The 85,757-nt window shown below is 54.1% G+C and carries 54 protein-coding genes and 1 other RNA gene (1 of these 55 cut by a window edge); 32 read left to right on the top strand and 23 right to left on the bottom strand.

The window, feature by feature from the left end:
* Positions 1 to 102: 102 nt before the first annotated feature.
* From metG to A6X21_RS15865, 6 genes are all read left to right on the top strand, one after another.
* Positions 103 to 1,071 carry a methionine--tRNA ligase subunit beta gene (gene metG / locus A6X21_RS15890; RefSeq protein ID WP_240490290.1) on the top strand — a complete coding sequence of 323 codons (969 nt, stop codon included), beginning with the start codon at positions 103 to 105 and terminating at the stop codon, positions 1,069 to 1,071.
* A 210-nt stretch (positions 1,072 to 1,281) separates the two neighbouring features.
* Positions 1,282 to 2,385 (top strand): phospho-N-acetylmuramoyl-pentapeptide-transferase, encoded by a 1,104-nt coding sequence (gene mraY, locus A6X21_RS15885; RefSeq protein ID WP_083233653.1) that lies wholly within the window; start codon positions 1,282 to 1,284, stop codon positions 2,383 to 2,385.
* Between the two features lie 65 nt (positions 2,386 to 2,450).
* Positions 2,451 to 3,671 (top strand): FtsW/RodA/SpoVE family cell cycle protein, encoded by a 1,221-nt coding sequence (locus tag A6X21_RS15880; protein ID WP_068849565.1) that lies wholly within the window; start codon positions 2,451 to 2,453, stop codon positions 3,669 to 3,671.
* 301 nt (positions 3,672 to 3,972) lie between these two features.
* A complete protein-coding gene (locus tag A6X21_RS15875; RefSeq protein WP_068849562.1) occupies positions 3,973 to 4,923 on the top strand; it encodes a hypothetical protein in 951 nt (316 codons plus the stop codon).
* A 121-nt stretch (positions 4,924 to 5,044) separates the two neighbouring features.
* The gene (locus tag A6X21_RS15870) at positions 5,045 to 5,332 is read left to right on the top strand and encodes a hypothetical protein (RefSeq protein ID WP_131818377.1); all 288 of its coding nucleotides are present in this window, start codon (positions 5,045 to 5,047) and stop codon (positions 5,330 to 5,332) included.
* A 13-nt stretch (positions 5,333 to 5,345) separates the two neighbouring features.
* Positions 5,346 to 5,705: a cyclic-phosphate processing receiver domain-containing protein gene (locus A6X21_RS15865; RefSeq protein ID WP_068849558.1), complete on the top strand. Its 360-nt coding sequence runs from the start codon at positions 5,346 to 5,348 to the stop codon at positions 5,703 to 5,705.
* 294 nt (positions 5,706 to 5,999) lie between these two features.
* Here A6X21_RS15865 and A6X21_RS15860 read toward each other — a convergent pair whose 3' ends face one another.
* The gene (locus tag A6X21_RS15860; RefSeq protein ID WP_068849556.1) at positions 6,000 to 7,148 is read right to left on the bottom strand and encodes a VWA domain-containing protein; all 1,149 of its coding nucleotides are present in this window, start codon (positions 7,146 to 7,148) and stop codon (positions 6,000 to 6,002) included.
* Between the two features lie 588 nt (positions 7,149 to 7,736).
* Here A6X21_RS15860 and A6X21_RS15855 point away from each other — a divergent pair.
* From A6X21_RS15855 to bioD, 5 genes are all read left to right on the top strand, one after another.
* Entirely contained in the window at positions 7,737 to 9,629 is a 1,893-nt protein-coding gene (locus tag A6X21_RS15855; protein WP_068849553.1) for a DUF1549 and DUF1553 domain-containing protein, read from the top strand.
* A gap of 117 nt (positions 9,630 to 9,746) precedes the next feature.
* Positions 9,747 to 11,066, top strand: coding sequence for a DUF1501 domain-containing protein (locus A6X21_RS15850; RefSeq protein WP_068849551.1), 1,320 nt, complete (start codon positions 9,747 to 9,749; stop codon positions 11,064 to 11,066).
* Between the two features lie 324 nt (positions 11,067 to 11,390).
* Entirely contained in the window at positions 11,391 to 11,999 is a 609-nt protein-coding gene (locus A6X21_RS15845; protein WP_083233652.1) for a sigma-70 family RNA polymerase sigma factor, read from the top strand.
* Between the two features lie 146 nt (positions 12,000 to 12,145).
* The gene (locus A6X21_RS15840) at positions 12,146 to 14,842 is read left to right on the top strand and encodes a DUF1549 domain-containing protein (protein WP_068849549.1); all 2,697 of its coding nucleotides are present in this window, start codon (positions 12,146 to 12,148) and stop codon (positions 14,840 to 14,842) included.
* A gap of 23 nt (positions 14,843 to 14,865) precedes the next feature.
* Entirely contained in the window at positions 14,866 to 15,612 is a 747-nt protein-coding gene (gene bioD, locus A6X21_RS15835; protein WP_068849547.1) for a dethiobiotin synthase, read from the top strand.
* A 47-nt stretch (positions 15,613 to 15,659) separates the two neighbouring features.
* On the opposite strand, the gene A6X21_RS15830 is transcribed toward bioD, so the two are convergent.
* From A6X21_RS15830 to A6X21_RS15820, 3 genes are all read right to left on the bottom strand, one after another.
* Positions 15,660 to 16,598: a leucine-rich repeat domain-containing protein gene (locus A6X21_RS15830; RefSeq protein WP_068849545.1), complete on the bottom strand. Its 939-nt coding sequence runs from the start codon at positions 16,596 to 16,598 to the stop codon at positions 15,660 to 15,662.
* Complete coding sequence (locus tag A6X21_RS15825; RefSeq protein ID WP_068849543.1) at positions 16,565 to 19,483, bottom strand: hypothetical protein; 2,919 nt, start codon at positions 19,481 to 19,483, stop codon at positions 16,565 to 16,567. Before A6X21_RS15825 ends, A6X21_RS15830 begins: the two co-directional genes overlap by 34 nt.
* A gap of 330 nt (positions 19,484 to 19,813) precedes the next feature.
* Positions 19,814 to 21,298, bottom strand: a complete 1,485-nt coding sequence (locus A6X21_RS15820; RefSeq protein WP_068849541.1) for a glycosyltransferase family protein — start codon at positions 21,296 to 21,298, stop codon at positions 19,814 to 19,816.
* Between the two features lie 483 nt (positions 21,299 to 21,781).
* Here A6X21_RS15820 and A6X21_RS15815 point away from each other — a divergent pair, with 483 nt between their 5' ends.
* Positions 21,782 to 22,678: a hypothetical protein gene (locus tag A6X21_RS15815; RefSeq protein ID WP_068849539.1), complete on the top strand. Its 897-nt coding sequence runs from the start codon at positions 21,782 to 21,784 to the stop codon at positions 22,676 to 22,678.
* A 222-nt stretch (positions 22,679 to 22,900) separates the two neighbouring features.
* On the opposite strand, the gene A6X21_RS25050 is transcribed toward A6X21_RS15815, so the two are convergent.
* Positions 22,901 to 23,365: a hypothetical protein gene (locus A6X21_RS25050; RefSeq protein ID WP_068849537.1), complete on the bottom strand. Its 465-nt coding sequence runs from the start codon at positions 23,363 to 23,365 to the stop codon at positions 22,901 to 22,903.
* Positions 23,366 to 23,672: 307 nt separating this feature from the next.
* Here A6X21_RS25050 and A6X21_RS15805 point away from each other — a divergent pair, with 307 nt between their 5' ends.
* Positions 23,673 to 25,625, top strand: a complete 1,953-nt coding sequence (locus tag A6X21_RS15805; protein WP_165603822.1) for a hypothetical protein — start codon at positions 23,673 to 23,675, stop codon at positions 25,623 to 25,625.
* Here A6X21_RS15805 and A6X21_RS15800 read toward each other — a convergent pair.
* From A6X21_RS15800 to A6X21_RS15790, 3 genes are all read right to left on the bottom strand, one after another.
* A complete protein-coding gene (locus A6X21_RS15800) occupies positions 25,572 to 26,174 on the bottom strand; it encodes a PH domain-containing protein (protein WP_131818376.1) in 603 nt (200 codons plus the stop codon). The two genes, A6X21_RS15805 and A6X21_RS15800, sit on opposite strands and share 54 nt — an antisense overlap.
* Positions 26,175 to 26,261: 87 nt before the next feature.
* The gene (locus A6X21_RS15795) at positions 26,262 to 26,903 is read right to left on the bottom strand and encodes a hypothetical protein (protein WP_131818375.1); all 642 of its coding nucleotides are present in this window, start codon (positions 26,901 to 26,903) and stop codon (positions 26,262 to 26,264) included.
* 119 nt (positions 26,904 to 27,022) lie between these two features.
* Complete coding sequence (locus A6X21_RS15790) at positions 27,023 to 29,875, bottom strand: protein-disulfide reductase DsbD family protein (protein WP_068849529.1); 2,853 nt, start codon at positions 29,873 to 29,875, stop codon at positions 27,023 to 27,025.
* 361 nt (positions 29,876 to 30,236) lie between these two features.
* On the opposite strand from A6X21_RS15790, the gene ssrS reads away from it, so the two are divergent.
* The 3 genes from ssrS to A6X21_RS15770 all read left to right on the top strand — a co-directional run bounded on the left by ssrS (position 30,237) and on the right by A6X21_RS15770 (position 33,577).
* Positions 30,237 to 30,435, top strand: a non-coding RNA gene (gene ssrS, locus A6X21_RS15785) — 6S RNA.
* A gap of 260 nt (positions 30,436 to 30,695) precedes the next feature.
* The gene (locus A6X21_RS15780; RefSeq protein WP_068849527.1) at positions 30,696 to 32,012 is read left to right on the top strand and encodes a replication-associated recombination protein A; all 1,317 of its coding nucleotides are present in this window, start codon (positions 30,696 to 30,698) and stop codon (positions 32,010 to 32,012) included.
* A 275-nt stretch (positions 32,013 to 32,287) separates the two neighbouring features.
* The gene (locus tag A6X21_RS15770; protein WP_068849523.1) at positions 32,288 to 33,577 is read left to right on the top strand and encodes a purple acid phosphatase family protein; all 1,290 of its coding nucleotides are present in this window, start codon (positions 32,288 to 32,290) and stop codon (positions 33,575 to 33,577) included.
* A gap of 28 nt (positions 33,578 to 33,605) precedes the next feature.
* Here A6X21_RS15770 and mnmM read toward each other — a convergent pair whose 3' ends face one another.
* Positions 33,606 to 34,196, bottom strand: coding sequence for a tRNA 5-(aminomethyl)-2-thiouridylate-methyltransferase MnmM (gene mnmM, locus A6X21_RS15765; protein WP_068849521.1), 591 nt, complete (start codon positions 34,194 to 34,196; stop codon positions 33,606 to 33,608).
* 297 nt (positions 34,197 to 34,493) lie between these two features.
* Here mnmM and A6X21_RS15760 point away from each other — a divergent pair, with 297 nt between their 5' ends.
* The 3 genes from A6X21_RS15760 to A6X21_RS15750 all read left to right on the top strand — a co-directional run bounded on the left by A6X21_RS15760 (position 34,494) and on the right by A6X21_RS15750 (position 37,344).
* Positions 34,494 to 35,492, top strand: coding sequence for an aldo/keto reductase (locus A6X21_RS15760; RefSeq protein WP_068849596.1), 999 nt, complete (start codon positions 34,494 to 34,496; stop codon positions 35,490 to 35,492).
* 141 nt (positions 35,493 to 35,633) lie between these two features.
* A complete protein-coding gene (locus A6X21_RS15755) occupies positions 35,634 to 35,990 on the top strand; it encodes a YciI family protein (protein WP_068849594.1) in 357 nt (118 codons plus the stop codon).
* Between the two features lie 58 nt (positions 35,991 to 36,048).
* Entirely contained in the window at positions 36,049 to 37,344 is a 1,296-nt protein-coding gene (locus A6X21_RS15750) for an RNA polymerase sigma factor (RefSeq protein WP_068849520.1), read from the top strand.
* Between the two features lie 48 nt (positions 37,345 to 37,392).
* On the opposite strand, the gene A6X21_RS15745 is transcribed toward A6X21_RS15750, so the two are convergent.
* Complete coding sequence (locus A6X21_RS15745; RefSeq protein WP_068849518.1) at positions 37,393 to 38,469, bottom strand: DUF1559 domain-containing protein; 1,077 nt, start codon at positions 38,467 to 38,469, stop codon at positions 37,393 to 37,395.
* A gap of 384 nt (positions 38,470 to 38,853) precedes the next feature.
* Here A6X21_RS15745 and A6X21_RS15735 point away from each other — a divergent pair, with 384 nt between their 5' ends.
* Both A6X21_RS15735 and rsgA read left to right on the top strand, forming a co-directional pair.
* Positions 38,854 to 40,419, top strand: a complete 1,566-nt coding sequence (locus A6X21_RS15735) for a flagellar hook-basal body protein (protein WP_068849514.1) — start codon at positions 38,854 to 38,856, stop codon at positions 40,417 to 40,419.
* A gap of 66 nt (positions 40,420 to 40,485) precedes the next feature.
* The gene (rsgA, locus tag A6X21_RS15730) at positions 40,486 to 41,613 is read left to right on the top strand and encodes a ribosome small subunit-dependent GTPase A (RefSeq protein ID WP_013108828.1); all 1,128 of its coding nucleotides are present in this window, start codon (positions 40,486 to 40,488) and stop codon (positions 41,611 to 41,613) included.
* A 376-nt stretch (positions 41,614 to 41,989) separates the two neighbouring features.
* Here the strand turns inward: rsgA and A6X21_RS15725 are convergent, their stop codons facing one another.
* Positions 41,990 to 42,958 (bottom strand): sugar phosphate isomerase/epimerase family protein, encoded by a 969-nt coding sequence (locus A6X21_RS15725; protein ID WP_068849512.1) that lies wholly within the window; start codon positions 42,956 to 42,958, stop codon positions 41,990 to 41,992.
* 117 nt (positions 42,959 to 43,075) lie between these two features.
* Positions 43,076 to 44,125: a bifunctional heptose 7-phosphate kinase/heptose 1-phosphate adenyltransferase gene (locus A6X21_RS15720; protein WP_068849510.1), complete on the bottom strand. Its 1,050-nt coding sequence runs from the start codon at positions 44,123 to 44,125 to the stop codon at positions 43,076 to 43,078.
* Between the two features lie 67 nt (positions 44,126 to 44,192).
* On the opposite strand from A6X21_RS15720, the gene A6X21_RS15715 reads away from it, so the two are divergent.
* The gene (locus tag A6X21_RS15715) at positions 44,193 to 44,483 is read left to right on the top strand and encodes a hypothetical protein (protein WP_131818374.1); all 291 of its coding nucleotides are present in this window, start codon (positions 44,193 to 44,195) and stop codon (positions 44,481 to 44,483) included.
* A 736-nt stretch (positions 44,484 to 45,219) separates the two neighbouring features.
* Complete coding sequence (locus A6X21_RS15705; RefSeq protein ID WP_068849506.1) at positions 45,220 to 45,489, top strand: hypothetical protein; 270 nt, start codon at positions 45,220 to 45,222, stop codon at positions 45,487 to 45,489.
* A 580-nt stretch (positions 45,490 to 46,069) separates the two neighbouring features.
* On the opposite strand, the gene A6X21_RS15695 is transcribed toward A6X21_RS15705, so the two are convergent.
* Entirely contained in the window at positions 46,070 to 47,149 is a 1,080-nt protein-coding gene (locus A6X21_RS15695) for a hypothetical protein (RefSeq protein ID WP_068849502.1), read from the bottom strand.
* 414 nt (positions 47,150 to 47,563) lie between these two features.
* Positions 47,564 to 48,343, bottom strand: a complete 780-nt coding sequence (locus A6X21_RS15690; protein WP_068849500.1) for a Spy/CpxP family protein refolding chaperone — start codon at positions 48,341 to 48,343, stop codon at positions 47,564 to 47,566.
* Positions 48,344 to 48,658: 315 nt separating this feature from the next.
* Here A6X21_RS15690 and A6X21_RS15680 point away from each other — a divergent pair, with 315 nt between their 5' ends.
* The 3 genes from A6X21_RS15680 to A6X21_RS15670 are packed head-to-tail and all read left to right on the top strand — an operon-like array spanning position 48,659 to position 54,179.
* On the top strand, positions 48,659 to 49,414 hold the full coding sequence (locus A6X21_RS15680; protein ID WP_131818373.1) for a TetR/AcrR family transcriptional regulator: 756 nt from the start codon (positions 48,659 to 48,661) through the stop codon (positions 49,412 to 49,414).
* A gap of 38 nt (positions 49,415 to 49,452) precedes the next feature.
* A complete protein-coding gene (locus A6X21_RS15675; RefSeq protein WP_068849494.1) occupies positions 49,453 to 50,994 on the top strand; it encodes an efflux RND transporter periplasmic adaptor subunit in 1,542 nt (513 codons plus the stop codon).
* Complete coding sequence (locus A6X21_RS15670; protein ID WP_068849492.1) at positions 50,991 to 54,179, top strand: efflux RND transporter permease subunit; 3,189 nt, start codon at positions 50,991 to 50,993, stop codon at positions 54,177 to 54,179. The genes A6X21_RS15675 and A6X21_RS15670 overlap by 4 nt, the downstream gene beginning before the upstream one ends.
* Before the next feature lie 44 nt (positions 54,180 to 54,223).
* Here A6X21_RS15670 and A6X21_RS15665 read toward each other — a convergent pair whose 3' ends face one another.
* From A6X21_RS15665 to A6X21_RS15655, 3 genes are all read right to left on the bottom strand, one after another.
* A complete protein-coding gene (locus A6X21_RS15665; RefSeq protein WP_068849490.1) occupies positions 54,224 to 54,613 on the bottom strand; it encodes a CoA-binding protein in 390 nt (129 codons plus the stop codon).
* A gap of 40 nt (positions 54,614 to 54,653) precedes the next feature.
* Positions 54,654 to 55,244 (bottom strand): putative metallopeptidase, encoded by a 591-nt coding sequence (locus A6X21_RS15660; RefSeq protein ID WP_068849592.1) that lies wholly within the window; start codon positions 55,242 to 55,244, stop codon positions 54,654 to 54,656.
* 168 nt (positions 55,245 to 55,412) lie between these two features.
* Entirely contained in the window at positions 55,413 to 56,399 is a 987-nt protein-coding gene (locus A6X21_RS15655) for an adenosine kinase (RefSeq protein ID WP_068849488.1), read from the bottom strand.
* A gap of 324 nt (positions 56,400 to 56,723) precedes the next feature.
* Here A6X21_RS15655 and A6X21_RS15650 point away from each other — a divergent pair, with 324 nt between their 5' ends.
* Positions 56,724 to 58,064: an HD-GYP domain-containing protein gene (locus A6X21_RS15650; protein WP_068849486.1), complete on the top strand. Its 1,341-nt coding sequence runs from the start codon at positions 56,724 to 56,726 to the stop codon at positions 58,062 to 58,064.
* 55 nt (positions 58,065 to 58,119) lie between these two features.
* Here A6X21_RS15650 and A6X21_RS15645 read toward each other — a convergent pair whose 3' ends face one another.
* The 4 genes from A6X21_RS15645 to A6X21_RS15630 form a co-directional block, all read right to left on the bottom strand.
* A complete protein-coding gene (locus A6X21_RS15645) occupies positions 58,120 to 60,135 on the bottom strand; it encodes an ArnT family glycosyltransferase (protein ID WP_068849484.1) in 2,016 nt (671 codons plus the stop codon).
* A 151-nt stretch (positions 60,136 to 60,286) separates the two neighbouring features.
* A complete protein-coding gene (locus A6X21_RS15640) occupies positions 60,287 to 62,374 on the bottom strand; it encodes a hypothetical protein (protein WP_068849482.1) in 2,088 nt (695 codons plus the stop codon).
* Positions 62,375 to 62,558: 184 nt separating this feature from the next.
* Positions 62,559 to 63,590 carry a zinc-dependent alcohol dehydrogenase family protein gene (locus A6X21_RS15635; protein WP_083233648.1) on the bottom strand — a complete coding sequence of 344 codons (1,032 nt, stop codon included), beginning with the start codon at positions 63,588 to 63,590 and terminating at the stop codon, positions 62,559 to 62,561.
* A 92-nt stretch (positions 63,591 to 63,682) separates the two neighbouring features.
* Positions 63,683 to 64,765: an NADH:flavin oxidoreductase/NADH oxidase gene (locus tag A6X21_RS15630; protein ID WP_068849479.1), complete on the bottom strand. Its 1,083-nt coding sequence runs from the start codon at positions 64,763 to 64,765 to the stop codon at positions 63,683 to 63,685.
* A gap of 441 nt (positions 64,766 to 65,206) precedes the next feature.
* Between A6X21_RS15630 and A6X21_RS15625 the strand changes: the two genes are divergently transcribed.
* The 4 genes from A6X21_RS15625 to A6X21_RS15610 all read left to right on the top strand — a co-directional run bounded on the left by A6X21_RS15625 (position 65,207) and on the right by A6X21_RS15610 (position 72,127).
* The gene (locus tag A6X21_RS15625) at positions 65,207 to 67,663 is read left to right on the top strand and encodes a DUF1592 domain-containing protein (RefSeq protein ID WP_068849588.1); all 2,457 of its coding nucleotides are present in this window, start codon (positions 65,207 to 65,209) and stop codon (positions 67,661 to 67,663) included.
* Positions 67,664 to 67,745: 82 nt separating this feature from the next.
* Entirely contained in the window at positions 67,746 to 69,104 is a 1,359-nt protein-coding gene (locus A6X21_RS15620; RefSeq protein ID WP_068849477.1) for a DUF1552 domain-containing protein, read from the top strand.
* A gap of 74 nt (positions 69,105 to 69,178) precedes the next feature.
* On the top strand, positions 69,179 to 70,507 hold the full coding sequence (locus A6X21_RS15615) for a hypothetical protein (protein WP_240490289.1): 1,329 nt from the start codon (positions 69,179 to 69,181) through the stop codon (positions 70,505 to 70,507).
* 99 nt (positions 70,508 to 70,606) lie between these two features.
* Positions 70,607 to 72,127 carry a sulfatase gene (locus tag A6X21_RS15610; protein ID WP_261340647.1) on the top strand — a complete coding sequence of 507 codons (1,521 nt, stop codon included), beginning with the start codon at positions 70,607 to 70,609 and terminating at the stop codon, positions 72,125 to 72,127.
* Positions 72,128 to 72,204: 77 nt separating this feature from the next.
* Here the strand turns inward: A6X21_RS15610 and A6X21_RS15605 are convergent, their stop codons facing one another.
* On the bottom strand, positions 72,205 to 72,672 hold the full coding sequence (locus tag A6X21_RS15605; RefSeq protein ID WP_131818372.1) for a hypothetical protein: 468 nt from the start codon (positions 72,670 to 72,672) through the stop codon (positions 72,205 to 72,207).
* A gap of 207 nt (positions 72,673 to 72,879) precedes the next feature.
* A complete protein-coding gene (locus A6X21_RS15600; protein WP_131818371.1) occupies positions 72,880 to 73,836 on the bottom strand; it encodes a hypothetical protein in 957 nt (318 codons plus the stop codon).
* Positions 73,837 to 74,511: 675 nt separating this feature from the next.
* Here A6X21_RS15600 and A6X21_RS15590 point away from each other — a divergent pair.
* Positions 74,512 to 85,757: the 5' portion of a hypothetical protein gene (locus A6X21_RS15590; RefSeq protein WP_068849462.1), read on the top strand. Its footprint extends 9,907 nt past the window's final position; only the first 11,246 of its 21,153 coding nucleotides appear in the window; its start codon is at positions 74,512 to 74,514; its stop codon lies off the right edge, out of view.

Raw genomic sequence — 85,757 nt, 5'->3', positions numbered from 1 at the left:
GCTTCGACTGTGGTCGCAGGAAATGCACGATCAAGAACCGTTCCTGCCGCCTTGTAATAGCGGTCGATATGCGAAGGCCTCGATCTGAACCTCGACGAATTCGTGGCCCGTATCAACTCGGATCTGGTAGGGAAGGTGGTTAACCTCGCCAGCCGGACGGCACGTTTTGCTCAGACGACAGGCCTTTCGGCTCAATATCCCGACGATGGCGGGTTGTTCGCGGAAGCGGCTGCCGAAGCTGGCAAAATCGCAGAGCTCTATGAAGCCTGTGAATATGCTCAGGCCATGAGGGCCATTATGGTCCTCGCGGAGAAGGCCAATAAGTACGTCGAAGATAACGCTCCCTGGACACTCAAGAAAGATCCTGCGCAGGCAGGGAAGCTTCAGGATGTCTGTACCGTGGCACTCAATCTGTTCCGTCAGTTGGCAATTTATCTGGCTCCCGTGTTGCCTCAGTTGGCCGCACAGACCGGAAGCCTGCTGAATACACCGATGAAATCGTGGGATGAAGCTCAGACTCCTCTGGTCGCTTCGCCTGTTAATCCATTCGAACACCTCATGAAGCGGGTCGATCCCGCACAGGTTCAAGCGATGACCGAAGAAAGCCAATCCGCACCGGCTGCAGCCCCGGCTGCTACTCCTCAAGTCGACAGCTCCTCTGCCGCCGTGACCCCCGCACCGACAACCGCCAATGCCTTTGGTGACACGCTGGAAGCCCTCACAAAGGAGCCACTCACCGAAGCCTATTGCTCGATCGATGACTTCGTGAAAGTCGATCTGCGGGTGGGGCGAGTGCTGACCGCCGATTTTGTGGATGGTTCCGACAAGCTGCTGAAGCTCACACTTTCCCTCGGGGGAGATGTGACGAAAACGATTTTCGCCGGGATCCGTCAGGCCTACGAGCCAGCGACACTGGTCGGCCGAATGGTCGTCTTCTGTGCCAACCTGGCCCCTCGCAAGATGCGTTTTGGCACGAGTGAGGGGATGGTTCTCGCTGCTGGTGAAGGTGGGACTCAAGTTTTCGTCCTGAGCCCGGATAGTGGTGCCAAAGTGGGGCATCGCATTCACTAGAAGTTGTTCATGGATCAGATCTGGCGGAAGCAAAAAACTTTCGTCAGAATCTGGTTTTGCCCCAATCATTCACCGTCTTATACGCATTCCCTGAAATCGCAGCGTTCTGTGTGCCATGTTTGCAGCTTTGGGCCAGCATGCCATGGCAACTTGACAGTGCGCAATTGATGACTGGAAAACGCATAATTTCAGAATACGAGCGCAGCAAGGATGCTGTTCTGGCTGTTGAACATGTACGCCGACGAGATCTCACGCTGGCAGAGCACCTCGCCTGGCGAGACTCGCGTCTATTTAACGGCTCGAACGGCTCTCGCCACGTTTTCTTCGTTCCTGGTGGCAATCTTTTACGGCCCCTTTGCCATCCGCTGGCTGAAGTCGAACTTTCAAGAGCGTATCGACAGTGCCTCCGCGCGATTGAACGAGTTGCATTCGTCAAAAAAGTCGACGCCAACGATGGGGGGGCTTTTTATCGTCGTGGCGATCGTCGTGGCGGCCCTTTTGTGCGGCGATCTCAGCAATCGGTACCTTCAGTTGGCATTGGTAACTGTCGTGCTGTTCGGTGCGATTGGTGCCATTGATGACTGGGTCAAGAACCGTACCTCGCGGCGCGGTCTGACGGCTCGTCAAAAATTCGCTGCCCAATGCATCGCCAGTATGCTGGTGCTGTTTCCACTCTACTGGGGTTTACGAACCGCACCGCAACTTGAGGATTTGCCACTGAATCTGGGGTTGGCAACCATCAGTCTGGGCCCTGCCTTCGTGCTGTGGGGCAGCTTCGTCATGGTCGGCAGTTCCAATGGAGTCAATCTGACGGATGGACTCGATGGACTGGCGGGAGGATGCCTCTTGATCGCCGGGTCGGCCATGGCGGCTCTCTGTTACCTATCGGGGCACAAGACGATGGCTGCTTATCTCGAAATGACCCATGTTGTCGGTGCAGGGGAGTTATGCATTGTCTTTGGAGCTATGACAGGTGCGATCCTGGGTTTTCTCTGGTTCAATTGTCATCCGGCCATGGTCTTTATGGGAGATACTGGCTCACTTCCACTGGGGGCTTTGCTGGCTTTTGGAGCCCTCGTCATTCGGCAGGAACTCCTGCTGATGATGATTGGCGGAATCTTTGTTGTGGAAACGTTGAGTGTGATGGCTCAAGTTGCGTCATTCAAATTGACGGGAAAACGCGTACTCCTCTGCTCGCCACTGCACAACCACTTCGTCTTTCGAGGTGATCCGGAAACTCGGATCGTGGTGAGATTTTGGATTGGAGCGGCTGTGTTGGCATTACTGGCTGTGGCCAGCCTCAAGCTCCGATAAATACTCACGTGCGAAATCGCCCGGGGAACGTCGTTGTTGCGTGAAATGTGGAGCCGAGGGGACAGATGAGCACTGCCATTTCCCCGGAAATCCCGGAACTTAAACCCTCGGTTCCCACCTGCGACGAAAAACTGGCCTCTCAGATCGAGTTTACGAGAACTGTCTTTGTCGCTCTCGCGGGCTTGCTGCTAGGTTTCGGACTCTTTGTAGTCCACAGTGCCAGTGTGACCAGTCGCCCGACTGAAATTGACCAGGTTTATCTTTCCAAGCATCTGACATTCATCGCCCTCGGACTCGTTGCCGCTGGTATCGCGGCAGCGATCCCGGCAAAAATCTGGGTGAGAGCCGCACCCTGGCTGCTTCTGGGAGTGATGATTCTTCTGGTATTGGTCCTGATCCCGGGAATTGGGGTTCGGGTGAAAGGAGCCCGGCGCTGGCTGCGTCTGGCTGGGATGACACTGCAACCTTCCGAACTGGCCAAGATTGCTCTGCCACTTTGGGTTGCCGCGAGAATTTCCCTGCAGAATCCTGCTTTGTCTCGCTGGTCGCTGAGTGAAACCTTGACTGGCTTTCGCGTCCCGCTGCTCCTGCCGCCATTCATTGTCATGGGACTGGTGGCACTGCAGCCCGATCTGGGGACGACCTTGTTTCTCTTTGGCGGAGTCCTGCTCACTTTATTCACCGCCGGTTTACCACTGCGGTATTTCGGATGGGGACTCGTGTCGTTGATTCCTGCCAGCCTCGGAGTTTTTCTGCTGAAGGACTATCAGCTTCGCAGAATTACAGGGTTCCTGGAGACATGGAGTGATTGGCGCGAAGCACCTTACCAGTTGAAACAATCGCTGGTCACTTTAGGAAGTGGCGGCTGGACAGGCGTTGGTTTAGGGATGGGGTATCAGAAGCTCAGCTTTCTGCCAGAAGCGAATACCGATTTTGTTTTCGCCGTGATCGGTGAGGAACTCGGCCTGGTAGGGACGCTTTCTCTGCTCATTTTATGGGGCAGTCTCTTCTATTTCGGTCTGCAACTCATTCGCCAGGCGGGAGGGGTAGAGAGGCCTGAACTCAATGTCGGACGTTTGGCCAGTTTTGTGCTGCTCACTCAACTGGTCGGGCAGGCCCTGTTGAACATTGCTGTGGTGACAGCGATGGTTCCCCCCAAGGGAATTTCTCATCCACTGATCAGTGCGGGAGGGAGTAATCTCATTGTCAGCCTTGTCAGTATGGGAATGATTTTAAGCCTCACCCGACAAAGCAAATCTCCTGAAACCCCTGTCTTACCAGCTTGAGGCCCTTGTCCGACGATCTTGAAGGCCGAGTCGATCAATCAGTCAATCTGCGTTGAGATTATCGGCTGTAACGTTACCATCGGCTGTAAGGTGCTGATGGATAAAATCGATCAATCAGGCCGGTTCTGGCTCCACTTGTGAATCAACTGGAAGAATCGACATCGCCGATACTTCTCGCATGGTGGATAGCCCAGCCATCTCGCACGGATGCGAGAGTCGATGAAACTGCAAGTCGCGGCAAGATGTCGCGACTGCAGCTTTCGCCTCGGGCTCTAGTCCTCTTGTGATTTCGGGGAATGCAATGTCTTTGCGTACTTTGGCCTGTTCTGCGGCGATTCTTCTGGGGTTGATTCCTGCCCTGGCTGATGCACAACTCGTCCCCGGTACTGGGACACTCCTTTCCAATGCCTGTGATGACTTCGAAGACGAAAACTGGAACTTTACTTACAACTTGCCTAAGGCAAGTTCCAACATTGATAAGACCGTTCGTCATCCGGCAGGATTTTCTGCCAATTACAAATGGCACGAGAGCACCTATCGCGGAACTCCCGATTTCGTGAAACGCGTGGAAACTCCCGCTGGCGGTATCCCCGGCAGCAAAGGAGCACTGGCGATTCAGACTTTGAATTCAGGAATTCCCGGTCAGCTCTCAGGCAAGTTCCAGCAGGACGATCTAATCGCTGGTGTCGCTCAGACGATTGGTTATCTGCCAGTCAATCGATCGCCCAGCTTTGTGGTACGCGTTTACATGCCCCCCTTTGAACAGTGGGAAAAGCGAACTGGTTCGCAGTTTGGCTTCCGTACCGATTGTCAGACGACCATTAACAATCCAGCCGCCAGCAGTGGCTTTGGTCGATTGAGACGTAACTCGACACCTGCCAAAAAGCTTGAGAATTACTGGCCGGGCTTTTTTGTGCAGTTCAATCGTAAGGCGGATGGTTATCAGGAAGACCATGCGATTCTGCTGCTTCGCTCGGGCTCACGCGGTGAAGATGTTCCCGGGCCGAAAATCACTCAGCCCGGCTGGTGGACATTGGGGATGTCGTTCACTCCCGATGGACAAGTGCATTACTATGCACATCCTGGCGTTGAAGACCTCAAGGCAAGCGATCATTTGTATTCCAGCTTCCCTTACAGCTATCGCTGTGAGCAGGTAAATACATTCTTCTTCAACATCGTCAACATGGATGATGGCAAGACGTGGTCGACCCGATTTATCGTCGATGACCCCAAAATCTATTCTGTTCGGTAACGAGCCGTACCAATCAGTCTGCCCGGCATTTCTTGATGGCATCACATTTCATGGGCCGATGGAACTTCTTCATTAAGTTCCATCGGCCTTTGTATTTGCCGAAGCGGTGTATCGGCATTCCATGAAACAACAACGCTCTGTGTGCCATGCCCGTGGCTCTGAGCTGATTCTGGCCCACATTTTCATTTACGGCTTGCTGGATTTTGAGGACGAGTTGGAGTTGGATGGTGACGTGCCCGACGGTGATCCAGCCCGGTGGGCCGTCATCCTGACTGTCTGGTTGGAAGTCGAAGACCAGTGCCAAGCGGTCATCCGCATTAATCCCCGGGACTGTGACTCTCCCTCCAACGGCGTCGCCATTCCACTAGGAGCCAGAGAGGCTCTTGACGCGATTGACGCCGCATTCTGAAGGAGAGCTCTGAATGATTGAACTCTGGCTGGATGACGAGCGCGATCCCAAGAACCGGCGGATTCAGGAGTTGTTCAATGCCGATGCGAGCATGGTCTGGGTGAAGACCGTCGATGCGGCTATGGCCCGTTTGCGGCAAGGCCATGTGGGGTTCATTTCGCTGGATCACGATCTGGGAACAACGGCCACAGGCTACGATCTTGCCTGCTGGATCGAACAGCGGGCTTTCCACAATGAACTCCCTCGCCTCGCATGGCGAGTTCACTCAGCCAATACCGTCGGAGCAAGTGCCATTCGCCGCGCCATGGAGAACGCCGACCGGTATTGGACTGATCACGAACGGGCTGCATCAGAGCCGGAGTCGTCTTATTGAGCAGTTAAGATGGCATATTGCATTTTTCGATATCGCATCTCTGGTCAACCATTTCGTTGCTGACTTCATTATGCGAAACTGCATCAAAGCCATAATTGTGGTGGAGCCGGGAAAGCATGTTCTGTGAGAGTATTATTGAATAATAATCTACGTGTATTCGGCATACTCATCCAAAGCTATAAGCATGGCACGGGTGGTTTGGGTTCCGAGTGTATCATTCTGCCTCTAAGAGGCAGTTGATAAGTCTATAAAGCGAATGGTCGTGCGTTTGAAGAAACTCATTCGCTAGAAGCCTCATCTTGCCATGCGTTTTTTGCGGCCTTTAATGAAGCTTTCAATGACGAGGTTTCCCAGATCGCCGGCGTTGCAGTAGGCGGAAATGCCACCCGTGACTTCGGCCATGCGTTGAACGAAGTTGACCAGTTCGAGGTAGAAATAATCTTCAATGAGTGCGAAGCTCGAGATACTGATTCCTTCTGCCGCACAGCGTTTGGCTTCGGCTAAAGTAGCAAGTGCAGTCTGTTCGCTGGGGGGGTAGATCAGCATGAGATCTCTGCCCTCAACATGAGCTGTGGGCTCGCCATCGGTGACAATGAGGATCTGTCGATTCTGGGTCGGCTGCTTATTGAGGATCCTGCGGGCGAACTGCAGCCCTGCATGAATATTCGTGAAGTGTTGTGGCACGAATGCTGGAGCATTATCGAGAGGAATGCGCAGCCGGATGCGCGGGTCGTACATGCTGACTGGTTTGGGGGCCGAGGCAAAGAGTTCTTTGGAACTCAATGGGCTGGCATAGGTATAGAATCCAACGATCTGGAGAAAATCTCCTTGATAGCGGCCATTGATCAGGGCCTGCAAAGCCATGGCGACACGCTTGGCCGACCCGTACTTGCCCATGCGGGTCATGCTGCCGGACATATCGACCAGGAGGACTGTCGCGCAGTTGGTCTGATACTGCTGGTCGTAAAGAACGAGGTCATCTTCCTGGATGTGGATCTGCTGGTCGGCGAGTTTGCCTTCCCGGGCGTGGCGAGACATGGCGGACCGCATCGTTTCGTGCAGATTGAGATTGGAGATGGCGTCTCCGAATTCATAGTTCTTGGATTCATCCTGCAAGACTTCGCCTGGGCCGCGAAAATCGACCTGATGTTTGCCGAAGGAATCTTTGCGCTGGACCTGGAAGAGTTCATCGAGGGCTCGATTCTCGACGCGTTTGAGACCTTTGGGAGTGACGGAGTACCGTCCTTCGCGATCTTTTTCGACGAGTCCCTGGCGGATGAGCATGTCAACGACATCGGGTTGTTGCTCTTCCCAATCGCTCAGGTTGTCGAGGACTTCGTCTCCGTATTGCAACATGTATTCGGAGAGCTGGTCGAAGAGTTCGTCGGCCGATTGAGGGGAAAACGCGTTGTTTTCGTCATAGCGTGAGTATCGAAAATCCATGAGCTTTTCCCACGACCGAACAATTGACCGGCCAACCCCTCAACGATGCTGCAACTCTTGACTGTATTGTAGACGGGTTGAGGCTGCGGGCGTGCATTTCTTTCGGGAGCAAAACTTCGGGGACTTGCTTTACCGAGGTGTGAACGTAATAACAGTGTTTTGGCCAATTGATGTGTGTGGAGTGAGATTTCCACGAACCTCGACTCATTTTCTCAGGTAATACCAATGACATATGTGATTGGCGTAATTTCGGAAATTGGCTTTCTTGTGGCATAATTGCGGTTTGCAGCGGAGGGTTCAGGGAGGTTGTCCTTCGCGTAACCTCCTGAAAAATTTGCAGTTCAGTTGATTTTTGGTGTTGTGACTGAGGCGCAAGTTGGCGACGATGGAAGCAGTGTTTTCCAGAAGTGCTTTTGTGGTCAAGAATCTCTCGGTTTCTTGGCTGCTGTAGATTCTGCGTGTGAGTTGGTGATTGTTGAGCTGAGTCAGTTGTCGAGTTGAGTGAGCTGTTCGGAAATATGCGGGCCATTTGCAGGAAGCTGTGAAGTCGGCCGTTCACCTTAGAGACTTGATTTGGGCGGAAAACTTATGACAAACAATGAATCTCAGGCAAAAGTCGGTTCAAGCTGGCGAAAAGCTGGTGTGCTGGCCTGTGGGCTGTCGCTGGCAGTTTCGGCGTTTTCCGGTTTCGCTCTTTTGGCTCATGGATCCCTGTTGGCTCAGGAAATGGAGGCCAAGCCAGGGATGTCCGATAAGCCGGGCTCGTTGAAGCCTGATTCGTTGAAACCAGGTGTGAAATCGCCAGAGATGAAGGGTGAGATGGAGGCAATGGATGGGCCTTCCATGAAAGCCCCTGAAGCTAAAGTTCCGGGAGCGAAAGCTGCCGGCGGTGGTGATGATCTTCCAGCCCGCGTTAAGCCTGCAACGAACAAGCCCGGTGTGCGAACGGCAGCATCGGATCCCGTTGTGCAATTCATCAATGAAAGTCTTCGCCAGGGGTGGAAGGACAACGATGTTGAGCCTTCTCCTATGGCCGATGATGCCGAATGGATCCGCCGGGTGTACCTCGATATTGTCGGGAGAATTCCTTCGGCTGAAGAGGTGCAGGACTTTATCGCTGATAAGAGCAAGACCAAGCGATCGGAGCTGATTGAAGCTCTGCTGGAAGATCCGGGTTATGTGCGGAATTTTACCACGATCTGGACGAATCTGTGCATTGGCCAGCGAACACCTCGCCGTGTGAGCCGGACTGGGATGCAGAAATTTTTCCGAGAAGGATTTGCCAAGAATCGTCCCTGGAACGAGATGGTTTTCGATCTGGTCTCGGCGGAAGGTCACTTCGAAAAGAATGGAGCAACAAATTTCATTCTGGCCCAGATGCAGGACAACGATGACGGCGTGCAGTTGACCGCGAAGACGACCCGTCTTTTCATGGGGATGCAGGTTCAGTGTACGCAATGCCACAACCATCCATTTAATGAATGGAAGCAGGATCAGTTCTGGCAGTTCAACAGCTTTTTCCGGCAAGTCCGCAAGATGGACCATCAGAAGCTCGACCCTCGTACCGGGCGGCAGGTCGATGATTATTCTGAGGTTCTTTTCCGTGACTTCAGCGGGCCGGTGTTCTTTGAGAAACGCAGCGGATTGATGCAGGTGGCCTACCCGATTTATCTCGGAGCCGAAGTTGATGCCAGCGAAGGGGTTGACCGTCGAACAGAGCTGGCCAAGCTGATGACATCTGGCGAAAGACCTCTTGTGGCAACAGCTTACGTCAACAGGATGTGGGGCCACTTCTTTGGTTATGGGTTTACCCGGCCCGTTGACGATATGGGTCCACACAATCCATCCTCCAATCCTGCACTCTTGGATCGGTTGTCGGATGAGTTTGTCAAAAGTGGCTATGACTCCCGTCAGCTCATTCGCTGGATTGCGAATGCTGAGGCCTACAGCCTGACGAGTCGGGGGATTAAGAAGAATGAACGAGACAACCCAGCCGCTGGCGAAACTCCTTTGTTCAGCCACATTTACGTCAAGCCAATGCGGGCCGAGCAACTCTATGATTCGTTGATTGTCGCGACGAATGCCCATAAGACCGGTCGCGCTGGCTGGGAGCAATCGGAAGAGCAGCGGCAAGAGTGGCTTCAGCAGTTCGTGCAGGCTTTTGGTACGGACGATAACGAAGAATCAAGTGGTTTTGATGGGACGATTCCTCAGGCTCTAATGATGATGAACGGGCCGTTGACACGTGATGCCGTGGCTTTGAAGCCTGGTTCACATTTGGCTGAAGTCCTTGCCGGTAAAGGGAATGAGCGTCAGAAGCTCAACATTCTCTATCTGTCGGTTCTCAGTCGCATGCCGACTGCGGCCGAATGGGCTCGATTCCAGAAATATGCTTCGAGTTCGGGTGGAAACCTGATTCCGGTTTATCAGGATATGTTCTGGGCTTTGCTGAATTCGAACGAATTTATCTTCATTCACTAGAACATTCCGTGGTTTCGGTGCGTTATTCAGTAGAGAAGTCTACAAAGTCTATTGAGTCAGTCAGTCGAGTTCTTCAAACAAGTTCAATTTGTCAAATTGAGAGTCGGAGATCAGTTTATGTCAATTTTCCAGCCTGACGGTATGAGTCGCCGACACTTCGTGCGGCACCTGGCAGCGACAGCTGCAACAATTCCGGCTCTTGAATTCATCTCTCATGTGCGGGCCAACGCAGCAGAGCTGAAGAAGAACCAGAAGTCTTGCATCCTCATGTGGATGAGTGGTGGCCCCCCCACCATTGACATCTGGGATCTTAAGCCTGGTTCCAAGAATGGTGGCGAGTTCAAGCCCATTTCGACCAAGGGCGATCTGCAGATCAGTGAGCATATGCCCAAGACCGCTCAGGTGATGAATCACCTGTCAGTCGTGCGTGCTATGAGCACCCGCGAAGCTGACCATGGTCGTGGCACCTATTTCATGCACACAGGGTACGTTCCCAACCCGACGGTCGTGCATCCATCCTTCGGTTCAGTGGTAAGCTACGAACTGGGAACCAAGCGGAAAGAGCTGGAAATTCCGGCGTTTGTCTCGATTGGTGGCGGTCGTGAAGGAACAGGCCCAGGCTTCCTGGGGATGTCCAACGCTCCCTTCGTGGTGGATTCAAACGGTGGTATTCGCAACGCTGACTTAAATGGCGTGTCAGCCAGTCAGTTGGGTCGCCGCCTGGATATGCTGGGCTCTGTTGAAGAAGGTTTCATCAACTCGCAGCGCGGTGAATCTGGTCAGTCTCACAAGGAGATTTACCAGAAGGCTGTGAATCTGATGACTTCGAAGCAGATGGACGCTTTCAAGGTGGCTCAGGAATCGCCTGAAACTCTGGCTCGCTACAGTCCAACACCGAATGGTAATGCCATGGGTGGTGGAATGGGTGGGATTAGTGGCTTTGGTCGTGGCCTCCTGATGGCCCGTCGACTGGTCGAATCCGGTGTGCCATTTGTGGAAGTCGATTTCGGTGGCTGGGATCTCCACAACGATGTCTTCAATTCGCTGAAGAATCGTATGCTGCCCCAATTGGATGCTGGGATTTCCGCTCTGGTCACCGACCTCAAAGAGCGTGGCATGCTCGATAACACGGTCATTGTGTGGATGGGTGAGTTTGGTCGTACCCCTCGAATCAACCAGAATACCGGTCGCGATCACTGGGCAGCCAGCTGGTCGACAATGATTGGTGGCGGTGGTCTGCGTGGTGGCGTGGCTGTTGGCGAGACCGACAGTGACGGCATTGCAGTCGCCAGTGGCAAGAGCTATCTGCCCGGAGATATCTGGGCCACAGCGGCACATGCTCTGGGGATTCCTCTTGATACCGTGCATACGTCGAAGCGTGGACGCCCGATGAAAATTGCCAACGGTGGAACACCGATTAAGGAATTGATTTCCTAGTAGACTCTGGATGTTGTAGTACTTCAGGTTGAAAGGCCTTGGTTGATGTGAGTTGACATCAGCTCTGTGCTCTTTCGAGTGAGTCAATACATAGTTCAATGGCGGGGAGTGAGGCTTGGCCGAGCTCCCCGTCTGTGTCTCGCCCGACTGTTTTTTGGGGGATGCTACAGATCATCTGGCAGGCGCGAAGCACGACGGAGTCAGTTGCCTAAACGGTTTTTCTTTCTTCGTTGCGCCTCTTTAATTCGTTTGCCTCGCTGCTCTTGCGATCTCTGATATGTCGATGTCATCAGTTCATCCACATCCAGTCCGTGAAAATGCGGCATGAGTACTTCACCGTCTGAGCAATTTGAGCCTCAAGTCAATCCTGGTGAGGGGATTGAGGCTTTGACTTTTCAGAAGGAGAGCGGTTCTGAAGCCGCTTCACAGGCTGAGTTTGTGCAGCTGTTTACCAAATCTCAAAGAAGGTTGTATTTGTATATATTGTCTCAGGTGCCGCATCCGGTTGAGGCTGAAGAAATTCTGCAGGAAGCCAATGTGATCGCTTGGACAAAGTCGTCTCAGTATCGCAGTGGCAGTAATTTTTTTGCCTGGGTCTGCCAGATCGCTCACTTCGAGATTCTTAAGCATCGCAGTCGACAGAAGCGAACGAAACTCAGATTCAGCGATGAGTTTATTGAGCAGGTGGCCAGTGAAGTTGTTGAGCAGGTCGATGAGCTGGAGTCTCGTCGGCTGGCTTTAAAACATTGTCTGGGAAAATTGAGAGATAAAGACCGGGAACTGATTCAGTCCCGCTATGCACCCGGTGAGCGTGGTAAAGATCTGGCCAGCCAGATTGGACGGCCAGCGAATTCTGTCTATCAATCATTGGGAAGAATTCGACGGACACTTATGGAATGTATTCAGCGTCAACTGGCAGTTGAGTTTCATTAATTTCGATCTGTCATTTTACGAATCCCAGGATATGCATCAAAGATGACCTGTAGAGGCTGTGGAATGATCGAGAATTGATCTGATTGAGACCGATCTCGTAGAGAGACAAAGAGGCAAAGAGGCAAAGAGACAGAAAACTGAGAAGTATGTCGACCTGGAATGACGAACTCTGGCAACTGCTCGAAGCATTATGCGAAGATCGCATCAATGCAGATGAGCTACTGCGCCTGGAGCAGATTGTTCTCTCTTCGAAAGAGGCCAAACTCTTTTATATTCGATACATCGACCTGCATGGCTCACTCTATTGGAATGCGGCCTTTGGTGCTCGGCAGGATGAAGTTTCACCAGTTGCTGATGAAGACTCGGTTTCTGATAAAGACCCAGTTGCTGATAAAGACTTCGCGCGAGCTGCAGTTCCCGATACTGAAGTTGATCGAGACTCGGAGTTCAAGGAGAGCCCGGCTGAATTGACATGGGAGCAGTTCTCGTCATTGATGGTTGAGAGCATTCCAGAAAATGAACCTCTGGTGTCATTATCGACCGATCAGGAAGTTGCTCTACCGGAGACGAAAGAGGCTCTCGGGCCTGAGGGTTATCTCTGGCAGGAACTCCCATCGAGGTTAACGGCTGTTAAAGCGTTGGCAACGGCATCTCAGTTGTCTCCCGCCGGGAAATCGACTCACGGTTCGACCTCCTGGCTGAGTGGGATGTCAGGAAAGTCCAAGTCTCGACGCAGTCGACGCCTGAATAAATGGTTGAAATCAACGGGCTCGGCATATGCGGGTATTGCCGCTGTGCTATTGGTGTGTTTGTCGATCGCTTCGTGGCAGCAGATTCGTGGACATAGTGGCCAATTTCTGGCAAGTTTGTGGAAGCCCGCTGCGAATCTTGATTCGCCTCTGGCTAATCATGCGGATCTGTCAGCATCGGTTCCAGCCGGTTCGCTAACAAAGGTTGATACTACGGCGCCTCCTGCTGCCGAGATCAATGGGCCGCTCAATCGTTCTGAATCCGAAACGACGGCTCGAACGAACGGTCGAACGCCAGTGGCATTGCCACTTTCAGTACTCGATAACCCTCAGGGAATTTCGCAAACCAGTCCGACAGAAGAACGGATTGCTCAGCGTGCTCAGGCTCTTAAAGAGCAGCAGGCAATGGCTGAAGAGGCTGCACGAATTAAGTCGCTGTCGGAATCTGTCAGTGCGTTTGTAAAATCGCCCTCTAAACCGTCGATTGCTTTGACCTATCCTCAAGGTCGTTTATCCAGTGCCCAAGTCGTCTCTCAAGTGAACGACTATCTGACGAAGACCTGGAAAGAGGAGAACCTCACGCCCGCTCCATTGGCGAGCGAAGCTGAATGGCATCGCCGAGTCTATCTGGATCTTGTCGGCCATATTCCCACATCAGCAGAGACCGAGGCCTATCTGTCGGATCGTTCTCCCGGACGTCGAGAGCGGCTGGTGGACCGATTGCTGGACGATCCCGGATTTGCCCGACATCTGGCGACGACCTGGACAAATCTTCTCGTCGGTCGGCATGGACTGGAGACAGCCGATCGTCAGGCTTTACATGAATACCTGCGTGTCAGCTTTGCCGGACATCGCCCATGGAACCGCATCGTCGAGGAACTTGTGTCTGCCAGTGGACGTTCCCACGAAAATGGGGCGACGAATTTCCTGCTGGCCAACTTGAATCAAGACGCGTCGGCAGCCACGACCAGAACCGCTCGACTGTTTCTCGGGCAGAGCCTCGACTGCGTGCAGTGCCACCAGCATCCCTTTGACGATGCTCGTCAGGCGAAATTCTGGGAATTGAACAGCTTTTTCCGTCAGGCCAGCAGTCGTCCCGTTCTCGTGCTCGATCAGCAGACGGGAAAACGGGTGCAGGTTGCTCACGAGTTATATGATCTGCCTGTCGCTGGCCCGGTTTATTTTGAAACAACGAATCAGACATCGGTCGCTGCTTTTCCCCGCTGGGCAGGGCAAGAGGTTGATGATTCTGCCACAACTCGCCGGCGGGTGGAGTTAGGGCGTATTCTGGCTGAAGATCACGATCATCAATTGGCACGTGCTTTCGTGAATCGCCAGTGGAGCCAGTTCTTCGGTCGAGGATTTACGACTCCAGTCGATGATATGGGGGTTCACCAGCCGCCAGTTCATCCTGAGTTACTTGAGTTGCTGACGCGCAGTTTCGTTCAGGAGAACTACAGCATTCGGGAACTCGTGCGTTGCCTGGTGAACTCGAGGCCTTACCAACTGGCCTCGATCGTGGATTTTGATTCTGCTCCGAAGTCCCTGCCGAATGCCACGGGAAGCGAGTCAGTGATCCGGGAGGATTACACGTCTTTTGAATTCATGCGTGCCAGGCCACTTTCCCCCGAGCAGATCTTTGATTCTTTTCTGATCATGAAAAGTCCTGTTCCTGGGCAGCAGCAGTTCTGGATGGAAGCTATTGAAAAACGTCAGGAATGGATCGCACCTTTTATTCAACAACTTCCCACTGAAGAGAATATCGAGACGAGTCTGTATGCTTCGCCATTACAGGAAGTCCTCACGCTGATGAATGGCGATCTAACTCAAGATCTGCTTACTGCCGCATCAGGGACGCTTCTTGCGGAAACTTTGAAGCGATATCCCAGAGATGTCGATCGCGCGAATGCTCTGACGATGGCCATTGTATCCCGCAAAGCGACTGAAACAGAATTGACCTTACTTCGAGCGGCTTTGTCGAAGGTCGCGGGTCAAGTCAAAAATGGCGAGAATGCCGAAATGCTGACCCTTGATCTCTGGCGTGATTTTGCCTGGGCTCTGCTGAATTCGTCTGAGTTTCGCATGAATCACTAGGCTCCTATCTGCCACATCCTCGCATGCAACTTATGACATCACTCTCCAAAGTCCGCGGTCTGTTCGTCACCGGAACTGACACTGATGTGGGCAAGACCTATGTCTCCTGCAGGATCATTGAGGCCCTGCTGAGTTCGGGACATAACGTGGGGGCTTACAAACCCGCCTGCTCTGGTGCGATGGTCACCAGTCAGGGGAGTTTCTCATTACCCCAGTGGCATGATGTCCATAAGTTGTGGAATGCCACTGGCCAGCGGTTTCCGAAATCACAAGTTTGTCCACAATGTTTTTTAGAGCCATTGGCACCTCCTTTAGCTGCTGCCCGGGAAGGTCGCACAGTTTCGGCTGAGCAACTGCGTTCTGGTGTCGACTGGTGGCTGGATCGAGTCGATCTGCTGCTTGTCGAAGGAGCGGGAGGAATCTTTGCCCCGATCTCTGAGCAGGATGTTGTCCTGGATCTGGCTGTCGATATCGGCTTTCCTATGCTGATTGTCGCACGCCCGGGCCTCGGAACCATTAATCATACACTGCTGACAATTGCCGCCATTCGGCAACGGGGGTTACCAATTGCTGGCGTCGTCATGACTTCGGCATTGCCGTTTGCACAGCAATCGGTCATGGAGAACATCAAGGAAATCACAGACCGCTCCGGAGTACCCGTTCTCGCTGTGATCGCACCTGATCAACCCTGGCCCGCCACGATCGATCCTGCAGCCTGCTTTTCTCACTCACCAAACCTGAGGCATCAGGAACTTGAACTCGGCCAGTGAAGATTATCGATTTAATAGAGCCGAGTTTTTCCACGGTTGACTGTATTTCATGGCCGATTGGTATCGGCCCAGAATTGCGCTGGTGTACGCAGGGGAGTTTGACCAAACTGCGTATCCAGCTCTTTCAAAGAGGGCATCTGGCGAATCACTTCCAGACCTGATTGAATCTTTTCCGGTGTGAAGATCAACCGATCGAGTTTCAGACTGGCTAAAGGTGTCAGATCTTCGACGGCAGTCTCTCCGATATGCAGACGCTTCAGAGAGGTGCTTTTTGCGAGTGGTGAAAGATCTTTGACTGGTGTTTTATGCAGTGTCAGGCTCACCAGAGGCAGCCCTGCCAGAGGTGCGATCTCGGAGACTTGTGTCTCATTGAGCCAGAGCATCTCCAAGGGGGACTTGGCGAGCGGAGTGATGTCCTTGACCTGCGTTCCCAGCAGGTTCAATTCTTTCAAAGGGAGACCTTCCAGCGGTTTGATATCGACCAGTGGAGCATAAGTGACCCACAAAGTGCTGATGGAAGAATTCGCCAGGGGAGACAGATCCTTCACCTGACATTCCTCCAGATAAAGGGCCTTGAGAGGCAACTCTTTCAGTGGTGATAAATCCTGAATCAGGCTGTTCCGAATCCCTAAAGCCTCGAGTTTTGTGGAAGCCAGCGGTGACAGATCCACCAGATCGGCATTCTCGAATTCGGCTCGTACAATTGTCCCGTTTTCTTCTTCGGCACGCATGTTCTCCAGGCGCAGAAACGGATTTCGAGCCTTGAGCTCCCGCTGAAACTTCTGCAAAGGATCTTCGGGTTGCTCGGGTGCCAAAGGGGCCATCGCCACATCCTGTGAGGGAGGATCGGGCATGGTTTCATGATCGGCTGTGGTTGTCGAACTGCCGCAACCGGGCTGGAGGATCACCAGGAACTGCAAAGTTAAAGCGAGCCAGGCGAGTCGAGCCGTTGTTAAAGTCCTTGAATTTGAAGTGATTTCCACCATGCCGATTCGTTATCCCAGTTGTGGCCTTCATGTCGCACTTCGACAGAGAGCGGTCGTTTGTCTTGAGTATAAGGTGTGAGGTCGATGTTCAACTCGACCCACTGATCTTTGCCAGAGATGATCCGCTCTTCAATCGAGCGTCCTTGAACCAGAATCACGAGTTTGAAATCGCGATCATTTTCGGCTCGAACCTTGCCTGTCAATGTGACGGGGCGGTCTCCAGTTCGAGTGATATAGGCGAACATACGGAACGGACGATTGGCTTCCGGGGGATGTGACCGGATGACGTCACTTTCGCCTGCGTATTGCTTCGCCCAATGAAGTCCGCCTTGAGAACTCGAGGCCACAAACTGGGGAGCCACCAGCTTGAGCAGGCGGCTGTAGTCCTCGCCTTGAGTGACAATTTCCTGAATCCCTTCCGGGAGTCTGGGAGGCTCTTTGGATTCCTGAAGCTTTTGCCGGATGCGAGTGACATCATCGGGAGTCCGGGCCAGAGTGATGGAATCGAAATACGCAGCAGTTTCACCCGTCGTGGCAAATCCGAATCCTGTCAGGGAGAGACTGCCAAAATCACTGAAGAGATCTCGCGAGACCCATTGCCAGTTCCGAGGCAAAGACCAGTCGACTCGCAGTGGTGCTCCGGCAGATTGCTTGGCATCACCGGCATCGTAGGTGTATCCATGTCGCATGCCGCGATCTTCCAGTGGTTTTCCACCAGTTCGAGCGACAGCCGGTCGGCCGCGTAGACGATCTAACGCCGCTTCGGCGATTTCATTCCCGAGGCGACCTTCATGGGCAAGCATGAGTCGGATGGTTTCGCGGGATTTTTTGTCGTCGTCGATTTTTCTCCAGGCAAACGTAATAAATCGGAATTCACCCAGTTTGGGATGCTCGCGTATGGGAATTTCCTGGTTGTAAAGAGTTGGTCCACTGCGATCAGTGGGACGTATCTCCAGGCTGACCTGTCCTGAATAGGGAAGATCGGGACTGATTCGGGCCGTTCCTTCTCCTGATGTCAACAGCGATGCGAACTCCGCTTGTTCGTCAAAGACGGGAAGAATTCCCGGTTGGTGAGGAGTCAGAGCGACTCCACGAAAGTCAAATTCAGCCGCCTTGTCGTCAGTGAACAGCACGACTTCACATGAAGCTGTCTGGCCTGCCAGGGCGGGTATCGGGAACATGACAGGCTGTGGGTCAATGGCCCCTTCACGCTTGGGCAAGGTCGCCAGGCCAACCCCTTCTCCGTTCAAGCGAACTGCACAATAGATGGGGGCCTGTGTCTCAGCTTCTCGGGCTGCATGAATGACAATCCATCGATCGGTCGATTTGAGCTGAAGCCGCCGTGTGAGGAGCAGGGCCTCACCACCGAGCCGGGCCAGACTGCGAAAGCGAGGTTCTTTTGTACTCCAATTCTCGAGTTGATTTCGCACAGTCACGGTAGCTGTTACCCGGCCCGTTTGATTCCATCCCGTCAGATTCCATCCCGACCAGCCGGAGATCAGTTGGTAGGACGCTGCCGAAGTCATTTCACCAGCCGCCGTGGCATTCAGCCTCAGTTGGGGCTCCATCCAGTTCGTGAAGTCTCGCAGATCGAGAGGATCGGCTCCGGGTGAGGAAGAGTTGGCCTGCATGTCAGTTCCCAGAACTAACTGGCGGGGAACACCGGCTGATGTGGGTATCGAAATCCAATCGGTCGAGATGGCAGACTCAGCACCCGACTTTTCCCCACTTTCAAACAACGTGGAGACGACTTCACCCGCATGCACACGAATTGTTGCGCTGGCACAGCCTCGCTTCTGCGCTGCAGGGTCGAATCCCCATGAGGTGCGAATGCTTTCGACGAAATCGGGAATCTGAAAAGTGATCTGACTGGTGCCGAAGACTCCCCACCCATTCTGGCTGTGATTGTCACCTGCCGTTAGACGCGTTCCATTGACACTGCTGTTCCAACTTGGTGGCCAGCTTTTGCCAAAGGCTGGTGAGTAGACAATCTCTGAAGGGTAAAACCAGCTCAAGGGTGGTTCAGTCACAATCCACGTCTGCCAACTGAGAATCTGCGGAAATCGCATCCATAAGGGATCCAGCGCCCATGCCGGTTGGATCAACTGATACCAGTCAGCTTGTCGATTGCGGTCGCCATAATGGCGTCCCTGTAAGCGCTGTGTCGATGTGGTTAACAGACTGCCATCCGTCGTCTCCAGACGAATCCAGCGTCCTTTACCATTGGGCGTTAATGCCGCTGCGGTTTCAAAAAACCTCTGCCATTCGTCATCCAGAGGAAGATGAATCTCCGCCAGGTCTGACAAGGGAATTTCTTTGAGACCGGTTGCCGCCAGCAGATTGACCGTCGAGTTGCTCCAGCGGCATGTACGAAAACTGATGCGGCCGCCATTTCTCAACCAGACGGTTCCGGGCTGGTAAGTTTCTCCCGCCATGGCCTCCCACACGATTCGCCGTACGTGACTGGCTTGAACGCGGATGGTCTGCTGGTGCCGAGCCTCAGGGGGATAAGCTGGTGCCAGTGGACGCACCAGAAAATAGGCGGGCATCGTTTCGAAGGGATCTTCCAGCCCGTTCGACCAGCCGAGGACTTCGCCAGCCAGTCGATCACCTCCCGACAGTTCGACGCGAATGCCTCGACGAGCCGAGGGAGGGACTGGCGATCGCCATAAACTGACGACAGGGTTGGAAGGCTCGAAGAGTCGTAGATCTCCCAGCCTTGGTTCAGCCGCTGGATCATTCCAGTCCCGGAGTTGAGCAGGTCGCGAGGTACTGCCATCGCTCCAGCGAGCCGTAAACTCGGCTTCTGCCGCCCACAATGAGGCTGCATGACTCCAGATCAGAATGCATAAAGTCAGCGGGAAAAGTCGTAGATCGAAACTCATGCGTCGTTAGCTCAGCGTATCGAAGCGGTCGTTTTCTGTTCAATGATTGATGAGGTGGAATCGTCAATCATTCGGCAGGCCATCGAGGGATGCAAGTCTGATGAAATCCTTGATTTCACTGACTTTGATCGTCCTCAGTAATGGCCGGCAGTGCCAGTCAGAAATCGCTGGTTCGCAGAAATCGAAGAAGTTCTGTGGCAAACCGGGCATTCAGAAAAATCATTGACCTGCAGCAACTGGCCTGGAATAGCACCGTGCATGCTCTTGGGAAAGCACACAGGTGAAGCATTGTGAGGTTCACAATATCTGCCGGGATCAACTCGAATCTTGCTACCGATAGAGTTGAGAGCGCCAGGAAACAGACGCAGCCGATTCCGATCGCGAGCGTGGCGTGCTGTCACTCGCCAGAAGTGAAACTTCCTCGTGGGAACGGGGTGGCAAGTGAGCCAGTCGCGGGCGGAACATGACGATCAGCATCACGGGGAGATACCACAGGATGTAGACCCCTCCCTCATGGGGATACCAGAATTGCGTGGCGACAATAATCGCAGCCGAGTGGGCCATCAGATGTTCGAGATTTTTCCGCAAGGGCCAGAATGTGATCACTGTCAGCATGATCATGAATGCTGCGAAGACAGGGATACGATAGGCCTGGTCATACTGACTCCAGAATCCTTTGCCAGTTCCTGAATCAAATTTCAGGACAGACCAGTCAATTGAACCGACAATCTGCCGGGTGAGAGAATGCGAATCGGCCGCAGTCATCATCAGGCAAAGTAACATCACGCAGGCTACTGCACCCAGGGCAATCGAGAATCTCCCGGCTCCGCGCTTCCAGTAAAAGGCAATCCAGACCGGCAGCAGAAAGATCGCAAAGAAGAGTGAACCACAGGCCAGCCCCAGGAGAACTCCTGCGACACTAGGAGTTTTGTAGCTGGCAAAGGCCCAGACAATGAGAGCTGCCGGGAGCAGATGAGTGACTTTATTGACGTCGAAAGCAGTCACAGGCAGAAGCAGATAGAGCGTGGCCATGGCCAGGCCGAGGCGGGTATCGGAGAAGTGCCAGCGACCGACAGCGATGAGTCCCAGACATGTCGCCAGATGTGCCAGAATGGCCAGGACTCGAGTGGTCCAGATTGTGACGCCACCGGTCATCTGCACAATCGGAGTGGCAAGGAGCATGCTGGCAGGTCCTGATTCGACAGGTTTATCCTCACGATCCTGTTCAGCAAGCTCTGTTTTTGCTGCCTGGGCCTGACTGTCGGACTCCGACAAGTTCTCTGGCGTTGTGCGAGTGCCTGGCTTGATATTGGATGTCGAAATCTGATGGGAAGAATGGCCAGGAGATAAATCGTTATTTAATGAAGCGAGGCTCGTGGAACCTGCCGTGCCCGTGCCATCCTGCCGCTTTAACAGGCCATCAGCGCGATGGGCAGTTTCAATCACCGCTGCGTGAGGCTCTAACGTCATCACCTTGGTGGCTTGAAAGGCAAGTGCCGACACACACAGGAATGCCATGCCGGAGACGTTCAGATTCTGTTCAAGACGCGGACGGCGTGTGAAGAACCCATCCGCTAGAAGCCTCACTAACAGAATTCCCGTCACCAGAAAGAGCCAGGCGTAACCAAAGGCGACCGTCGCTTCCGAATATCTGGCCAGAAGCAGGCCAGGTGCCAACAAAAGCAGCAGTGCGAGATCAAAATTTCTCAACGACCAGATGCGGTCGAATTTGAAGAAGACAGCAATGATCAACAGCAGCGACAGGTAAAACCATGTCGGCTCATTGACATCGTAGCCACGGAGAATCGCTTCCATCCCAGCTCTCCTCGAGGGCAATTGTGCCCGCGTGTGAGATAAGGGTTGCCCACGGAGAATTCAGCACAGTCCTTTCCTGTATCGATCAACGCTGGAAATCGCTCTGCAGCACCACTCGATCAGCGACACTGACAGATTCGTTTTCTTCGCGTCATCGCGACAGGATTACTGAAATCAGCAAAGGCGACAGCCATCATTGGCTGTATTCCGAACCCACTCGAAATGAATGAGGGTCAAGCTCCCCAGCCAACCTCATTCACACCGAACCCCTAGTAGAATACGGTTCTCGGAAAGAACCGCAACACCAGACTGATGAATTTGCGACGCTATTTTCATGCCAAATCGCTTAGAATGTGTAGAATTGACAAATCTTGGGGTTGATAGGCATCGAATTGACAGGCGAGCTGAGTACATCCTGAATTGGGCGCAGTGTAGACTCGCCATCTGTCTTGATTGAGCGAAGTCGGCCCGAGGATTTACCGCATGCTGCCACCAACCCACCGCATGGTGTTGAAATTTCCCCAGAGGTGGATTGAAGTCCTTGCTCGACTTGGGAATTGGGAAAAGTCCAGCCACGGCTATCTCTTGCCACCGGCTGCCTGGCTGGCGGTCCATCCCGCGACAGCCTTGGATTGTTCAGCGATTTCTACGGCAGAGATCCCCACGGGAAGTTCTGCGAACTGGTCACAAGGAACAGTTCTGTTGCAATCGTGGATGGCAGCTTTGATCAAGGCGAATAGCCATCAAACTCCAGGCCAGCCAGAGATGACGCAGCCCATGGTGGAAGTCCAGGGAGTCGAATGTGATGACTGGGCGTTGTCGGCAATCTGTCCGGCGGAATACTGGCCTGCGTTAACCCATGAAATGCAGCAGAAAGAACATCCTCTCCGGGCTCAAGATCGATCTGCCTTGAGGCAATCAATTCGAGATTTCCTGAGGATTGCAGTGCCGCCCGAGTCCCCTCAAGTTCAGCGAGTGGCGCTGTGTGCCGGGTGGCTGGAAGTTTTGGGGTTGAGTGAAGAAAGTCACCAGGAAAGCCAGAGTATCGAAGGCTTGGGGAAACCTCCTCATGGCGACTACTGGCATGCGATTCATCACCGCCGGGAACCCGACCCGGGCAATGCCAGTTACTGGTTCCGCCGCATTTCGAAGCACCCGCTCCTGCAGGAGCTTGAACGGTTACTTTCCGTGGCCAATTCAGCATTTCCAAGAAAGAGTTCTCACACGCCGGCCGGTTCCTGGAATCAGGCGACTCTCCTGCACCGCTGGGAAGAGTTTGCCGTGGACGATTTGCCAGAACAGCGCTATGGCCGGTTGCTTCAATGGCTGGAAATGTCGGTCCTGATCGCAGCCAATGCGACCTCAACGCAGGTTCCGTGACGAACAGCCTTTTCCTGAGAACTCCTCTCGATTAAGAAGTTTTCGATGCTCAAGACATCAGAGGGCCAGCGAAGCTTCGGGGGCAAGTCATTCGAAAACGAAACAGCTCCCGGACTATTGTTTTCCAATCCGGGAGCTGTCATCTCTGGCAGGCGACGGGTCTCTTAAAGCCCACCGTATTTGTATCGTTAGACGATTCAGAGAGTGCTTGAGGGCGAACGACTATTCATCGTCGTCCTCTTCCTCCTCCTCCTCTTCGTCGTCTTCTTCGTCATCTTCAAGTTCGAGTTCTTCTTCGTCTTCGAGTTCCAGTTCTTCCAGAGCAGCGGCCTGTTCCGGATCATCGGAAATCGCCAGTGCGCCTGAAGCCACCGGAGCACCATCCCCAATCAGTTCCTTCACTGGCTGGATGAAATAGAGCTTTTTGGACTTCTGGCGAAGTGCTTCCAGACGTTCTTCAGCCTCAGCGTACTGATCGTAAGGGAAGCGGGCCTCTTCCTTCATGCTGCCATTAAAGACCACCCACAATAATCGCTTGCGGGCCTGGACTTTTTCCTTGACCTTCCGCACCCGAGGAGTAGCGGCTGCCTTTTTGGTCGCTCGCTTCTTAGGTGCTGCGGTTTCGTCTACCCCTCGTGCTTCGGCGGCTTCCGCCATCCGACGCTGATCCAAACGACGCCCGGCCATTGAGTATCACTCCCGAGTTTTCAAAACGATGAAGCCACACGAATCACTCGAAGAGTCATCGCGCAGCCAAGAATCACAGATCGTAATGATTTCCTCCGTTTGAATCCATCGTGACAGACAATGTTCCCTGTTTGTGTACATAAGATCACACCTGAGGATTCTTCACTCTGGGGAGTCTAGGTGGAATTCATGGCTGGTAACAAATACTCCCAACATTCCAGCTCTACCGAAAGCTCTTTTACCTCAACCTGTTTGCCAGTCCGGCTCGATTTCACGAAGTGAGTATTCCGGCTGAGGAGGCGCAGTCATGTCTGAAATGAACATCAAGCGAAGTTCAATATCGTTCCCCCATTCTGAAAAAACGCGATCCATGCATGGGCACGTCGGCTTCGTGATGCTGCTCGCGGGGTTGATGGTCGGATTCGATGGAACATCATCGGCAGACGCCGGGATCTGGCCCTGGTCGCGGAAAAAGGAAGAAGTCTCGACGCCCAAAGATCATCCCCAGGCTCCACCTCCTGACACGGGGAGCTTGAATGCAGGCATTCGCAATCTCCTGCTGGATGCCCATGCGGCTCATCAGAAAGGCGATCTCTCGACGGCCTTAAGACTGGCTCAAAGAGCTGAAAAACTCGCCAAAGCCTCACAACAAGTCGCAGGGAAACCCAATGAACTGGAGGGAACTGCCTCCCGTTTCGTCGTGGAAATTACTCGCCAACTGGAAGAAAAAAACAAGTCGCTGGCAGTGCAGGAAGCTTCGAAGTCGCCTCAGGTCGCAGCCACTTCCAAAACTTCTCAGGAAGCAGCAAAGTCAAATACAGGGAAAACTACGACTGAACCTGCTGCCGATGCAGTTCCCGGCAGGACCACTGAGTTGCCTCGCGAAACTCAAGTCGTATCAGCAAAAGGAAGTGAAAACACTGCAGTCAAAGCGCCGGCTGAGCCAACTCATCAGATTGATGCCGATCAGGGATTGAGAACAGGAAATCTGTTGTTGCAATCGACCGCTCCTGTGATGGAGTCCATCGCCAGTTCTTCGGCAAGTTCGAAGACAATGGTCACTCGGTCTCAGCCAGAGAATTTCCCGGCGAAGGCAGAACAGCCAGTCACCGATCTCCCTGATTGGGCACAGGATGTTCAACCTGTCCAAGGCCAAGGCGAGCGAATTGCCGAGACTTCCATGGCCGCGGAAGTGAAAACAGTACCACTGGCAGAAAATGTGACGTCTCAGAATCAGAACTCTGCGGTGAATCTAAAGAGTTCCCCAATCGAAGCGCGATTGTCCACCCCATCTCACTCTGCGGACGCCCGGGACGAACAGTCTCCGCAGGTTGCGACCGTATTGGAGAAAGCCCGCACGAAGCCAGCTCAAAAAGATTTATCGACAGCCCACGAACTACCCGCATGGGCCCTGGCTGCAGAGCCTGTCGAAGAGCCGGAAGCTCGTGTTTCCGTCGATTTTGGAACATCCATGGTTGATCAGGAAGCGTCTGCTGGTTCCAGCTCAAAAAACATCACTCGCTCTGGTCCAGTAACGCCTCAGGTTCAAGCCGAAGTGGTGAGCTTGCGAGAAGTGGTCGGCGAAGCACAATTGCCCGGCTGGCGTGAGATCACACCAATGGACATTCACCAGCCGGCTCGACTGGATCCTTTATTGCGTATGCAGGTCGAAATGGCGGCAGCCGCCACTCGAGATTTACGACAGAGAATTCTGGATGCTCCCTGCTTAATCAGCAGTGAATCCAGGCAACTTGATCGCGCTGCCGAAGGCACGATTACCCTCGCATCGAATTCGCGTCAGGTCACGCCGACGGCAATTCCTTCAAGCCATGAGGTCTCGGGAAGTTCTACTGCGGGTGATCAGTATGCCGCCTTGCGTCCAGAGGGAGATCGTGCAGCTCGATCTCCACTGAGCGTTGTCGCTGTTGCGGCCAGCACGGCAAATTTGACGAACCCCACAGCTGTCAACACACAGCCTTTGATCGAGCCAGGATTCACTTCATCGACAGCAAATCGGACCTGGGCATCGCAGGTTGTGGTGCATACCCACGAGCAGTCAAACAGGGAAAAGCCAGGTTTTGTGGCGGAGTCAACTACTCAAACAGAATCGAGCCAGACTCGACTGGTGGAGACTGCCATTCATTGGATGAGAAGCCACCCCGTGAGACACCGCTGGATGATGGCAGCGGTTGCTTTGAGCGTTTTCTCACTCTTGTGGTGGTACGGCGGACGCCAGTTGCCGAGCTCTCGCTCGGTTTGAGATCTGCTCTTGTGCACGTGCTGTGGCCTGGGCGGCTCGATACGCTTCCTGCATGAGTTGACTGAAACGTTCAGCAAAAGGGACGGCGTGCAATCGAAGTGGCTCTGCAGCCGCTCGTGACCGGATGACGATATCGCTGGATCGATAAAACGACTGAAAGCTCGCAGGATCGACCTCGATTTCAGTGACTTCACTCCAGGGGATCTGCGTCACGATGTGCCGTGTGAGTATGGTTTCAATGACCACGCCCGAGGTTGCGACCACATAGCGAACTCCCTGCACTTTGAGCCATAGATACGCGACAATGGCAATGGGCCAGGTCGGCGGTATCCACACCAGATACGACAGCCGGACTCTGGGTGTCATGTGAGGCAGGCTCTCGTACAACTTTCCCAGGAATTTCCCAGTGGTTGTGCAGGCGATGGAAGGGTAGACCGCCTCCAGTCGCTGTTCGTCATCTGTAGAAAAATTGGAAATTGGGGAGTTCATCAGACACTTGAGTGACAAAAGGTAAAGTGCATAGATCTCGTCACGAAACTGATACGACATCGAGTCTCCCGAAATCCTGCCCATCGGGCAAGCCTGCCGGGAGGAAACGGGATCCTTGTTTCGATGGCATTCGTTTCACAGAGAGAGTCAGTGACGTCCGCGAGGAGGCTCGGCAATGACCAGTTTCTGAACGCAGATCCGGCCCAGGCGGGCCACCAGAGTCCTGGCTATAAAAGTTGAAGGAATCGTCTCAGGTGGTCTTGAATCTGCGGGCTGGATTGAAGCTTGGGGATGCACAAAAGAAGCCAGTTGAAACGTCTTGAACTCGGCAGAGTCGGGGCGATCCAGCAGTGCAAAAGTCTCCGTCAACCGCCGCGAGATGCTTGCCAGAAAACTGTGAAGTTCTGGCTCGTTAAGGTCATGACGCAGCAGTGATGTCTCATGCGGATTTCTATGACGTGTCAGGCGAGACAAGGTCCCGCCTTGAGAGCGATACAGACAGGGTTCAACATACGCGCGGCGAAGCTGATTCATTTCATTAAACTGCACCATCCACGATTGATCCCAATAAATCGAGAGCCAGTCGTTAGCCCGCGTTCCGATGAGAATTTCGTCAACGCTCTGAAGTCGAGCGGGTGCCGGATCTTCCAGATCATCGCTGTGCTGGCCATTGGCCGGGTGATCTGGTCGAATGCGTTTCCAGATTGCGCGTGATGTCAGAGCAATCGCTTCAGAGAAAAGATCGTCGTGATCTGCTTCCTGCCGGGCCATAAATTGCTGACTCGTCACCAGTGAGACAATCTGTCGCCGTTGTGCCAGGGGGCCAACACAGACGTTTGACTCAGGCCATACGTTAAGGAATCAGCCCGGCAACGTTGTGTGTCAAAGGCAGATCCTTAGAGAAAATTTTATCGTCGTTCGACCGAAGCAGGTTCTTGACTTGCCACCTGCTTCGCTTTCCATTTCTCGAAGCGATTCCACCCCTTATCAAGAAACGCAGCAAACTCACCCTCTTTGAGTTCGAGTCCCTTGTACGTAGCCAAGACCGTCTTTCCGTCAGGCGACATTACCGCGTACAATGGAAGCGTTAGTTCGCCGAACCATTTTTCCTGCAGAAAGATGTTTCGCTCCTTGAGCTTTTCGGCATATTCGCTGTCCGTGATATTCGGCACACGATCGGCAAAAAGCTGAATTCCCAGGAATCGCTCGAGGCGAGAGCGGTTGTCCGGCTGCTTCATCTTCTGCTCCATGAGGCGGCAGTTCACGCAGTTGACCCCGGTGAAGTCCAGGAAAAGTGGCTGCTGCCGGGACTTGGCGACCGTGAGGGCGCGATTCACATCGAGCGCGAAAGGGATGCCGTCGTGCACAAGCACCGGCCCCAATTCATCCGTTTCCTTAAACCCGTGCTTCAGCTGGGGAGGAGCGAAAGCCAGAATCTGCGGCATCAACGCCCCGCCAGACTTTTCCGGGGTCAGGACACCCACCATCAGGAAGAGGGACAGGCCCAGGAAAGCTGTTCCCGAGAGTGCTTGCAACGAAGAAATGCGATCCTGCGGCTGATCGTGCGACAGATGGAAAACACCCAACAAATAGAGGCCAGCCGTAATCGCCAGTACGCTCCATGCGACCATCACCAAGGCAAAGTCGAACAGCAGAGGTTGAGGATTCATCGACTGATCGGCCACGCTGAAGAACTTGATGGCAGCGCCGATTTCGACAAAACCCAGCACGACTTTCAGGGTAAAGAGCCATCCACCGCTCTTTGGAAGCCGACGCAGCATGCTGGGGAAGAGAGCGAGAAAAAAGAACGGCAGGGCAAAGGCGGTCGAGAAGGCGAGCATGCCCAAAATCGGCCAAAGAACATCGCCTTGGGAAGCGGTGGCAAGAAGTGAGCCAGCGACAGGAAAGGTGCAGGTGAACGACGTGAGGGTGAATGTCAGGGCCATGAAGATCACACCCAGGTACCCACCGGCTGACTCCTGATTGGCGGTGTAGGTGAGTAGCCAGGAAGGGGGCTGAAGCTCGAAGAGCCCCAGCATACTTAGACCAAAGGCCACGAAAATCGTTCCGATGATGACATTCATCCAAGGGTTGTTGGCCAGCTGCGTAAGAACCGGGCCACCAAAAACCAGAGCCAATCCCACTCCCAGCAAAGTGAACGCCGCGATGATCGATAGGCAGTAGACGATCGCCAGACCGAGGGACTTGCCATGACCCTGCTTGAGGAAGAAGCCGACGGTGATCGGCACCATCGGGAAAGCGCAGGGAGTGAGTAGTGCGAGCCACCCCCCAAGAAATGATGCCACCAGAAAACTGACGATTCCAGAATCAATCAGTCCATTGCTGTTCTCATCATCTTGATCCGTCCAAAAAACAACGCTGTCAGCATCCGAGTTATCAATTTCAGTGGTGGGAGCGTTTGGTTGTTCTGTTGAAGTGGCAGGTTCATCTGGCGGGATTGGCGCCTTTCCAGTTTCGCCGACCACGCTTCCATCTCGCGACGTCATCGCAGTCACCGGTGGTGCGATGGCTTCTGCCTTCTCTTGCGCCCCTAGGGCAAAAGAGAATTTGGGCATGGGGACGCAGGAGCCTTTGGTACAGGCTTGCGAGCGGATGACGCCCTTCAAGCCGTAGATGCCGGGGGCTTGCCCTTCGGCTACCAGAAAGGGCTTTGTCCAGGTCACCTTGTCGTAGTAGACCTCCAGTGGCCCACCGGCTCCCGGTTCGACTTCGTGTGGATGATCTGCCACAAATGGGCCTGCTTCTGAAAGGCCATTCAATTGTTCGAAATCAACAACTGTGGCCGAGCCGCCAAATCCGTCGGGTTGCGTCATGGAGAAGGTATGGTATTTCGGATCGATCTTCGCGGTGAGGACAAGTTCAACCTTTTCGCCCGGCTTGGCATTTTCGGGAGTCAACTGAGCAGTGAACTCGATCGGCTGAGGCTTGACGCCACGCTTGAGTCGCTCGGTCACTTGAAAGGGAAGCATGCTCCCTGCGGCGGGCTGCTCGATTGAAGCTGTGGTGGTCGCCTTGGCTGGCATGCGCTCCGGGATGTTTCCTTCGAGCTTAGCCGAGAATTTGATGGCTGGAATAATCGGTAGGCATTGCCCACCTTCTCCGGCGCTGCAGTATTGTCCTTCGAGCCCACCGCTGATAACCAGGTTTTTGAGATCGACAGTCGGGGCAATATTCAGCACCTGGGTCCATGTCGCTGAATCGTGAAGTTTGAAAAGATCGACACCAAAGAGCGGTTCAAAGACCTTTTGTGGTGGTTTCGCAGAGACAAATGCACCTGCCGCAGTGACCCCTTCGGGAAGCTTGGTACGAATCTGGGTGCGACCCTCAAACTTGCCCTGCACATCATAAATATAATGACCTTCCGGCAGCACGACGGTCACACTGAGTTGTGCCTGGAACTGTTGAGCCTGGAGTCCGCTCGCTTGCTCTGGAAGCAGTGTCAATTGAGCTGATACGACCGGCTTGGCGGCAGCCCCACCCAAGAGCGAGTCACCTGCCGAATCGCCAAACAGATCATCAAACTGAGCCTCTGCTGCGATTGGGAAAACCAGCACCGCGAGCACCACGGCAGACAATTGCCAAAGGCTCTGCCAGAGCCCATGGCGGATGTCATGGCGGCCCTTGACGACACCTGATCGATGGGCATCCAGGCGATCATTATCAGAGTGTTTGGAATTATCAGGGTGCATTGAATTGCAGTGATCAATCTGGGCAGGCTGGAATGTTGCGGCAAAAGGCATATTCAGAGTCCGCTCTGCAATGGGGGAAGTCAGCAGCGATTATGTGTCAGTTGGGGCAGGTTGAAAAATGACAGTCTGCACCCGGTTAGATCTCTGTTTGAAAATCCGGGAACAGACTTTTCAATATTTCCTTAAGTTTAGCGTAAACCTTACAAAAAATTGGTTCAACCCTTGGGTTTCTGACAAGTTCTCTGACAAACAATGCATGAGTTGTGCCAATTGATCCCATCCGCATGTGCAGCCGGTTCTTTTGAACTCAACCAGAATCGAACTTTTGAAGAAGATCGTGTTTCGCATGTCGATAGAACTTGTCAGCACTCCTTCAGCGCGCTACCATTTTCGCAGCCTGCAAAGGTTTGTGCATCCCCTGCGGTGTGCGTGATGAGCCGAATGCGTTGACCCTACAATCATTGTTTCGGATGTCGGATCCGTCTGGCCGCGTGTATATCCGATGCTGCGAATGCAGCCTCTCGGCTCACACAACCCGGGCGTTCGGCATCCACCTGAACATTAAGGGTTCAGATAACCATCAGTGCTCACACGGCTCGCGCGGAGGTTGCACTTTTTCGTTTGAGGGACTGCCTCTGAGGCAGCATTGGTTGGAGCGTTAATCATCCAATGGCTCTCAACCGGCAGTCCCTGGTTCAGTTTGCGGGTCGGCCTCGGCCAATTCTTTGTAGGGTGGATGCGAATTCACCAATTCAGTTTCTCTCCAACACTTGGTACTCACTTCGGCTCCGACGTGAAGCCTCACCATAGACTCTTCCACTCACCATGCCATAATGGCGGGGGAACAAGTCTTTCCCATGCCAGGTGATCCATGTCTCTCTTTGCCAGTATTGAGGCGTCGCATCTTGAGGATGCCAAGCCACTCGCTGCCCGGATGCGTCCAAGGAACCTCAACGAGTTCATCGGACAGTCACACGTTCTGGGCGAAGGGACGCTCCTCAGACGTATGTTGATTGCCGATCGCATTCAATCTGTCGTCTTCTATGGCCCACCCGGCGTCGGAAAGACAACTCTTGCAGAGCTCATTGCCAAAAGCTCAAAACGCCGATTCATCGCACTCAATGCCGCTGCCACCGGAGTCAAGGAACTGCGCGAAGCCCTTGATGAATCCCGCGAGCGACTCAAATCGAGCGGCACAAAAACACTGCTCTTTGTCGATGAACTGCATCATTTCAACAAGCAGCAACAGAATGTGCTGTTGCCCGATGTCGAACAGGGAGTTATCTCCTTAGTGGCAGCCACGACGGCCAATCCCTTCTTCGCGCTGATTGCACCGCTTCTCAGCCGGAGCCAGATCTTTGAATTGAAGCCGCTCTCTACGGAAGAAATCAAAGCCGTTCTCCGTCAGGCCTTATCCGATGAGACACGAGGTTACGGCCAGAAAAACCTGAGGGTTCCCGAAGACGTCCTTGATTTCCTCGCGGCGAGTAGCGATGGCGACGCGCGCAGGGCGCTTTTAGCTCTTGAGATTGCTGTCGAATCGTTAGATTCCCGCGTTCTGGAACTCACCCTCGAAATCGCACAGGAGTCGCTGCAAAAGAAGGCCATTCGCTACGACAAAAGTGGCGATGATCACTACGACGTCATCAGTGCCTTTATCAAAAGTATGCGTGGCAGTGATGCCGATGCCACCATCTACTGGCTGGCCCGCATGTTGGAAGCAGGAGAAGAGCCTCGGTTTATTGCCCGCCGGATTGTGATTGCCGCCAGTGAAGATGTCGGCATGGCCGATCCTCAGGCACTGGTTGTCGCGATGGCGGCCGCTCAGGCCCTCGAAATGATCGGCATGCCGGAAGGCCGAATTCCTTTAGCACAAGCGGCGGTCTATGTCGCCACGGCTCCAAAATCCAACGCCTCTTACAATGCGATCAACCACGCGCTGAGTGACATTCAGAAACAATACATTCTGCCAGTTCCGAATCATTTACGGGATGGCCACTATCCCGGTGCCAAACGTCTGGGCCATGGCGAAGGTTACCAGTATCCTCACGATGCCCCAGACGGCTGGGTCAGGCAGGATTACCTGACAGAGCCTCGAAGCTATTACACACCCACCGGACGCGGCTACGAGGCGGTCGTACTTCAGCGACTCATCGAGCGGAATGAATCAGGTCGTTCTCCGTCGTAAATCATTCGGGTTGGGCTCGATCAAGATGTCCAGGTGGTGGCGGGCCTTGTGCAAAGAGCAGTCGTATATCATCAATTCGACTTGCTGAATCTTCATGCGTCTGAAGTCTTTCGACTGGCACGGAATCTATGAACTCGACAAGATTCCTGAAGCAGGTCTTCACTTTTTGCTCGAATCGTGGCCTGTTTCAATTGCGGCTTTAGAAACCCACAGGTTCCCACCATCAGTAACGGCCTTGATACTTCCCACCAGATTCTCTGCCAGAGGTCCTCTCGATGAACGTCGTTGATCGTCGTCAGTTTCTTGGCCTGACACTCAGTGCGGCAGCCTTCAGTGCCGCCTCAAATTTACTTCCATTCGGCGACCGCTATGCCCACGGCAAAGTTCTCGGTGCAGACGGGATGCCTGTCTCACCGCAAGTCGAGGGGCCGGAAACGATGTTCCTGACGTGGCCAGGCGATCCCACGACGACCATCTGTATCCAGTGGATCGACGAAGATCATGGAAACGAACTTGAAATCGCTTACTCCCCATGGGACAGGGACGACTGGAGGGTTGTCCAAGTGACTTCCAAACCGTTCCCGTTGACGAAAGACAAAGTCTATCGTGCCAGCATTTCGTCACTTCAACCGGGGACAGAGTATCGCTTTCGTATGGGAGCCGATGCTCCCACGTTCCGTTTTCGAACCACGCCCAGAAAGCTGACTGATGCCTTTCATTTTGTCTCGGGTGGTGATGCCGGTACAGGCAGCCATGCGATCGGAACCAATCAACTTGCAGCCCGGCAGGAACCTTACTTTGCTCTCATTGCCGGCGATCTCGCTTACGACAACGGCAAATCTCCGAAAACATTTATCAAGTTTCTGAAAAACTACCGAGCCCACATGGTTGACCCACAGGGCCGGCTCATTCCGCTGCTGGCCTGTCCAGGAAACCATGAGGTCGATGGTGCCTATAAACAGCCCCGCGAAAAGGCGGGTTCCTACCTCTCGGTCTTCGACTGTTTTTATCCCGATACGACCTACGGTGTGTACGATATCGGCGATGACTTCAGCCTTGTATTGCTCGATACCGATCATATTTCGCCCATCGAGGGGGAACAGACGTCATGGCTCGAAAAAACGCTGGCCGCACGACAAGACAAAAAACATCTCTTCGTGGCCAATCATGTCCCCGCTTATCCATCGTATCGAGCTGCCAATATCGACAGCGATAAGCCGGGAACGGGAGCCGCCCAGCGAAAACTCTGGTGCCCTCTGTTTGAACGTTACAACGTCGATGTCGTACTGGAACATCATGACCATCTTTTCAAACGGTCACATCCGTTAACTGATGGCCGAAAAGATAAATACGGCGTGCCTTACTTAGGTGATGGTTCCTGGGGGATGTTGCGGCCCCTCAAAGAACCCGAGTTGCGGCCCTACCTGGCCAAAGTCAGTTCGTCATACCACATGACGGCCCATCATCTCGAAGGAGACGAACGGTTTCATATCGCACTTGAAGAGAATGGCCGGATTGCCGATGTCTGCATGACCAGAAATAAACGTGCTGCCCGAAGAGGATGATCTTCAACGATTGGTCATCGCGACGCGTTCATGGAGTCTCGAGAGTTGACTCTGGCCGTTTGTGAATGGTCATGAGAATGGCGGAGAGGGGGCCGCGTTCCGCATATTGCTGGGTCTTCACCTCGAAGAATGCAGGTAAACGTTGAGCCCATTCCCTCACAGCCTCAGTTTCGGCTGCCCCTGCCGGATGACCGGGATAGAGCATAACAGTCAGCAGGCCGGTCGCAGAAAGCAGCATCAAGGCCTGTTCGAGTGCCGCGATCGTCTCCGTCGCCGTGGTGGTGATGGACTTATCACCTCCGGGAAGATAGCCCAGATTCAACATGACAGCGGCCAACTTTCCATGATACTTTTCGGGGATGACGGCGTTCATCTGGCTGTGCGAAACCTGATGCAATTGCACCCAGGTCAGCCCCGCTTGAGACCGCCGGTATTCGCTGGCAGCGATCGCCTGTTCTTGAATATCGAATGCCCACACGAACCCCGAAGGGCCGACAGTTCTGGCAAGAAATTCCATGTCATGGCCATTCCCCACCGTCGCGTCGATTGCGAAATCTCCGGGCTGAAGATGCTGCCGGAGCAGTTCATGGGCAAGGGTGGTTAGCGGCACGGGTCGCATGACAATCTTTCGGAGGGATTGCTGACTTGATGACAAGAGAAAGCCGGCCGAGCCATCGACGCGATGACTCAGGAGTTCTTAGGCTGCTGGAATGATAGACTGAATGCCTCGTCGCTTCCTGACAGTGAAGTCAGGTCTTTGTCATTTTTGTTGGATGGCCACTCATAGGCTTTCCATGAAATAATAGCGCTCAGTGTGCCATGCTTGCAGTTCTGGGCAAGCATGTTTTCGCAACTAACAGCGCTGTTATTTCTTGTGAAGCCTGTCACAGTTCGCATTTCAGAGGTTGAGCAGTACATGTCAGCACCCACAGATTCGAGCGTATCCTCACAGCCAGGCCCTGTGTTGCCAGAATTAAGAACGCTGGGCACCACCGATATTCGGGTCACGGCGATTGCGATGGGGTGCTGGCCGATTGCGGGCATTACGACGCAAGGTGTGACCTGGCCTCGAAGTCTCGCCACACTCCAGGCAGCTTTTGATGCCGGAATCAACTTCTTTGATACGGCTTATTGCTATGGTTACGAGGGAGAATCGGAGCGATTGATTGCAGAAGCCTTAGGCCATGTGCGCGACAAAATTGTGATTGCATCGAAAGGGGGCATTCACTGGAGTGCAGATCGAGTTCAAGTCAAAGATGGGCGGCCCGAAACGATCATCCGGCAATGTGAAGAGAGTCTCCAGCGACTCGGTACCGATGTGATCGACTTGTATTATCTCCACAGCCCGGATCCACAGGTTCCCGTCGAGATTTCTGCCGAGGCATTTTTACGGCTGTTCGAGCAGGGCAAGATTCGCAGTGCCGGTCTTTCGAATGCGACTTTAGAGCAGTTGTCGGCGTTTCATCGGGTGTGCCCGCTGTCGGCATATCAGCCGCGTTACAACATGGTGCAACGGGAAATCGAACAGTCTCAGTTGCCGTGGTGCCGGGAAAACGAGGTTTCGTGCATTGTCTACTGGCCGCTGATGAAAGGTTTGCTGGCTGGGCATTATCCGCGAGAGCATGTTTTCCCTCCGGCAGACAGTCGCCATAAGTATGCCGTTTTTCAGGGGCAAGAGTGGCAAAGGAACCAGGATTTGCTGGATGAATTGAAGGCGATTGCTACGCGGTGTGATCTTTCAGTCGCCCGGCTCGTGCTCCAGTGGACAATCCAGCGGCAAGGGATTACCTCAGCCCTGTGCGGAGCCCACCGGCCCGAACAGATTCAGGAGAATGCGTTTGCCATGGTGGGAAAACTCAGTCATGAAGCGTTATTGGAGATCGAGTCAGCGATTGCCCGCCGAGATTTGTCATAAACATTTTGAAAAAAATCAGATTCCTGTCGAAATGGCCATCGGCCAATCGTCATCTTGCTGAGTGAGGTCGTGGATCTCGCCAATGATTTGAATGAGTGCGACGGCGTTCGAACGCCTCGCCAGAAGATCAGGGAACTGAAAATGCTTTATGCCGTCCTGGTTTATGAAACAGCCCATGAAACAGAAGCTCGCAATCATCCAGAGCGGGCCGGTGCTTATTGGGGAGCCTACAAAGCGTATTCGGACGCGCTGGTACAAGCGGGTGTGATGGCGGGCGGTAATGCTTTACAGACCATCAGCACTGCGACAACGGTACGAATTCGTGACGGTAAGCGTGATGTGCAGGATGGTCCTTTCGCAGATACCAAGGAGCAGCTCGGCGGAATGTTCGTGATCGATGTGCCCCATCTCGAAGCGGCACTCGAATGGGCAGCACGTTGTCCTGCGGCTCTCACGGGTTCAGCAGAAGTGCGACCAATCCTGCCGATGAATGGATAGCGAGTTTTTGTGTTCGCAATTGAGGTCGAATCGTAAAAGTTCGATGCCGGGAGACGCGATGAGTGTTTCGCAAGATGTTGCTGTTCATCGCGTGACTTCCGGGGAATCGCATCTGGCGGTCGAACGCGTGGCCCGCGAAAGCTATGGACGTTTAGTGGCCATTATCTGTCGAAAGACGAATGACCTGGCCGCTGCAGAAGATGCCCTGGCGAGTGCTCTGCTGACTGCACTGGAAACCTGGTCACAAAGCGGGTTACCCGTCGATCCTGAAGCCTGGTTGATTCGAGTCGCGCAGCGGAAATGGCTCGATGAGACCAGGCATTCGCAACTGCGAGACCGCGTGCTCCGCGAAGTCATCAGCCCGGTCTTGGCTCTCCTGCAGGAGAAATCGGCAATGCACTCGTCCGAAGATCCTCTGCAGGATGACCGGCTGGCCATGATGTTTGCCTGCGCTCATCCCGCGATCGAACCTTCAATGAGAACGCCACTCATTTTGCAGGCCGTTCTGGGAATTGATGCGGGGCGCATTGCCTCGGCGTTCCTGATCAATCCGCAAACAATGAGCCAGCGTCTTGTCCGGGTGAAAAACAAACTGAAGGTGGCGAAAATTCCCTTTGAATTGCCGCCTGAGCATGAATGGCAGGATCGACTGGATGATGTTCTCAGTGCCATTTATGCAGCCTACGGAACAGCTTTCGATGAAACAATGTCCGGCCAGTCTGGTACCCGAGCTCTTGCCAGAGAGGCGATTTGGCTGGCGCATGTAGTTCAAAAGACATTACCTCAATCTGCCGAAGCAGCGGGGCTTTATGCACTCCTGCTCTTCTGTGAGGCGCGGCGTAACGCACGGCGTGGGATTGACGGGCAGTATGTTCCGCTGCTCGAACAATCGCCGGAACTCTGGGATGGGGGAATGCTCGACGAAGCCGAAGCCATTCTAATTGCCGCTTTTCAACAACAAGCCCCCGGTCGATTTCAATGGGAAGCGGCAATTCAATCGGCCCATTGTGCGCGCCGGCACTTGACTAAGGAACACAGCTTCGTGGACTGGCCGGCGATTGCCGTACTCTACGAGGGATTGCTGAGCTTCGCACCGTCACTGGGGGCACGAGTGGCTCAAGTCGGTGCCTTACTGCAGGCGAACCAGATCGAACAGGCGAAGGAACGATTTGCTCTGATTCCGCGTGAGGCTTGCCGAACTTATCAGCCGTGGTGGGTGGTTTCAGCGGAACTCGCTCATCGGCAAGGTCAAAACAGTCAGGCCCACAGTGATCTGATGATCGCCATGGGCCTGACGGAAGATTCTGCAGTGAAAGCTTTTCTGGCCAGGAAGGCCGCCAGTCTCGAATTTTGAGACTGGCTTGAGTCGTCACATTAAAAGTCGACTATCAGAAGTCGCTAATTAGAAATCACCAGTGACTTCGCCACCGGCACGAGTTCCTAAAGCACCCCAAACACCGTGTGGGCTGGGACCGCCCAGAGTATTGGCGTTTGCCCCGAGGCCACCCGCATCGATGTTGTCGGAGATGAATCGGACAGCACCGTCAGCCATCAAAGCATGAACCCCACCTGTGTGATAGCTGCTGGCAGAGAGAACACTGCTGACAGCATCAGAAGTGGTGTTGGTATCATTTGTACAAGAAGGGGAGTTCGGAGAGAGAATGGGGGTGAAGCCGACATTCTCAGCCTGAGCATCAGCCCAGAATGAGCTGAACTTTCCTTTGACGTTGGTTGAGGTTGTGAATCGACGATTCGCACTGACTGCAGCCACCGAAGTCACGCACGAGCCGGGATTCGTGGTAATGGTCGCTACCCCAGCCAGGGTACCGCGTCGAACATCGACGTTGTTCTGCGACTGCCAATCGATGTTTCCAACACAACGCTCAGCAAATGCCAGAGTGTTGCTCGTACCATCTGTCACATCGCGAACACCGTAGGTCGCATTGCAGGCAAACAATCCGTTAGTACGGGTTTCGTCTCGGTTGTTGGTGATAAAGTCACCCATGTTGAAGGCATAGCTCACTGTGCCACGGGGACGAACTTCGAATGGGTCGGATGGGCACTTGAGCGCTGCAATATTCATGTTGTAACCACTCCAGCCTGCCCAAGGTCCTGATCCGCCGGGTGCAACCGGAACAGGTGTGGCAGCCGGATTGCCCGCTTCAATGCTGTTGTAGAATGGCGCCTGATCGAGATATGGCATCAAAGAAATCATGCCCGTACGACGGTTATAGTTTCCATCGTTTCGCGAAGAGTCACCATTTCCGCGGGTGCCACCTTTGCGGTAAACGAAAGAGCCAAAGACATCGTGGTAGTTGTGCAGGGCCAGGCCCAGTTGCTTCAAATTGTTACGGCACTGTGTACGGCGAGCTGCTTCTCGGGCCTGCTGGACAGCGGGGAGCAGCAGGGCAATCAAAATGGCAATAATGGCAATCACCACCAGGAGTTCAATGAGCGTAAATCCAGAACGTCTTGACATGAAATCAGCCTTTGTCGATGGGATTAAAAGAGAAGTCGGCAAGAATAGCCGTAAAACCACTAGGCTATTGTATCGGAAACCACGACAATTCAACAGGCTAAAACATCAAAATGTGTCGGTGTGTTTGCTGGCGTTTTGAGAGTTTTCCCTGATGGGAGGCCGCAGATTGCAGGAACTTCGACCTTCATCAATGTTGAATGAATTGCTAAAATGCGTGAGCTTGATTGGCGAAAGATTTTTTCGGGAAATGACTTACGGCGAATTGTCACCACAGAATTCCGTGTTTTCATATCGACTCAGTCCTGCATTTGATTCCCGTGCTGAACAAAATCCTTAGACTCTGCCAACGACCTGAACTGATAGATCCGCTCGGAGAATCCCTGCATGAGCAACGAATCACCGAGTCCGCAAGTTTCCGCTCCGGTTACCCAGTCTTCCCAATCGTCGATATTGACGAAGGTTCTTGTGGTTTGTGCATCCACAATTGGGGTGCATATTGCGTTGCTGAATCTATGGCCTCATGCCGAGAGCTTTCCCCCAAGGCATCGACCAGCCGAGGACACGCGTGCCGCAGCGTTTGCTGAAAGCCTTCAAGCGGCAAAGCTCTCGGAGAAGGAGGCGGCACTTTCTGGCAGCAGACTGCTGGCCAGTACAGGGTCGCTGACGAACCATTCCTCTGGCGGAACCGAACCACGCATTTCCGAACCTGCGCCGTTCCAGCCTCACGCATCCCCGTTGCCTCTATCTCAGGCAGACAGTGGCCCTCCCAATGAATTACCGCTGAAAGAACCCGCGACCTTGCCGGATCTCCCTCTGGAGACCACGGTGCAAGAGCCGAATTCACCTTCCCAAGTGCCTAAAGCTCCATTGGATCGCAGCGCTCCTCGATCACCACGTGAAATGGCGGCTCGCCAACAACGTTTCGACGTCATTAAAAAAGAGTTGCCCAACGCCAGTGAAGACGAACTCAACATCTGGGTGGAGCAGTTCCAGGATGTCCCCTTGGAGTCGCTGAGAGATCTCATTCGGCTAAGGCAGCAGTTCCCCGTGGGATTGCCAAAATCTTCCATGGAAATCGGCTCTCAGAGTCCCGGGATTCCAGGAGACTCGGATCAGCAGTCAGGCAAAGACCCCCAAGTCATCCCATCGCAGCCCGATGAAACTTATTCAGGGGAATTTGGTAGCACCCAGATTCCAGCACCTTCCGGCGGTGAGGTGTTGCGTACCGCCGATGTGATCGAAGCGGTGGCTCCGGAAATTCGAGTCCTTCGTGCAGCACAGCAAATTCACCGCCAGAACATGGCTCAGGCGAAGACAATTGGTTATCGCCGCCGGGTGGTTCAACTCCAAAGCCATGGCACTCCACCGGCCGAACAGGTGCCGTCTTTGAATTCGACCATCGACCCAACACCCGGCGAATGGATCATTACCGAAAGACCCCTGGACGTCGCGATTCAGGGCTACGGCTGGTTTGTTGTGCGACATGATCAACAACAACTGCTGACACGGGTGGGCCATCTCGTCTGGAATGAAAACAGGCAGCTCGCGGTCGAGATTGGCACAAAATCTTATCCGCTGGACCCGCCCATCGTCGCTCCTGAAGGCTGCACACAACTGCTGATTGAAGAGACTGGCAACGTTCAAGCCGCCACAGCGGGGAGTGAGCTTTCATCGCTGGGCGTCATCACGATGGCCACCGTTCCGGATGCGACTCAGCTTCTGGAAAAACTTCCCGGCTTGTTTGCAACAACTGGCAAATCGGGAAACTTGACCTTGCATACCGCAGAGACGGCTCGATCTGGTAAGCTGATTGCTGGCCGGTTGGAACAATCCAACGTGAACTCCGAATTGGAATTGCAGTTTCATCGAGATCTGGATGATCAGATCAGTTTACTGCGAACCGCCTGGGAAGAATCGCTGTCGAGATTGAACTGGGCAAGAAATGAGTAAATCTTCCCCTGGGTTCCTCAGTGGGGTGAATTTACAGAGATCGGTTTTTTGCGGGATCTGCCACTTATGGCCAAAAAGCCGAAACCTCAACTGCGGGCCAACCTGCTAAAGAATCGCAGCACGCGGCAACGCAAAAATGATTTCACCAGAGATGTGGAAGTCGATGCTGACCGCGTTTTTGAATTGAAATCGAGCGAGCGTGTTCGCGGCCGCAATGAAATGAGTCGCAAACGGACCATCAGCGGCGCCACGCTGGATGGAAACCGGATCGTGCTCGAGATTGATCCCGAGAAGGCACTTTATGGTCGAGTCCTCTCTTCTGTGGGATCTACTCAATGCACTGTCCAGGTTGAAGATGGCCGCCGATTCATGTGCAGTGTCCGGCGCATCGTCCGAACAGTCGCCCGCGAAACCCGGAATGCCGTCGTGGCGGGCGATAAGGTCTGGATCACAGCCTCTGATGAGACAACGGGTGTGATCGAGCGAGTCGAACCCCGCGAAGGTGTCCTCTCCCGCGGGCACCAGAATCGCGAACACATTCTGGTGGCAAACGTGAGCCAGATGCTCATTGTGGGCTCGGCAGCGCAGCCGAATCTGAAGCCAGCGCTCATCGATCGTTTTCTTGTCAGTGCCGGTAAGGGAGGCGTACACCCGATTGTCTGCGTCAATAAAATCGACCTGGTTGATCCCGTCGAGTTGGTCTCACTTTTGGGTTGGTATTCCCAGATTGGCTGCGATGTCGTGATGACCAGTGTGACCACTGGCTATGGTGTCGATCGACTGCGGCAACTCCTCAAAAATGAACAGACGGTGTTTGCCGGGCAGAGCGGTGTCGGGAAATCGAGCTTGCTCAATGCTGTTCAGCCGGGGCTTTCTCTCCAGACTGGCCAGGTGAGTGAAGTCACGCAGAAAGGCAAACACACAACGCGGTACACACAACTCTTGCCACTGATTGAAGGTGGCTGGGTTGTCGATACGCCCGGCATCCGGCAGATGGAACTCTGGGATGTTCGACCGGAAGAAATCGAAGGCTATTTTGTCGAGTTTCGCCCCTTTGTGGCGCTGTGCCGCTTCCCCAGTTGCCGCCATTATCGGGAAGAAGATTGTGCCGTGATCCGGGCTGTGCAGATGGATCTGATCCCACGAGTGCGGTACGAGAGCTATCTGCGAATGATGCTGGGCGACGACGCCTGAAATCACCGGGGCTTACTCATGAGGTGTGGCCTTGCATAACAGGTATAGCACTTGGTTGAGTGGCACGCCCCTGAAGGCTCTGCGAAAGGGCGTGATCTTAGCGTTTATAACATCCATTTGTGTGATTGCAGGGTGACTGTTATTGGATATCACCGTCTGCTCTCAGTCACTCCCTGGATAGGCAATGACCCATCCCAGAAATCAAGAGCGTGTCGAGGGTCAGTCAAGCATGCTTGCTCCGAGCCGCAAGCATGGCACTCAAATCTTTTCTTAATCCGGAATCTTTATTAGTAACGACCTGGATGAATGCCAATCGATTTGAGTCAACCAGACTCAAGTGATGTTCAATACGCAATTGAAAAAGAGAAAGCATCATCTAGGCATCCAGCAGTTTTCGGAGTGTCTCCACGTAGCGGGGGATGGCCTCGTCGGGGCTTTCGGCGGCTTCGTATTCGAGGATGAGATAGCCCTGATAGCCGGCATTCTTCAGTATGGAAAGAATGCGTGGGATATCGGCCAGTTCCTTCTTGCCGTCGGTCTTGAACATTTCGACCTTGAGCTGTGAATTGATGGCGAAGGGGGCAATTTTTTCGAGATCGGCATAAGGATCCGCCGTCCGAAAGTTCCCGCTGTCAAAATTGATTCCAAAGAAAGGAGAAGCAGGGACAGCGTGGTAGATCTTGAGGAGTTGTTCGGGCGTGGCAGTGATCCCGCCATGATTCTCCAGTGCCAGGCAAACCCCTTTGCTGGCAGCATATTCGACCGCTTTGGTGATCCCCTTCACGCAGCGTTCGAAGGCAATTTCCTCGGTATCTCCTTTAGCAACTTTTCCGGCGAAGATACGAATCACCGGTGCCCCCAGCAGAACGGAGTTGTCGATCCACTGTTTCGTCATCGCCATCTGGGCGTCGAGAGCCGGGCCTTCAGGAAGACAGAAATCGTTCCCAATCGCTGTGCCTGTGATATCAAGGCCTTTGCGGAATGCCTGGTTTTTGCAGGCGTAGAGATACTCTGGCGAGACATCCTTCGGGAAGTAGTAGCTTGTCAATTCGCAGCCATCGAGGCCGAGCGAAGCGCAGTAGTCGATGAACGTCGGGATCGTCGCTCCCTTGGGAGGAGTCTTTTCATCCCAGGCTTTCGCGAGACGGGCATTCCAGGAGTATGCCGCCAGCGACAAGCGGGTCTTCTTTTTGAGCAAGCCACTAGTGGGGACCGCAGGTTCGCTGGCCAGGATTGAACCTGTTGCAACGGACAAGCCCGTTGTCGCTGCAGCAGCGACCGTCAAACTCTGTGTGAAATCGCCAAAAAACTGCCGGCGGGAAGAAATGGGGAGGTTTTCTGGCATGTGAGTATTCCCTGATGATATTTCAGTGTGAGCGGACCTGCAGATTCCAATCGTACGAATTTCCGAGAATGCATCCGCATGTCGAGAGTATGACAGACAGCGGTTAGCGAATCCAAATCATTCAAACGAAAGTGAGCCGTGTTGCTCCTGCCATTGACGAAATGCTGCGAGAACCTGTGCAGGAGTCGCAGTTCCTGTGGCTCCCAATTGCTGGACAGTCACCCCCGCCACCAGATTGGCCACAATGGCGGCATCAATGACAGAACCACCAGAAGCCAGAGTCAGCACCGCACCCGCTGTGGCCCCATCGCCTGCACCTGTGGGATCAACTGGACCTGTCACCTTCAAACCCGGGATCAGCTGCTGTTTGGGATCACTCACGATGATCCCTTTTTCGCCCAAAGTCACAAAAACAGTCGCACCGGTTTCGGCCCGCAAGCGAGGGACGACCGGAATCAGATCCTTCTCATCAAGCTCGTCGCCAGGAAGTGGCTTGAATCGTCCGACCGCTTCGAACTGATTGGGCTTGATGATGATATTGCGGAAGTGGCGCACATTCCGTCGGCTATCGGCCCAGAACGTCACTTTGGGAAACCGTAGTGCCAACTCAGCGAGGACATCTCGCATCGACGATGTGATGACGCCTGTGTTCTGAATCTCCACCTGATCCATAATGATCAACGCATCGACTCGCGGCAAAATGTGTGTGAGTGCCGCCGTAAGTTGGGCGATGACCGATTGCGGTGTCGGATGACGATTTCGCACATCGTAACGGTGCATTTCTCCCTGCAGGCCCGGGATATGAATTTCGGTTGGCTTGATGCTGGTGGGAGTGCGGATTTCAGGGCAACGCAGCAGGCCATCTGTCGAACAACCCAGCTTCCTCAACCCTTGATGGAGATCGTACCCTTCGCCATCATCACCAATGGCTCCCAGGGCATAAAGTTCCCCGGCACCTAAAGCGGCTAGGTTGTTAATCACTGTCCCCGCAGCACTGGGGCTACGACGGACTCCCACCACCTGATGGGCTTTGCGACCTGTTTCCTGACTTGTTTCCAGCAGGCCGGAATCAATCTCAAGGTACTTATCGAGAAAGAAATCTCCCAGAACTGCAATACGCCGCAAGGGGAACTCGCAAAAGAGCTTTTGGAGATCCTCGATGTTCATATTTCAATTCCGAATAAAGGCGACTGTCGATGGATGACGGATCCACATCAAATAGCGCAAGATATGCGTGAAGATTAACGGATTGCTCTCGATTATGGTAATCGGAGCAGCAGAATCCCGGAAAGGTGACCGCGTGATTTCTCAAGAACTGGCGATGGGTCTGGCACTGATCGGGATGAGCCTCTTCTTCCTGCAGCGGGCGGTCTGGATTGTGGCGGAAACCCGAAAGGGACAATGGCTGAAGAGTCGTCTGGGTGAAGATCGAGCCGTGATGACTGTCCGCCTGATTGCAATGAGCTTCGCACTGATCGGTGGTCTGCTGGCTGCCGGTGTGATCGAACCATGGCGCTGGGAGTAAACCGACAGAGTCAGAAGTACGCGATTCCACAAGGCCTGACGAAAAAGCCGCATTGCTGATTAATCGTTTAGGCGGGTTGCCTGATCAGCACGTGATAGCAGAGGGCAGCGTGCGCCATATGGTTCCGGGCGTGGATGATCTGCTGATCGCGGTCGTAGCGAATGCGGAATCGAGGATGACCAGTGCCAGATTCAACCCTTGGTTCCGATGGAGCTTTTCCAGAATACTGGCATGCAATCGCCGTCCGATTCCCAGTTGTTGCCAATGAGCCAATCGTGTCCGAGCGGTCTCGCAAGTGCAGCCCTTGCCTGCTGAGAGTTTGTGCCAACTGCAGCCAGTCGTGAGCACGAACCAGATGACTCAGAGGACATTTTCACGCGAGCTGGGATGTCGGCCGCCTCCCGAAAGGTTGATAACGAGCGTCCCGGCGGGGATTGCTTGGGCCGCATGTTCATGACAGACTCAGAAATCATATCCTGCAAAAGAGCATTCATGATCGACTCCAGAAGGAATAGAAGGTGGTGCTTTCACTTCCTGTAGCAAATGCCGTGCCATTTGTCGGGTGCTTTTGGTGCTTAGTTTTTTGTCGAGGTCTAAAACAGATTGCCCAGAGATCTTTTGACCCACCGCAGCAGTCTTTGCATCACCACACAACCTTCTTGTAGCCAATTAGCACTTTGCTTATCTGTTTCCTACTAAAATCTATAAGAACTTCTTGAAATTGCGGAGGACACTCATGTCTTTATTGTTGAGACTTCTAGATGCTCACCGAAAGGGGGCTACAACAAGCACAGAATTAGCGTTAGTGGTGGTAGATCGCTCTGAAGAAATAGATCTTAATGAATTGACGCTACTTCCAGAGGAGGTAATGGCTATCATAAGAAAGTGGATTCACGAGCGAGATTCAATTAATGACCGTGAATACTTTGATCCTTTCTCCGATGGTTTTATCAAGGCTTCGGGGTTTCAACACATACGTAGTTGGATTATTGACCACAAACTATAGCATGTGCCTACACTTCGTTTACTTCAGTTTGAGGTGGATGGTTGCGTAGCCAGGTAGGGTGCATGAAGTTCCGACGTAATGCACCTCTTCCCGCGATGAGATTCCCCCGCAGGGTCACTTAGAGCCTGGCAAATGCCGCATTGCTGATTAACCGTTTAGGCGGGTTGACTGATCAGCACGCAATAGCAGGCAGTGACGAGTGGCGGGTGGTTCCGGCGTGGATGATCTGCTGACCTCGGTCATAGCGAATGCGGAATCGAGATTGATGTTTAGTTTTTTGTCGGCCATTTAAGGCCGGTTCGGCCAGGAGACGCTCGTTGAGCAACGCTGGGGTGAGGCCTGTGATGAGAGCTGGACAGTTCTTTGGGCCATGGGAAGGGGTGGCTGCCATTTCACGCACTGATCGGCCGAATGCTGTGCAAAAGACCCTTTGCTGTCCGGGAATGCTAGAAACGAAAAACTCCCGGCAGCCACGTAAAGTCTGGTGCCGGGAGATGGATTTTTCAAATTGCAAGTTCAATAAGCCGTCAGTGGGTGAGCCTCCTCAAGGTCTGGTCTGACGCGCAATATGATGGGCCGCTTAGTTTCCATTTCCCGGATTGTTGGAATTGGCTGCTGCACTTTGCGGTTGAGGCAAACTGACGAGCACCCAGCGTTCCGTCTTGCCACGTCGATGAATGAGAACGGGAGCATCACCATCGGTCAGATTCTTAAGTCCCGCTTCCATATAGAAACCCTCGGAATCACCGACAGTCCATGCAGCCCGCTGTGTTTGTGGATCAACCATTCCATGAATCAGTTGAGTGTGGTCGGAAACGAGTTCTGTGTAGTTTCCTCGTAACACTCCCTGCTTGTTGATCGCCAGTTGCACAGTCAACTGAGGCTGCTGGTCTTCAGAAGGGACCAGAGCAAAGACGCCCAGCGGCAACCAGTCATCAGCAGGTGTCGTCGTAGCGTTTCGTCCATTGTTGGCCATTTGTGCTGCCTGCTGACTATATGCCGCAGCACTCCCCGCCACCTGTCCATTTACAACGACCATCTGGTTTTCATAATTAACATTGTCTCCGTATCCATAGGAAACGGCAGCGTTCGTTTGGTAGCCACAGTGCGCTGCCACTGCCGCGTGGCTGGCATTGGTATAGGCGGCATTGGCTGGCCAGTTCGACGCTGTCCATGCCGCCTGGTTGTCTCCATGCCATTCGGGGCTGTAAAGACTGGGATGATCGAAGGAATCCCTGACTGCTGCATAGCCTGCTGCTCCAGAGACCGCAGGCTGATTGTTCTTAGCCGCTGTAGCACCAACAGCCGCCCCTTGGGCACCAGACATTGTCGGCGGATTTTTATTGGCAGCAGCCGCACCAGCGGCAGCGCCCTCCGCTCCCGACACGGTCGGCTGATTTCGGCGCGAAACTGCAGCACCAGCCGCAGCATCCTCAGCACCACTCGGATTGGACGATTTATTCTTGTTCGCGGCTGCCGCAGCTCCCTGCGGCTTACTGCCAGATTTCTCTGCAGAAGAGCCTGATCCACCCGGGCGGCCCCCACCCGACCTATCTCCACCGCCGCCTTCCCCACCGCGTCCTCGCTGCTCTGCGGAAGCTGAAGTCATCGCGAATACCAGAGTCAATAACATCATCAGCAGAGTCGCTCGATGTCGCATCACGTGTCCTTAGAATCATTACCCGGTGATCAGAATGCCAGAAGCTCTCGTGGACGACCAAGGGTAAACATCGCTGAAGACTGATCGAATAGTCCCGTAGAAAATGACGGGGTTAAGATCCGAGAAGCGACGATTTACGAATCTTGAGCAACTTGAGTTTGTGACATCCAGACTAGAGCGATTTAACCTCGAGTTCGCAAGGAGCATTGAAAGAACTTTTGATGACGGTATTGGCTGATCATTAATGCCTGCTGGCATTCACCAGCTTATCGATAGGTGTGTTATTAATAGCCTGGTTATGAATGATCGTGTTGATAATGAGTGAAAAGAGAAAGCCAGTGGTCTCTCTGTCAGAGAAACCACTGGCTTCAGGTTGTCGCTCAGTCGGTAAGCGAAGAGAAAATCCATGAATTCTTAGAGATCATCGGCTGCTGGTGTCGTAGGTGCTGGGCGACTTCCACCGGGGCGACCCTGACCACGCTGACCTGGCTGCCCGGGAGCACCACCACGACCACCAAAACCGGGGTTTTCGGGGAACGTGAATGAAGCCCCCTTGAGCTCTTCGAGTTTTGTCTTCTGCTCGGCTGTGAGAACTTCCATCATTTTGGCCTGAGCTTCTGTGCGTTTCGTACGCATTTCTTCCATCATTTTGGTGCGTTCTTCGCGGCTCATATCGCGCATGCCTTCGATATTTGGGCGCGATGCGGTGCGAATTTCTTCGAGCTTGGTCTTCTGATCTGCAGTCAGTGCCAGCTTTTCAGCCACCGACGGAATCATGAGGGCTTCGACTCCAGCACGCTGAACCTGAAGTTGTTCGAGGCGGGTGAACTGCTCGGGTGTAAGGATCGACTTGACGGAATCCGTCATCTTTTTGGTCTGTTCAGTCATCGCCTTTTCGCGTTCTTCGCGGCTCATATCGCGAAGATTTCCCATACCTTCCCGCATCCCCTGCATCGTTTCACGGAATTTGGTCTTCTGGTCATCGGTAATCTTCAGTTCGGTCTGAACTTCGGGCATCATGAGCAGACCCATCGGGCCGCCACCCATTCCCCCACCCATGCCACCCTGAAAACCACCACGCTGACCACCGCCGGGAGGCTGTGCTGAAGCTGTGGAAATCCACAGACAGCTCACTGCAGCCACTGCTACGGCAACGCGGCCCGCTGACTTCAAAACTTGTTCAATCTTCAACATCACTCACTCCCCGAAAACCTGTGAAGAACCTGACTTGAAACCTGCTTTTTGACTGACGATTCACACAAATCATCAGAGGAACCAGCGCCATGCTTGTTGCGAGCCACATCTGCTGTGGACCAAGGCTCTCTTTGTCAAACACAGGTCGCACGTAGAAGTTCCGACGATCTCTCCGGCTTTTCGCGAATTCCTGGCTCTTCTTAATGGTCGGGCTCAGTTGCGGATGAAATCGCACGGAAAGCGACCGGCCCGTTCACAACCTATTGACGGGAATCGGAAGGTCGATATTATGTGACGGACGAGTCCGTTTAATAATTGTCCGTCAGTTTCCTCCCCGTCTGTGTGCCGATGAACTCACCCACCAGGCCCGGCCGCCCCGCAAATCCCAACTTGCGCAAACAGCGCGAAGAGGAGATTCTTCGCGCTGCGGCCAGGCTCTTCGCGGAAAAAGGATACGCACCGACCGATTTACAGGAACTTGCTCAGCGGTTGGGTGTCGGTAAGGGGACGGTCTACCGCTACTTCCCCACGAAGCAGGACCTCTTTCTCGCTACGGTGAAACATGAGATTACGAGATTCACAACGACACTCGAAAGCATGGTACCACGCGACGCTCCTCTCATTGAGCAGATGTCCCTCGTCATCGAAGCTTACCTGCAGTTCTTTCAGCAGAATCCGGATGTCGTCGAACTGATGGTGATTGAAAGATCACACTTCAAGCATCGACGACCCACTTACTTCGATCTCGAAGACGATCCTTCCTGTGCCCGCTGGGATGCACTTGTTTCAGCACTTATGGAACAAGGGATCATGCGCTCCATGCCTCTCGAAAAAGTTCGGCGGGTCGTGGGAGATCTCATCTATGGCACCATGTTTTCCAATTACATGGCAGGAAGAATCGCCAATCCCCAGGAGCAGGCTCTAGAAATTATGGATCTGCTCTACGGAGGCTTACTGACTGGCGAAGGATGGGAGGTCTGGAAGACTCACATGAACTCTCTCGGCTCAGTACGTCGCCTGAATGATCACGAACAATCTGCGAATTCAACGCCAGCCTCACATAGAAACTAAGTCTCATCATTACATTGCCACACTGTTTGGAAATCGACGTGACCGCGACTGCCCAGATCACCGATCCGAATCCTCCGCCCGCTACGATTCACCCGGCAACTCCCGCAAAGCCGGGATCGTCTCTGACCCGGGGCATCGTGATTGTCATAACGCTGGCTGTCGTCTCGCTGGTGGGATACTGGTTTTGGCAAGAAAAGTTTGTCTCGGGTAAGACGACAACGCCACGGGATTCTCAAGCGTCATTGGCGACTCAAGAACCCAGCCACAGTGAAGGGGAAGGCAATCACACGCTGGCTGCATCTTCAGAATCAAATTCGCAGGATTCACCTGATCTCGCCGCGAAGGCCAAACCAGCCGTGATTGTCACGACCAGCCCAGCCGAGGTGGCCAATGTGCAGCGCATTCTCAAAGCGGTGGGCACGCTCGAAGGATTTGAGGAAATCAGCCTCAGCCCGCAAGTTGGTGGGAGAATTCTGGCCATCCACAAAGAAGTGGGTGATCTCGTCGCACCAGGTGATCTCCTCATGGAGATTGATCCTCAGGATGCCCTGCTGACGGTCAAGGAATGCCAGAGTGCTTTGGATCTGGAACTTTCAAAACTGGGTTTGAAGGAACCGCCGGAGCAAAACTTTAACGTCGAGGCTGTCCCGGCCGTCCAGAAGGCCATGTTGCTGGAACTGAACTCTCTTCGCACTCTGGAGCGGGTGCGGCAACTCGCCTCGCAAAAAGTCACGACTCAGGACGACCTGGAACGAGCCGAAACAAATTACGAAGTGGCCAAGGTCGAGGCTCGCCAGCAACGATTACTGGCTGGAGAAACGATAGCCGCCATTCGCCAGAAAATCGCACTCTTAAAAACAGCGGAAAAGCGACTGCAAGATACGCGGGTGGTGGTCCCGACATTAACCTGCCTCGAAGGAAATCTCAAAGTTCCCTGTTCGCCACAATTGACGGTCGCCGAGCGTCACGCTTCGGAAGGTGAGAACGTCGTCGTGACTCAGATTTCACCTGTCTTTCTTCTGGTGATCGAACATCCTTTAAAGTTGAAGGTCTCACTTCCTGAACGAGTCATGGGGCAGGTCAAGACCGGGCAAAAAGTACGGGTCACCATTGAAGCCTACCCTGGTGAAGTCTTCACTGGCGAGGTGAAACGCGTGAACCCGACCATTCAAAGAAGTAGCCGGACGTTTGAAATTGAAGTGGCGATCCCCAATGAGGATCGCCGCCTGAAATCGGGTTCATTTGCAGTGGCCCAGATACTGACCGATCACCGTCCGACGGCTGTTGTGGTTCCTGAATCAGCGATTGTCAGGTTTGCCGGGGTCGTCAAGCTTTTCAAAGTGACTCCTCAGAACACAGTGCGGGAAGTTCTCGTCACTCTTGGCGAACGTATCGAGCAGACGATGAATGGCAAAAGCGTCCCCTACGTGGAAGTGACGGGTGAACTCCAGCCAGGTGAGACCGTTGTGACATCCGGTCAGTCACAACTGGTCGATGGAATCGCCATCAGACTGCGCGAGCCTGCACCAAATGCGGATTCTGAGGCCACTGCTGCTCCAGCGAAAGGAGCCCACCAGTGACCATCTGGGAACTTTGTATTCGCCGTCCGATCTTTACCACGATGCTGGTTTCCGCACCGGTCATTCTGGGGTTAGCCGCCTATCCCAGGTTGGGTGTCGAGCTGTTTCCGAATGTGGATGTCCCCATGGTCACGATCACCACCACGCTTCGCGGAGCGAGTGTGGAAGAGATGGAGACCGGGGTTACCAAGCCGATTGAAGAAATCGTCAACACGGTCGCCGGCATCGATGAGTTGAAGTCAACAACCAAAGAAGGCTCGTCTCAGGTCGTGATCGCCTTTGATCTCGATAAAAATGGCGATATTGCTGCTCAAGAAGTCGATGCCAAGGTTCGCACGATTCTGTCGCAATTGCCCGAAGGAACCGACGCGCCGATCATCGACAAATTCGCTGTCGATGCGACACCCGTGCTGACGGTCGCGATTTCTGGCAGACGCGATGAGCGAGAAATCACCGAAATTGCCCGCCGGCAGGTGAAGGAAATCCTGGAGACAGTGCCGGGAGTGGGCTCAGTCGCGATGGTGGGCAGCCGACAACGAGCAATCAATATCTGGATCGACCCTGATCGATTGCAGAAGTTCCCGAATCTGACGATTGAAGATGTGCGACTGGCTTTGCTACGCGAAAATCAGGAACAGCCGGGCGGGCGTGTTGATCGCGGCACAAGCGAAGTCGTCTTGAGAACCATGGCCCGTATGGCCACTCCCCAGGAGTTTGAGAGCCTGATTATCGCCAATCGCGGTGGTCAGCCTGTCCGCATCAGCGATGTCGGGCGTGTGGAAGACTCTATTGAAGAACCACGGGGGCTCAGTCGATTGTGGACGCGATCTGCCGATGGAAAAAATGTTTCTCAACCCGGCGATGCAGCCGTCAGCCTGATCATTCAGAAACAATCTGGCACGAACACCGTCAAAGTGGTGCATGAGATTAAAGAGAGAATCGCTGAACTGCAGGCCATTTTGCCCGCGGATATTCAGCTCAAGGTGATTCGTGATCAGTCCCGATTCATCGAAAACTCGATGCACGAAGTGCAGGTGCACCTGGTTCTGGCGGCGGTTCTTGTCAGCCTGACGATTTTGCTCTTTATGCGGGACTGGCGAACGACCTTGATTGCCGCACTCTCGATTCCGGCCTCGATGGTGGCGACATTTGCCTTCATGAATTTTATGGGCTTTACCGTCAACAACATCACGATGCTGGGGTTAATTCTTGCAGTCGGAATTGTGGTCGATGATGCGGTGGTCGTTCACGAGAACATTTTTCGCCATATGCAGGAGTATCAACTCTCAGCCATGGAGGCGGCTCGATCAGCCACCGCAGAGATTGCACTGGCTGTTGTTGCGACAACCATGTCGCTGCTGGTGATCTTTCTCCCGGTGATCTTTATGGGCGGGATCGTGGGGCGATTTTTCTCCAGCTTCGGTTATGTCGTGGGTTTCTCTATTCTGATGAGTATGCTCATTTCATTCACCATGACACCCATGCTCTGCTCCCGCTTTTTGAAGCTGGAAACCGGTCATCATGGAGAGGGAGGCTGGTTCTGGCAAAAGGTTGTGGCTGCTTACATAGCCATTCTCCGCTGGTCGATGAGACATCGCTGGGTGATTGTGGGGTCATCTCTTCTGGTGCTCTTTTCCACACCAGTCCTCTTTGTGGCGGTCGGGAAAGACTTTGTGCCCAAAGATGACCAGAGCGAGTTTGAAGTCTCAGTCAATCTTCCAGAAGACTATACGCTGCAGCGGGCTGATGAAGTGTTGACTGAACTCGACCTGCGCATTCGCCAGTTACCGGGAATCACTGATTCGTTCATCACAATTGGCGATACGACCGGGCGGATTACCAAAGGCCAGGGAGAGGTCAATAAGGCGACGATTTACTATCGAATACTCCCCATTGCCGAGCGAGATTTTTCTCAGTTCGATGTGATGAGTGATGCCCGAAAACTGCTCGTTCAATACCCGGATCTACGGGCCGCCGTGCAGGATGTGGCGGTCATTCAGGCAACCGGAATCCGGCAGGTGGCCATTGACTTGAATTTACGCGGCCCGGACATGGAGAAGCTGCAGGAATATTCCGATCGTATCATCGCCTGGATGAAAGAGCGTAAGCATTATGTCGATGTGGATACCAGTCTTTCATTTCGAAAGCCCGAACTGCGCGTGATTCCACTCAGAGAACGGGCTTCAGAACTGGGTGTCTCTGTGGCGGCAATCTCGACCACCGGGAACGTCCTCGTCGGTGGACTGCCTGTTTCCAAATACAAAGAAGCTGATCAGCAATACGATGTCTGGCTGAGAGCCGAGCGGGATCATCGCTCCAGTGCTGCGGAAATTGGGCGATTGACAGTCCCTTCCACCAAGACATCGACCGGTGTTGTCGAACTGGCGAACGTCGCCCGGTTTGAAGATGCCTTTGGCCCCAGCACGATTGAACGATTTTCCCGCCAGCGGCAAGTCATCGTTATGGCGAACCTTGAAGGTTTTGCCCTGGGAAAAGCTGTGGATGAATTGACGGCATTCGTGAAATCAATGGATCTCCCCGCCGATTATCGCTGGGAGTTTATTGGTCAGGCGCGTGATATGAGCGACGCGATGGGATACTTCTTTATTGCATTTATCCTCTCAATTATCTTTATGTATATGATTCTGGCAGCTCAATTCGAAAGCTTTATCCACCCGATTACAATTTTGCTATCACTGCCGCTCACAATCCCGTTTGCGATTCTTTCATTAATACTGTTAGGGACAAACCTGGATATCTACGCGATGTTTGGTTTGTTCATGCTCTTTGGGATTGTCAAGAAAAACGGGATTCTCCAGGTGGACTATACCAATGTGCTCAGAGCACAGGGTATGCCGCGCGATGAAGCGATCATTGAGGCGAATCGAACGCGGCTGCGTCCGATCATGATGACCACCGTGATGTTAGTCGCCGCGATGATTCCGATGGCTCTGGGGGAAGGTCCGGGAGCGGCCGCTCGAGCCGGGATGGCGAAAGTCATTCTGGGAGGTCAGGCTTTGTCACTCCTGTTGACGTTGCTGCTAACCCCTGTCGCCTATTCGATCTGGGATGATCTGGCCATTCTTTCGGCGCGGTGGCGGCCGTTGGGATCCCGCCAGCGATCGAAAACGCCCGAACTCGTCAGTGATCCAGCGGAAAAACTTGGCACCTCATTGCCTGCCTGACCTGCTGAAGCCAGGAAACCGTGCTGAATTGTGACCATTATGAATCAAGCATCGCCAAACGCCGTAGGTGTGGTGCCGATGTCGATAATGCTGCAGGCGATGATGACATTCAGCCCCAGGGCGGTGGCTTTCTCGTAGAGTTCGTCACTTTCACTCCCGGGATTGAGCCATAACTCCTGAGGCTTGAGCCGGGCGATTTCGTCAATCATCGAAAGCCCGACAACTGGCGGGACGTACATCGAAACTCGATCGACAGGCCCGGGTAACTCACTCAGCTTCGAATACACCTTCAGACCCTCAATCTCGCCACCTTTAGGATTGACGGGAAATACCTGAAAACCCTGTGCCAGATGTGCGCGGAGTGACTTGTTGCCATACTTCGTGCGGTCGGCACTCGCTCCAATAATGGCAACAGTCGGCTGGGGGTTGGTCATGCAGAAACTCTTTCTCAGTAACAATGCTTGCTGCCAGCGATCAGGCGGTGCGCAGGTCGGGAATTCTCAACATTTTGGGAATGGGGATCTTGAGTCCGACGACTGAGCCATACTCCTGTTCGAGTTGTCGGAAATTGAAATTCAGGAAGTGGCAAAGTTCTTTCGGGGGATTGAGCTTCAGATACTGATCGACAAACTCACCCATCTGACGGTCATATTCATTCTGACTATGGCTGTGCACGTGATAACGACCACTTAACCGGCGGATGTCTCCATTAAAATCCGCACTGATGTGATACAGTTCGTGGCAGATTGTGATCAGTTTCTCGCGGAACGTCTGCTCCTGAAAACGGGGCAGATAGAACGTGAGAATGTACAGGATTTCCTGCTCACCCGCGAAGAGACGGCGAATCGTCCAGTTGTGTCGCCCACGTCGAGTGACGAGATTGCCATTTTCAAACCGCATGGGTGTGAGCTTGGCCTGCAGACCATAAGGCACACTTCGCCTGGCCTGGGCAAAACCAATGGCCACCTGGTCCATATCGATATGCCGAAACTCTGGCAGGCGGATTGTGAGGTCGTCACAAAGTCGCCTGATGGCTTGGCAGAAATCGAAAGAAGCACCCTTCACGACGAGATTCCTTTCTCGCACAATCTTTCGTGCTGGAACTCACCACTCATTCCTCGCAGTAAACTCCGCCACGAGTTGAGAAGCAAGCACCCATCTGCAAACTTCTTGTGGATCCTGAGGAAGTGTGACTCACTGCCTCAGGATCCACTGAGGGGAAAATCTTTTGTTCTACAGGCTGGCAAAGCGAGCCACTTCTTGAGGTGTGAATTTCCGCGACAATCGTGCCCCCAGTTGCGAGACCACTCGACCAGCCGCCTGCGAAGCCAGATGGCCGGCCTGCCGATACGAAAGACCGTTGGTCAATCCATACAGGATGCCCGCCGCATACATATCGCCGGCCCCAGTCGTATCAATCGGGCGAACGGGAGTCGCTTCAATAGGAATCACCTGATTGTCCCGCAAAATCAGTGAGCCATCACCACCCAGTGTGAGTGCCACATCAGCCGCCAGATGATGCAGTTGCTGGGCACAATCGACGGGCTCGGTCTTCCCAGTGAGACTGCGCGCTTCTTCGAGATTGCAGAACAGGAGGTCCACAGGGCCTGCGATCAACTTGAGAAACTCATCTCGAAAGAGATGAATCAAAAACGGATCGGAAACCGTGAATGCCACTTTCACCTGATGTTTTTTCGCCAGTTCAATCGCTCGATAAGCGGCTGCTCGTGTACTTTCCCCCGTGAACAGATACCCCTCGACATAGACGTATTGCGATGCCGCAATCTGTTCTTCACTCAGGTCTTCGGGCCCGAGTGTGGCCGAAATTCCCAGGTGAGTGAGCATCGTCCGCTGGGCATCTTCTGTAATCAGAATGACCGACGTCCCCGAAACACCCGTGCCAAGCGGTGTGTCGACAGTGACTCCCAAGGCCTGCATGTCACTGAGCCAGAAGCGTCCGATCTCATCATCAGCCAGCTTGCCCGCATAAGCCGCAGTCCCACCAAAATCGGCAATCCCGGCAATCGTGTTCGAGGCAGAACCGCCCGCGCAGCGATTCACCGGATGACCTTCCAGACTGGCGAGGACATGGCCTTGCTTATCGGAGTCAACCAGAGTCATCACCCCTTTGGTAAAGCCGATTTTTTCCAGCAGTTCATCCGAGATTCGGGCCTGGATATCTGTGATCGCATTGCCCACACCGTAAACATCAAATTTCATGCGTTCAGCCTGCCTGCATCCGCCGACTCGCAATGTCGAGTCAGCGATAGGTTGTTACAGATTCCCCAGAGGAATCCCGTCGGGGAAAGCGTAGCGGATTCCTCACTGTGACTGAACTCTCCGACAGAGAAAACTGCTGTGCAAAATTCTGGTCATAATCGTTAAAGGCGGAATGATCTGGAAGAGTCGAACACCTCAAATCTCTGAAAGCGGGAGCCTTGTTCGTTATTGCCCGCCTTTTGCAAGGTATGTTTTGATAATGACTAGTTATGGTCATTTTGTGCAGGTACGGCCTGCTGACAAACCCGGAGTTGGAGTTCCCACGTGATTACGGCCTCAGCCCCCGAAGCCGCCCCGCCCGATGAAGATCAGACACGGGAAGTCTCGATTGATGACCTGATTGTCGGCCGGCCACTGGTATTCCCCGTCAACGATACACGCGGACGGTTACTTCTCGCAGCCGGGCAGGAACTGACCGGATCTGCCAAGCGTCGTCTGAAAAGCCTGGGTGTACATCGTGTCTGTGCCCATGCTGCGGATTCCATGATTCAAAATCTGAATCAGGTCGAACTCCGTTCTGCTTCGAGCCTGGCCAGCCACGATGAAATTTCCGCCAAGCTGGATCATGTCGTTGAACAGGGTCTCTTTCAGATCCAGAACAGCGGACCTGCAGTTCGTGATCGAGTGCGTCAGCATGGGGCGACATCCTTTGATCGAGAACTTCAAAAAGATGTTTCGGAGCTGCGCAGCGAAACGCAGGCCGAACTCTCGAATCTCGTTAAAGAAGCCTTGCAGGGCCGCAATGATACGGGTGGTGCTGTCGCTCAGATGGCCGCTCAATTTCTGGCTCAATCGACCGAAGATACCGATTGCGTGCTCTCAGTAGTGCTGGAAGCTGCCAAGAAGCCCGATCTTGCCGACCATGCACTGAAAATGGCTGTACTGGCCATGGCGATTGGTATTGAGATGGGACTGGATGAAGATAACAGCCGCCGACTTTGCGTCACGGGTCTGGTTTGCGATTGGGGCATGTACAAACTCCCCGACGAACTGCTCAACGCCGATCGCATCCTGAGTGTCGGTGATCATCTGCAAATCCAGAAACATTCTCAGTACACAGCAGAAATTCTGGACCGCACGACAGGATTGCCCAGCCAGACAGCCGTCATCGCTTACCAGGTTCACGAGCGGCCGAACGGTCGTGGTTATCCTAAGCAGCGCACCAGCGAACGAATCAACATCTGCTCTCGAATTTTAAATGTCGCCGACACCTACACGGCACTCACCTCACCCCGCGCCTGGCGACCGGCATTAACACCGTATGCAGCGATGGAAACCATCCTGAGGATGGCTCGAACTCGCGATGTCGATCCCGATGTGACACGCTCTCTGCTCAAGGTCATGTCGCTCTTTCCGATCGGGAGTCTGGTGGCACTCAATGATGGGAGCGTTGCGCAGGTGATTCGCCGGAATGGGAATCAATATGACCGGCCGATTATCGAAGTCGTACAGACTGCCGACGGGTCGCCTGTCCCGTTGGAAAGCCGGGTCGCCGTCGACTTAATGGTCAGTCCACTCGAAGTCGTTCAGGCGATCGCAACACCGGGCTCAGAGGAAGAAACGTGGTGTGAGCCCTATGTGTTGATTCAACGGTCACTGCGTTAAATCGAACTTCTCACGAGCGTCCAGACATTCTGCCAACTCTTCAGTAAGGCAGCGCCTACTTGGGGATGGATTCTTCAGTCGCAGAGACTGGCAGAATCGCCCCAGGTTCGCGGATCGCTCCTGATGGCGGCGAGCTATCCTGATTCTGCGCAGGTAAGCCAGTGCCGTTTTGCGATTCCCGGGCAAGTTGATGCTCGACCGGCAAACGGGCCACCACAACTCCCATATCCGGGTCTTTGCCGAGAAAACGACCGCAGGCCACAACGCAAACTTGCTCACAGGCGACTGGCAGGTACTCACGATCCAGATACCTGGGGTACGAAGTGCAGAGATAGGTCAGCCCTGAGAGTTGTTCAAGTGAGAAACGGGAAGTGATCGATCGCTGATTGTCATCGATCGAAGCCCCACCAGCCGCTGATTCAATGCTGCTCGACAGGGATCGAGGTTGAACAGGTACAGGATCGATCCGTCGGATAAAGCGACCAGTTCGTCGATAGTACTGGTATTCAAAATTGTGGTGAACCTCGCCCAGGCTGACGAGTTCCGCCCCTTCGGGCAGTTCTTTAAGCAACTTCTCGACTGCCAGATCGATACGCGAACTCCGGCGTGTGTAATCGTCGACCACAGCCGTCACAAATGTTCCACCCACGAACAATCCCAGCGCAGCAAGACCTTGAATACACCGCGCTTCGGTGGTTGTCGAGCGGCACACCCACATGGTTCTGCCCAGTAGTGCCGCAGCCATCATCAGGAAAATGCCATACACAGGTGGGACCGACAGATTTCCTAAAGGGAACGAGAGCGCCGTCGCCACCGTCAATACAGCCATCACGCCACCAGCAATCCACGCGAGGATGGCAAAGGTACCGATAAACCTGGAGAGCGGCAGAATTGGTGCAGGATTGATGCTGAAATTTCCCTGTCGATTCGATGACGCAGAGGCTAAGGATGGCTCAACGGCTTTTGAGGCTTTGACCCACTGATAGAGCGTCTCGATCGTCACGCCAATCAGCACTGCTGCCAAGGGGTAGACAGACATTAAAAAGCGTGTGCGAGTGCCGGTAATCAGCCAGACTGTCGGAAACGATGTGACCAGAGCTAACCCGGCAAACAGCATCGCCTGATGGTAAGGCGCCATGCGTTGACGCCATGGTTTCGAGCACAGATTGATCAGCAACAGCGACCAGGGAGCCCAGCAACCGACCACCAGAGAGATCGGGAATTCCGTCAGATGTTTTAGGTAGGTAAAAATTGTTCGATCACCACCATAAAGAACCACATCACCTGTAAAGACATGGCGAAGCCCAGGAACACCTAATTGCAGATAAAAGGGTACGAGCCACATCGAAATCAGGCTGGCACATAGAGCAATGCCAGATACGTGGGCCCAGGAGAGTGCGAATCGGGCACGGCCATTGATCAACAGATACAGCCCGATCGTCGCTGCGAAGTAGACAGGAGCTTGCGGGCCTTTGGTCATAATGGCACCAGTCAGCAGCAGGTAAGCCACAGGCCAGATGATCCATGCCGACCATTGTTTCTGCCAGCCAGTATGCCAGAAGAGCAGAGCCGATGAGAGAAACAACGTGAAAGGAAGATCTGTCTCTCCCGTACGGCCCAGTTCCATAACTTGAATCATGGTGACATAAGCCAGCCCAGTCGCGAAGGCACCGACGCGCGATAACGATTGCCGGGCATACCCGTATAAAATGATCGAAAGCAATGCGACCGCGAGCAGGCATGGCAGCCGAATTGATGTGATGTCTTCGGAACCTCTTAGGGCCATACTGCCGGCGATCATCCAGTTATGAACGGGCGGGCGGCTGCTCATAAAATAGGGCGTGCCCTGCATGCGGGGAACAACCCAGTCGCCCGAAGTCTGCATATTGATCGCCACCAGCGCGCGGCGGGTTTCTTCACCACGAAGCGGGGGATACTCAATGCGACTGAAGTAGACGATCCCGACGATCGCCAGCAGCAGATACAGCGGCCATTCCCTTAGCCAATCAGGAAAGCGACGCATCTGACTGGTTTGACCACCAGCAGGAGAGCATTGACCGGTGAGGTTCATTCCGTTGATACCTGCAAAAGCACCTGCGGGCCATCATCAAAGACATGACCAGTCAGGAGAAAATCCGTGCCCGAGAAATCGATTCCAGCAGCGGGCTCAATAGCAGAACATGCAGGCGAAGGTCAATCCCAACTCGATTCCACAGAGTACGTTAGGGCAAACGGGGGAAGTGACTGTTGCTGACAAAGTCCAGGCTGTCTCGCTCAGACGTCGGGTGGCTTTCAGGCAATGGCGGATCGACGGCAGGCGGATGCGGATCAGCAAGTGCTCTTTCAAAAGTGAAGAGATAACCGGCATGCCGACCATCTCGATTCGAATGCACCAGAGGGTAGGTCCGGGATTGCGAATAGACTGTCGATGGAAAGGCTTTTGCTAACTCAAGCTGAATCTCGGGAGAGAGTTCATGGATCGGCTGATGGCTGAAGAAGAGCACTTTTTCGCTGGTGGTAATGACGGAACGCAACTGCTGCCTGCGTTTGGCCTCTTCGAGCAGGCGGTTGGCTCTGAACTTGGCTCCTTGCTCAGAACAGAGTTGATGCTCTGCATAAGCCACATGATGATCATCAGCGGCACAACGGATTGATTGCGTGAGGGGAGTCTGCATGTAGATTGAGGCCAAAGTTTCTCTCATCGAAGTATCGTTGGGATCTTTCGCCGGCTTCTGAATGAAATAAATCCCTTGTCCGACAACAAAACCCAGGCCGATCACGGCCACCAGCAGGCGGCAAAGTCGTCTCCCTGAAATTGTCTTTCTCGGGAATAGAGCGATCACACCCCAGGCGACCAGCAGGCAAATCATCGGGGCCAGGTGCTGGGCAATCCGGGCTGATCCCCCATACGGATACTTCTGAAGTGCAGCGGCCAGTGCTGTCAGTAGAAACGGCGAAACAAGCAGAAGAAGAATCTGCCGTTGGCGAAATGCCAGCAGCACGATTCCGAGCACCAGAAAGATCGTGGTTGCAGCACTCCCACCATGCTCTGCACCCACAGGATACGCGACCATGCTCCCTGTGTGAGCTTCAGCCAGCCAGCGCAGAATCTCTTGAGCAGAGAAACTTCGGGGCATCGCATCCTGCCAGAAGACCTTGAGGTTCATGACCTGGTTGCCATGCTCATAAGCCGACTTTCCGAAGCAGTTCCACATGAAAAGCGTACTGAGTACCAGGGGGATTCCAACCAGAAAACCGCCGATCAGAGCCCTTTGAAGGCGAAGAGCACGGGATTCAAATTGATAAGGCAGAATACGCGTAATGGTAGATCGATCATTGACGGGAATCTGCAAGAGCAAGCCTGCCGGAAGTCTTGGAAGTGGTGGCGACAATTGCCAGAAGAAGCGTCCTGCGATCATTCCACCGGCGACAAAAACGCCCGGGAATGAGATCCATGGTGTAGCGACACACAAGAGCAGAAAGAGACCAAACCAGAGCCAGGCATGGTTGCCTTTGTTCTGACGATGAATCAAGGTCCGCTTGGCCGACGAATCAGCAAGTGACCGGGCGGCACAACCGAGAAGCAGTACTGAAAGACAGAGATCGATGGAATAAGGCTTGAGCTCGCTGGCGAGGCGGACGGGAAAAATGCTGACAGCCAGAAGAACGGTCGCGACCCAGCAGACTTCCCGTTTGGCTAATGGACGGATCGCCCACGGGAAAAAAGCCAGTGCCGCCACCCCCATGATGATTGCGGGAGCACGCAATGAAACTTCCGACGCACCCCAGGTGGCCACATTCAGCCATGTCCCCAGCAGGAATCCACTGGGAGCGATCTGGCCATATTCGAGTGGCGAAAAGAGAGTTTTGAAATCACGGGAAAGGATTGAAGTCGCCAGATACGCTTCATCGCACCAGAGAGGGCGAACCATGGCAAAACGAAGAAATCGCAGCGAGATCCCGATCAAGACCGTCGCCAGGAGCCAGTAAGCCAGTCGTTGTCTGGTGAGTGTCACCAGCCACTGGATCAGCGGATTTTGGCGGCGGCTAGCGACTGGCTGAGGTCCGAAAGCATGGTTCAAACGATCGGTGAAAGGAGCGATTGCTGTGTTCGTCTCCAGTGATCGGCACAGTCTTTCTTGACGCGCACTCAGTCTCTGTCGCCGTGCATCCTGGCCTTTCCGAGGTGCATCCTGCTCTCGAATCGATGACACGATTCCCACCATTCCCTGGTTGCCACCATTCTCTGGTTGGAGGAAGAGATATCGTCCAACACCTTCAAGAATGTTTTTGACATGACGATCTGACATTCCGGATTCATGGATGGAAAACGAAGATTTTCCACTGCATATCCAGCCCGAATCCTGCGGAATGACATTCCCGTTTTAAGGAATATGAGAAGTTGAGAAAAGGTGAAACCGGCCATTCCTGCCGATGTTGTCCAGAGAATTTCAAAAAAACTTGCGAAAACGTCAGCTTCGCTCCGCCACAGCTTCAGTGAGTTCCTGAAAGGTCGATGACGACTTTGCCAAAATGATGGCCCGATGCCAGCCACTCAAAGGCTTGGGGGGATTGATCGTAAGAAAACACACGGTCAATCACCGGATGCAGTTGGTGCGACTCCAGGAATTGATTCATTTCTTTAAACATTTCCTGGCTGCCGACATAGATCCCATTCAATCGAATGTTACGGGCCACGAGTGGAAAGAGACTGCCGGTGGGTGGCCCAAATCCCGTGAGCACTCCGATTAACGCAATATGTCCTCCAGCGGTCACAGACTGCATCGAGCGATCAAACGTTCCCGGCCCACCCACTTCGACAACATGATTCACGCCCCGGTGAGCCGTCAGCTCATGAACCATTTTTTGCCATTCTGCATGTGAGCGATAGTTGATGGTGTGAGTTGCTCCCAGTTCCACAGCACGTGCCAGTTTCTCATCACTGCTGGAAGTGATCAGAACTTGTGCACCCGCTGCCGCAGCGAACTGCAACGCAAAGACAGAAACCCCTCCCGTCCCCAGGCACAGGACTGTTTGTCCAGCCGAGAGCCCACCCCGCACAAATAGCGCATGGTAGGCCGTTAATGCGGCACAAGGTAACGTTGAGGCTTCCAGATCCGAGAGGTACCCGGGAGTGGCCACGAGAGCCGTTTCGTCCAGCGTCACGAAGCTTCCGAGCATCCCATCCACAGTGCCACCCAGATCATGCTGGTGGTAAGACATCTGGAAAGGACCTGCCTCCCAGGTCGCAAAGAAACTCCCCATCACACGGTCGCCCACTTTCCAGCGTGTGACACCTTCGCCCACTTCTGCCACAACACCTGCACCATCCGAACAGGGAATGCGGCCACCCACCTGCCGGCGAGCCAGGTTGTGCAATGCGATATGATCCCGATAGTTCAAAGAGACGGCTTTGACAGCCACTCGCACCTGATGTATACCCAGTCTTGCCACCGGTCGACGCTTACGCTCGAGGCGATACTTGTCTGCCGTGGGTGCATATTCAAAAACATCGATGTCATGCATGGTCGATCGCTCAATTGATCAAAGTGGGCAGCAAAACCTGTTTCAAGGCATTCCAGTCAGAATTATCTTCTCAGTATTTATTTTCTCTATATTTATCTTCTCAATGCGCTGGCATACTGGATGGGTAACACATTCATGGGGCGCTCGACACCCAGTTCTCGGGCAGCCACATAAGGCCAGTGGGGATTTGCCAATGAAGCTCTTGCCAGCATGATGAAATCAGCCTGGCCCTTGGCAATGATCCCTTCCGCCTGATGAGCTTCGGTAATCATCCAGCCCACAGCCACAGGAATCTCAGCAGCTCGACGAATCTTTTCAGCAGTCGGCACCAGAAAGCCCGGCCCCCACGGAACATGAGAAATATCTGGTGTCACAAACCCATGACTGACATCAAGCAGGTCGAGTCCTCGCCTCTTCAATACGGCGGCGAGTTCGATCGATTCATCCACAGTCACACCACCATCCACCCAGTCAGTGACAGAAAGTCTCGCAATCAAAGGAAGATGTTCAGGCCATACGGCACGAACGGCATCAAGTGTTTCTACGAGAAAGCGGGCCCGGTTTTCCCACGAACCACCATATTGATCCGTCCGATGATTGGAGAGTGGTGACCAGAATTCATGAGCCAGATAACCATGGGCAAAATGAAGCTCGAGAAGTTGATAACCAGCCTCGATCGCTCTTTTGGCCGCAGCGACGAAATGTCTCTGTACCTGATGAATTTCCTCGATCGACAGCGCCTGAGGAACTTTTGTCAGATTGTCTCCGAAGGCTTCTGCGGATGGGGCGATCACATCCCACCCACCTTGATCATTCGCAAGATGTCCACCACCTTGCCAGGGAAGATCAGCACTGGCTTTTCGTCCTGCATGGGCAATCTGTATGCCGGCAACAGCACCATGCGCTTTGATAAATCGATTGATACGAGCCAGCGGTTCAATTTGCGAATCTGTCCATAAGCCGGCATCACCCGGCGAAATTCGGCCCTCAGGTGAAACCGCCGTCGCCTCAGCCACAATCAGACCGGCACCACCCACCGCCCGTGCACCCAGATGCACCAGATGCCAGTCATCTGCATGTCCATCATGAGATGAGTACTGACACATAGGCGAGACCGCAATCCGATTGCGGAAACTGACATCCTTGAGTTGATAAGGGCTGAATAACTGACTCATGAGAAAAGAACCTCTCCTGCCGGGACGCTGTAATTTCTCTGATGATCATGTGAAATCATGCTGAGAAACCATAGTCAAAATGCATTGATCATTGGGTTTCTGATTTCGAGCTTGCTGGTAGTACCCTGTCGGAAAGCGAGTCTTACAAGCCGTACTGCCAGGCTGAACTCAGCTTGTTGTTCGATTGTCTGGCGATGCTCCCCGCCCATTGTGTGTTCTTCTATTTGCCTTGCGAGAGTCATGGCAAAACATCACACGGGATTTGACTTTCCAGAGACCGTGTTGATGTAGGTGTTTCTCCTCGTGGGCTCGATTTTTCCGAGAATCTGGACGGAAATATCGTGCTGAATTGGCAGGATGTATCTCGCATCCATAAATGATCTCCGATACGCTGGAGTGGTGATTGCCATTGCAAACGACATTGCCAATTCGAGACAGCTCATGAAGTCGGTATTCACTTTCAATCCCGCTCTCCTTTCATTCGTGATGACGATTGTGTTGAGTTTCGAAACTCAGGGATCGATTCAAGCCGCCGATGCCATCGAAAGTTTTATTGCACAGCACTGCATTCGATGTCATGGCCCACAGAAGGAAGAGGGAGATATACGGATCGATCAGCTCTCTCGGGATTTTAAAGCAGGGCTGGATTCGCACCACTGGGCAGAAGCTCTGGATAAGGTGAATACCGGCGAAATGCCCCCCAAAGAGGAGCCTCAGCCGACTCAGGCCGAGATTGCAGCCTTCATCACCGCTCTTGATGGACGACTGAAAGAAGGTCGAGCTTCACGCATGGCTGCCCGGGCCGCTGTCACGCATTACCGGTTGAGTCGCAAAGAGTACCAGAACACGGTCTACGATCTTTTGGGCGTCCGCTATGATCCAGCGAAGCCGCAAGAACTTAACGAAGATACGTTATGGCACGGTTTCGAGAGGATCGGATCAGAACTGACTCTTTCACCTTCGCATATCGACCGCTATTACAAGGCGGCAGGAACGGTTCTTGATCGTGCATTTCCTGCGACCACAGTCGAAGCACGAAAAGTTCGCAAAACGGCTGTCGATCTTCGATATCGCGGCGGGAAAGAGCAGCAGGCAGCGATGGATCGACTGGGCATCCAAAGGCCGCTGCGATATCTGCTTTTCCCGGGACGTGTCGAAAATGCACTCTCGCCGAACTGGTTTGGAAAAACAGGCCCAGAACACAGTGGTTTGTATCGCTTACGCCTGCAGGCCAGTGGCATCAGGCCGCCAGGGGGGCAACCCGCTCATTTGAGCATTGGCAAGGCCACTGGGGAAGAAACCGTTGATGGCCTCATCGAATTCGATCTGACGGCTTCTGAAGACAGCCCGCAGGTCTTCGAGTTTGAAGTCTTTCTGGAGATGCCCATCAGTCTGGATTTTTGCGTGGTGGCGACTGATGTGATTGATCGCCGAGCCGGTGCTGCATTCCGCAATGCACTGGCCAGCCCCTCCTATATGTTTACCCACAGTAGCGAGACCCGGCTGTTAAACCCCAACGCTCCCCAGATGTTCGATGGTCAAGGAAATGGTCTGTTTTCGACCGTATTGCTCGACTGGATCGAGTGGGAAGGGCCGCTGGTTACCGAAGCCGAAAAATCGCGTCGCAACAATCTCATACCACCCGATGGTGCCTCTCCGCAGGTTGTCGCCGAATATCTGCAGCGCTTTGCCGAAAAAGCCTGGCGGCGACCAGTCAAACCGGAAGAACTCGAACAGTATCTTCAATCATACTTGGAAGAACTGGCTGCTGGAGAAAAGACATTTGAAGCCTATCGAGTCGCTTTGCAAGGAATATTGACATCACGGCATTTTATTTACCTTGTCGAGGGATCTCCCACGCCTAGAGAACAGCTCACTCATGCCGAGCTCGCTTCGCGACTCTCCTATTTTCTCTGGAGCTCAATGCCCGACGAGGAGTTATTGACAGCCGCTCGAAATGATCAGCTACAGGGAGAGGTTTTAGGCAAAGAGGTCGATCGTCTCCTGGCAGATAGTAAAGCCAACCGTTTTGTTGATGACTTCACTCGCCAATGGCTGCAATTACATAAGTTAGGAATGTTTCCACCCGACAAAAAACTCTATAAGAACTATGACGACTGGCTGGAAGAAAGTATGCGGGCCGAGCCAGTGGAATACTTCCGTGAGATGTTCTCCAAAAATCTCCCGATTGACGAGTTAATTCAATCAGACTGGACCATGGCGAATGCCAGGCTTTGTGATTTTTACGGATTGCCAGAGCCCAGAGAGGGAGGCTTTCAACGTGTTACACTCCAACCGGAAGATCATCGCGGCGGCCTGCTGACGATGGGGGCAATTCTTAGTTTGACATCTGATGGAACCCGCCATCGTCCCGTGCATCGAGGTGTGTGGTTAAGTGAAGCGATTTTTGCCAGAACACCCCCTCCACCACCAGCCAATGTGAGTGCCATTGAGCCCAGTCCTCCAGAGAGTCCCAAAGCGACATTGCGTCAGAAGATCGAAGCGCATCGCAACCATGCCAGTTGTGCAGCTTGTCACGCCAAGATCGATCCACTGGGTCTGGCCTGGGATAACTACGACGCGATTGGACAATGGCGTACCCGTGAAAGAGTTGAGAAGGGGGTCGGTGAAGATCCACAGATTGATCCTTCTGGCGTTCTCCCTGATGGTCGATCTTTCGCCGATGCTGTCGAGTTCCGCAAGTTGCTGCTGGAAGATCGAGATAAAGTCGCCAAAGCCTTTATTGAGCATCTTTGTACATATGCCCTTCGCAGGGTTTTGACCGTCGATGATCAGGACGATTTAAAGGCGATTGAAATCGAAGCGAAGAAAAGTGATTACCGCGTAAAAGACATCATTCGAGCCGTCGCTCTTTCTGGAATGATGCGAAAGCGGTAGGTCGCCCTTTGTTGAATCGCATTTATAGATAAATGCTGCAGTTTCTGAGTATAGAAAAATATCCGCTAAAGGTGATCTCTCGATGAGCAACTTTCTTTCGCAATCCTGGTTGATCGACCGGCGGCATGCACTTCGTGCGCTCGGGACCTGCATCTCGCTGCCGTTTTTGGAGTGTATGGTTCCCTTGAAAGCTGCCGAAGGAGCGACAGCCACACCCAGGCGAAGTGCATTTATTTATCTTGCCAATGGGGTGCATTCACTGAACTATCAGATTACGACGCCTGGGAAGGATTATCAGTTTTCACGCTCGCTGAAACCTCTTGAGAAACATCGAGAGGTGATCACTCCGATCAGTGGTCTGCATCATCCCGGGGCTCTGAGTCATCATCACAATTGTATTTCCGTCTGGCTGACGGGAGGCAAGCTGGGGCCTTCGGATCGCAATACGATTTCAGTGGATCAGAAGATCGCTGAGATCACCGCACCTCATACGCGTTATCCATCCATGGAAGTGGCTTTAACCGGTGAGTCACTCGGATGGACGGCTGACGGAGTCCGCTTGCCTTCCATGCGGCGCTGCAGCGAGATTTTCGCTTCTCTGTTTGCCGAACCCAAGGGTGGAACAGCCACTCAGCGCAGAGCTTTACGACGCAAAGCGAGTGTCCTGGATGCCAATCTGATGGAGGTGCGACAGTTGGAGCAGGCCATGGGAGCTGCTGATAAAGGCCGTCTCGACCAGTATTTGACCTCGGTACGCGAAGCCGAAATCCGCACGAAGAGGGCAGATGCCTGGCTGGATACACCTTTACCAGCACTTTCTGAAGAAGATCGCAAACGCACCAACCGCGATGTCGCGGCCACAATGGCCGGTGATTACTTCCGCACTGTCTACGATCTGATGGTGCTGGCTTTTCAGACGGATGTCACCCGCGTGGCAACATTCAGCCTGGGAGGTGAAGGGGATGCCTTTTCGATTCCTGAAATTGGTATTACCGAATCGCGGCATCAACTCAGTCATCACGGTGGTGATGCGGGCTACATGGAAAAACTGACCAAGTACGATACCTTTGCGATCGAACAATTCAGTTACTTCCTGACAAGGTTGGCAGAGACGAAAGATCTCAACGGCAAACCACTCCTGGGGACGACAATGGCCCTCTTTGGAAGTGGAATGTCGTATGGACATAGCCATGGAAATGCCAATTTACCGCTGGTGCTGGCGGGTGGTTCAGATCTGGGGCTCAAACATGGCAGCCATCTCGACTTTAATCAGGGACATTTCAGTGGGTATCGACTCGATAAACCCGGCGAGCACTATTCGCTCTGCAGCCGTCCCGCGAATCCAAATGCTCATATGAGCAATCTGTTGCTGCTGATGGCTCAGCGGATGGGGGTCGAAACAGATAAGTTTGGCGACAGCAATCAAGTCATTGCTCTCTAGCTGCTGATCTCCAGGTCGTGACTTCGAGAATGAACTCACGCTAATTACGACTATTTGCCAATAAAGATCTCTCGATGATAAATACCCCATCCGATCGATTGAGCTCAAAAGTTATCAGTCAAAGTCTGGCATTCTGGCTGATGATTTTTGGCCTGGGTCTCAATTGTGTTTTTACTGAGTCCCTTATTGGAGAAGAACCATTTCGACCCGAAGTCGGCAAGTTCCCGCCGTTGGAAAAGGCCTATAAATACCGGGGAGAACTGGTGTTTGTCGATCATCCCAACCGCCGGGGAAGTATTCGTGTGCAGGCGTCGGGCATGTTTTTTCGCAACGATCCTCACCCGGTGGCGATGCTGCCTTATGCAGAAATTCGCTATCACAATGCCCCTGCGGACTTGAGAAATATACCGCTGGGAACGGTCCTGCACGTCTATGCGTTTTTGCCTCCCGACCCGAAAACGTCGGCAGTTCCTGTATTGCCTGTGAATAATAAAGCGATTGACGGAAATCATAATCGTGGAGCGGGAATCGCTCCGGCTGAGAATCATGTGCTGCTGCTCGAAGATGAAGTGAGCCATTGCCTTCGCGAAGGCAAAATCTGGAAGCTCAAAGAAATTGAGATGCAGAATCACGAAGGGATGATCGTCGCGACTTGCGAACCGAAGTCCAGCCAGGAAGCAGCGCAGAATTCCGAAACTCAAATTCCAGAGGAGAAGTTGACCTTCGACGGGGCGACCCGGATCTGGCGTGGCAAAGAACGTCTGGAAGTGGCCGATCTGATTGCCGCAGGCGTATGGCCTGCGAGTGGCAAGAAATCGCTGGCAGGCATGGCCGTGCAGTTAGGTATCACCTGGAAACCCACGCCCGATGGGATCTTTACCAGGTTTCATATTTCGGACATCTGGCTCGATGAAGCCTCAATTCAGCACGCGGCCCGTCATCAGGCGGAGGTTCATAAAGCATTCATTCGCACACGCTGGATGCCGGCCTATGTCGATGCCGTGGAGTATGGAAAATTCGGCCGGGCGACAGTGACTGCCACACTCTTTGGAGGAATGGACCCCGCGTTGTATGCCGATTTTCAGAAGGGAACCAGCGCCATGATGAATGCCGCAGAGAATACCCTCAAGCATGCGGGCGGTTCTTATGGCCCGGCTCACATGGCCTCGCGTGGAACCATTCTGGAAGTTAACACATCGCCCCATCCGCCAGTCGGCAGTAGTGGCATTCAGATTCGTTTTGAAACGGATCTGATTATTGAAGGCATCAGGCCGGGACGCGTTGTGCGTGTTCGGCCCGGCAACTGGCCACTGGTCGATATTCCGCGCGAAGAGTATCTGGGAGATGGTTCGCTCAATCACGAAGATCGCTTCCCGACACCAGCGATCTTTCCAAAGTATTAGTCGATCAAAGAAAAGTTGCTGCAGGTTTTGTTCGCGCTTTGGATCTTTGTGTGATACGCTCTCTAGATATTTATTTTAACAAAAGAATCGTTTGTTTCAGTGGAAAATGTTGTGTCGCAAGAGAACTGTTTATGGCGTTGGATCCAGTTCCTGTGTTTAGGCTTGATCGCTGTTAACGCGCATGCCGTTCAAGCGAATGATGGGAAGAATCCCTCTCGTCCCAATGTGATTTTCATCATGGCGGATGACCTGGGATATACCGACCTCGGTTGCTTTGGCAGCCGATATTATGAAACGCCCCGCATCGACCAACTGGCGAGGCAAGGCGTCCGCTTTTTGAATCACCACCACTGTCAGAATTGTGCACCCACTCGGGCCGCTATTATGACCGGGCAATATGGGCCCCGAACGGGTGTTTACACCGTGGGAAGTATTGACCGGTTCGACTGGCAAAGCCGACCTCTGCGGCCTGTCGAGAATGTGGAGAAGTTGCCTCTCGACCGGGCGACCATTGCACACCAGGTGCAGCGCAGCGGCTACCAAACCGGAATGTTCGGGAAGTGGCACCTGGGGCTGAATGGCGCTTACCATCCGTCGCAACGCGGCTTTCAGGAAGCGGTCGAATCTTCTGGCCAGCACTTCGATTTCAAAACCAGTCCACCACAGAAAGATACCGAAGGAAAGTATCTGGCCGACTACCTGACAGATCGTGCGGTGGACTTTATTGAGCGGCATCAATCAGCACCATTTTTCCTGTATGTTCCGCACTTTGGTGTGCATTCACCATTTCAGGCGAAGAAGGCGTGGATCGAGAAGTTTGAGAACAAACCAGGTGTGGGTGGCCATAAGAACCCGGTGTATGCCGCGATGATTGCCAGCGTCGATGAAAGTGTCGGGCGAATCCTCGATAAGCTGGACGAACTCAAGCTCGCCGATCAGACCGTGGTGGTCTTTGCAAGTGATAATGGAGGGGTGGGAGGCTACGAACGGGAAGGATTACACAAGGCCAACGATGTGACGGATAACGCACCATTGCGAAGTGGTAAAGGGAGTCTGTACGAAGGTGGAACTCGTGTTCCTCTGATTGTGCGCTGGCCTGGCGTAGCACCCGCAGGGGCTGAATGCCGCACGCCGACAATTCATGTCGATTTGTATCCCACGTTCCTGGAGATCACTTCGGCGGAACAGCCCGGGCATCCCCTCGATGGTGAGAGTCTGGTGAAGTTGATCAAAGACCCGTCGGGAAAACTCCATCGCGAGGCCATTTTCCAGCACTTTCCTGGTTATCTGGGTTCTGGCCAAGACCAGTGGCGAACCACACCTGTGAGTCTGATACAAAGTGGTGACTGGAAGCTGATGGAGTTCCTGGAAGATGGAAAACTGGAACTTTACAACCTGGCCAGCGATCTGGGGGAACAGAAGAATCTGGCAGCCACACATCCCGACAAGGTGCACGAATTACAGTCCCGGCTCAAAGCGTGGCGCGAGGAGATTCAAGCCCCCATGCCTGCGAAAAATGCGTCACCTTCCGAGAGCAACAATGGCGTGAGAAAGGGAAAAGCCAGTCAGAAAAAATCACAGAAGGGAAAAGCTAAAGCGGCTGCTTCCTCCGAAGATTGATTCCACTCGAACGAATCCTGACGACTGAGAACCTATTGTGAATTTGTAAGCTCAAACTGACTCGACTTGTAGCCCCTTTATTGAGGCTTGGCGGCGTCGAGCAGATCGTTCTCCTGCTGGGCCGTTCTGCGTGTCGGTGGTACAAAGAGTGGAGCATCACCATCTGAATTGGAATCGTTGTTCTGTGGGGCTGACCATTGGTCGTTTCCATTCCGAAAACCATCCCGCACTGTCGAGCCCGGTTTCGCGGAAGCGCGAGGAAGTTCCACGTCACTCTGATCATCGGGCCAACCACGGGAGAGCTGATCATCCTGTGGTTGCTGATTGGCAGAATTGCGGCGGATGGTGCGATCGGCTGCGCTTTGCAAAGCCGTCCGAGCTTGCCGGGTATCTTCCTGGATTTTCTGTTTGTTGACTTCGAGGTGCAGATCGACCTTCCCTTCCTCGGGTCGATTCGTCGTGACAACTGCGAACCATTGCCTCGAAAAGCCCACGATGGCGAGTAGTACCACGCCGATAAGAATGAATTGCACAAAGCTTTTCATTGCTGGGTTCCCTGGGCAAAAATGCAGAAAGACAGAAGACCGCTGATGGAAGTTATCGGCGAAAAACGTCTGTCGAATCGACTCACTCATGGAAAGTCGCGGAGACTGCTGAGCAATTGATTGTTGATCACTCCATATCCGGCTCAACGTCTGACGACCCGAAGGGTGATGTATGCTCGATCCAGCCGAAATGGCGGGTTCGTTCGATCAAGGGACGATGAAGACTGCACCGGTTGTGGCACCTGCCTGGAAGAGTGCGCCGCGCAGACTCCACGGAATCATCCGCTTCTCGTAAGGAGCTGGCGAGCCGGGAAGTGGCTCACCCAGAGTGTAAATCGGTTCCCAGGGGAGATCGACACCCATCTGATAGGGGAGAATGGGAACTCGACCGAAGAAAGCTGCGGCAGAGACAAACGGCTGGAAGGCTTCCGCTTTCATCCGATCACAATCGGTGGCACAGTAGTCACAAGTTTCGCGGCCCCAACCATGAGTGTAGCCCAGTCGTTCGAGCATGGGTTCTTCAAAGTAGAGCGGCAAATGCCTCGTGGCCGCCGCTTCCCATTCCACTTCCTGCCATAACCATGGCCGACTGATCCCGGTAACCATGACTTGTGTGGGGAGTGTGGACGCCATTTCACGAGCCCGATTGCGGGGGATCTCTCCTGCGGGAAGGGCGATGGAGGCCTTGAGAGAAACAACAGGTCGATCATTGCCTGCCCAGGGAACGGGAGAGTTCGGATCTTCGGTCGCTGTTGTTCCGGTCGTTTTTCCGGCCTCTGGAGCAGGAGGCAATGGTGGCTGGATTTGTTGGGCAGCAGGTGTGTTGACCTGAGCTGAAGGAGGCAGCGGAAGAGGCGACTGGGGGGACGACTGATTGCTGACTGGCAGCACTTCGCTGGCCCATTCTTCGAAAGCATCGTCACGATCGAATGCTGGTGGAAGTTCTCCGGGAGTTGCACCCACCGGTTGGGGAGGGACCAGGAACGATTCTTCGACGGGATCGAAGGGCGGCACTGGCTTGTTATCTGCCTCAGCACCCGAAACAGCACTCGATGGACTTGCGGCTTTTTGCTCGGCGAAAAGAGGGGCTGGCATAACCAGAGTGAAGCAGCAAATCCAGGTGAACACCCAGCCCAGGCCCACGGGACGACAAGACAGCGACACGCAGCAAGCATGTCGGTCATCCGGTGACGATGGTGAATCTGGAAGATCAATTCGACGCATTGACCAGGGCTCCCTCCGAGCGTCGTCCTCTCGATTTTGCCAGCAGAAAAAATGTCAGTGGAAAATCGGTGAGCACAGACAGGCGTCTCTCGTCTCTTCGTCGTCAGGTGAGACGGCTCTCAAGGCCAAAATGTTCTCTCCCGAGAGCTGTCCCAAAGAAAGTCCACTGCTGGCACCTGTCTTTCCTAAATTACCCAGATTTTGGCTTTGGTGGTTGTACACAGGAATGTTCTGGGAATCGATACGTCGTAAGGTTGGGAGTGGCCAACTCGTCAGTTTTTACGAGAAGACGGCACAATCCGTGCATTTGAAGGATTTTTTCTCGTACATGCCTGCCCATGAGTGCAAAATGAAACAAACACGAGAAGTCGGGCGGAATTCTGCCTCAGACTCGTGCATTGTGCGCAAGTGATCGCTCCGGCATATCCAGAACAATTCCTACGACCGGTAATGTCGAGTTACCGGCCAACCCCTTCGGGTTTTTCCCTCATGTGGAGTTCGTGCCTCTGAGGGAGGGCTGCGATGTGGTTCGATGACCTAGTTTGTATGTGATGGGGCCATGACTGAGGACAGGATACGGAGTTCCTGCCGTCGCTTGAGGCCCGGAGGTTTTTCATGTCAGTGACCCAATGGCTGCAGAATCTTGTGGCCTTCAAACAACGCGATGTGGCGACCTGTCTGAAACCAGGCAGTCTGCGCTCGACCCTCCTGCAGGTCGAGCCGCTGGAGGAACGTCGCGTCTTCAGCGTGACAGCGTCGATCAACCCGGTTGGAAACGTCCTTGAAATCGTGTTGGATGACGAAGGTGGCACAATCACTGAAGAAACTGCCACGATCCGAATTCAGGATCACGATCTCAACTCGGGAACTGCTGACCGTCTGGTGATCTATGATCGCACCGGCAATCCACTGGCAGAGACATTCGGCCTCGACGAGTTTGATTCCATAAATGTTGAAGAAAGTTTTAATGGTGGTTCCTTCGACACAACGGTCATCTTTGACAGTTCTGTCACGCTCGATCTGACTGGAACGCTGACTTCAAACTCCCAACGAATCGAAACATTTGAATTCAATGGAGATATCTCGGCCCAAGAGATCTTCATTCTTGGAAATGGTTCATTCTCTTTGGGTGCAGGTGCGTCTCTTTCAGGTGAAGACCAGGTTTACATCACGACTGAGAATTCCATCACCCTTGAAGCGGGAACTTCACTGACAAGCAACGGTGCCGTTTTTCTTACAGCAAACTTTGGAGCCATGCCTGTTGCCATCGACATGGATGCGACAGCTTCGATCGACGCTGGCGATTCAATTACCATCTCTACCGGCAGCGGTTCAGTTTCACTCGGACAATTAACTGCGGTCAATCAGATCTCTCTGGGTACCAATGGCGATTCACCGGTAACGTTCGATGGCAAGGTGAAATTAACGGGAAGCGACGATGTCTTTTTCTCGGTTAACGCCAGTGGAGCGGATGTTTATCTCAACGGCGGCTTGGAAATTGCCAATGCCACCGGAGGATATGTCGAATTCCAGTTGGAGCCACTCGATTTCTCGTCATTAGGTACATTACATATTGGGAGTGATCTGACACTCAGTTCTGCAGTGGGCCCAGTTCAAGTCGCTGGTAACCTGACTTTCGAAAATGGTTTCGCGTTTAACCAGGTGCAGCTTACGGGATCATCGCCGGGTGGAAACTACGACACTGTCTCCAGCGGCTTTTTAATCCTGCAAAGTGCCCTGGCCCCCGATCGCACGGTCAATTTGAACGATGCAGTCCTGACCTTTGGCCGCGATCCTGGCTATCTGGCGGTCGTAGGGAGCAATTTCAACCTGATCGAGTTGGAAGGTTCATCAACACTCATCATCCAGAATCAGTTCTCGAGCCGTGCCAACGGAGATGAATTCTACAGCGATGGCGTGCGTTACCAATACAGCCAGGCTGGCGGTGATGGCAACGACATCGCTCTGACGATCCTTTCACCCACCACTGTCTGGGTTGATGACGATTTTGCCGCACTCTCGAATGGCGATGATCCCGCCGGGCCGGCCGCCATCTTTGGTTACGATGCTTTCGCCAACGTGCAGGGCGGTGTCACCCAGGTCGCCGACACCGGCCTGGTCAATGTGGCCGCCCATGCCACCAGCTACAACGAAGAGGTGGTTGTTACTGGAAAATCTCTCACACTGCGTGGGGAAGGTGCCGGCACGACCACGATCTTCTCCTCTACAGGAACCGCGTTTTCAGCGAGCAACGCAGCGGCCATCACTCTCGAAGAATTGACCTTCTCAGGTGTGAATTCGCTGGACTTGAGTGCCGTCGATACAACCACACTTCAGAACATCACCACCACGGGCCCGGCAACCATCACAGGCACACAACTGATATTGATCAGCGATGGAGCCTCGAATGATGTATTCACCATTAACGATAGTGGTATCTCATCCAGTGGCTTGCTGATATTCGATCAACTCGATTTCACCGTGGATACTTTGGAAGTTCATGCCGGTGATGGCGACGACCAGATCTTTGTACGGCCCCAGCCCAGCACGACCATCCTGATTGATGGAGGAGATGGAGTCGATACGCTGGAAGCCGACTTTTATGGGCTCTATGAGTTTGCGAATACGCCCGACGGGATGATTGCCGGGGCCGGCGAATTGACTGCTGCGGACAGGGAAAATGTCACCTACGCCAGCATTGAGACCTACAGTACATTGGTGGAACCCAATGCGGTCATTGTGCCGCAGAATCCGGATGACAACATTGCCGATAACTGGTTGGTCAAACGCAGTGACAGCGATCCGTCGATTCTCGAAGTCTATGTCAATGGAGTGCTCGCCTTCCAGCAGGATTATGCGAGTACCAACAGCCTCACCATCAACGGCTCGGGGGATAACGACACATTGGTGATTGACCTCTCCAATGGAGAGATCAATCTGGCGGGCGGCCTGCATTTCAATGGCGGAGCAGGGGACGACGCGATTGAACTTCACGGCAGCCAGACTTTCACGAAAGTGACACACACTTTCGTCAGTGAGAGTGACGGTTCAATCGAGATCATCGGAAATGGGACAACCAGCATCTCTTACACCGGGCTGGAACCAATTGTCGATAACCTCTCGGCGACTACACGCGAGTTCATCTTCACCGGAGGAAACGAGGCGATCAGTCTCACTGACGACGCAGCGGCTGGCTACAACCTGATCGATTCCTCACTTGGCGAATCAGTTCAATTCCTCAATCCAACCGATACGCTGATCATCACGGTACAGAATGGGACGGACACGTTCACGGCCAGTTCGCTGGACGCTCTCTTTAAAGCGAACATTTTTGTCACCATGGAGGATGCGGATAGTGCGGGTGGCGATTCGCTCTTCTGGAATGCCCACACGACCATTGGTTTCGGTAGTGTTGCCGGGACGTTTGAACTGATTGTTGATAGCGGCACCATCGCCGTGAATGCTGACATTGACAACACCGCCGGTGGTGGCAGCATTCGGCTCGAAGCCAGCGACGGTGTTACGCAACAGGGAAGTTTAACCACAGCCAGCGACATCACGATCTCCAGCACGGGCGGAGCAGTGACGACGGAACTGCTGGAGGCCACTGATGCCGCCAGCGAAATCACGATCACAGGGACATCGGTCACACTCGCAGGGGATGTGACGTCGGGAAATCGGGTTGATATTACAGCCAGCACAGGAGCGATCAACCAGACCAGCGGGACATTCACCACGCTGACGCTGAACCTGGATGCGGCGACAGGCATCGGCACCACGGGTGTGGTTAACACCAGTGCCAGCACAATCACCGCCACGACGGGCACCAGCGGTATTCAACTGGAGAACGCCGCGACAGCAGCCACAACAGCAACTCTCACTGCCACTACAGGCGATATCCTTTTCAACCAGACGGGTGGCCAGTCGCTGACGCTGACCAACGTCGCCACCAGCGGCAACGCGAACCTGACCAACGACGCTGCTTTGACGCTTAACTCGGCCCTGATCAGTGGTTCGGGGGAACTCACTCTCGAAGGGACCCAAGTCATACTGGGTGGCAATATCACTGCCTCCGGAAAGGCGACGATCACTGCGACAGATACGATCACCCAAACCGCCGGGATCCTCACCTCGCCGATCCTTGTACTCGATGCCCAGAACGGCATTGGTCTTTCCGCTGACGCAATGGAAATCAGTACCAGCGACATCACCGCCACCACCGCTACGGTAGGCGTCTTTTTGGCGAACGCCTCCAACGTCACGACGGGAGCGGTGACGGCCACGAATCTGCAGGCCACGACGAGTGGCAACATTTCGTTCGTACAGACGGGTGGTCAGAGCCTGAGTGTGACGAACGTTTCGACCACCAGCGGTAATGCGACGATTTCGAATGCGGGAGATCTTTCAGTTGCTACGGCTTCGATTCTGGGGACGAATGGTCAACTGTCGTTGACGACGACCGCTGATGGCAATCTCTCGCTGGGAACAGCGACGACGGACGGGAATCTGCTGGTGACGAGTGCGGGCACCTTCACACAGACGGAGAATACGACGGTCGGTGGGCTGCTCGACGTGGAGGCTGTGAATGCGATCGATATTCAGGGAACGCAGGGGATTACGGGCACAAGCTCGATCACATCGTCCGGTTCCACCGTTCGTCTGCGTCAGGCGTTGACATCGGGTGGAGCGGTGACACTGGAGGGAACCAGTGGTGTCACACTGGACGCGACGGGGGATGTGACATCGACGGGTGGCTCAATAACGATCACGGGGACCTCGGTCACACTCGCAGGGGATGTGACGTCGGGAAGTCTGGTTGATATTACGGCCACAACCGGATACATCGAACAGACAGGTGGCCTGGTCACGTCGCCAACCTTGGTTCTCGATGCCCAGACGGGGATCTTCGGCACGACGGCGATGGTGGCTCGGGCGATGGAAATCACAGCCAGCACAATCACCGCTACAACAAACACTGGCGGCATCAACCTCGCCAACCTTTCGACGGTCACCACGGGAGCCGTGACTGCCACGCTCACGGCCACCAGCGGCAATATCCAGTTCGTGCAGACCGGTGGGCAAAACCTTACGATCACGAGCGCCGATACCAACGATGGCGACATCGTCATTTCCAATACGGGTGCAGACCTCACGGTCACCACGGCCGAGGCTTTGGGTGCGGATGGCGACATCACCCTGAGCACCATCACCTCCGGCAACCTCCTGCTGGGGACTGCCGATGCGACTGGCGATTTGAATGTTACCAGTGCGGGCACACTGAATGTCACCGGTAACATTGGTGCGACGAATGGCCCGGCCTCAACTGTCCTGACAGCGACCGGACTCATTAATGCTGCGGGGACGGTGCAGTCAGGCGGTACGCTCACTGTGGAATCGACAGGGGGCGACGTTCAGTTTGTGCAGGCGGTGACGGCCGGTGGGCAGGTCCAACTGACCGCCGCCCAGGAACTCCGGCTCGACAACCTGTTGACAGTCACTGCGGGGGGGGCGTCGCTGACGGGTGCCACCGTGATCCTGGATAACGCCACCATCGTGCAACTCAATGGCACCGGCGATGACCTGTCGATCTCGGGGGCATTGACGACTGGCGCCAATCTCTTCACGACCGGCGGCGATATCACGATCACAGGGAGTACGACACTCACTGAGGAAATCATTGTTGGCTCGACGGGAGGGAATATCCTCTTCAATGGCCCTGTTGCTGGTGCCGGTTTCGACTTGAGCATTGACTCAGCGGCAGGATCGTTGGAGTTGGGCGGCGCGGTGACCGCGGTGGACGATCTGATCCTCAAGGGATCTTCCGTGACGACGTTGTCGCTGTCGGCGGCGACATTGAATGGGACAACGACAGCCGGCCCCTGGGGGACGACGGGGGACATCACCATCACAGCGGCGATGGAGCTGGATGTCACTGGCGGTCTGTCGATCACAGGTAACATCAGTGCGGGGAGCCTGCAGGCCGTCGCGACGGGACCATCACTCTTTACCGGCACCATCACGACCACGACCGGCAATGTCATTGTCGGCACGACCACAAGCGGGGCGATCGACTTCCAGGACGATGTGACGAGTGCCGCCAATGTGACAGTCACTTCTCAGGGGGCTGTCGACTTCGGAGGCCACCTCGTTGCGAATAGTGTCACAGGTACCATCGAGGTTATCGGAGCGTCAGTCGATTTCGCGGACGATGTGGAAGCCGCCACCAGCATTGACATCAAGGCCAACACAGGTGCAATCAACCAGACTGGCGGGACATTCACCACGCTGACGCTGATTCTGGATGCGGCAACAGGCATCGGTACGACGGGTGTGGTCAATACCAGTGCTAAGACAATCACCGCCACAACAAATACCGGCGGCATCAACCTCGCCAACCTTTCGACAGTCACCACGGGAGCCGTGACGGCCACCCTCACAGCCACCACCAGCGGCAATCTCCAGTTCGTGCAAACGGGTGGGCAAATCCTCACGATTACTAATGCCGATACCAACGACGGCGATATTGTCATTTCCAATACGGGTGCAGACCTCACAGTCACCACGGCCGAGGCTTTGGGTGCGGATGGCGACATCACGCTAAGCACCATCACCTCCGGCAACCTCCAACTGGGGACTGCCGATGCGACTGGCGATTTGAATGTCACCAGTGCGGGGACTTATACCCAAAGCGGGGATGTCGAGGCGGGCGGCCTCATCGATGTGCAGTCGGATGGTCTCTTGCGCACTCAGGGAACAGTCACCGCCGGGACGACAATCAGTCTGGAATCAAGGAATGGCGGATTGGAGGTTCAGCAGGCCATCGATGCTGATGGCAATATTGAACTGCAGGCTCGCGATAACATTCTGCTGACGGGAAGCGTGACGACAGCCAGCAATATCAGCATCAAAAGCATGTCCGGCAATATTTCAACAGTCGTGTTAACGGCCTCCGGCGCGACCAGCGAAATCCACATCGACGGCGTTGACATCACTTTGGGCGGCAATATCGATTCTGGATCTCTCGTTTCGATCATTGCCACTGGCCATATCAATCAGACGACCGGAACGATCACGTCACCGACATTAGTGCTGGATTCAGTTTCAGGAGTGGGTACGACATCAACGATTCAAATCGCTTCGGCAAATATCGATGCAAAAGCAAGTTCTGGCCGCATCTTCCTGGCGAATGACTCCTCTGCAGTAACCGGCGGAGTGACGGCTGTTCTGCAGGGGAATAATGAAGATATTCAATTCACACAAACAGGTGGCCAAGACCTGACGGTCACCTCGGCCACGACGACGGTTGGGAACATCACGCTCTCGAATGACAGTGCCGACTTGAACGCCGATCTCACTACTACATCGGTCGGTGGTATCTCTCTCTCCACGATGACGGTCGGCCACATCACGGCTGGTTTTATCAACTCCAGTAGTGCAGTTTCTATCATTAGTGCCCAGAGTGTGACGACGACCAACCAGATCATCACAGATGGCACGATCGTCATCACGGCCGGCACAACCACCTCGGATGACATTATTCTGGGCGGAAATCTGCGCGGTCCGGGTGGCCCGTTTCAGCCCGACTCCATCACTTTGACAGCGGGGGGGAAGATTGAGTCCACAGGTACCATAACGACCAGCGGGCTATTGCAGGCCGATGCGGGAACCTCGATCGATATTGATGGACAGATCACGGCGAATGCTCTGGATCTGACAGCGGGGTCGAATGCTGCTGACTTCATCGAACTGGGTGTGGTGGCTGTGAACACCACGACAGTGCTCACCAGTGGTGGTGCGTTGCGAGTGCTGGGGAACTTCAACACAGGGACGACTGCCACCCTCTCCAGTGGCGATGCGACGTTTTCGGGGACATACCGCTCGGGGAATCGTACTGAACTCACATCGACCGGCGACGTCCTCTTCGCCCAGACACTGAATGTCGATGGTGGGGGGATGGAACTCTTGGCCAGCGGCACGACAACTTTTGACGCCGCCGTGACCGTTGTAGGAAGTGCTTTGATTGGGGACTCTCTCGGCAGCGGGACAATCCATGCCCAGGGCCCAGTCGATGTCACCGGCTGGCTCACGATCAACAGCCAGGATGATGTGCGACTCGATCAAATGGTCGATGTGGGTGGCGACCTGGAGGTTCATGCTGGACTTGATGGGGCGGGCGATCTGGTGATTGGTGGGGATATTGGTACCACCCGCACCCCGACCGGCATCACGATGACAGCAGGTGGCCTGATCGATGCTGCCGGTTCGATCACCACGACAGGGCTGAGTGGCAACCTGTTCCTGACCAGCGGCACCACGATGACATTGAGTGGGCCGGTGAATGCGTCGGCGGAAGTTCGGCTGGAGAACGGCGGACTGTTGTCGATTACCGATCCTGCAGGCATTACGGCGGCTGGCCGAATCATGCAGGCAGGGACGGGGGATGTGAGTCTGCATGGGAACATCACTTCGACCAGTGGCGAGGTGAACTTCGCTGAAGATGTGGTTCTCACCAGCGATGTTGTTGTTACGTCGGGAAGCAGCATCGTCTTCCAGAAGACAATCAACGGAACGACCGCTGGCAGTGAAGATCTGACACTTGATGCCGCCACGACTGTGACTTTGGGCGAGGCTGTCGGAGCCGTGACACGTCTGGGCGTGCTGACCATCGATGGCACGACAGTGACGACCGCTGGGATTACGGCAGCCGCACTGGATGGCGAAACCACGAGTAGCGGTAACTGGGATACTACGGGGGATGTAGACATCACCGGACTGGCGAAGGTCATCGCAGCGGGCAGCTTCACACTGACAGGGAACCTCACTGCCGGTGAAGTCGAGGCCACTGCCAATGGTGACCTCACCATTACCGGCACGACCAGCACCTCGGCAGGTGGAGACGTCACACTCACGACGCTGACCACTGGTGATATCGAAGTTGGAGCGATCGATGCCGACGGCGACGTGCGAATCACGAGTGTGGGAAGCTATACCCAGAATGGGAATGTCGAGGCGGGCGGGCTGATTGATATCGAGTCGGCTGGTCTTCTGCTCACGGTCGGGGCACTGACGGCTGGCACCACGCTCGACCTCGAATCAACGAGTGATGCCATTGAGATTCAGCAGGCCGTCTCGGCAGGTGGCAATATCACGTTGATTGGGAGCAGTCAGGTGAGGCTTGGGGTCAATGGTGATGTGGCTGCAACTAACCTGGGAAGCACGATCACTGTCACGGGCGATCTCGTCACGGCGGGCAATCTGGTCACCAATAGCGGTGCCATCCTGATCAACGACAATGTGACGTTGAGGGGGGACGTCCTGTTTGACAGCAACTCGTCGAATAGCGTGGGTGGCGGCGCGGATATAACGGCGAATGGCATTACTGGCATCGATCTCGACGGGTTTACGCTCACCATTGACGCCGGGTTTGTCGGCGATTTCGCGACGGGTCTCGTCACTGGGACATCCGACAGCGACTTCGTGATCACGAATGCCCAGGATGCGTCGATCGGCACGGGGAACTTGACGGCGGGGACGGTGACCGTCGATCTGGTGGGTCACTTTACCAATCACGGCATCGCAACGGTGCACGGCCTCCTTGATGTGGATGCGGGTGGCCACATTCTGTTCCAGCAGGCGATCGATGCCGGGAGTGTCGATCTTGAAGCAAACGAAGATGTTACACTCAATGGCGATGTGACCGCAGTCACGAGTGTGAAGGTCGTGGCGAACGCAGATGGGATTTTGACCGGCGGCAATGTCACGACCAAGGGCATCACCACTTCGGGACTCACTTCGACGATTGAACTCCGTGGCGATGCGGTTGATCTGGGTGGCGACATCGAAGCGGGCGCGTCGGTGCTGGTCGTCGCGACCAGCGGTGCCATCACGCAACTGGCAGGCACGACGATTACCACGGACGATCTGGGCCTTTTCGCGGCAGGTGATATCGGCACGGGCTTACAGTTCTTCCAGACCGATGTGAATCAGTTGGCTGTGCGTTCGACCGGCGGGAATGTTTTCCTGGAGAATGCGGGCGATCTGGAGATCGGCGGAGCAACCTTCGAGAGCTTCACGGGAGCGTCGGCTGAAAACCTGACCGTCAACGTCGTCGCTGGCGCTCTCGATGTGAGCGGCAACGTCAACACAACCGACGACCTCACGCTGGAGGCCACGAGCGGCATCACGATCTCGGGAGATCTCCTTTCGGCAAGTGGTACCATCGTCATCGATGCTGACAGCGACGCAAATGCCAACGGTCTCTTGAGTGTGACAGCCACTGGTTCGGTGACAGCGACGGCTGAAGCCATTCGCATTACGGCGAGCGACGTGACTCTGGCTGGTTCGCTCACGGCCAATGGTGCAGGAACTTCCGGCCCAAACAACGCTCCCGTTGGTTTTGTCGAGATCCGCCAATCGACAGCGGCAGCGACCATTGGTCTGGGATCAGCCACGGGAGACCTTTCGCTGTCGGCTGCCGAACTGGCTAATGTTTCGACGAATCAACTGATTGTCGGGCGGACGGATGGCGGCAACATTTCGATCGCAACGGTGGGTAGTCTTTCCCCGCACATCGGGACGCTGGTGCTGCTGACCAACGGGAATGTGGCGGGAACGGTGGATGGCTCGCCGGATGTCTCAGTGGGTCAACTGGCAATTGTCGCCGGTGGGCAGGTGACGCTCGATTTCAACGTCACCACGCTGGCAGTGAGTGCCGGCAATACGGCGACGGGACATGTGCTGCGTGATACGGCGGGAGGCCTGACGATTGGTTCCATCGCCGAGGCTTTGGGCGGGACACTGGTCGCTGGTGTGCAGACAGGAACAGGGCCAACAACCATCGAAGCGCTGGGCGGGGATGCAGGCGACCTGATTGTCAACTCGCCCATCGTAGTAGGCGGGAACAGCCTGACACTGGTGGCTGATGATGATGTGACAGTGAACGCCGATGTGACGCTGGCAACAGGTTCGCTCATCATCGAGGCCGATGCCGACGGCAGCGGTGCTGGCGAGATCACGATTGCCAGCAGTGCGGATGTGGCTGTCACTTCGGGACTGGCAACAGACAGCATCACACTCTGCGCTGCCGACCTGGATTTGTTGGGGACTGTTGATGTCGGTCTGGGAACGGTCGAACTGCTCACCAGCACCGCAGCAGGGACATTCGGGCTGGGTTCGGGAAGTGGCAGCTACGAAGTGACGCAGGCGGAACTGGATCAGATCACGGCCAACCGGCTGCTGGTCGGCTCGGCCACCAAGACCAACGCAGGGATCGAACTGGGGGATGTGAGCTGGATTGCCGCGGGGAAAGAAGCCCGCCTCACAACGGATGGCGCGATCACACAGGATGCGGGCTCGACACTTGCTATCACCACGCCGACCCTTGTGCTCGATGCGGCGACGGGGATCAATCTGCAGGTAAATGCCGATCATCTTTCGGCACGCAACCGAACCAGTGGCGACATCGTGCTGGTCGATACCACCGGGGGGCTCACGATTGCCGACGATCTGGTCGTCGGTGGGCTGGACAATCAGGCAGTGGCTGGCGCAATCGATCTGCGAGTGACAGCCAATACCCTGACGACTTTGGCCGGAGCGCAGATCGTCACGAATGACGGTCACATCCGGTTGCGGGCCGATGAATATGTGCTGGGTGCGGGAATCAACGCGGGGACGGAGACGGTTCTGCTGCAGAATGACACAGCAGGCCGGACCATCAGCCTGAACGGTGCAGCGGCAGGGATCAACCTGTCGCAGGCGGAGCTGCAGGGGATTGTGGCCGGTTCGCTGGAAGTGGGCCGGGCAGATGCGGGGGATGTGAGCGTTGGCGATATCGATGGGCTGAATGTCACTACGCTGGCGAT

Origin of the sequence: Planctopirus hydrillae (assembly GCF_001707835.1) — a bacterium.
GTDB lineage: Bacteria > Planctomycetota > Planctomycetia > Planctomycetales > Planctomycetaceae > Planctopirus > Planctopirus hydrillae.
The sequence above is the reverse complement of the archived record's forward strand: the minus strand, read 5'-3'. Positions and strand labels throughout refer to the sequence as shown.

Bases quoted from the DNA above. Each gene is read 5' to 3' on its own strand.
- A6X21_RS15725 (WP_068849512.1), bottom strand. From the start codon at position 42,958: ATGCCAGAAAACCTCCCCATTTCTTCCCGCCGGCAGTTTTTTGGCGAT.
- A6X21_RS15830 (WP_068849545.1), bottom strand. From the start codon at position 16,598: ATGGTGGAAATCACTTCAAATTCAAGGACTTTAACAACGGCTCGACTC.
- rsgA (WP_013108828.1), top strand. From the start codon at position 40,486: ATGGCCAAAAAGCCGAAACCTCAACTGCGGGCCAACCTGCTAAAGAAT.
- A6X21_RS15620 (WP_068849477.1), top strand. From the start codon at position 67,746: ATGAGCAACTTTCTTTCGCAATCCTGGTTGATCGACCGGCGGCATGCA.
- A6X21_RS15780 (WP_068849527.1), top strand. From the start codon at position 30,696: ATGTCTCTCTTTGCCAGTATTGAGGCGTCGCATCTTGAGGATGCCAAG.
- A6X21_RS15880 (WP_068849565.1), top strand. From the start codon at position 2,451: ATGAGCACTGCCATTTCCCCGGAAATCCCGGAACTTAAACCCTCGGTT.
- A6X21_RS15815 (WP_068849539.1), top strand. From the start codon at position 21,782: ATGCTGCCACCAACCCACCGCATGGTGTTGAAATTTCCCCAGAGGTGG.
- A6X21_RS15705 (WP_068849506.1), top strand. From the start codon at position 45,220: ATGTCTTTATTGTTGAGACTTCTAGATGCTCACCGAAAGGGGGCTACA.
- mnmM (WP_068849521.1), bottom strand. From the start codon at position 34,196: ATGCGACCCGTGCCGCTAACCACCCTTGCCCATGAACTGCTCCGGCAG.
- A6X21_RS15800 (WP_131818376.1), bottom strand. From the start codon at position 26,174: ATGTCGTATCAGTTTCGTGACGAGATCTATGCACTTTACCTTTTGTCA.
- A6X21_RS15875 (WP_068849562.1), top strand. From the start codon at position 3,973: ATGTCTTTGCGTACTTTGGCCTGTTCTGCGGCGATTCTTCTGGGGTTG.
- A6X21_RS15645 (WP_068849484.1), bottom strand. From the start codon at position 60,135: ATGAACCTCACCGGTCAATGCTCTCCTGCTGGTGGTCAAACCAGTCAG.
- A6X21_RS15605 (WP_131818372.1), bottom strand. From the start codon at position 72,672: ATGAAAAGCTTTGTGCAATTCATTCTTATCGGCGTGGTACTACTCGCC.
- A6X21_RS15625 (WP_068849588.1), top strand. From the start codon at position 65,207: ATGAAGTCGGTATTCACTTTCAATCCCGCTCTCCTTTCATTCGTGATG.
- A6X21_RS15750 (WP_068849520.1), top strand. From the start codon at position 36,049: ATGAGTGTTTCGCAAGATGTTGCTGTTCATCGCGTGACTTCCGGGGAA.
- A6X21_RS15820 (WP_068849541.1), bottom strand. From the start codon at position 21,298: ATGGAAGCGATTCTCCGTGGCTACGATGTCAATGAGCCGACATGGTTT.
- A6X21_RS15850 (WP_068849551.1), top strand. From the start codon at position 9,747: ATGTCAATTTTCCAGCCTGACGGTATGAGTCGCCGACACTTCGTGCGG.
- A6X21_RS15695 (WP_068849502.1), bottom strand. From the start codon at position 47,149: ATGCGACATCGAGCGACTCTGCTGATGATGTTATTGACTCTGGTATTC.
- A6X21_RS15630 (WP_068849479.1), bottom strand. From the start codon at position 64,765: ATGAGTCAGTTATTCAGCCCTTATCAACTCAAGGATGTCAGTTTCCGC.
- A6X21_RS15745 (WP_068849518.1), bottom strand. From the start codon at position 38,469: ATGTCAAGACGTTCTGGATTTACGCTCATTGAACTCCTGGTGGTGATT.
- mraY (WP_083233653.1), top strand. From the start codon at position 1,282: ATGCTGTTCTGGCTGTTGAACATGTACGCCGACGAGATCTCACGCTGG.
- A6X21_RS15825 (WP_068849543.1), bottom strand. From the start codon at position 19,483: ATGAGTTTCGATCTACGACTTTTCCCGCTGACTTTATGCATTCTGATC.
- A6X21_RS15855 (WP_068849553.1), top strand. From the start codon at position 7,737: ATGACAAACAATGAATCTCAGGCAAAAGTCGGTTCAAGCTGGCGAAAA.
- A6X21_RS15665 (WP_068849490.1), bottom strand. From the start codon at position 54,613: ATGACCAACCCCCAGCCGACTGTTGCCATTATTGGAGCGAGTGCCGAC.
- A6X21_RS15770 (WP_068849523.1), top strand. From the start codon at position 32,288: ATGAACGTCGTTGATCGTCGTCAGTTTCTTGGCCTGACACTCAGTGCG.
- A6X21_RS15755 (WP_068849594.1), top strand. From the start codon at position 35,634: ATGCTTTATGCCGTCCTGGTTTATGAAACAGCCCATGAAACAGAAGCT.
- A6X21_RS15635 (WP_083233648.1), bottom strand. From the start codon at position 63,590: ATGCATGACATCGATGTTTTTGAATATGCACCCACGGCAGACAAGTAT.
- A6X21_RS15805 (WP_165603822.1), top strand. From the start codon at position 23,673: ATGTCTGAAATGAACATCAAGCGAAGTTCAATATCGTTCCCCCATTCT.
- A6X21_RS15655 (WP_068849488.1), bottom strand. From the start codon at position 56,399: ATGAAATTTGATGTTTACGGTGTGGGCAATGCGATCACAGATATCCAG.
- A6X21_RS15720 (WP_068849510.1), bottom strand. From the start codon at position 44,125: ATGAACATCGAGGATCTCCAAAAGCTCTTTTGCGAGTTCCCCTTGCGG.
- A6X21_RS15840 (WP_068849549.1), top strand. From the start codon at position 12,146: ATGTCGACCTGGAATGACGAACTCTGGCAACTGCTCGAAGCATTATGC.
- A6X21_RS15690 (WP_068849500.1), bottom strand. From the start codon at position 48,343: ATGTTGAAGATTGAACAAGTTTTGAAGTCAGCGGGCCGCGTTGCCGTA.
- A6X21_RS15860 (WP_068849556.1), bottom strand. From the start codon at position 7,148: ATGGATTTTCGATACTCACGCTATGACGAAAACAACGCGTTTTCCCCT.
- A6X21_RS15760 (WP_068849596.1), top strand. From the start codon at position 34,494: ATGTCAGCACCCACAGATTCGAGCGTATCCTCACAGCCAGGCCCTGTG.
- A6X21_RS15865 (WP_068849558.1), top strand. From the start codon at position 5,346: ATGATTGAACTCTGGCTGGATGACGAGCGCGATCCCAAGAACCGGCGG.
- A6X21_RS15790 (WP_068849529.1), bottom strand. From the start codon at position 29,875: ATGCCTTTTGCCGCAACATTCCAGCCTGCCCAGATTGATCACTGCAAT.
- A6X21_RS15615 (WP_240490289.1), top strand. From the start codon at position 69,179: ATGATAAATACCCCATCCGATCGATTGAGCTCAAAAGTTATCAGTCAA.
- A6X21_RS15845 (WP_083233652.1), top strand. From the start codon at position 11,391: ATGAGTACTTCACCGTCTGAGCAATTTGAGCCTCAAGTCAATCCTGGT.
- A6X21_RS15640 (WP_068849482.1), bottom strand. From the start codon at position 62,374: ATGTCAGATCGTCATGTCAAAAACATTCTTGAAGGTGTTGGACGATAT.
- A6X21_RS25050 (WP_068849537.1), bottom strand. From the start codon at position 23,365: ATGGCCGGGCGTCGTTTGGATCAGCGTCGGATGGCGGAAGCCGCCGAA.
- A6X21_RS15870 (WP_131818377.1), top strand. From the start codon at position 5,045: ATGAAACAACAACGCTCTGTGTGCCATGCCCGTGGCTCTGAGCTGATT.
- A6X21_RS15735 (WP_068849514.1), top strand. From the start codon at position 38,854: ATGAGCAACGAATCACCGAGTCCGCAAGTTTCCGCTCCGGTTACCCAG.
- bioD (WP_068849547.1), top strand. From the start codon at position 14,866: ATGCAACTTATGACATCACTCTCCAAAGTCCGCGGTCTGTTCGTCACC.